The 94,055-nt window shown below is 72.1% G+C and carries 77 protein-coding genes and 2 pseudogenes; 36 read left to right on the top strand and 43 right to left on the bottom strand.

Features of this window, described 5'->3' with window-relative positions:
* Positions 1–247: 247 nt before the first annotated feature.
* The 6 genes from ACFW9Z_RS17130 to ACFW9Z_RS17155 all read right to left on the bottom strand — a co-directional run bounded on the left by ACFW9Z_RS17130 (position 248) and on the right by ACFW9Z_RS17155 (position 5,556).
* Entirely contained in the window at positions 248–826 is a 579-nt protein-coding gene (locus ACFW9Z_RS17130; RefSeq protein WP_384640897.1) for a Clp protease N-terminal domain-containing protein, read from the bottom strand.
* Complete coding sequence (locus ACFW9Z_RS17135) at positions 826–1,035, bottom strand: sigma factor-like helix-turn-helix DNA-binding protein (protein WP_006127526.1); 210 nt, start codon at positions 1,033–1,035, stop codon at positions 826–828. Before ACFW9Z_RS17135 ends, ACFW9Z_RS17130 begins: the two co-directional genes overlap by 1 nt.
* Before the next feature lie 31 nt (positions 1,036–1,066).
* Positions 1,067–1,606 carry a GNAT family N-acetyltransferase gene (locus ACFW9Z_RS17140; RefSeq protein ID WP_384640900.1) on the bottom strand — a complete coding sequence of 180 codons (540 nt, stop codon included), beginning with the start codon at positions 1,604–1,606 and terminating at the stop codon, positions 1,067–1,069.
* The gene (locus ACFW9Z_RS17145; protein WP_384640902.1) at positions 1,599–3,026 is read right to left on the bottom strand and encodes a cellulase family glycosylhydrolase; all 1,428 of its coding nucleotides are present in this window, start codon (positions 3,024–3,026) and stop codon (positions 1,599–1,601) included. Before ACFW9Z_RS17145 ends, ACFW9Z_RS17140 begins: the two co-directional genes overlap by 8 nt.
* A gap of 65 nt (positions 3,027–3,091) precedes the next feature.
* Complete coding sequence (locus ACFW9Z_RS17150) at positions 3,092–4,060, bottom strand: zinc-binding dehydrogenase (RefSeq protein WP_384640905.1); 969 nt, start codon at positions 4,058–4,060, stop codon at positions 3,092–3,094.
* A 248-nt stretch (positions 4,061–4,308) separates the two neighbouring features.
* Positions 4,309–5,556, bottom strand: a complete 1,248-nt coding sequence (locus ACFW9Z_RS17155) for an NADP-dependent malic enzyme (RefSeq protein ID WP_384640907.1) — start codon at positions 5,554–5,556, stop codon at positions 4,309–4,311.
* A 538-nt stretch (positions 5,557–6,094) separates the two neighbouring features.
* On the opposite strand from ACFW9Z_RS17155, the gene ACFW9Z_RS17160 reads away from it, so the two are divergent.
* From ACFW9Z_RS17160 to ACFW9Z_RS17170, 3 genes are read left to right on the top strand one after another with little or no spacing between them, the layout of a single operon-like run.
* Positions 6,095–7,057: an ABC transporter substrate-binding protein gene (locus ACFW9Z_RS17160; protein ID WP_384640910.1), complete on the top strand. Its 963-nt coding sequence runs from the start codon at positions 6,095–6,097 to the stop codon at positions 7,055–7,057.
* A 28-nt stretch (positions 7,058–7,085) separates the two neighbouring features.
* Positions 7,086–8,054, top strand: coding sequence for an amino acid ABC transporter permease (locus ACFW9Z_RS17165; protein ID WP_384640913.1), 969 nt, complete (start codon positions 7,086–7,088; stop codon positions 8,052–8,054).
* On the top strand, positions 8,051–8,815 hold the full coding sequence (locus tag ACFW9Z_RS17170) for an amino acid ABC transporter ATP-binding protein (protein WP_384640917.1): 765 nt from the start codon (positions 8,051–8,053) through the stop codon (positions 8,813–8,815). The genes ACFW9Z_RS17165 and ACFW9Z_RS17170 overlap by 4 nt, the downstream gene beginning before the upstream one ends.
* Positions 8,816–8,929: 114 nt before the next feature.
* Here the strand turns inward: ACFW9Z_RS17170 and ACFW9Z_RS17175 are convergent, their stop codons facing one another.
* Complete coding sequence (locus tag ACFW9Z_RS17175; protein WP_384640920.1) at positions 8,930–9,691, bottom strand: class I SAM-dependent methyltransferase; 762 nt, start codon at positions 9,689–9,691, stop codon at positions 8,930–8,932.
* Positions 9,692–9,779: 88 nt separating this feature from the next.
* Here ACFW9Z_RS17175 and ACFW9Z_RS17180 point away from each other — a divergent pair, with 88 nt between their 5' ends.
* A complete protein-coding gene (locus ACFW9Z_RS17180) occupies positions 9,780–10,400 on the top strand; it encodes a CGNR zinc finger domain-containing protein (RefSeq protein WP_384640923.1) in 621 nt (206 codons plus the stop codon).
* Here ACFW9Z_RS17180 and sodX read toward each other — a convergent pair.
* Positions 10,313–10,885 carry a nickel-type superoxide dismutase maturation protease gene (sodX, locus tag ACFW9Z_RS17185; protein ID WP_384640927.1) on the bottom strand — a complete coding sequence of 191 codons (573 nt, stop codon included), beginning with the start codon at positions 10,883–10,885 and terminating at the stop codon, positions 10,313–10,315. The two genes, ACFW9Z_RS17180 and sodX, sit on opposite strands and share 88 nt — an antisense overlap.
* A gap of 222 nt (positions 10,886–11,107) precedes the next feature.
* On the opposite strand from sodX, the gene sodN reads away from it, so the two are divergent.
* Complete coding sequence (sodN, locus tag ACFW9Z_RS17190) at positions 11,108–11,503, top strand: superoxide dismutase, Ni (RefSeq protein WP_109163657.1); 396 nt, start codon at positions 11,108–11,110, stop codon at positions 11,501–11,503.
* A gap of 7 nt (positions 11,504–11,510) precedes the next feature.
* Here sodN and ACFW9Z_RS17195 read toward each other — a convergent pair.
* Positions 11,511–12,316 (bottom strand): annotated as a pseudogene (locus ACFW9Z_RS17195) (tyrosine-type recombinase/integrase); the annotation flags it as partial.
* 217 nt (positions 12,317–12,533) lie between these two features.
* Between ACFW9Z_RS17195 and ACFW9Z_RS17200 the strand changes: the two are divergent.
* Positions 12,534–13,073: an NUDIX hydrolase gene (locus ACFW9Z_RS17200; RefSeq protein ID WP_384640931.1), complete on the top strand. Its 540-nt coding sequence runs from the start codon at positions 12,534–12,536 to the stop codon at positions 13,071–13,073.
* Positions 13,074–13,077: 4 nt separating this feature from the next.
* Here the strand turns inward: ACFW9Z_RS17200 and ACFW9Z_RS17205 are convergent, their stop codons facing one another.
* Positions 13,078–14,388, bottom strand: a complete 1,311-nt coding sequence (locus ACFW9Z_RS17205) for a helix-turn-helix domain-containing protein (protein WP_384640934.1) — start codon at positions 14,386–14,388, stop codon at positions 13,078–13,080.
* Positions 14,389–14,546: 158 nt separating this feature from the next.
* On the opposite strand from ACFW9Z_RS17205, the gene ACFW9Z_RS17210 reads away from it, so the two are divergent.
* The 5 genes from ACFW9Z_RS17210 (at position 14,547) to ACFW9Z_RS17230 (ending at position 17,719) form a co-directional block, all read left to right on the top strand.
* Positions 14,547–14,990: an ATP-binding protein gene (locus tag ACFW9Z_RS17210; RefSeq protein ID WP_384640937.1), complete on the top strand. Its 444-nt coding sequence runs from the start codon at positions 14,547–14,549 to the stop codon at positions 14,988–14,990.
* Positions 14,978–16,090, top strand: a complete 1,113-nt coding sequence (locus ACFW9Z_RS17215; RefSeq protein WP_384640941.1) for a radical SAM protein — start codon at positions 14,978–14,980, stop codon at positions 16,088–16,090. Before ACFW9Z_RS17210 ends, ACFW9Z_RS17215 begins: the two co-directional genes overlap by 13 nt.
* A 3-nt stretch (positions 16,091–16,093) precedes the next feature.
* Complete coding sequence (locus ACFW9Z_RS17220) at positions 16,094–16,231, top strand: hypothetical protein (RefSeq protein WP_384640944.1); 138 nt, start codon at positions 16,094–16,096, stop codon at positions 16,229–16,231.
* A 77-nt stretch (positions 16,232–16,308) separates the two neighbouring features.
* Complete coding sequence (locus ACFW9Z_RS17225) at positions 16,309–17,118, top strand: aminoglycoside phosphotransferase (protein WP_384640947.1); 810 nt, start codon at positions 16,309–16,311, stop codon at positions 17,116–17,118.
* A 100-nt stretch (positions 17,119–17,218) separates the two neighbouring features.
* On the top strand, positions 17,219–17,719 hold the full coding sequence (locus ACFW9Z_RS17230) for an NUDIX domain-containing protein (protein ID WP_384640950.1): 501 nt from the start codon (positions 17,219–17,221) through the stop codon (positions 17,717–17,719).
* Between the two features lie 22 nt (positions 17,720–17,741).
* On the opposite strand, the gene ACFW9Z_RS17235 is transcribed toward ACFW9Z_RS17230, so the two are convergent.
* Positions 17,742–18,212 carry a hypothetical protein gene (locus ACFW9Z_RS17235; protein ID WP_384640953.1) on the bottom strand — a complete coding sequence of 157 codons (471 nt, stop codon included), beginning with the start codon at positions 18,210–18,212 and terminating at the stop codon, positions 17,742–17,744.
* Between the two features lie 48 nt (positions 18,213–18,260).
* Here ACFW9Z_RS17235 and ACFW9Z_RS17240 point away from each other — a divergent pair, with 48 nt between their 5' ends.
* The 8 genes from ACFW9Z_RS17240 (at position 18,261) to ACFW9Z_RS17275 (ending at position 31,710) form a co-directional block, all read left to right on the top strand.
* Positions 18,261–18,731, top strand: coding sequence for a MarR family winged helix-turn-helix transcriptional regulator (locus tag ACFW9Z_RS17240; RefSeq protein WP_384640956.1), 471 nt, complete (start codon positions 18,261–18,263; stop codon positions 18,729–18,731).
* Between the two features lie 209 nt (positions 18,732–18,940).
* Positions 18,941–21,997, top strand: coding sequence for a BTAD domain-containing putative transcriptional regulator (locus tag ACFW9Z_RS17245; protein WP_384640959.1), 3,057 nt, complete (start codon positions 18,941–18,943; stop codon positions 21,995–21,997).
* Between the two features lie 505 nt (positions 21,998–22,502).
* Positions 22,503–24,353, top strand: coding sequence for a BTAD domain-containing putative transcriptional regulator (locus ACFW9Z_RS17250; RefSeq protein WP_384640962.1), 1,851 nt, complete (start codon positions 22,503–22,505; stop codon positions 24,351–24,353).
* A 115-nt stretch (positions 24,354–24,468) separates the two neighbouring features.
* The gene (locus ACFW9Z_RS17255) at positions 24,469–27,849 is read left to right on the top strand and encodes an amino acid adenylation domain-containing protein (RefSeq protein ID WP_384640965.1); all 3,381 of its coding nucleotides are present in this window, start codon (positions 24,469–24,471) and stop codon (positions 27,847–27,849) included.
* Positions 27,846–29,243: a serine hydroxymethyltransferase gene (gene glyA, locus ACFW9Z_RS17260; RefSeq protein WP_384640968.1), complete on the top strand. Its 1,398-nt coding sequence runs from the start codon at positions 27,846–27,848 to the stop codon at positions 29,241–29,243. Before ACFW9Z_RS17255 ends, glyA begins: the two co-directional genes overlap by 4 nt.
* Positions 29,240–29,995 (top strand): DUF2461 family protein, encoded by a 756-nt coding sequence (locus tag ACFW9Z_RS17265; protein WP_384640970.1) that lies wholly within the window; start codon positions 29,240–29,242, stop codon positions 29,993–29,995. Before glyA ends, ACFW9Z_RS17265 begins: the two co-directional genes overlap by 4 nt.
* Positions 29,996–30,004: 9 nt before the next feature.
* Positions 30,005–31,132 carry a threonine aldolase family protein gene (locus ACFW9Z_RS17270; RefSeq protein ID WP_384640973.1) on the top strand — a complete coding sequence of 376 codons (1,128 nt, stop codon included), beginning with the start codon at positions 30,005–30,007 and terminating at the stop codon, positions 31,130–31,132.
* Positions 31,129–31,710 (top strand): GNAT family N-acetyltransferase, encoded by a 582-nt coding sequence (locus ACFW9Z_RS17275; RefSeq protein WP_384640976.1) that lies wholly within the window; start codon positions 31,129–31,131, stop codon positions 31,708–31,710. The genes ACFW9Z_RS17270 and ACFW9Z_RS17275 overlap by 4 nt, the downstream gene beginning before the upstream one ends.
* Positions 31,711–31,777: 67 nt before the next feature.
* Here ACFW9Z_RS17275 and ACFW9Z_RS17280 read toward each other — a convergent pair whose 3' ends face one another.
* The 14 genes and pseudogenes from ACFW9Z_RS17280 to ACFW9Z_RS17345 form a co-directional block, all read right to left on the bottom strand.
* Positions 31,778–32,926 (bottom strand): acyl-CoA dehydrogenase family protein, encoded by a 1,149-nt coding sequence (locus tag ACFW9Z_RS17280; RefSeq protein WP_384640979.1) that lies wholly within the window; start codon positions 32,924–32,926, stop codon positions 31,778–31,780.
* Positions 32,927–32,972: 46 nt separating this feature from the next.
* On the bottom strand, positions 32,973–34,163 hold the full coding sequence (locus ACFW9Z_RS17285; protein WP_384640982.1) for an acyl-CoA dehydrogenase family protein: 1,191 nt from the start codon (positions 34,161–34,163) through the stop codon (positions 32,973–32,975).
* A gap of 69 nt (positions 34,164–34,232) precedes the next feature.
* Positions 34,233–35,624: a condensation domain-containing protein gene (locus ACFW9Z_RS17290; protein ID WP_384640985.1), complete on the bottom strand. Its 1,392-nt coding sequence runs from the start codon at positions 35,622–35,624 to the stop codon at positions 34,233–34,235.
* Positions 35,624–38,980, bottom strand: a complete 3,357-nt coding sequence (locus tag ACFW9Z_RS17295; protein WP_384640988.1) for an amino acid adenylation domain-containing protein — start codon at positions 38,978–38,980, stop codon at positions 35,624–35,626. The genes ACFW9Z_RS17290 and ACFW9Z_RS17295 overlap by 1 nt, the downstream gene beginning before the upstream one ends.
* Entirely contained in the window at positions 38,973–43,061 is a 4,089-nt protein-coding gene (locus ACFW9Z_RS17300; protein ID WP_384640991.1) for an amino acid adenylation domain-containing protein, read from the bottom strand. The genes ACFW9Z_RS17295 and ACFW9Z_RS17300 overlap by 8 nt, the downstream gene beginning before the upstream one ends.
* Before the next feature lie 395 nt (positions 43,062–43,456).
* Positions 43,457–44,767 carry an MFS transporter gene (locus tag ACFW9Z_RS17305; protein WP_384640994.1) on the bottom strand — a complete coding sequence of 437 codons (1,311 nt, stop codon included), beginning with the start codon at positions 44,765–44,767 and terminating at the stop codon, positions 43,457–43,459.
* 74 nt (positions 44,768–44,841) lie between these two features.
* Complete coding sequence (locus ACFW9Z_RS17310) at positions 44,842–45,939, bottom strand: winged helix DNA-binding domain-containing protein (protein WP_384640997.1); 1,098 nt, start codon at positions 45,937–45,939, stop codon at positions 44,842–44,844.
* 278 nt (positions 45,940–46,217) lie between these two features.
* The gene (locus ACFW9Z_RS17315) at positions 46,218–50,153 is read right to left on the bottom strand and encodes an amino acid adenylation domain-containing protein (RefSeq protein WP_384641000.1); all 3,936 of its coding nucleotides are present in this window, start codon (positions 50,151–50,153) and stop codon (positions 46,218–46,220) included.
* A 15-nt stretch (positions 50,154–50,168) separates the two neighbouring features.
* Positions 50,169–51,383, bottom strand: coding sequence for a cytochrome P450 (locus tag ACFW9Z_RS17320; RefSeq protein WP_384641003.1), 1,215 nt, complete (start codon positions 51,381–51,383; stop codon positions 50,169–50,171).
* 1 nt (position 51,384) lies between these two features.
* A complete protein-coding gene (locus tag ACFW9Z_RS17325; RefSeq protein ID WP_384641006.1) occupies positions 51,385–51,564 on the bottom strand; it encodes an MbtH family protein in 180 nt (59 codons plus the stop codon).
* A gap of 42 nt (positions 51,565–51,606) precedes the next feature.
* Positions 51,607–52,368 (bottom strand): thioesterase II family protein, encoded by a 762-nt coding sequence (locus ACFW9Z_RS17330; protein ID WP_384641009.1) that lies wholly within the window; start codon positions 52,366–52,368, stop codon positions 51,607–51,609.
* 2 nt (positions 52,369–52,370) lie between these two features.
* Positions 52,371–54,302, bottom strand: a complete 1,932-nt coding sequence (locus tag ACFW9Z_RS17335) for a non-ribosomal peptide synthetase (protein WP_384641012.1) — start codon at positions 54,300–54,302, stop codon at positions 52,371–52,373.
* 233 nt (positions 54,303–54,535) lie between these two features.
* Positions 54,536–55,954: pseudogene (locus ACFW9Z_RS17340) on the bottom strand (aldehyde dehydrogenase family protein); the annotation flags it as partial.
* 324 nt (positions 55,955–56,278) lie between these two features.
* Positions 56,279–57,262, bottom strand: a complete 984-nt coding sequence (locus ACFW9Z_RS17345) for a BTAD domain-containing putative transcriptional regulator (protein WP_384641015.1) — start codon at positions 57,260–57,262, stop codon at positions 56,279–56,281.
* 226 nt (positions 57,263–57,488) lie between these two features.
* On the opposite strand from ACFW9Z_RS17345, the gene ACFW9Z_RS17350 reads away from it, so the two are divergent.
* The 7 genes from ACFW9Z_RS17350 to ACFW9Z_RS17380 all read left to right on the top strand — a co-directional run bounded on the left by ACFW9Z_RS17350 (position 57,489) and on the right by ACFW9Z_RS17380 (position 65,736).
* Positions 57,489–59,090, top strand: a complete 1,602-nt coding sequence (locus ACFW9Z_RS17350; protein ID WP_384641018.1) for a tryptophan halogenase family protein — start codon at positions 57,489–57,491, stop codon at positions 59,088–59,090.
* A 138-nt stretch (positions 59,091–59,228) separates the two neighbouring features.
* Positions 59,229–59,915 (top strand): flavin reductase family protein, encoded by a 687-nt coding sequence (locus ACFW9Z_RS17355; protein WP_384641020.1) that lies wholly within the window; start codon positions 59,229–59,231, stop codon positions 59,913–59,915.
* Positions 59,902–61,182 carry a cation:proton antiporter gene (locus ACFW9Z_RS17360; RefSeq protein ID WP_384641023.1) on the top strand — a complete coding sequence of 427 codons (1,281 nt, stop codon included), beginning with the start codon at positions 59,902–59,904 and terminating at the stop codon, positions 61,180–61,182. The genes ACFW9Z_RS17355 and ACFW9Z_RS17360 overlap by 14 nt, the downstream gene beginning before the upstream one ends.
* Positions 61,183–61,340: 158 nt before the next feature.
* Entirely contained in the window at positions 61,341–62,417 is a 1,077-nt protein-coding gene (locus ACFW9Z_RS17365) for an alpha/beta hydrolase (RefSeq protein ID WP_384641026.1), read from the top strand.
* Positions 62,410–63,603 carry an acyltransferase gene (locus ACFW9Z_RS17370; protein WP_384641029.1) on the top strand — a complete coding sequence of 398 codons (1,194 nt, stop codon included), beginning with the start codon at positions 62,410–62,412 and terminating at the stop codon, positions 63,601–63,603. The genes ACFW9Z_RS17365 and ACFW9Z_RS17370 overlap by 8 nt, the downstream gene beginning before the upstream one ends.
* A 91-nt stretch (positions 63,604–63,694) precedes the next feature.
* Positions 63,695–65,065, top strand: a complete 1,371-nt coding sequence (locus ACFW9Z_RS17375; protein WP_384641032.1) for a sensor histidine kinase — start codon at positions 63,695–63,697, stop codon at positions 65,063–65,065.
* Positions 65,062–65,736, top strand: a complete 675-nt coding sequence (locus ACFW9Z_RS17380) for a response regulator (RefSeq protein ID WP_384641035.1) — start codon at positions 65,062–65,064, stop codon at positions 65,734–65,736. The genes ACFW9Z_RS17375 and ACFW9Z_RS17380 overlap by 4 nt, the downstream gene beginning before the upstream one ends.
* Positions 65,737–65,764: 28 nt before the next feature.
* Here the strand turns inward: ACFW9Z_RS17380 and ACFW9Z_RS17385 are convergent, their stop codons facing one another.
* The 5 genes from ACFW9Z_RS17385 to ACFW9Z_RS17405 all read right to left on the bottom strand — a co-directional run bounded on the left by ACFW9Z_RS17385 (position 65,765) and on the right by ACFW9Z_RS17405 (position 70,915).
* Positions 65,765–66,646 carry an NAD(P)H-binding protein gene (locus ACFW9Z_RS17385; RefSeq protein ID WP_384641038.1) on the bottom strand — a complete coding sequence of 294 codons (882 nt, stop codon included), beginning with the start codon at positions 66,644–66,646 and terminating at the stop codon, positions 65,765–65,767.
* A 52-nt stretch (positions 66,647–66,698) separates the two neighbouring features.
* Positions 66,699–67,064, bottom strand: a complete 366-nt coding sequence (locus ACFW9Z_RS17390; protein WP_384641041.1) for a DUF952 domain-containing protein — start codon at positions 67,062–67,064, stop codon at positions 66,699–66,701.
* A gap of 22 nt (positions 67,065–67,086) precedes the next feature.
* Positions 67,087–68,706, bottom strand: coding sequence for a choice-of-anchor A family protein (locus ACFW9Z_RS17395; RefSeq protein WP_384641044.1), 1,620 nt, complete (start codon positions 68,704–68,706; stop codon positions 67,087–67,089).
* 127 nt (positions 68,707–68,833) lie between these two features.
* The gene (locus ACFW9Z_RS17400) at positions 68,834–69,859 is read right to left on the bottom strand and encodes an NAD-dependent epimerase/dehydratase family protein (RefSeq protein ID WP_384641047.1); all 1,026 of its coding nucleotides are present in this window, start codon (positions 69,857–69,859) and stop codon (positions 68,834–68,836) included.
* 102 nt (positions 69,860–69,961) lie between these two features.
* Positions 69,962–70,915 carry a LysR substrate-binding domain-containing protein gene (locus tag ACFW9Z_RS17405; protein WP_384641050.1) on the bottom strand — a complete coding sequence of 318 codons (954 nt, stop codon included), beginning with the start codon at positions 70,913–70,915 and terminating at the stop codon, positions 69,962–69,964.
* 252 nt (positions 70,916–71,167) lie between these two features.
* On the opposite strand from ACFW9Z_RS17405, the gene snpA reads away from it, so the two are divergent.
* Positions 71,168–71,812 carry a snapalysin gene (gene snpA, locus ACFW9Z_RS17410; RefSeq protein WP_384641053.1) on the top strand — a complete coding sequence of 215 codons (645 nt, stop codon included), beginning with the start codon at positions 71,168–71,170 and terminating at the stop codon, positions 71,810–71,812.
* A gap of 117 nt (positions 71,813–71,929) precedes the next feature.
* On the opposite strand, the gene ACFW9Z_RS17415 is transcribed toward snpA, so the two are convergent.
* From ACFW9Z_RS17415 to ACFW9Z_RS17440, 6 genes are all read right to left on the bottom strand, one after another.
* Positions 71,930–72,286 (bottom strand): GntR family transcriptional regulator, encoded by a 357-nt coding sequence (locus ACFW9Z_RS17415; protein ID WP_384641056.1) that lies wholly within the window; start codon positions 72,284–72,286, stop codon positions 71,930–71,932.
* A 2-nt stretch (positions 72,287–72,288) separates the two neighbouring features.
* Entirely contained in the window at positions 72,289–73,260 is a 972-nt protein-coding gene (locus ACFW9Z_RS17420; RefSeq protein WP_384641127.1) for a DUF1648 domain-containing protein, read from the bottom strand.
* A gap of 185 nt (positions 73,261–73,445) precedes the next feature.
* Positions 73,446–74,114 (bottom strand): DUF6304 family protein, encoded by a 669-nt coding sequence (locus ACFW9Z_RS17425; protein WP_384641059.1) that lies wholly within the window; start codon positions 74,112–74,114, stop codon positions 73,446–73,448.
* 63 nt (positions 74,115–74,177) lie between these two features.
* A complete protein-coding gene (locus ACFW9Z_RS17430; RefSeq protein ID WP_384641062.1) occupies positions 74,178–74,774 on the bottom strand; it encodes a GNAT family N-acetyltransferase in 597 nt (198 codons plus the stop codon).
* Between the two features lie 107 nt (positions 74,775–74,881).
* A complete protein-coding gene (locus tag ACFW9Z_RS17435) occupies positions 74,882–75,925 on the bottom strand; it encodes a family 2 encapsulin nanocompartment cargo protein polyprenyl transferase (RefSeq protein ID WP_384641065.1) in 1,044 nt (347 codons plus the stop codon).
* A 92-nt stretch (positions 75,926–76,017) separates the two neighbouring features.
* Positions 76,018–77,424, bottom strand: a complete 1,407-nt coding sequence (locus ACFW9Z_RS17440) for a family 2B encapsulin nanocompartment shell protein (protein ID WP_384641068.1) — start codon at positions 77,422–77,424, stop codon at positions 76,018–76,020.
* Between the two features lie 174 nt (positions 77,425–77,598).
* Between ACFW9Z_RS17440 and ACFW9Z_RS17445 the strand changes: the two genes are divergently transcribed.
* The 3 genes from ACFW9Z_RS17445 to ACFW9Z_RS17455 all read left to right on the top strand — a co-directional run bounded on the left by ACFW9Z_RS17445 (position 77,599) and on the right by ACFW9Z_RS17455 (position 80,318).
* The gene (locus ACFW9Z_RS17445; RefSeq protein ID WP_384641071.1) at positions 77,599–78,045 is read left to right on the top strand and encodes an RrF2 family transcriptional regulator; all 447 of its coding nucleotides are present in this window, start codon (positions 77,599–77,601) and stop codon (positions 78,043–78,045) included.
* A gap of 105 nt (positions 78,046–78,150) precedes the next feature.
* Positions 78,151–79,347: a globin domain-containing protein gene (locus tag ACFW9Z_RS17450; RefSeq protein WP_384641074.1), complete on the top strand. Its 1,197-nt coding sequence runs from the start codon at positions 78,151–78,153 to the stop codon at positions 79,345–79,347.
* Positions 79,348–79,385: 38 nt separating this feature from the next.
* The gene (locus ACFW9Z_RS17455; protein ID WP_384641077.1) at positions 79,386–80,318 is read left to right on the top strand and encodes a 1-aminocyclopropane-1-carboxylate deaminase/D-cysteine desulfhydrase; all 933 of its coding nucleotides are present in this window, start codon (positions 79,386–79,388) and stop codon (positions 80,316–80,318) included.
* On the opposite strand, the gene ACFW9Z_RS17460 is transcribed toward ACFW9Z_RS17455, so the two are convergent.
* Positions 80,294–81,895: a Na+/H+ antiporter gene (locus ACFW9Z_RS17460; RefSeq protein ID WP_384641080.1), complete on the bottom strand. Its 1,602-nt coding sequence runs from the start codon at positions 81,893–81,895 to the stop codon at positions 80,294–80,296. The two genes, ACFW9Z_RS17455 and ACFW9Z_RS17460, sit on opposite strands and share 25 nt — an antisense overlap.
* 35 nt (positions 81,896–81,930) lie before the next feature.
* On the opposite strand from ACFW9Z_RS17460, the gene ACFW9Z_RS17465 reads away from it, so the two are divergent.
* The 3 genes from ACFW9Z_RS17465 (at position 81,931) to ACFW9Z_RS17475 (ending at position 83,786) form a co-directional block, all read left to right on the top strand.
* Positions 81,931–82,191: a UBP-type zinc finger domain-containing protein gene (locus ACFW9Z_RS17465; protein WP_384641083.1), complete on the top strand. Its 261-nt coding sequence runs from the start codon at positions 81,931–81,933 to the stop codon at positions 82,189–82,191.
* Between the two features lie 231 nt (positions 82,192–82,422).
* Positions 82,423–82,836, top strand: coding sequence for an anti-sigma regulatory factor (locus ACFW9Z_RS17470; protein WP_014048265.1), 414 nt, complete (start codon positions 82,423–82,425; stop codon positions 82,834–82,836).
* Positions 82,833–83,786: an RNA polymerase sigma factor SigF gene (locus tag ACFW9Z_RS17475; RefSeq protein ID WP_384641086.1), complete on the top strand. Its 954-nt coding sequence runs from the start codon at positions 82,833–82,835 to the stop codon at positions 83,784–83,786. Before ACFW9Z_RS17470 ends, ACFW9Z_RS17475 begins: the two co-directional genes overlap by 4 nt.
* Positions 83,787–83,816: 30 nt before the next feature.
* Here ACFW9Z_RS17475 and ACFW9Z_RS17480 read toward each other — a convergent pair whose 3' ends face one another.
* Positions 83,817–84,266, bottom strand: coding sequence for a hypothetical protein (locus ACFW9Z_RS17480; RefSeq protein ID WP_384641089.1), 450 nt, complete (start codon positions 84,264–84,266; stop codon positions 83,817–83,819).
* Positions 84,267–84,471: 205 nt separating this feature from the next.
* Between ACFW9Z_RS17480 and ACFW9Z_RS17485 the strand changes: the two genes are divergently transcribed.
* Both ACFW9Z_RS17485 and ACFW9Z_RS17490 read left to right on the top strand, forming a co-directional pair.
* Positions 84,472–85,440 carry a diacylglycerol/lipid kinase family protein gene (locus ACFW9Z_RS17485; RefSeq protein WP_384641093.1) on the top strand — a complete coding sequence of 323 codons (969 nt, stop codon included), beginning with the start codon at positions 84,472–84,474 and terminating at the stop codon, positions 85,438–85,440.
* Positions 85,441–85,760: 320 nt separating this feature from the next.
* Entirely contained in the window at positions 85,761–86,018 is a 258-nt protein-coding gene (locus tag ACFW9Z_RS17490) for a WhiB family transcriptional regulator (RefSeq protein ID WP_003953983.1), read from the top strand.
* A 209-nt stretch (positions 86,019–86,227) separates the two neighbouring features.
* Here ACFW9Z_RS17490 and ACFW9Z_RS17495 read toward each other — a convergent pair whose 3' ends face one another.
* Positions 86,228–87,694 (bottom strand): sensor histidine kinase, encoded by a 1,467-nt coding sequence (locus ACFW9Z_RS17495; RefSeq protein WP_384641130.1) that lies wholly within the window; start codon positions 87,692–87,694, stop codon positions 86,228–86,230.
* 567 nt (positions 87,695–88,261) lie between these two features.
* The gene (locus ACFW9Z_RS17500) at positions 88,262–89,344 is read right to left on the bottom strand and encodes an SIS domain-containing protein (protein ID WP_384641096.1); all 1,083 of its coding nucleotides are present in this window, start codon (positions 89,342–89,344) and stop codon (positions 88,262–88,264) included.
* Positions 89,345–89,553: 209 nt separating this feature from the next.
* Here ACFW9Z_RS17500 and nagB point away from each other — a divergent pair, with 209 nt between their 5' ends.
* The gene (gene nagB, locus ACFW9Z_RS17505; RefSeq protein ID WP_384641099.1) at positions 89,554–90,339 is read left to right on the top strand and encodes a glucosamine-6-phosphate deaminase; all 786 of its coding nucleotides are present in this window, start codon (positions 89,554–89,556) and stop codon (positions 90,337–90,339) included.
* Positions 90,340–90,469: 130 nt separating this feature from the next.
* Here the strand turns inward: nagB and ACFW9Z_RS17510 are convergent, their stop codons facing one another.
* The 3 genes from ACFW9Z_RS17510 to ACFW9Z_RS17520 are packed head-to-tail and all read right to left on the bottom strand — an operon-like array spanning position 90,470 to position 93,870.
* Complete coding sequence (locus ACFW9Z_RS17510; protein ID WP_384641102.1) at positions 90,470–91,999, bottom strand: glycoside hydrolase family 3 protein; 1,530 nt, start codon at positions 91,997–91,999, stop codon at positions 90,470–90,472.
* A 9-nt stretch (positions 92,000–92,008) separates the two neighbouring features.
* On the bottom strand, positions 92,009–92,869 hold the full coding sequence (locus ACFW9Z_RS17515; protein WP_384641105.1) for a carbohydrate ABC transporter permease: 861 nt from the start codon (positions 92,867–92,869) through the stop codon (positions 92,009–92,011).
* A complete protein-coding gene (locus ACFW9Z_RS17520; RefSeq protein ID WP_384641108.1) occupies positions 92,866–93,870 on the bottom strand; it encodes a carbohydrate ABC transporter permease in 1,005 nt (334 codons plus the stop codon). The genes ACFW9Z_RS17515 and ACFW9Z_RS17520 overlap by 4 nt, the downstream gene beginning before the upstream one ends.
* Positions 93,871–94,055 lie beyond the last annotated feature (185 nt).

Below are 94,055 nucleotides of genomic sequence, written 5' to 3' on the forward strand. Positions count from 1 at the left end.
GGGGGGGGCGGGGGCGGCTCGTTGGGGGGCGTTGCCCCCCGCGGTGGGGGGGGGGGGGGTGTTTACAAATACACGCGGGGGGGGGGGGGGCGGCGGCGCGGGCGCCCCCCACCGCCGTGGTCGTCGTACACGAGGCGGCCGCGCCCGTGACCGCCTTCCGCGCGGCCGCCGCCGCCGTGGCCTTCGTACGCAAGGCGGCGCCGCCCCGGTCGCCTTCCCCGGGGCGGCCACCGCCCGTACCCCCGGCTCACCCGGCCTCGGCGTGTCCCTCGCCGTCGGCCCCGGGCCCGTACAGCGCGTGGTGGACGGTCGCGTAGGTCGCCCCGTGCTCGGCGAGGACGTCGGCGGTGGTGCCGGGGGTCGCGGTCAGGGCCAGGAGCAGGTGTTCCTGGCCGATGAAGCGGTCGCCGCGCCCCAGGGCGATCCGCAGGGACTTCTCCAGGATGCTCTTCGCCCCCGGGGTGAAGGCACGGTGCCCCGACCACCACCGGCGGCTCCGCCGGTCGGCGGTGAGGGCGCCCTCGCCGTGGGTCCCCTCGACCCGGGACACGATGGCGTCGACGTCGATCCCGATACCCGCGAGGGCGTCGGTGTCGGCCTTCGTCAGCCCGCCCCGGCGGCGGGCCTCGGCGAAGGAGGCCTCCAGTGAGGCGCGGCGGCGGGTCAGGCCGAGGGAGGCGACGGCGGAGGAGGCCCGGTCGCCCTCCTGCTCCAGCAGGGCGAGGAACAGGTGCTCCTCGGTGACCGATCCGGCCCCGACGCGCTCCGCCTCCGCCACAGCGCCCTTCACGGTCGCGCGGGCACCTTGGGTGAACCGTTCGAACATCAGCGCCTCCCATACTTCTTGTGCACGGCCTGCCGGCTGACGCCCAGCTCGGCGGCGATCTCCTGCCACGACCATCCCTGGACGCGGGCACTGCGCACCTGTACGGCTTCGAGCTGCTCCAGCAGCCGCCGCAGCGCGGCCACCGCCCGCAGCCCGACACGCGGGTCGCGGTCACCGGCACGTGCGGCCAGATCCGTTGCTTCGGTCATGGCGTCAACTTACATTGACACCCCCTCGCCGTCAATCAAAGTTGACATCGTCGTCCGCCAGGCGGGCATGCCGTTCGATGTCGTACCGGTACCTCCCGTAGCGCAGCTTGGCCCGCTCGATCCCCTCGGACGCGAACCCGGACCGTTCGGCGACCCGGCAGGAGGCCGGGTTGTTGGTGCGGTGGCCCAGCTCCAGCCGGTAGAAACCGCCCTCGCGGAACGCCCAGCGAGCCAGCGCCCGCACACCGGCGGAGGCGACGCCCCGGCCGCGCGCCTCCTCGGTGGTCCAGTAGGAGACCCAGCCCGTCTCGTGGATCCGGTTGACGACGTCGACGGCCACGCAGCCGAGGGCCTCGCCCTCCTCGCCCACGACGGCCCAGGAGTAGCTGGTCCGGTCCCGCCGTTCGCGCAGTCGGCTCGCGATCCAGACCAGGGCGTCGGCCTGGTCGGAGACGGGCCGGTCCGTCTGCCAGTTCATCTCGGCCGGGGCGAAGGCGCGGAGCACGGCGGGGGCATCGGTGGGAAGCCAGGAGCGCAGCAAAAACCCCTCGGGGGTGGTCAGTTCATCCATGCGGACCATCCTCCCGCACGGTCACCACCACCTCCGCCCCCGGCCAGGCGAGGACGGTCAGCCGTCCCCCGTGCGGCGCCCTGCCGAGAACATGCGCGGGCCCGGTCACGGAGACGCGCCAGCCCCGGGACGAGGGCGGGAGGGACAGCTCCGTGGTGCCGGGGCGGACGGCAGCACGGTAGGCGAGGCGGTAGGAGCGGCTGCCCGCGTCGTACGTGTCGGAGCGGACCGTACCCGCGACGGCCGGGGCGTACGGGGTCGCCGTCTGCTCCTTGTTCGTACGGAAGCGGCCCCGCTCGTCGACCGCGCAGTAGCCGCCGCCGTAGCACCAGACGTACCCCGCCCAGCCGGAGCTGTAGCGGTTCAGGGAGGCGACGGCCTCGCGGTAGAAACGGCCCATGTTGGGAAGGGAGTTGTTCAGCGGCCCCCACTCCCCGACGACCACGGGCATCCGGTGGCGGGCCGGGTACGCGGTGACGGCGGCCTCGTACGCCTCGATCCACCCGGCCCCGGGGTCGTAGTCCGCGCCCGCCTCCATGGCGGTGTTGTAGAAGTGCGGGGCGTACACGGTCCGGCTGTCCTCGATCCGCCCCAGCCCGGTGGGCACGCCCTCGCCGACAATCGGGGTCGGCTCGACGAAGAGCCAGGTGGAACGGTCCTTGGCACGGATGGCCCGGGCGAGGCGGTTGTACATCGGGGTGAGGTGCCGGGCCTCGATGCGGCGGGCGGCGGTGGGCAGGTCCTCGCCCTCGCGCAGCTCCCCCATCGGCTCGTTGATCAGGTCGTAGCCGATCACGGCCGGGTGGCCGCGGAACCGTTCGGCGAGGACCTGCCACATGGCGGCCTGGGCGCGCCGGAGGTCGGGGTCCTCGTAGAGGTGGGTGAAGGCCCGCTGGACGGCCGGTTCGAAGTACTCGGAGAACCAGTCGTCGGGGTTCGGGGTGAACGGCAGCCCGTCGGTCCTGGTGGCCCATTCCGGGATGCCCCGGTGGCCGAACGCGGGCCCGAAGACGTCCTGGTGGGCGTCGATGAGGACGTGGATACGGTGTTTCCGCGCCCAGTCCAGGATGCGCTCGATCTTCCGGAGGTAACGCTCGCTGTACTGGCCGCGCCGGGGCTCCAGATCGTCCCAGAAGACCAGCAGCCGGGCGAAGTTGAAGCCGCCTGCCCGCAGGTCGCGGAAGTGGCGTTCGGTGATGGCGCTGAGCGCGGCCTCGCCCCGGTTCGCCTTGTCCTCGACGTTCCAGCCGCGCAGGGTGAGGGTGCGGCCCCGGCTGTCGGTGAGGGGCGGGATGGAACGTTCGTACGAGACCGGGGAGACGGGTGCGGGTGCGGGGTCCGCCGTCGCGGCGGGAGCGAGGGCCCCCGCCGCCAGGACGGACGCGACGACAAGTGCTATGAGTGCTCTGCCCATACGCATGGGCGGCATCCCATCAGCAAAGCTGACACTTATTCAAGTATGGGGAGCTGACGGGTTCCGTGGGGTTACTCCGTCGGCCGGAGCACGATCTTCCCGAACTGCTCGCCGTCGGCCAGCCGCTGGAACCCCTCGCGGGCCCGGTCCAGCGGCAGCACCTCGTCGATGACCGGGCGTACGCCTGTGGTCGCGCAGAACGCGAGCAGACCCTCCAGCTCGTCCTTGGTCCCCATCGTGGAGCCGACGACCTTCAGCTCCAGGAAGAAGATCCGGGTCAGCTCGGCGTGCGAGGGCCGGTCGCCGCTGGTGGCCCCCGAGATGACGAGGGTGCCGCCGGGGCGCAGCGACTTCACGGAGTGGGACCAGGTGGCGGCCCCGACGGTCTCGATGACGGCGTCCACCCGCTGCGGGAGCCGCGCCCCGGGCTCGTACGCCTCCAGTGCGCCGAGTTCGACGGCCCGCTTGCGCCGGGTCTCGTCGCGGCTGGTGGCGAAGACCCGGAGCCCGGCGGCCTTCCCGAGCACGATCGCGGCGGTGGCGACTCCGCCGCCCGCGCCCTGGACGAGCACCGAATCACCGGGCCGCACCCCGGCGTTGGTGAAGAGCATCCGGTACGCGGTGAGCCAGGCGGTCGGCAGACAGGCGGCCTCCTCGAAGGTGAGCTCCTTCGGCTTGGGCAGCACGTTCCAGGTGGGTACGGCGACCTGCTCGGCGAAGGTGCCCTGGTAGCGCTCGGTGAGGATGGAGCGCGGCTCCTTCGGCCCGACCCCGTGGCCGGACTGGCCGATCACGGAGTGCAGGACGACCTCGTTGCCGTTCTCGTCGATACCGGCGGCATCACAGCCGAGGATCATCGGCAGCCGGTCCTCGGCGAGGCCCACGCCCCGCAGCGACCAGAGGTCGTGGTGGTTGAGGGAGGCGGCCCGGACGGTGATGATGCTCCACCCCGGCCGCGCCTCGGGGGCCGGGCGCTCGCCCAGCTCAAGGCCGTTGAGGGGCTGATCGGGGTCGATGCGGGCTGCGTAGGCGGCGAACATGGCTAGACGATAGGCCGGGCGGGCCGGGGACGTAACCGCATCCACGTGTGACGCACACCAAGTGGCCGCCCCCGCCCTCGCCGTCTCTTCCCCCGGTGGGCCTCTTCCGGCGTCTCCGGCGGGCACATCAAGCCCCTGCGGCGGGGCTGAAGTCGGGGCGGGCTGGAACGCCGGAGGGGCCGAAAAAAAAGGGGGGCGGAGCCCCAACCCACAAGGCCCCGCCCACCGTCAAACACACACGCCCAACCTCAGCGCCGAGCCACACCCTCCGCCCGCGCGGCCGCGGCCACCGCGGCCGTGACCGCCGGGGCGACCCGCTCGTCGAACGGCGAGGGGATCACGTAGTCCGCCGCCAGCTCATCGCCGACCACGTCGGCCAGCGCGTTGGCCGCGGCGATCTTCATCCCCTCCGTGATCCGGGAGGCCCGCACCTGGAGCGCCCCCGCGAAGATCCCCGGGAACGCCAGCACGTTGTTGATCTGGTTCGGGAAGTCCGAGCGCCCGGTCGCCACCACGGCCGCGTACTTGTGCGCGATCTCGGGGTGGACCTCCGGGTTCGGGTTGGCCATGGCGAAGACGTACGCACCGGGCGCCATCGACGCCACCGCCGCCTCCGGCACCGTACCGCCGGAGACACCGATGAAGACGTCCGCCCCGGCGAGCGCCTTCTCCAGCGAACCGGAGATCCCGGCCCGGTTGGTCAGCTCGGCCAGCTCGCGCTTGACCTCGGTCAGGTCGTCCCGGTCCCGGCTGACGATGCCCTTGCGGTCGGCCACGGCGACATCGCCGATACCGGCCTCCAGCAGGAACTTGGCGATGGCCACGCCCGCCGCGCCCGCGCCGGAGATCACCCCGCGCAGATCGCCGAGCGTGCGCCCGGAGAGCTTGGCGGCGTTGCGCAGGGCGGCGAGGGTGACGACCGCCGTCCCGTGCTGGTCGTCGTGGAAGACCGGGATGTCCAGCCGCTCCTGGAGCTTGCGCTCGATCTCGAAGCACCGGGGCGCCGAGATGTCCTCCAGGTTGACCCCGCCGAAGGAGGGGGCGAGCCGGACGACGGTCTCGACGATCTCGTCCGCGTCGGTGGTCGCGAGCGCGATCGGCACCGCGTCCACGCCGCCGAACTGCTTGAAGAGGATGGCCTTGCCCTCCATCACGGGGAGGGACGCCTCGGGCCCGATGTCACCGAGACCGAGCACGGCGGTGCCGTCCGTCACGACGGCCACGACCTGGGACTTCCAGGTGTAGTCGTGGACGAGCTCGGGGTTGTCGGCGATGGCGCTGCAGACCTTCGCCACGCCGGGCGTGTAGGCCAGGGAAAGGTCGTCCTTGTCCCGGATCGGGACGGTGGACTGCACGGCCATCTTCCCTCCCCGGTGGAGGGCGAAGGCCGGATCGAAGGGCTCGTCGGCCCCGGTCTCCGCGTCCGCGGCGCTCACGCGCCGGATGTCACTGTCGGTAGTGCTGTCGCTGCGAGGATTGACGATCTCCGCTGCCATGGTGTTGACCCCTTAAGTCTTCATCGTTTGAGGGTGGCCACTCCTGGTTGAGGAGGGGTGGGCGGGCACCGCGTACGTGCCCTGCACCAGGCGGTTGGCCCGCCCCGGCAGGGAGAGGTACATACGCGCGGGCGCGCCGCACACGCGCCCTGAGCCCCGGATGAGGGGTGTAAACGTCTTTCTTACCGGACCAACCCTGTTACGCACGAGTCCATTCCGATGCGGTGACGTGACTCATAGTCGAATATCTGGACAAGTCGGCAAACCGGCACAAATGCCGCCTGAGAGGCAAGGCACACCGAAGATTCTTCGGCGCCGGGAACGTTTCACCACAGAAGGTCCGGTCCAGACCTATCGGTCACGCGAGTTCGGGTGTTGCCCGTTATCCGATTTTGACATGACTGGGCCCCTGAATCGGCTGGTCCGAATGGCAGGATGCCGTCATCAAACGAGGTGCCGACACTCGAAGGTGCGTGCCAAGCCTCCCCGAAAGCCCCCCACCCTCACTTTCATCCCTCACCTGCCGGAGGTTCCCGACATGACCGCAAGCATCACGCGTCGTAAGACCGCCAAGTCCCGGATTGCGGCGGTCGGCGCCATCGCGGTCGCCGGCACCCTGCTGCTCACCGCCTGTGGCGACCAGACCGACAGCTCCTCCTCCGAGGGCGGCAGCGGCACGGCCACCAAGGCCGGCGCCCCGCTCTTCTCCAAGCTGCCGGAGAAGTACCAGAAGTCGGGTGTCATCAAGGTCGGCACGAACGCCGAGTACGCCCCGATGGAGTCCTTCGAGAACGGCAAGATCGTGGGCGTCGACCCCGACCTGGCCGACGCCCTCGGCAAGCAGCTCGGTGTGAAGTTCGAGTTCACCTCCGGCTCCTTCGACGGGCTGATCACCGCCCTGAACACCGGCCGCCACGACATCGCCATGTCGTCCATCACGGACAACAAGCAGCGCCAGGAGGGCCTGGACGAGTCCGGCAAGAAGCTGGGCGAGGGCGTCGACTTCGTCGACTACTTCCTGGCCGGCACCGCCGTGTACACGAAGAAGGGCAACCCGCAGAACATCAAGTCCATCGAGGACCTCTGCGGGAAGGGCGCCGCCGTGCAGCGCGGCACCACCTACGAGAAGGCCCTCAAGACGCAGTCGAAGGCCTGTACGGACGGCGGCAAGCCCGCCATCAAGATCCAGTCCTTCGAGAACGACACCGAGGCCCAGACCCGCGTCAAGTCCGGCGGTGCGGTCGCCGGGGTCAACGACTACCCGGTCGCGGTCGACCTGGCCCGCAAGGCCGACGGGGGCAAGGCCTTCGAGGTCGTCGGCGAGCAGATCGACGCGGGCCCGTTCGGCATCGCCGTCAAGAAGGACAACACCGGGCTGCGGGACGCCCTCAAGGAAGCCGTCGACGCGATCATCGCCGACGGTTCGTACCAGAAGGTGCTCGACAAGTGGGGCGCCGGCACGGGAGCGATCGACAAGGCCGCCATCAACGGCGGCAAGTGACCGGACGCTTCACTGAAGGGCAGTCACGATGACTGACAAGTTCGACAAGACGCCCGCCGGCTCACCGGCCGGCCAGGTGTCCGTCTCCAAGGGCTCCACCACGGCCCCGGAGAACATCAAGGCCATCCCGGTCCGCCATGTCGGCCGCTGGATCAGCGGCGTCGTGGTCATCGGCCTCCTCGCCGGCCTGGTCTACGCCTTCTCGCAGGGCAACATCCAGTGGCAGGCCGTGGGCGACAAGCTGTTCGACAGCAGCGTCCTCGCCGGAGCCGGCCGCACCGTGCTGATCAGCGTCCTCGCGATGGTGCTCGGTGTGATCCTCGGTGTGATCCTGGCCGTGATGCGGCTCTCGAAGAACCCGGTCACCAGCTGGGTCGCCTGGCTGTACATCTGGTTCTTCCGGGGCACCCCGGTCTACGTACAGCTGCTGCTCTGGTTCAACCTGGCGCTGATCTTCCCGATCCTGAACATCCCGTTCATCTACAAGGACGAGATGACGGACGTCATGACCCCGTTCATGTGCGCCCTGCTGGGGCTCGCCCTGAACGAGGCCGCCTACATGGCGGAGATCTGCCGCGCCGGCATCCAGTCGGTCGACGAGGGCCAGACCGAGGCGTCGCACGCGCTCGGCATGACCCAGGCGAAGACCATGCGCCGCGTGGTCCTGCCGCAGGCGCTGCGCGTGATCATCCCGCCGACCGGCAACGAGTTCATCAACATGCTGAAGACCTCCTCGCTGGTCTACGCGGTCACGTACAACGAGCTGCTCCGCTCCACCTCGCAGATCGGCTCCACCTCGTACGCGGTGATGGAGATGCTGTTCGTCGCGTCCATCTGGTACATCGTGATGACCAGCGTGTTCAGCGTCGGCCAGTACTACCTGGAGCGCCGCTACGCGCGTGGCGCCCTGCGTGCGCTGCCGCTCACGCCGTGGCAGCGTGTCAAGGTCAACCTCGCCTCGTTCAGCAACCGGCCCTCCGGAGGTGTCTCCGCATGACCACCCCCATGGTGAAGGCCGAGGGCGTCCACAAGTCCTTCGGCGCAGCCCACATCCTCAAGGGCATCGACCTGGAGGTCGCCCCGCGTGAGGTGTTCTGCCTGGTCGGCCCGTCCGGCTCCGGCAAGTCGACCTTCCTGCGGTGCATCAACCACCTGGAGCAGATCAACGCAGGCCGGCTCTCGGTCGACGGCGAGCTGGTCGGCTACCGGCAGAAGGGCGACAAGCTCTACGAGCTCAAGGACAGCGAGGTCGCCCTCCAGCGCCGGGACATCGGCATGGTGTTCCAGCGGTTCAACCTCTTCCCGCACATGACGGCCATCGAGAACGTCATGGAGGCCCCGATCCAGGTCAAGGGCGAGGCCAAGGCCGTGGCCCGGGCCCGGGCCGAGAAGCTGCTGGACCGGGTGGGGCTCGGCGACAAGACGAAGAACTACCCCTCCCAGCTCTCCGGCGGGCAGCAGCAGCGCGTCGCCATCGCCCGTGCGCTGGCGATGGAGCCGAAGCTGATGCTCTTCGACGAGCCGACCTCCGCGCTCGACCCGGAGCTGGTGGGCGATGTCCTGGACGTCATGCGCGGTCTGGCCGAGGACGGCATGACGATGATCGTCGTCACCCACGAGATGGGCTTCGCCCGCGAGGTCGGTGACGCGCTGGTCTTCATGGACGACGGTGTGGTGGTCGAGTCGGGCCACCCGCGCGATGTGCTGACCAACCCGCAGCACGACCGGACGAAGTCGTTCCTGTCGAAGGTGCTGTAGCTCGTTCCCCAAAAGAGGGCGGTACGGACACGATGTCCGCACCGCCCTCTTTTACGTCTGCTCTTGCGTCTGCTCTTGCTTCTGCTTTTACGTCTGCTCTTGCGTCTGCCGCCGCTACTTCACGGCGAGGACGAGGCTGTCCGAGGGCGAGGACCAGACGGTACGGGCCTCGCCGAAGCCGGCGGCGAGCAGGGTGCGGGCGTGCCAGTCGGCGGAGGGCGTGTCGCCGTCCGCGTGCTCGCCGTAGATCGCGAACCGTTCGGCGGTGGGCCCGGCGAGTACGGGGTCCTGGGCGGCGAGCGCCCACCATTCGGCCCAGTCCAGGACGCCGCCGGCCTTGGCCCGGTCCATGGCGGCGTGCCGGTGGGCGCGTTCGGCGGCGTTGATCCGGGGGGTGGCCGGGTCGATGGTGTGGTCGGCGTTCATGAAGACCCCGCCGTCCCGGACGAGCTTGCCGAGCTGCCCGTACAGGGTGGCCAGCGGCTCGCTGTGGAGCCAGTGCAGGGCGGTGGCGGTGAGGACGGCGTCGTACGAGGAGTGGGGCAGCCGGGCCGTCCACTCCGGGTCCTTGAGGTCGGCGGTGACGAGGGTGACCCGGTCGTCGCCCTCGAAGGTGCCGCGGGCTATGGCCAGGAGCGCGGGGTCGAGGTCGACTCCGGTGCTCGTGGCGTCCGGGAACCGCTGGAGGAGCCGGTCCGTAATACTTCCCGTACCGCACGCGAGGTCGAGCACCCGGGGCGCGGGGCCGACGACCGCCTCGACCATGTCCAGCATCACCCGGAACCGCTCCTCGCGGTCGGGCATGTACCACTCCTGCTGCCGGTCCCAGCTCTCCTGCCAGGACCGCCAGTCGGTGCTCGTCCCTGTCTCCGTCACGCCAACCTCCAAGTAAGCCTCTTGAATATCGACCACCCATTACACTGGCCGACACCCCGACCCTAGACCGACCCGGTAAGGACTACAAGTGGAACTGGCCTATTACTCGGACTATGCCGTGCGTCTGGTCAACACCGAGGAGCCGGCCCGCAACAAGGACGCCCTCACCTCGGTCGAGGCGGTCCGGGAGCTGTTCGGCGGCAACCAGCAGGCGGCGCGGCGGACGACGGACGCGGACGTGACCCGTTTCCGTTCCGTACGGGGACGGCTGCGCGCGGTCTTCGAGGCGGCCGACGGCGGGGACGAGACGCTCGCGGTGGACCTGCTGAACTCGCTGCTGCTGGAGTTCCCGGTGAGCCCGCAGATCTCCGGGCACGACACCCGGGACGAGGACGGCAGGCCGGACTGGCACATGCACCTGGCCGACCACCCGTCGAACGCGACCGCCGGGTACACGGCCATCGCGGCGATGGGCCTGGCCTTCCACCTGACCTCGCACGGCGTGGACCGCCTGGGCCTCTGCGAGGCGGTCCCGTGCCGCAACGCCTACCTGGACACCTCCACCAACCGGTCCCGGCGCTACTGCTCGGACCGGTGCGCGACCCGGGCCAACGTGGCCGCCTACCGGGCCCGCAAACGCGCGGAGGCGGAGCGGACGGGCCGCACGGCCGAGACCGCCCAGCCGAGCACCTCGGTCACCGACCGCTGACGCCTGGACCCCTTGCCCCCATTAGGCCCCTTGGAGCCCTTGGAGCCCCTCGAACTCTCCGGGCCCTCGGAGCCCTTCGAACGCTCCGGGCCCTTGGAGTCCTTCGAACGCTCCGGGCCCTTGGAGTCCTTCGGGCCCTTCGCCGGAGGCCGGTAGCGGACCCGCACCCGGGCCAGGACGAGCTCATCGGGGACCACCCCGTAATCCGTGCTGTCCCCGCCCGCGAACGTGTTGTCGCCCCGCACCCACCAGCCGCCCGGCCGCCGTTCGACGGCCCGCTTGACCACCAGCAGGTCCTGCTGGAAGGGGTGACGCAGGATCACCACGTCACCGGGGCGCACGGGCGCCCCGTACTGCACCAGCAGCAGGTCGCCGTGGTAGAGCGTGGGCACCATCGAAGGCCCCGTCACCTCCACGACCTGCAAGGGGCGCCGCCAGCCCCGCCCCCCTCCGGACACCCGTCCCCGCTCCGGCATCTCGGTCACCTCCCGGTCCTCCTCCGGCCGCACCGTAACGCGTACCGCTCCGTACGTTCCGCTCCGCACCGTACGTTCGGCTCCGTACGTTCACGTTCCGCTCCGTACATTCGGCCGACGGCCCGATTCCCACCCCGGACTTTTGACCTAAGCACCTGGGGCAGCCACGGAAAGCGGCGCTCCACGGAGTAATGTCCCACCTGAGAAGACGATCACGAGGAGGACAGCTCCATGCTTTCCCGCCTGTTTGCCCCCAAGGTGAAGGTCAGCGCCCACTGCGACCTTCCCTGCGGCGTCTACGACCCGGCCCAGGCCCGCATCGAGGCCGAGTCGGTCAAGGCCGTCCAGGAGAAGTACCAGGCCAACGAGGACGCGGACTTCCGCACCCGCGCGGTCCTGATCAAGGAACAGCGCGCCGAGCTCGCGAAGCACCACGTCTCGGTGCTCTGGAGCGACTACTTCAAGCCCCCGCACTTCGAGAAGTACCCGGAGCTGCACCAGCTGATCAACGACACCCTGAAGGCGCTCTCCGCGGCCAAGGGCTCGAACGACCCGGCGACGGGCCAGAAGGCCCTGGACCTGATCGCCGAGGTCGACAAGATCTTCTGGGAAACCAAGAAGGCTTGATCTACGGTTAGGCCGTCTGACCTGCGGTTTCGCTGGTCATGTCGCCCACCGGTCCGCACCCGGTCCGCAGGCCGCCGAGAACGGCGTCCATCACGGACCGGGTGCGGTCTTCTTCGCCCGGCCACAGGTGCGCGTAGATCCGCAGCGTGATGACGGCGGACGCGTGGCCGAGGACGAGCTGCACCTGCTTGACGCTCGCCCCGCCCGCGATGAGCGCGGAGGCGTAGAAGTGCCGCAGGTCGTGGGTCACTAGGTGCGGCAGCTCGACGGACTTGCGGCCCTCATGCTTGGCCGCCTCGCTCTCCTCCGTTTGGAGCGCCCTGCGGGCGCAGTTCCACTCGGTCTTCCAGCGGCGGTAGTTGAGCGGTTCCCCTTCCTCCATCGTGAACAGCCACTCCTTGGAGTGGCGTGCGGCGAGGTGTCCGAAGAGCGCGTCGGTGACGACCTCCCCGACCGGAACGGTCCGACGTGACTTCGCGGTCTTCGGCGGGCCGACCTTCCCCGACCGGAGCTGCTGTCGCTCCAGGCCTTGAAGTCGACGTCCGCCACCTTGAGGCCGAGCAACTCCCCTATGCGCAGACCCGGTCCGGCGAGCATGACGACGGCCGCACGGATGTACGGCGGCATCACGCGTGCCATGGCCTCGACCTGGGCGACGGTCGTCGGGGTGACCTCCTCGTCCGGCATCACCGGAAGGGTGATCCGGCGGCACGGGCCGGAGGCGATGACCTTGTCGTCCACCGCCGCCGTCATCATGCGCACGAGGACGTCGTGGACGTTCCGGACGCTGCCGGGGCCGAGCTGGTCGGACAGGTGCTGATCTGGCGGCTCGACAACGCGTCCAGCCGACGACTCGCAGCCGCGAAGGCAAGCAGCACAATGGCTGTAGAGACGAGCATGCCAGCGCTCGGGGCTGCCGAATCCAAAGTTCCTCCCTCTCGTCGGCGCGGGCGATGACCCCCAACCTGGCGGTCGGATTCTCGTCAGAGTGACATGCTGGATACTTCACTGAAACGAGGGAGTTGGGCTCATGCAGTGGACCGTCCATGGCGAGCGGCAGATCTACAACAACCCATGGGTGAATCTCTGGCTCGTCGACGTTCAGCAGCCTGACGGTCGGCGGTGGGAACACCATGTGGTCCGCATGCGCCACCTGGCCGTAGCGGCCGTGGTCGACGACCAGAAGCGCGTGCTGATGATGTGGCGGCACCGGTTCATCACCGACACCTGGGGCTGGGAGCTTCCGATGGGCCTCATCGAGGCCGACGAGACCCCGGAACAGGCTGCTGCCCGCGAGGCCGAGGAGGAGACCGGCTGGCGGGTGAAGGGTGTCAAGCCGCTCGTGTACGCGCAGCCGGCGAACGGCATCACGGATTCCGAGCACTTCGTCTTTCGTGCCGAGCCCGCCTCGTACGCGGGCTCGCCGACCGAATTGAACGAGTCGGACCGAATCGAGTGGGTTCCGATCTCGGAGATCAGGGGCATGATCGACCGTCGCGAGATCGTCAGCAGTGGCAGCCTGGTCGGTCTGCTGTATCTGCTGCTGGACGAGGCGACCGGCGGCTCGTAAGGGGTCAGCCGAGGGCCTCGCGCATGCGTTGCTCGAAGGCGAGGACGAGGGCTTCGCGTGCGTAGGGCAGCATTCGGCGGTGAAGCTCTTGGACGTGGCCGCTCACTCGTGGCGAGTCAATGGCTGCGGCGAGGTCGAGGGCGAGGCCGGCGCTGGTGCATGCCTCGTCGAGTTTGCCCAGCTGGAGCTGGGCACTGGCCAGCCAGTAGGCGTGGAAGGCCCGGCCTCGCTGTTGGTCGGCAGTTTCTCGACGTAAGCCCTCAGCGATGAGGGGTTCGGCGCGGGCTGGTTCACCAAGGCGCGCGTAGGCGATGCCCGTGTCCACGAGGAGTTTCGTCTCGTCGAAGTACTGGACCCAGTCAGGCGCCTCGGCTTCGTGTCCGCGTGAGCGTTCGTACTGGGTACGGGAGCGATCCACGGCTTGGTGGCAAGCCTGAGCATCTCGAAGGGAGGCATGGGCGAACGCTTCACGCAAATGCAGCATCGACATGACGAGCGGTTGTTCGCCGGCGGCGCGGGCCGCGTCCTGGGCGCGGCACGCAAGGGCCACGGCATCGCTCGGATTGCCGTCGTAGGTGGCCAGAAGACTCATGCAGGACAGCACATTGGCCATGAAGAGGCTGTCGCCTTGCGTGTGGGAAAGCTTGAGCGCTTGGGTGAAGTAGGTGCGGGCGGTGCTGTACTGACGGGCATCGAAGTAGGCCCAGCCGGAAAGCCGTGCCAGCTCGGCCGCGACCCCTTGGAGGTCGTGCCGTAAGCCAGTCTCGGCGTTATCGAGTAGACGGCCGACATAGCGCAGATGCCCCACGACGGCCGGCCGCAGGGTCGCGCCGCCGTGTGCGTTGTCGCGCCGCCAGTAGTCCTGGACCGAGGAGCGCAGGGCCGTGAGGGTGGAGCGAGTTGCACGGCCGTCGACCAAGGCAAGAAGGTCATCCAATTCCTCTGCCTTTTCGGTGCGCTGAGGCTCGCGCGGTACCGCAGGAAGTAGCTCGGGCGACCTCTCCTCGGTGGTGGAGGAAGCAGGGATCTCCCAAGGGCGGTGGGCCAGGCCGAGCATTGCACCGGGGATGCGAAGGCCGTCGGCGACGCGTTCGATCACGTCGATATGTGCCAAGCCGCGTCGTCCCGCCATGATCTCGCCGACTCTGCTCGGCGTCATGCCACACAGCGCGGCGACCCGCGACGGGTAGATCCCGGCCTTGACCTTGACCAGCCGGAAGATGCGGGCGAAGTCCCTGCTGCGACAGGCATCCTGCCATTCCGCACTGGCCAGCAGTTCGGCCGACAGAGCCCGGTGAACCTGCGAGCGTGCCACTCATCCCCCTCACTCGCCCGTCCGGACGGGCTGCCATGGGACCGACTGCCGAAGAGATTACCCACGTTGGGTAACCACGGTGACCTGACTCTGTGATCGTCGTGGCAGTGAACTTGTGTCCCACAGCCCGCCCGCGACGAAGGGACGCGATGCACGCGATGACGACGTACGACCGACAGGCCACCCCGTTGCGGTGGCAGATGCAGTTCAGCCCGGTACGCAAGTGCGTGCCTCTGGCCCGCGCCTTCGTCTCCAAGACGCTCGCGAGCTGGGGATACGGCCAGGAGTGCATTGACCGGGTGGTCCTCGTCTGCGGAGAGCTCTCCGCCAATGCCGTCGAGCACGGCGACAGACGAGGGCACCTCTTCGAAGTTCGGCTGACGGTTGACGGACCACACTGCATGGTCGAAGTCTCCGATGCTGGCCGCACCCTTCCCCGCCCCATCCAGGCCGGGGAGGACGACGAAGGCGGCCGGGGCCTGCTGCTCGTCGCAGCGCTCTCTGAAGAAACCGGCCACCACGACCGCCACCCGATCGGCAAGACCGTCTGGGCCCGCCTGATCCTCAGCAGCCCGAGCGAGGAGTCCGTATGCACGAGCTGATCGCTGCCCCGTACCTCGACCACCACCTCCTCGTACGGCCGGGCAACCCGAAGGCAGCACGCCTTCCCGCCCACCGGTACGACGAACTGCACACCGCATCGGGTACTTCAGCAGTGCCCGCATGGTTGGCCGACGTGGCCCGTCAGGCTTGGAAGATCGATCTCGGCGACCGACCCCTCGATGAATCTGTGCTGGTTCGTTCCCGCTCTCCGTATGCGTATGGGCGCGCCTCGTACGAGCTGAACCTCGGCTGCAACTACGACTGCGAACACTGCTACCTCGGCCTGAAGCAATTCGCCGGCCTGGAGTGGCCTGAGCGTGAGCGCCTACTGCACGCCATCAGGGACTCGGGGGTGCTTTGGCTCCAGCTAACAGGCGGTGAGCCGATGATCGACAAGCTGTTCCCCGAGACGTACCGGCTGGCGTACGAGCTGGGCATGATGGTCGAGATCCTCACCAATGGCTCGCGTCTCGCCGCGCCGAAGAACCTTGCGCTGCTGACCCGCTTGAGGCCGAACCGGATCACACTCAGCCTGTACGGGGCCACCGCGGAGTCCTACGACGGGCTGACCCGACGCCGGGGCGCGTACCGCATGTTCGTCAAAGGACTGGATGCAGCCCACGAAGCTGGGCTGCCCCTCGATCTCGCCTTGATCATCACGCGGCACAACGCCCATGAGGCCGACCAGATGCGCGCCTTCGCCGGCCGCTACGACCTGTCGTACCGCGAGTACACCCACATGTCGCCGACCATCTACGGCGGCGCGGAAACCCTCGCCACCCAGGCCCCGGACCACCTCGCAGATCGCGAACCCTTCAACGGCTGCAACGCCGGCCACACCTTCTTCCACGTCGACCCGCACGGCATGGCGACCATCTGCAAGGTCGGCCGTGACGAAGCGATCCCTCTCATGACCACGGGAGTCGAGGGCCTGAGCCGCCTTGGCGGCATCGCCGACTCTCTGATGCTTCGCACCGGTGGCTGCACCGGCTGCCAGCTCTCCGGCACCTGCCGGGTCTGTCGGCCGCTGGCCAAGGTCTACCAGGAGGCGAAGGCACCACTGGACAGGTACTGCCAACACGCGACTACAAGGAGCTGAACCATGACCGCCGTAGCAGTCGAGATCGCCCCCATCCGCCCGCTGTCCGAGCCTGATGCGGAGATCGTCCTCATCGACGACGTGGACGCCTTCGCTGCGGCCACCACGCCCGGCTGCGGGGACGACAACCCGTACAACTGACCATCCCTTCAGGGGCTTTCGGCGGCACCTCGCGCCGGAGGCCCCTGTTGGCGCGTAGATCTGGAAACCTGACGGCCATGCCCGCACCCTCCATCACCTTCGCCGGTCTCCCCTCTGGCGCTCGTACCGCCATCGAAGCCGAGATCGGCTCGATTCTCAGGATCGAAGACGTCAGCACCGGTCTTAACAGCTCCCTCTCCGCGCTCGCACACACCGCCGACGGAGTCGTCTTCCTCAAGGGCCTGCCCTCCGACCATCGCTGGGTCTGGACGCAGCAACGCGAGGCAGACATCAACTCGTTCGTGACCCCGCTCGCCCCGCGGCTTCTCTTCCACGTTGTCGTCGGCGGCTGGGATCTCCTCGGCTTTGAGGCCATCGACGGCCACCATGCCGACTACTCCCCAGGCTCCCCTGACTTGCCCAAAGTGATCGGGGCCCTCAGAGAGCTTGCCGCTCTTCCTTGCCCTGACATCGAACTCCGACACGCCGAACAACGCCTGGCTGGCTACGTCGCCGATCCCGCCGACGCGAAAGCTTTCGCAGGAAACGCGTTGCTTCACACTGACTGGAACAACCACAACGTTCTCATCACTCACGACCGCGCCCACCTCGTCGACTGGGGCTGGGCCACCCGCGGGGCCGCCTGGTTGGATCCCGCCCACTGGGTCATCTGGCTCATCGCGGCTGGCCACACGCCTTCTGCCGCAGAGGAATCGGTCGCGCTTCTTCCTGCCTGGGCATTGGCACCACCCCGAGCGGTGGACACCTTCGCCCACGCCAGCGCGAACCTCTGGGGTGAGATCGCAGGCTCCGCTCCAGACGATTGGACGATGAACTTGCTCAACGCCGCACGGCTCTGGCAACAGCATCGAAGTAATTGCTCCTGACAGACGGGGCGGGCAGCCTCTCCGAAGTGCTCTCTTCCGCAGAACTGTTGTAGCGGGTCCGCGGAGCCCTCGCTCGAATCAGTCCTCCGAAGGGACCCTCATGCCCCAGCAGACCGATGACCAGCCGAAGGCACCCAAACCGGCGCTCGATTCGATGACCCTGCTGGTCGCTGCGGTCATCGTCCATGACAGGGCCACCAACCGCGTCGTCCTACTCCAACGCAGCGAGAACGCCAAGTTCGCCCAAGGTATGTGGGACCTGCCGGTCGGCAAGAGTGAACCCGGCGAGCCCATCACCGAGACTGCGATCCGCGAGCTCCATGAGGAGACCGGCCTCACCGTGGAGCCCGAGTCTCTCAAGGTCGCCCACATCATCCACGGGGCCTGGGGCGTCGAAGCCCCCAACGGCTTCCTTACGGTGGTCTTTGCTGCGCACGAGTGGACCGGCGAACCCGAGAACCGCGAGCCCCTCAAGCACTCCCAGGTTCGCTGGGTCGACGCCGACGCCATCCCCGAGAACTTCGTGGACACCACCTCAAGTGCCCTCCACAGTTACCTCGCGGGAGGCCCGGAGATTTCCCTCAACGGCTACCGTCCCTGATTGTCGAGGTGGCAGCGGCCGGTCAGGTGTCGAGGGCGACTTCGGGATGCGTGAAATGTACGGGCTTGGCAAGCGACCGGGCGTAGGCGATTTCGGCTCGGGTGCTGTCTCCGATGTGGTCGCCGACTACGAGCACCTCATCGGCGAGCCGGATCTTCGCCCGGTGCAGATCGTCAAGTCGGGCCTCGGGCCTCGGGCCTCGGGCCTCGGGCCTCGGGCCTCGGGCCTCGACAGGATCGGACCAGAGCTCGTGCGGCGACTTCATGTCACAGCCCGGTTTGACGACAATCCTTCCGGCTTTGGTCTCCCGCGTATGACACTGGTTCCTCCTTGCGGTGCGGCCCAGGGGTGCCTGCGGAGACCAGGAGGAGGGCGTCCAAGATCGTTTGGCAGGTGTGCAGAGAGGCTGGGCTTCTTTCGCTTGGTGGGTGCGGAAGGGTGGGGGTTTCCTGGTCGAACTTTTGTTCCGTTCGTCTCTCGTCGGCGTGAACACGCGCTGTTATCGTGCAGCCACCCGCAAGTGTGACGGGAGGGGGCGGCGTTGACGCGTTCTGTGGAGGGTGAGGAGGCCGAGGCGTTGAGCCGGGCCGCTGTGGCGGTCTTCCGGTTGAACAGGAGGTTCACCTCGGCCCTCGACCGGACGGCGCTGCCCTGCGGGCTCAGTGCCGCGCGGTGGCAGATACTCAGCACGGTGGCGGACGGGCCGCTGTCGGTCTCCGAGGTGGCCCGGCGGGTGGGGGCCACCCGGCAGAGTGTGCAGCGCATCGCGGACCTGCTGGTACGGGAGGGGCTCGCCGGGTATCAGGACAATCCGGCGCACCGGCGGGCGAAGCTGCTCATCGCCACCGACGAAGGTGTCACAGCGCGATGTGCGATGGACTCCTCTCTTGCCGAGCTGGCCCGGCGGCTGTCCGAGAGCCTCGGGGGCGGGAGCGAGGTGCACCGGACGGTCGCGGTGCTGCGTGTGCTGTCGGGTGCGCTCACCTCTCTCAGCGCCGACGACTCTCTGTGACCCAGCAGCCGGACGCCTCGGCTCCGGTTCCGTATCGCATGTCGCGGGCGGTGGCCGGGTGCACCGGCATACGGACAACCGTGGCCGGAAACTGCCGCTGTTTTCCTAGTAGTTGACTGCACTGTGGCTCCATCTTTGCGATACCGTTCCCGCCTTAAGTGGGGTTTCAGACGGCGGGGGACCTGTTGAATCGGTTTGTCTTCAGACTGTTGGGACCACTGCTCGTCCAGACCGACGAGGGCCCCCTGCGCATCAACGGCCGACGCCAGGCGTCGGTCCTCGCGATGCTGGTGCTCCACGCCGACCGGGTCGTCTCGGTGGACACCCTCGTGGACGCGGTGTGGCCCGACTCCCCTCCGGCGACGGCGCGCAACCAGATCGCCATCTGTGTGGCCACCCTGCGCAAGACCTTCAAGCAGGCCGGGGTCTGCGATCTTCTCATCACCTCGCCGCCGGGCTATCTGCTGGCCAAGGGGGAGCACCGCATCGATGTGCAGGAGTTCCTGGAGCGCGCCGAGTCGGGGCGTGAGGCGGCCCGGCAGGGGAGGGCCGAGGAGGCCTGCTCCCTGTTCGCGGAGGCCCTGAGCATCTGGCGCGGGGCGGCGCTCGACGAGACGCCGGGCTCCCGGCTGGAGGCCGAGGCGACCCGGCTGGAGCAGGCGCGGCTGACGCTGATCGAGGAACGCGCGGAGCTGATGCTCCAGTTGGGGCGGCACCGCGCGCTGACCGGTGAGCTCACCGAACTGGTGGCCCGGCATCCGCTGCGCGAGCAGTGCCGTGAGCACCTGATGCTCGCCCTGTACCGGTCGGGGCAGCGGGCGGCGGCGCTCGACGTCTTCCTCGGCGGCCGCCGGTTACTCACCGAGGAACTCGGCATAGAACCCGGGCCGGGGCTCCGGCAGTTGCACGATCTGATCCTGCGGGACTCGCCGGAGCTGACCCGGCCGCCGGCCAAGGCGGCGCCGACCGCCGACACCCAGACCACCCCGGCCCAACTTCCCGCTGGGGTTATGGCGTTCACTGGCCGGCAGGGTGAAATGGCCTCTCTGGACCGGTTGTTGAAGGAGCCCTACGACCGGTGCACCCCGGCCCTGGCGACGATCGTGGGGGTGGGCGGGGTCGGCAAGACCGCTCTGGCGGTGCACTGGGCGAGTCAGGTGGCCGACCAGTTCCCCGACGGCCAGTTCTTCGCCGATCTGCGGGGGTACGACGAGGAGCAGGCACCGGTCTCCCCCGCCGCCGTGCTCGACCGGTTCCTGCGGGCCCTGGGGATCGGCGCACCGCAGATCCCCGCCGATCCCGACGAGCGGGCCTCGCTGTTCCGGAGTCTGCTCAGCACCCGCAAGACGCTGATCGTCCTGGACAACGTACGTTCCTTCGAGCAGTTGAGACCGCTGCTGCCCGGCGGCGGCCGCAGCGTGGTGCTCGCCACCAGCCGGGAGAGCCTGGGCGATCTGACCGGGGACTACACCGCGCTGCGCATCCGGCTGCGGATGCTGGAGGCGGCCGAGGCGACGGCGCTGCTCATCAAGCTCGCCGGGGCGGACCGGTTCGGCAGCGACCCGGTGGCAGTGGAGCAGCTCGGCGCGCTCTGCGACCGGTTGCCGCTGGCGCTGCGGATCGCCGGGGCGAAGCTGGCGGCGAAGCCGAGTCTGAGCGTGCGCAGCCTGGTGGAGCGGCTGCGCGACCACCGGTCCCGGCTCGATGTCCTGAGCCCCGGCGAGGGCGGGGTACGCGCCGGGTTCCGGCTGACCTACCGGGATCTGCCGCCCGAGGCGGCGCTGATGTACCGCCGCCTCGGGCTGCTGCGTACGGCGGACTTCGCCGCATGGGCGGGGGCGGCCGTACTCGACACCTCCGTATGGCACGCGGAGGAACTCATCGACCAGTTGGTCGACGCGCAACTGCTGGAGGTGGCCGACGCGGCTCCCGGCCCGGCGGCCCGCTACCGGTTCCAGGATCTGCTGCGGCTCTTCGCGCGCGAGCGGGCGGAGGCCGACGAACCGAAGGCGGAGGCCGACGCCGCGCTGGAGCGGGCCTTCGCGGCGTGGCTCTGGCTGGCCGAGGAGGCGCACCGGCGGATCGACGGACGCCGGTTCCCGGTGGGCCGGGCGCCCGCACCGCAGCCCGCCTTCCTCCAGAAGGTGGCCGACGAGCTGCTGGAGTCCCCCATGGACTGGTTCGAGTCGGAGCGCACCGCCGTGACGGACCTGGTGGCGCAGGCGGCGGAGACCGGGCGGGCGCGGGACGCCTGGACGCTGACCGAGAGCGCTGTTCCGCACTTCGAGACGAAGAACTACCTGGAGGACTGGCAGCGCAGTGCCGAGCAGGCCCTCGGTGCGGCGCGGCGTGCCGGGGACGGGCCGGGTGAGGCGACGATGCTGCGGCTGCTGGGGTCGCTGGCGATCTATCAGCGCCGGTACGAGCAGGCCGAGGGGTGGAACATGGCCGCGCTGCGGCTGCTGCGCGACAGCGGGGACGCGGCCGGGTCGGCGCTCGCGCAGCGGAACCTGGCCATGTGCGCGCGGTTCCAGGGCGACTGGGAGCGGGCGCTGGAGTTCTGCCGGGCGGCGCTGAGCGGATTCCACGCGTCCGGGGACACCGGGAACGAGGCCCATCTGATGGGCTTCCAGGCGCAGATCGAGCTGGACCGCGACAATGTGGGCGACGCGCTGCCGCTCGCGCAGGAGGCGGTGGCGCTCAGCCGGTGCACCGGGTCGGTGCGGGCGGAGGCCCAGAGCGTGTACCGGCTGGCCGAGGTGCGGCTGCGCGCCGGGGACCATGCCGAGGCGGCCGAGTCGTTCGGGACGGTGCTGCGGCTGACCCGTGGGGAGGGCGACCGGGTGGGTGAGGCCCACGCGTTGCGGGGGCTGGGCCAGACACAGTGGAGCCAGGGCCTGCTGGCGGCGGCGGAGAGAACGCTGCAGCAGGCCCTGGAGATCACGGATGAGCTGGCGGACCGCTTCCTGTACGCCCGGGTGGAGATCGATCTGGGGTGCGTGGACGCGCTCGGCGGTCGCTGCGCACAGGCTGCGGAAAGGTTTCGGCTTGCCTGTGCGGCCTTCGGGGATGTCGGTGCGCAGCCCTGGCGGGCGCAGGCGGCCCGGTTGCTGGCTGCCGTGCAGGACGCGGGGGATGCGGGGGATGCGAAGGACGTACCGGATGCGGGGGACGGTGGTCCGGGCGATGGTCGTCCCGGGGGGTCGCCGCCTCGTTCCTTCACGACGTCGGAGCTGACACTGCTGCTGGCGCATCCGGCCGGCTGACCCGGCTGTTCACCACGGGCCGGACCCGTACGCCCTGAGGCGCCGGTATCGGGGCGAGGTGCGGGCCAGGATGCGGGGCGCCGCCCTTGGGGAACCGTCCAGGGCTCAGCCCCAGGGCATGTCTCCCCACGGTATGTCGCCGATCGGGAAGGCGGCAGCAGCGTGCGAGGAGGCGGGCGCCCCGGCCGACCCCCAGGGCATGTCGTCCTCCGGGCCCGTATTCGATGCTCCCGCTCTCCCTGTGGACATCGCCTGGAGTACGGCCAGGCTGGCGATGGTCCTGTTCACCGTCCGGGTACGGCTCATGTCGGATTCCCCTCATCGTGTTCCGTGGCTGCCGCTCGCTGCGGCACAAACGGAACACTAGGAACGGCAACTTTCTTTTCCGTGTCCCACCGATTTCATGGCCCAGGACGCCCACGAAATCGCCACGACATCGAGGAAAAAACGGCTTCCACTAACTTCGTGCGTAGGTTCTTCCCATGAATCACGAATGGGGCGGTGGATGGAATTCCGAGTGCTCGGGCCAGTAGAGGTACGGCGGGACGGCCACCGCGCCGCGCTCTCAGGAGCCAAGCTGCACACCGTACTCGCCGCTCTCCTCCTGGCCCGCGAGGAGGTGGTGTCCGACGAGCGGCTGTGCCGGCTGCTGTGGGGCTGGGCGCCCCCGACAACCGTCAGTGCACAGCTTTACACGTACGTTTCCCGCTTGCGCAAGATTCTCGGCGACGGTGCGACCATTGATCGTAAGCCACCGGGATATGCCATGTGCGTGGGCCCTGCGACATTTGACTTGAGAGAATTCGAAAGGCTCGCATTCGACGGGCGCGAGGCCCTGGTCGCCGAGGACTTCGAAAAGGCGGCCGATCTGCTGCGCGACGCCCTCGCCCGGTGGAACGGGCAGCCGTTCGCCAACGCGAGCGAATACCTCGCGGACGCCGAGGCCCCCCGTCTCCTGGAGGCCCGGGCGGTGACGCTGGAGCACCGCATCGACGCGGACCTGGCCCTCGGCAGGCATCAGCAGATCACCGGCGAACTCACCGGGCTCGTCGCGGAGTTCCCGCTGCGCGAGCGGATCAGGTGCCAGCTGATGACCGCCCTGTGCCGGTCCGGGAGGCAGGCGGACGCCATCCACCTGTACCACCACGGCCGGGCGGTGCTCGCCGAGGAGCTCGGGGTGAACCCGGGCGAGGAGCTCCAGGCCGCCTACCGGGCCCTGCTGGACGGCACGCTCGACCGGCAGCCCCGGTCCGCCGCCGCACCCTCGCGCGCCGGGGCCCGGCCACCGGCCCCGCCACCGCCCGCCGGGACCCCTGCGATGCTGCCTCCGGACACCGTCGACTTCACGGGCCGCCGCCTCGAACTGGAGCTGCTGTGCCGCGCGCTGGCCCCCGCCGGGCCGGGCGCGGCGCGGCCCCGCCGGGTCCTGGTCACCGGCATGGCGGGGCTGGGCAAGACCGCTCTGGCGGTGCACGCGGCCCACCGGTGCCGGCAGTACTTCCCCGACGGGCAGCTCTACGCCGACCTGCGCTCCCCGGACGGCACCCCGAGGCACCCCGCGCGGGTCCTGCACCGTCTGCTGAGGGCCCTGGGCCCGGTGGAGGACGTACCGGACGCCGACGATCTGGACCGGCTGACGCATCTGTACCGGGAGCGGACCCGTGGGCGGCAGTTGCTGATCGTGCTGGACAACGCGGCGGGGTCCGCCCAGTTGGGGTCGTTGCTGCCCAACACCCCGGAACCGGCGGTGCTGGTCACCGGGCGGACGGCCCTGCCCACCGTGGCCGGGGCGCACACCGTGGCCCTCGCGCCGCTGGCGCAGCCGGACGCGCTGGAGCTGCTCGCCGCGGCGGCCGGTCCCGCCCGGCTGGCGGCCGCGCCCGGTGCGGCGGCCTCGATCGTCGAGCACTGCGCCGGGCTGCCGCTGGCCCTGCGGATCGCCGGGACCCGGATCGCCGCCCGGCCGCTCTCTCCCCCCGACCGGCTCGCCCGCAGGCTGGCCGACCCCCTCACCCGGCTGCGGGAGCTGCACTCGGGCGAACTGGACGTCCACGCCTCGCTGCTGACCTCCTGGCGGGCGCTGGAGCCCGAGGTGCGGACGGTCTTCCCCGCCCTGGCGGCCCTCGGCTCGCGGCCGTTCCCGGCGGCCGACGCGGCGACGGCCCTGGAGCTGGCGGAGACCGCCGCGGAACGGCTGCTGGAGGCGCTCGCCGACGCGGCGCTGCTGGAGGTCAGCGGCGCGGACGAGGCGGGCCAGCCCTGCTACCTCTTCCACCCCCTCGTACGGCTCTTCGCGCTCTCCCTGGAGGAAGGGGCCCGGCACCGGGCGGCGGCCCCGAACATAACCGGCGGCTAACCCGCCGCCCCTAGCCTCGCGCTGCTCCGCAGAGGGAGGTCCCGGCCCGTACCGGCCCCGGGCACGTACCCGTCACCGGCCGCCAACGGCCCTGCACACCGAATGGAGTTGGACCATGACCGAGCTTCTGCCCGCCCGCGCGGACAGCGCCGTGTCGTTCCCGATGACCGAGACGCAGCAGGCCCTGATGATCGGGCGGGGCGAGGCCGTCGAGTTGGGCGGCATCGGCTGCTACGGCTACTTCGAGTGGGAGCGCCCCGACCTGGACCCGGAGCGGTTCGCCGCCGCCTGGCGCGCCGTGGTCGCCCGCCACGACATGCTGCGCGCGATCGGCAGCCCCGACGGCACCCAGTGGGTGCCCGCCGACCCGCTGCCGTTCGACATCCCGGTCGAGGACCTGCGCGGTCTGTCCGCCGGGGCGGCCGCCGAACGGCTGGCCGCGCTGCGCGACGAGATGAGCCATGTGGTCTTCCCGGTGGGCAGCTGGCCCCTGTTCGACCTGCGGATCATCCAGCTGGGCGGGCCGGAGAACCTCGGCCGGGTCCACCTGGGGATCGACCTCCAGGTGCTGGACGCCTCCAGCGCCTTCCAGGTGCTCTTCCCCGAGCTGGTCGACCTGTACGAGAACCCGGACGCCGAACTCCCCGAGCCCGGGATCGACTTCGCCGAGTACGCCCGCTGGCGCGCCGAGGCCCTGCCGCACACCGAGGCCTTCCGTACCGCCCGCGACTACTGGACGGAGCGGGTGCCCACCCTGCCGCCCGCCCCGTCACTGCCCTCCGGCGGCCCCGGCGGCGGCGGTGAGGTCCGCTTCGAGCGGCGGGAGCACCGGCTCTCCCCCTCCGCATGGCAGCGGTTCACCGAGCGCGCGCACGGTGCGGGGCTGACGCCTTCGGTGCTGCTCACCGCCGCGTTCGCCGAGGTGGTGCGGTGCTGGGCCGAGGAGCGCGACTTCACGGTCAACTACCCGGTGTTCCAGCGCCCGGCGGTCCACCCCGACATCACGGGCGTGCTGGGCGACTTCACCAACGCGGTGATGCTCGTCGCGGACGGGTCGGGCGCGACCTTCCTGGACCGCGCGCACGCCCTGCGCGACCAGCTCGCCCGCGATGTGGAGCACGGCGCCTTCAACGGGGTGCGGGTGCTGCGGGAGCTGACCCGGCTGCACGGGGCCGGGGCCCAGGCCGGTATGCCCGTCGTCGTCACCAGCCTGCTCGACTACCCGGTGCGCAGGCCCGTCACGGATCTGGGCCACGAGGTCTACTCGATCTCGCAGACCCCTCAGGTCTCGCTGGACGTGCAGTTGCGCGAGCTGGCGGGCGAGCTCCGGGTGATCTGGGACTTCGTCGATGGGGCCTTCGCACCGGGGTTCGTCGACGCCGCGTTCGGGGTGTACGTGGAGCTGCTGAAGCGGCTCACCGACGACCCGGAGGCGCTGCACACCCGGCGGTTCGACCTGGTTCCGCCGGCCGAGCGGGCGTTGCGCCGCGAGGTCAACGACACCGCCGGGCAGATCCCGTACATCACTCTGCACGAGCTGTTCGCCCGGCAGGCCGAGCGCACGCCCGACGCCGAGGCGGTGGTGGACGCGGGGCGGCGGCTGAGCTACGCCGAACTGGCCGCCTACTCCTGGCGGATCGGGCACACCCTGCGCGAGCACGGGGCCAGGCCCGGTGAGCTGGTCGCGGTGGTGATGGAGAAGGGCTGGGAGCAGTTCGCCGCGGTGTACGGAATCCTCGCCTCGGGCGCCGCCTATCTGCCGCTGGACCCGTCCGTGCCGCCGGAGCGGCTGCGCAGGCTGCTGGCCGACGCGAAGGTCGACCGCATCCTCACCCAGTCCTCGCTGGACTCCCGGATCAGCTGGCCGCCCACCGCGCGCCGCTACCGGGTGGACAAGGACTTCGAGACCGGCCCCGCCACCCGGCCCGGCATCGCGCAGACCCCGGCCGACCTGGCGTACACGATCTTCACCTCGGGTTCGACGGGTGAGCCCAAGGGCGTGATGGTCGACCACATCGGTGTGGTCAACCTGATCCACGATGTCGCCGAACGCTTCGCGGTCGGTCCCGGAGACCGGCTGCTGGCCATCTCGGGGCTGCACTTCGACGCCTCGATCTACGACGTCTTCGGCGTGCTGACCCAGGGCGGCACCGTGGTGGTGCCGCCGCCGTTCACCCATGCCGAGCCCGATGTCTGGGCCGAACTGGTGCGGGCCGAGCAGGTCACTCTGTGGAACTCCGTGCCCGTACTGATGGAGCTGCTGGTCGGTGAGGCGGAGGTGCGCGAGCGGCGGGGCGGCGGACGGCCGCTGGAGTCGCTGCGGCTGTCGGTGCTCTCCGGCGACTGGATCCCGCTGACCCTGCCGGACCGGCTGCGGGCGCAGAGCCCGCGGATCGAGGTGGTGGGCTCGGGCGGTCCGACCGAGACGATCTGCTGGTCGCTGTTCCAGCCGATCGGGGAGGTCGACCCGGAGTGGACGAGCATCCCCTACGGCAGGCCGATCACCAACCAGCGTTATTACGTCGTCGACGCGACCGGACACGAACGTCCGCTGGGGGTCGTCGGCGAGATGGCGGTGGCCAGCGACGTGGGGCTGGCGCTCGGCTACTGGAACGACCCGGAGCGTACCGCCGCCCGCTTCGTACACCTTCCGGAGAGCGGCGAACGGGCCTATCTCACGGGTGACTTGGGACGGTATCTGCCGGACGGCGCCATCGAGATCCTGGGCCGGGACGACTTCCAGGTCAAGATCCAGGGGCACCGGATCGAGCTGGGCGAGATCGAGGCGGAGCTGCGTCAGGACCAGGAGGTCGACGCGGCGGTGGTCGTGGCTCCCACCAGTACGCACGGGGTGCGGCGGCTGCACGCCTACGTGGTGGCCGGGGCGGGTTCCGGGGCCGGAGCGGGTTCCGGGGGCGGGGTGGGTGAACGGGTGCTGGAGCGGCTGGCCGACCGGCTGCCCGGCCATCTGGTGCCCGCCGCGCTGACGGTGCTGCCGGAGTTTCCGCTGACCCGCAACGGCAAGGTCGACCGGCTGCTGCTGGCCTCGTCCGCCGGGGAGCGGCAGTCGGCCGACGACACGGAGCGGCCCGGCGGCGAGGCCGGGGCGGGCAGTGCGCTGGAGCTCGTCCTGTGCGCGGCGGTCGCGGACATCCTCGGTCTGAACGGTGCGGCGCCGCAGGACAACTTCTACACCCTGGGCGGCGATTCGCTCAGCGGGACCCGGCTCGCGGGGCTGCTCAGGGAGCTGCTCGGGGTGCCGGTACCGGTCAGGACCGTGTTCCAGAACCCGGTGATCTCCGAGCTCGCCCGGAACATCGCCGCGGACGAGCAGCACGGCGCGGAGGCGGTCGCGGCCGCCGAGGCCTTCGGCGAACTGGAGGCCGAGGAAGGCGAGGAGGCCGAGGCGGGCGAGGACCGCGGGGCGCCCGGCTCCGGGTCCGCCACCGGGCCCACCACGCTCAGCACGGACGATTCCGAGAGGGGACAGTCATGAGTCTCACCCTGCCCGCGCCCGTCGACGGCCCCGTCGGGGAGGACCGGTCCCCCGGCGGCACCCCGCAGCCGCCGCCGGACCTGGTCGGCTTCGCGGCCCACGCGGGAGAGCGCCTCAAGGAGCGCGACCGCGTCCTGTACGACCTGCTGGCCCGGGAGTCGGCCCGGCAGCGCGACACCCTGATGATGGTCGCGGCGTCCAGCGTCGCCGACCCGTCCGTACTGGCCTGCGAGGGCAGCACGCTCGGCAATCTGACCGCCGAGGGGTATCCGGGCAACCGCTACCACGCGGGCTGCGGGGTGGCCGACGACATCGAACGCCTCGCGATCGACCGGGCCCGCGCCGCCTTCGGGGCGCAGGACGCCATCGTGCAGCCGCACTCCGGCTCCTCCGCCAACCTCGCCGTGATCACGGCCCTGCTGAACCCCGGCGACACCCTGCTCGGCCTCGATCTGGACTGCGGCGGCCACCTCACCCACGGCTCCCCCGCCTCGGTCACCGGACGCCACTACCGCGCGCACGGCTACCGGGTGACGCCCGAGGGGCTGCTCGACTACGGGCAGATCCGTGAACTGGCCCTGGCCCACCGGCCGAAGCTGATCGTGTGCGGGGCCAGCGCCTATCCGCGCTCCATCGACTTCGCCCGGTTCCGCGAGATCGCCGACGAGGCGGGCGCCTATCTCCTGGCCGATATCTCGCACATCGCGGGACTGGTCGCGGCCGGTCTCCACCAGAGTCCGATCGACCACGCCCATGTGACGACCACCAGCACCTACAAGCAGTTGTACGGGCCGCGCGGCGGGCTGATCCTGCTGGGCCGCGACGCCCGCGCGCCGGGGCCGGAGCGCGGCACCCTGGCCGCGACCCTGCGCCGGGCCGTCTTCCCCTTCACCCAGGGCACGCCCGACCTGGCGTCGGTGGCGGCCAAGGCCCGTGCCCTGGACTTCGTGGCCGGGCCCGGCTTCGCGGAAGTCGCCAAACGGCTCGCGGACGGCGCGCAGGCCATCGCCGAACGGCTCCTGGAGCGGGGCTTCCGGCTGGTCACCGGGGGCACGGACACCCATATGGTGCTGCTCGACCTGCGCGGTACCGGGGTCACCGGGGACCTGGCCGAGGAGGCCCTGGAGTCCTGCGGGATCGTCGTCAACCGCAACCGGGTCCCCGGGGACACCACCGGGGTGCGGGTGACGGGCGGGCTGCGCCTGGGCACCAACACACTGGCCGCCCGCGGCATGGACCGGCCGGTCGCCGCCGAGTGCGCCGACCTGGTCGCGGACGTCCTCACGGCGCTGCGCGCCCCGGGCGGCACCCTGCCGGACCCGCTGCGCGACCGGGTGCGCGCCCGGGTCTCCCAGCTCTGCGCCGCCCACCCCCTGCCGGGGTACCTGCCGTGACCTTCAGCGGCTTCCCGCCCTCGGCACTGCGCCTGTACGAGGATCTCGCGGCCGACAACGACAAGGAGGCGTGGCGGCTGCGCCACCGCGAGCGGTACGAACGGGACGTCCGGGCGCCGATGGACGAGCTGGCCGCCGAACTGACCGCCCTCTTCGCCCCGGCCGGCTCCGGTGAGCCGGCCGGGGCGGGCGGGCCGGGCGAGGCGGGCGGGGCAGCAGAGCCGATCGGGGCAGCCGGGCCGGGCGGGACTCCGGGCGTGCAGGTGCTGGGCCCGGTCCGGGACACCCGGATGTCGCACGACAAGTCCCCGTACAAGAGCTACCAGGGCGCCTATCTGGACCTGCTGCCCTGTCTGGGGCTGTGGGTGCACGTGGACCGGCACGGCCTGTACGCCTCCGGCCGCTGGTATCCGTACGGCGGGGCCGAGGTCGCCCGCTTCCGCGCCGCCGTCCAGGAGGAGGACGGCGGCGCGGAGCTGGCGGAGCTCACCGACCGGCTCCGGGCCCAGGGCTTCACCCTGGGCGGGGACCGGCTCAAGTCCCGGCCGCGCGGGATCCCCGCCGACCATCCCCGGCTGGAGCTGCTGCGCCACCGCAAGATCGACGCGGGCCGCCGTTACGGTCCGGCCGACGGCCTGCACACCCCGCGCGCCCTGGATCTCGTACGGGAGACCTGGGAGCTCGTACGGCCCCTGCTGGACTGGGCGGCGGCCCGCGAACTCACCCCACAGCCACGACCGTCGAGGAGTTGACGTACCGTCATGAATCACCGGAATGCCACGACCGTCGATCTGCGCAGCGACACCGTGACCAGGCCCGGGCCCGGGATGCGGGCCGCGATGGCCGCCGCCGAGGTCGGCGACGACCTCTTCGGCGAGGATCCGACCGTCCGCGCCCTGGAGGAGCGCACGGCCGCCCTCTTCGGCTTCTCCGCCGCTCTGTTCACGCCGTCGGGGGTGATGGCCAATCAGATCGCGCTCCAGCTCCTGGTGGGCCCCGGCGAGGAGTTGGTGTGTGACGCCGAGGCGCATGTCCTGGCGCACGAGGAGGGCTCCCCGGCCCGCTACGGCGGGATACAGACGCGTACGGTGGCGGCGCCGCGCGGGGTGATCACCGCGGAGCTGCTGGCCGGGGTGGTGCGGCGCGGGAACGCGTACACGCTCGGCAGCCGGGCCGTGGAGGTGGAGCAGACCCACACCCGCGCGGGCGGCACGGTCCAGCCGCTGGCGGCGCTGCGCGAGGTGCGGGAGCTGACGGCGGGGCTGGGTCTCGCCGTGCACATGGACGGCGCCCGGATCTGGAACGCCATGGCGGCGAGCGGGACTTCGGCCGCCCAGTACGGGAGCACCGCCGACTCGCTCGCGGTCTGCCTGTCGAAGGGGCTGGGCGCGCCGGTCGGCTCGGTGCTGCTGCTGAGCGAGGAAAACCTGGCCAGGGCAAGGAAGTTGCGGCATGGCATGGGCGGGGGCATGCGGCAGTCGGGCATTCTGGCGGCTGCGGGGCTGTACGCCCTGACCCACCATGTGGAGCGGGTCGCCGAGGACCACGACCACGCACGGCTGCTGGCGCGGGGGCTGCGGGACTCGGGCTTCTCGGTACGTCCGCCGGAGACCAACATCGTCCTCGTCGAGGCGCCCGGCGCCGGCGAGGCCGTCGCACGGGCCGCAGAGGAAGGAGTGCTGGTGACCGCCCCGGACCCGGGAACCGTCCGGCTGGTCACCCATCTGGACGCAGGAGAGAAGCAGTGCCGTCGGGCCCTTGAGGTGCTGATCGCCGTGCTGACGGAGACCGGCGCGGGTGCGTCGGGGCTCCGGGCGCGGGGACCGGCCGCGCATGAGCGCAGGGATGCCCGTCGGACTCGTACACAAGAGAGCGAAGTAGCAGCATGAGTTTGGAAGTACGGCCCGCCACGGCGGATCTGTGGGACGACGTCCGCCGGGTGCTTCAGCCCAGGAAGAGCGCGCACACCTGTTGGTGCATGGCGTGGCGGCTGTCCACCGGCGACTACGGGCGGATGACCGCCGACGAGCGCGGGGAGCACCTGCGCACCCTGGCGGAGAAGGCGGATCCGCCGCCCGGGGTGCTCGGATTCCTGGACGGCGAGGTGGCGGGCTGGTGCAATGTGGCGCCGCGCCGGCAGCTCGACCGGCTGACCGCCTCCAAGACGATCACCCCGGTGGACGACCTGCCGGTCTGGTCCGTGACCTGTTTCGTCGTACGCAAGGAGTTCCGGGGCCGGGGTGTCGCCTCGGGTCTGCTGGAGGGGGCCGTCGCGCACGCGGGGGCGCACGGCGCGCCCGCCGTCGAGGGGTACCCGGTGGACCCCGAGGGCGGCCGGGTGAATCCGACGCTCGCCTATGTCGGGACGATGGACATGTTCGAGCGGGCCGGGTTCCGCCGGGTCCAGCGCACGGAGGCCAAGAGCGACAAACGGTACCGCTGGGTGATGCGCCGCGACCTGTCCTGACGGTGCCGCCCGGTTCCGGGGCGAAGGGGCTCCCGCAGCCGCGGGGGCCCCTTCGCCGTCCGGCGGCTCAGGGGGTGTGCGCGGCGATGTCCCAGAGCTGGGCGGGGCGCCCGCAGCGCAGCGCCTCCCACGCCGCACGCCGGTAGCAGCCCGCCACCAGACCGTCCCGTACGAGTCCGGAGGCGCCGTGCAGGTGTACCGCGTCCCGGGTCACGTCGAGGGTGGTCTCCGCCGTGAGGGCGACCAGCCCGGCGGCCTCTCCCGGGGTCAGCCGACCCTGGTCGAGGTCGCGGGCGGCGTCGCCGACGGCCCAGCGCACGGCGTCCAGCCGGGCCAGCAGCCCCGCCACCCGGAGCCGGGGGCCCTGGTGCTTGACCAGGGCCTGGCCGAACTGCTGCCGCCCCCGGATGCGGGAGACGACGGCGGTCAGGGCGGCGGCGGTGAGACCGGCCAGCAGCGATGCCTGGTGGACGGCGGCGCGCAGCCCCACCCGGGCGAGCGCCTGCTCGGCGGCCACACCGCGCAGGAGCACCGACTCGGCCGGGAGGCGCGCCTCGTCGAAGACCGCGCCCGCGACGGCGCCTCCTCCGTGGTCGCGCAGCGGGCGTACGGTGACGCCCGGTGCGGGCAGCCTCACCAGGGCCGCGCACGGGCCGTCGGGCCCGGTGGCCAGGACCAGCAGGGCGTCCGGCGCCACCCCGGCGGCGAACGGTCCGGCCGTTCCGGTGACCACGACGGCCCCGCCGTCCGCGTCGGGCTTCCAGGTGAGCCCGGACGGTACGACACCGCGCGGGTCGGGCAGCCGGCCCGGCACGGCGATCCGGAAGTCGCCCGCCCGTACCGCGTCCAGGAGGCCGTCGGTGGTGTCGGTGGTAAGGGGGCCGAAGCCGGAGAGGAGGTCCAGGGCCAGGAGGGTGTCGGTGAGCGGGACGGGCTGCAGGGCGTTGCCGGCCTCCTCGCAGACCATGGCCAGGACCGCCTGCCCGAGGTCGAGCCCGTCCTTGTCGATGGGCAGGGCGAACTCCCAGGCGCCGACCTGGGTCAGCGCGTCCCAGGCGCCCGCGGGTGTGTCACCGTCGACCTCCAGGCCCTGTCGTACGGTGAGCCGCAGCTGCCGGAAGAGCGAGTCCTCGTCCTCCCGCTCCCGCCACCGCTCGGCGGGCGCCCCGGTGAGCGCGCCGTCCGCACCGTTTCCTTGGACCGCCTGGGATGTCACGGCCGTACCTCCTCGTCCGTACCGTTCACGATGACCGCCTGGTGCGTCACGGCCGTACCTCCGCCCCTGAGTCGAGACGCAGCCGGGCCAGCGTCTCCAGCATCATTTCGGCGGTGCCGCCCGATATCCGCATCCCCGGGGCTTCGCGCATCGCCGAATCGAGTGGGTGTGCCACCCCGTCGACCTCGGGGTCGTCGAGGGCCATGCTGGTGTCGCCGTCCAGCTCCGCTGCCCACCAGGCCACTTCGGCGGCGAGTTCGGTGGTGTACCACTTGGCGGCGGCGGCCTCGTCCTCGGTGAGTTCGCCCCGGTCCAGGCGGGTGAGGACGCGGCGGACGAGGGTGCCGGCGGCGAGCAGCCGGGCGTTCAGCTTGGCCAGGCCGATCTGGTCGTGCTGGCCCGCCTCCAGCCGTTCGGTGTGGGCCTCCAGCCGTTCCACGGCGGCCCGGTACCAGCGCAGCGCCTTCACGTAGTAGTCGAGTCCGGTGCGCTCGAAGGCCAGGGTCTTGACGACGATGGCCCAGCCCTGGCCCCGCTCGCCGACGACGTCGTCGGCGGTGACGGCGACCCCGTCGAGCGCGACCTCGTGGAAGGCGTCGTCGCCGATCCCGTCGATCTGACGGATCGTCACCCCTGGCTGGGCCAGCGGGACGAGGAAGAGACTGAAGGCGTCGTCCTCGCCCCGGGCCAGGCAGAGTCCGTAGTCGGCGAACCGCGCGAAGAGCGAGTGGACCTTGGTCCCGTACAGCTTGTAGCCGCCCCGGCCGTCGGAAACGGCGCGGGTGGAGAGGATGTTGAGGTCCGAACCGGCCTGCGGCTCGCTGAAGAGTACGCAGCCGAAGGCTGTGCCCGCGGCGAACCCCGGCAGGTGGCGGGCCTTCATGGCGGGGCTCGCGACGTTGAGGAGCGTGGAGCCGACGATCTGCACGGTGAGGGTGTGCAGCAGGTCGGGGACGTCGTGCATGGCGAGCTCCTCGACCAGCACGGCGGCCGCGACCTGGCTGACGCCCCGGCCCCCGTACTCCTCGGGCCACTGCGGCGCGAGGAGGCCCCGTTCACCCAGGGCCCGGTGGACGGGCCGGGGATCCCGGGTGCGCCGGGCCTCGGCGACGGGTGCGGAGACCAGGATGTCGTGGATGTCCTCGCGCAGGGCCCGCATGGGGGTGCGGGCCACTCCGGCTCCGCTGCGCACGAGCCCGCAGTCCGCGGGCGCGCGGTAGAACTCGGTGGTGAGCACGGGCAACTCCCTTGGCGGGTAGGGGTGGTTCGGGTGAAAGGGGAAGATGTCACGGATGGCTGCGGATGGTCACAGAGGGGAGTCGGGTGCGGTCGCGGCTCGGTGCAGCACCTCCTCGATCCCGGCGAGCAGGCCCCGTACGCCCTCGGGGGTGATCGCGTGCCGGTTGTACTCGGCGGTGCCGCCGATCTCGCCGTCCCGTTCCACCAGCCCGACGCAGGCCAGGGTGGCGGCCGGGTCCGGGCTGTAGAGCTCCAGGTGGCGGGCGGGCGGCCCCGGCAGCTGGCCGACCTCGATGCCGGGCAGCTCCAGGGGGACGGCCGGATAGTTGTGCAGGGCGAAGAGCACGTCGTACGGGGGTGGCGTGCCGTCGCCGAACAGGGCGTCCACCGGCAGGCGTTGGTGGCCCAGCGCCTCGGCGACGGCGGTGCGGGTGCGGCGCAGGAGCTCCGGGAAGCCGGGGCCGCCCGCGAGGTCGATACGGATCGGCACGACGGTGGTGAACTGGCCGACGGCCCCTTCGAGCGGTGCCGCGAACCGGCCCGCCGCCGGGGTGCCGATCACCGCCGAGGTACGCCCCTGCCGCCGGGCCAGGACCACCGCCAGCGCGGCCAGCAGCGTCATGAACGGGGTGGCCCCCTCCCCCGCGCCCAGGGCGAGACCGGCCTCCACCGGTCCCCGGGCCAGCCGGACCGGCAGATGGCCTCGGTCGAATCCGGCGGGGCACCGGGCGGCGGGCGGGTCGGCGGCGAACACGGCCCGGCGGCGGGCCAGTTCGGCCGTCCCGTCCGGCCCGGCCAGCCAGCGGTGCTGCCACTGCGCGTAGTCGGCGAACTGGAGTCCGGGCGGGGCGGGCTCCGCCGGGCCCGCGCGGTAACCGGCGGCCAGGTCCGCGAGGAAGACCCCGGAGGACCACCCGTCGAAGACCGCGAGGTGGGAGGCGAGGATCAGGACGTGCTCGTCGGGGGCGGTACGCAGCAGCCGGAAGGCGCTGGTGCGTCCGGTCTCCAGGTCCAGGACGGTGGAGGCGCTTTCGGCGACCTCCCGGGCGACCCGCTCGGCGGCGGCCCGGGCGGGGAAGCCCGTGAGGTCGGCCCGGGTGAGCCGCAGGGCCGGCTCCTCGTCCACGTACAGCCGTGGTCCCTCGGTCGTGGAGCGCACCAGCCTGGTGCGCAGGGCGCCGTGGCGGCGCAGCACCCCGGTGAGCGCCTCGGTCAGCCGCCCCTGGTCCAGGGGGCCGGTCAGCCGCAGCGCGTGCGAGCCGGTGGCGACGGCGGGGTGGGTGCGCTCCCTGCTCCACAGCCTGTTCTGGAGGGCGGTCGGCGGGACCGGCCCCGTGCCGGAGCGCGGGACCGGGTGGGCGGGTACCGGCTGCCGGGCGGCGAGCAGCAGCCGGGCCAGCTCGCGCCGGTCCTCGGGCAGCGCGGCCAGCGCCCCGTCCAGGGCGGCCTGCCCGGCCATCAGGGCCCCTCCGGGCTCTGGAGGGTGCCGAGGAGGGCGGCGGCCTCGTCGTCGCTCATGTTCTCGATCTGCTCGAACACCGCGAGCAGCCGCTCCTGTTCGCCCGCGGCCTCGGCCTTGGCGGTCCGGACGAGTTCGGCGAGGCCGGAGACGGTCGGCCTGCTGAAGAAGTCGGCCAGGGCGATGTCGATGCCGAAGAGGGCCCGGACCCGGGAGACCACGATGGTGGCCTGGAGGGAGCTGCCGCCCAGGGCGAAGAAGTCGCCCTCCACGTCCGGGTTCTGCCATTCCAGCAGCGGGGTGAGGATGTCGCGGCAGATCTGCTCCTCGATGGCGTCGCGCGGCGCGGTGCCGCCCTGGGACGCCTGATCCGTCGGCAGCGGCAGGGCCCCGGTGTCGATCTTCCCGTGCGGGGTGAGCGGCAGTTCGTCCAGGACGACGACGACCGGGACCATGTAGCCGGGGAGCCGGACGGCGGTGTAGGCGCGCAGCCCCTCGGCGTCGGCGACCTCGGAGGCGTAGGAGCCGACCTGTTCGACGGTGACGTAGGCGGCGAGCATCCGCTCTCCGCCCGCCGCGGGCTGGGCGAGGACGACGGCCTGCTGTACGGAGGGGTGCCCGGTCAGGACGGCCTCGACCTCGCCCGGCTCGATCCGGTGGCCGCGCACCTTGAGCTGGCGGTCGGTGCGGCCGAGGAAGTCCAGGTTGCCGCCGGGCAGCCAGCGGACCAGGTCGCCCGTGCGGTAGAGGCGGGCGGTCTCGGGGCCGTCGGCGTAGGGGTTGTCGGCGAAGTGTTCGGCGGTGAGTTCGGGACGGCCCAGGTAGCCCCGGGCCACACCGGGGCCCGCCACGCAGAGTTCGCCGGGCACGCCGGGGGGCACCGGCCGCAGCCGCTCGTCGAGCACGAAGGCCTGGTGGCCGGGCATGGGGCGGCCGATCGGCGGATTGCGGTCGTAGGCCCCGGTGCAGTCCATCAGCGTCACCGCGACGGTCGCCTCCGTAGGGCCGTAGCCGTTGACGAACCGGCGCTCCCCGGCCGTCCATTCGGCGACCAGCCGCCCCGGGAAGGCCTCGCCGCCCACCGAGACCAGCCGCAGATCGGGCAGATCCGCCGGGTCGAGCAACGGCAGGAGGGCGGGCGGGAGTTCGGCTACGGAGACCTCCTCCTCGCGCATCCGCCGCTGGAGCAGGGCCGGGTCGCGGCGTTCGTCGTCGGTGGCGATGACGAGGGAGCCGCCGGCCAGCAGGGTGGCGAAGATCTCGAAGACGGAGACGTCGAAGGTGAGCGGGGCGAAGTGCAGGACCCGGTCGGCGGCCTTGATCTCGTAGGCCTTGGCGATGGTGCGGGAGAAGTGGGTGACCGAGCGGTGCTCGATCATGACGCCCTTGGGGGTTCCGCTGCTGCCCGAGGTGTAGAGCACATAGGCGAGGTCGGCGGGGGTGGAGCTGGGGGCGAGCGAGGGGACCTCGCGCACGGGGGCGGCGGTGCCGGTGGCCACCAGCTCCAGCGGGAGGGGCAGTTGGGCGCTGTCGTCGACGAGGGCGTGGCGGACCCCGGCGTCGGTCAGCACGGTACGGATCCGCTCGGCCGGGGCGGCCGGGTCGACCGGGACGTAGTGTCCGCCCGCCTTGAGGACGCCGAGGACCCCCGCGACGGCGGCCGGGCCGCGGGCCACGCAGACCGCGACCGGGTCCCCGTGTCCGACGCCCCGGTCGCGCAGCCGGTGGGCGATGGCCTCGGACCAGCGGTCGAGTGCGGCGTAGTCCAGCCGGGTGGAGCCGTGGCGGACGGCGACGGCGTCGGGGTGGATGGTGGCCCGCTCCCGGAAGGCGCGGTCCAGGGTGGTCGTCCAGGCGGCCTCGTCGACCGGTCCGCCCCGGGAGAGCTCGCGGGCGTGCCGGGAGGCGGTCGGCTCCTCGACCAGGCTGATCTCGCCGACCTTGAGGCCGGGGTCGGCGGCGACCTGCTGGAGGACCTGCTGGAAGGCGGCGAGGAGGGCGCTCGCGGTGCCGTGCCGGTAGAGGGAGGTGTTGTATTCGAGGGAGAGCTCCAGGCCCTCGTTCTCGCCGACGAGGAAGCTCATGTCGAACTTGGCGGCGCCGTCGTGGAGTTGGTCCATCGTGAACTCGACGTCCGCCGCCTGCGCCCGGTGGGTGCCCCAGCGGCCCAGCGAGGTGAACTCGATCTGGAACAGCGGGTGGCGCAGCGGGTCGCGGACCGGCCGGACCGCCTCCACCACCTGCTCGAAGGGGAGTTCGCTGCTGGTGAAGGACTCCATCACGGAGGCGGCGGTACGGGTGACCAGCTCGCGGAAGGTGAGGGTGTCGGAGACCTCCGTACGCAGGGTGATCATCTGGACGAAGCAGCCGATCACCTGCTCCAGGTCGGGGTGCGGGCGGGAGGCGCTGGCCGTGCCGACGACGACGTCCTCGGTCCGGGTCCAGTGCCGCAGCAGCGCGTTGAAGGCGGCCAGCAGGGTGGTGAAGACCGTGGTGTTGTGGGCGTCGGCGAGTTCGGTGAGCCGGTCCAGGAGCTTCTGGTCGAGAACCAGTTTGAGGCCCCGGCCGTCGCCCTTGGTCTCGGGGCCGCGCGGGTGGTCGGGCCGGACCTCGGTGGCCACGGCGCCGGCCAGGAGCTGGCGCCACTTGGCGGCGAGCGCCCGGCCGTGCTCGTCGTTCTCCAGCTTGGCCCGCTGCCAGGCCGCGAAGTCGGCGTACTCGACGGCGAGCCGGGGGGCCTCGGGGCGCTTTCCGGCGGCGGCCGCGGCGTAACCGGCGGTCAGCTCCTCGGTGAAGATCCGGGTGGAGCCCGGGTCCCAGGCGATGTGGTGGACGACCCAGAGCAGGACGTGCCGCTCCGGGGTCAGCCGCACCAGGTGGGCGCGGACGGGCGGTCCGGCGGCCAGGTCGAAGGGGGCGGCGGCGCAGGAGGCGGTGAGCTCGGCCAGCTCGCGGTCGGGGTCCTCGCTGTCGGCGAGGTCGGTGCTCTGGATACCGAGGACGAAGGAGGGGACGGGCTCCTGCCAGGGGACGCCGTCGATCTCGACGAGTTTGCTGTGGAGCACCTGGTGGCGGGCGACCACGGCGTTCAGCGCCTCGTGCAGGGCGGCGCGGTCGAGCGGGCCGCCCAGGGTGATGGCGAGGGCGATGTTGTTGCGGGCCTTTCCGGCGCCGAGCTTGTCGACGAACCACATCTGCTCCTGCTGGTAGGAGGAGCGGGAGCGCGGTCCGTGGTCGGTGCGGGTGAGTTCGATGCCGCGCCCCACACCGGCCGTCATCTGGTTGCGCATCCGGCCCAGCAGCCGGGAGCGCTGTCCCTGGGGCAGACGGCCGAGCCGTTCGGCGAGGTCAGACATGGGTTCCTCCGTTGCGGTGCAGATCGGCGAGCAGGGCGGCGAGCCGCTCGGGCAAGTGCTTGGCGAAGTAGTGACGGCCGCCGGGGATGACGGCGAGCCGGACGTCGGCCGCGTACGCGCCCCAGGCGCGGTACCCCTCCTCGTACCCCTCGGTCGCTTCGTCGGCGTCGCCGATGATGCAGGTCAGGGGCGTGGTCAGGGGCCGTTCGAAGCCGCCGGGGTGGCGGGCGAAGAAGCGGGCGGCCTCGGTCATGTCGTGCCGGACCATCCGCAGGACGGCGCTCAGGTCCCGGTCGTCCAGGACGCCGTCGAAGCCGTCCATGGTGGTCAGGTAGGCGACGAGGTCGTCGTCGCCGGAGACCCGCTCCATCTCCAGGGCGTACTGCGGGTCGTCCTCGGGGAGTGCGGCGGCGAGGTCCAGGGCGACGGGGCGCTCGCCCAGCCGTTCGAGCACCTGGGTGGTCTGGAGCGCGGTGACGACACCCGCGCAGTGTCCGTAGACCGCGTACGGGCCGGTCACGGTACGGGCGATCTCGGCGGCGGCGAGTTCGGCGAATTCGGGGACCGGCAGCATCGGGCCGGGGCGCAGCGGGTCGTGGCCGGGCGGGGAGACCGCCATCAGCTCGATGTGGGGCGGGAGTTGGGCGGCGAGCGGCTGGTAGGCGATGGCGTCGCCGCCGCCGTGCGGGAAGCAGACGAGGGTCAGGGCGGTGGTGCCCGGCGGGCGCTGGGGGGTGAGGCGGTGCAGCAGCCGGTGGTGGCCGCCGCCGGTTCCGGCGAGCTCCGCGCACCGTGCGGCGAGACCGGCCGGGGTCGGGTTGCTGAAGAGGTCGACGACGCGCAGGGCGTCCGCTCCCCCGCCGGGCAGGGCCGTGGCGACGGCCCGTACGGCCCGGACGGCGGCGAAGGAGTCTCCGCCGAGGGCGAAGAAGTCGTCGGCCGGGGCGACTTGGGGCAGACCGAGCACCTCGGCCCAGACCGCCGCGATGTGCTGGGCGACCGGGTCCCCGTCCGCCGGGGCGGCGACGGCGGTGGCGGTCCGGGCGCCGGAGCCGGTGGGCGGTCCGGGCAGGGCGTTGCGGTCGACCTTGCCGTTGGGGCTCAGCGGCAGCCGGTCCAGCGGTGTCACTTCGGCGGGGACGCAGTGCGGGGGCAGGACCGTGGCGAGCGCGGCCCGCAGGGCGGCGGTGTCCAGCTCCACGCCCTCCTCGGGGACGACGTGGGCGACGAGGCGGTCGGAGCCGGTGGCGGTCCGGCGGGCGGTGACGACGGCCTCGCGGACACCGGGCCGCTCGCGCAGGGCGCTCTCCACCTCGCCGGGTTCGATGCGCAGCCCGTTCAGCTTGATCCGGAAGTCGGTGCGGCCGAGGAGTTCGACGGTGCCGTCGGGGTGCCGGCGGGCCAGGTCGCCGGTGCGGTAGAGGCGTTCGGTGCGGCCGGGCTCCAGTTCGACGTGGACGAACTTCTCGGCGGTGAGCTCGGGCCGGTTCAGATAGCCGCGGGCCAGTCCGACGCCGCCGAGGTGGAGTTCGCCGGGTACGCCGACGGGGACGAGGCGGTCGCCGGGGTCGAGGATGTGGGCGTGCTGGTTGGCCATGGGGCGGCCGTACGGGAGTTTCGTCCACCGGGGATCGACCCGGCCGACCCGGTACTCCAGCGAGTGGATGGAGGCTTCGGTGGCTCCGCCGAGCGCGACGAAGGACAGCCCGGGTGCGAAGGCGCGGATCCGGTCGGGCTGGGTGACGGGGATCCAGTCACCGCCGAGGAACGCGGTCCGCAGCAGCGGCAGTTGGGGGCCGTGGGCGTGTTCGAGCTGGTCGACGAGGAGGCCGAGGAGGGCGGGGGCGGAGTTCCAGACGGTGACGTCGTGCCGCTCCAGCAGCTCGGCCCAGTGCGCCGGGTCCTTGGCGGCGGCCGGGTCGGGCAGGACGAGCGCGCCGCCGGCCGCCAGGATGCCGAGGGTCTCGTAGACGCTCATGTCGAAGCTGGGCGAGGAGAGGCCGAGGACGCGGTCGGCGGGGCCGATGCCGTACGAACGGTTCAGGTCCAGCAGGTTGTTGACCACCCCCCGGTGTTCCAGGGCGATGCCCTTGGGGGTGCCCGTGGAGCCGGAGGTGAAGATGACGTAGGCGAGGTCGCGCGAGGTGACGGGGACGGCCGGGCGGGTGGCGGGCAGTTCGGCGAGTGCGGCCCGGTCGGTGTCCAGCAGGACCCGTACGGTCCCGTCGGGGACGGGGACACGGCCGATGAGTTCGGAGTCGGAGACGATCAGGGGCGGGGCGGCGTCCCGCAGCAGCAACGCGAGGCGTTCGGCGGGGTAGTCGGGGTCGAGGGGGACGTAGGCGCCGCCCGCCTTGAGGACGGCGAGGATCGCGGTGACCAGTCCGGGGCCCCGGCGCAGGCACAGCGCCACGGTCCGGTCGGGGCCCGCCCCGGCCTCGACGAGCCGGTGCGCGAGCCGGTTGGCCCGCTCCTCCAGCTCCCGGTAGGTGACGCTCCAGCCGCCGAGCCCGCCCAGGAGCACGGCGGGGGCGTCGGGTGTGCGGTCGGCGTGCTGCTCGAAGAGCTGGTGCAGGCAGGCGTCCTGCGGGAACGGGGCGCCGGTGGCGTTCCAGCCGTCCAGGGCGGCGCGCCGCTCGTCCTCGGTGAGCAGCGGGAGGGCCGACAGCGGGGTCCGGGGGTCCTCGACCGCTCCGTGGAGGGTGGTCAGGAAGTGGCCGAGCAGGCGGTCCACGGTCGGCGCGTCGAAGAGGGCGGTGGGGTACTCCACCAGGGCGCGGACCGCGCTGCCGTTGTCATGGACGCTGATCATGAGGTCGTACTTGGTCGCGTGCGAGGAGAAGTCGATCGCCTCGGTCTCCAGTCCGGCCAGGCCGGGGGCGGTGTCGGAGGTCTCGTCGAGGAGGAACATCACGGAGGTCAGCGGCGGCCTGCTCGGGTCCCGGGGCAGCCCCAGGGCGTCCACGATGAGGTCGAAGGGCATCTCCTGGTGCGCGTACGCCTGGAGCGTGGTGTGGCGGGTGGAGCGCACCAGTTCGGCGAAGCCGGGGTCGCCGCCCGTGCGGATGCGCAGCGGCAGGGTGTTGACGAAGAAGCCGATGAGGTCGCCGAAGGCCGGGTGGTCGCGGCCGGAGACGGAGGTGCCGACGACGATGTCCTCCTGGCCGGTCCAGCGGCGCAGGGTGGCGGCGAACCCCGCCAGCATCGTCATGTAGAGGGTGGCGCCCTCGGACTTGCCGAACTCACGCAGACGCTCGATGAGTTCGGGCGGCAGATCGATGTAGCGGGAGGCTCCGGCGTGCCCGAAGACGGGGGGCCTCGGCCGGTCGGTGGGCAGGTCGACGGGGGCGGCTCCGGCGAGCTCCTCCCGCCAGAAGGAGGTGAGGCCCGCCAGCCGGTCGCCGCTGACCCGGCGGCGCTGCCAGACGGCGAAGTCGGCGTACTGGAGGGCGAGCGGGACGGGCCGCGCGGCGGGAGCCCCGGTGCGGGCGGCGTAGGCGCGTTCCAGTTCGGTGGTCAGGATCCGCATCGACCAGCCGTCGGTGACGATGTGGTGGAGGTTGAGGACCAGTACGTGGTCCTCGGCGTCGATGCGGCCGAGCCTGGCCCGTACGGGAACGGCACCGGCCAGGTCGAAGGGGGCGCCCGCGTCCGCGTCGTAGAACGGCCGGACGGCCTCCTCGCCGGGCAGTTCGGTCACCGGGAGGGGCAGCCGGAAGCCGTCCACCACGCGGGGTACGGCCTCGGCGGCGCCGTCCTGGTAGGTGTAGACGGTACGCAGCACCTCGTGGCGGTCCACGGTCTCCTGGAGCGCCGCGTGCAGGGCCGGGACGTCCAGGGGACCCCGGATGCGGGTGGCCACCGGCACGTTGTAGGCGGGGCTGCCGGGCTGGAGCTGGTCGATGAACCAGAGCCGCCGCTGCGCGAAGGAGAGCACCGGCGGGTCCGCCGGATCGCGGGGCGCCGGCTCGGGGTCCTCCCGCACGGCGTCGCGCGCTCCGTTGCGGCCCGCCAGGGCCTGGAACAGGGCCCGGCGGGACTTCGGCAGTGCGGCTATGCGTTCGGCGAGGGACTCGCTCACCTTGAGCCTCCGTGCGTCTTCGGGAGAGGGAGTACGGCAGGTCGCACACCGCGGGGCTCGCGGGTGCGGGGAGTGCGAGGTGCGGACGTGCGGACGTGCGGACGTGCGGGGTGCGGGGTGCGGGGTGCGGGGTGCGGGAGTACGAGGTGCGAGGTGTGAGGGTGCGGAAGTGCGGGGCGGGTTCCCGCGGCGCTGTTCGCGTACGCCTGGAGCGCACGCCGGGTGCGTACGCCATTCACGTACGCCGGGTGCGTACGCGGCTCGCGTACTCCAGGTACGTACGCCGGTCTTCGCGTACGCCGGGTGCGTACCGGCGCGTACCGGTCCGTACGCCGGGAGCGGATGCCGATCGGCTTGGCACCCGCTCCCGTCGGCCGGGGTGTGATCCGGACCGGTCAGGCGTTGACCTTGGGGGCCTCTCCGGTCTCTTCCGCCTTGACGAGCCCGGGGGACGGGCCGTCCGCGTCCGGTCCTTCCCCGGGCTCGCCCTTGGGCATCTCCTTGATCTTCGCCACCGGCCCGCCCAGCAGGGTCAGGCCGCCGATGATGGCGACCGCGCCGGCCACCGCGAGGGCGCCGGTCAGGCCGATGCCCTCACCGAGCGCACCGCCCAGGAAGTAGCCGAGGGAGAGCGCGCCGTACACCGCCGAGAGCGCGGTGCCGCTGACGCGGCCCATCTGGTCGTTCGGGGTGACGCCCTGCACCAGGCTGAGGACGTGGATGTCGAACATCGGCGAGACGAAGCCGATGACCGCCTGGACGACGATCAGGCCGATGAAGCCGCCGATCGCGCCCCCGGTGGGCACCAGGATGTAGCCGATGCCGAGCACGACCGAGGTGATGACCAGGAGGCGGCCCACCGAGAGGTGCTTGGACACCGTCTCGGAGAGCACCGCACCGACGATCACGAAGACCGACATGACGGCGAAGGCGATGCCGACCTGGCCCGGGCTGAGGCCCAGCACCTTGTACGCGTAGACGATCAGCAGGGCGTCGCCCATCGCGGCACCGAGGTTGACCACGACGTTCGCGGTGAACAGGCCCCGCAGGACCGGGTTGCCGAAGAGGGTGCGCATGCCCTCCTTGAGCTCTGTCTTCGCGGAGGCCTTCCGCCCCTCGGCCCGCTCGCGGACGTCCCGCTGCCGGATGAACATCAGGGCGACGAACGAGATGAGGAAGGTGAAGGCGTCGGCGGTGATGGCGCGCGCGGCCCCGAGGAGCTGGATGAGCGCGCCGCCGGCTCCTGCGCCGACCGCTTCCGCGACGCTGCGGCTGATCTGGAGTTTGGTGTTGCCCTCGATGAGGTTCTCGGTGCCGATGAGCTTGGGCAGCCAGGACTGGTACGAGACCTCGAAGAAGGTGGTGAGGCAGCCGGTGACACCGGCCACGATGAAGAGATGGACCATCGTGACGGAGTCGAGGGCGAATGCGAGCGGAAGCGTTCCCAGGGCCAGGAAGCGCCCCAGGTCGGCAACGATCATGATCGTGCGCCGTGAGAACCGGTCCGCCACCAGTCCCGCGATCGGGGCGAGCAGCAGGAAGGGCAGGAAGCGCAGCGCGCCCAGCACGCCGACCTCCATCGCTCCGCCGTCCAGCACCACGACCGCGAGGGTCGGCAGTGCGAGGAGCGAGATCTTGTCTCCGAAGTTGCTGGCGGTCTGCCCGAACCACAGGCGGTTGAAATCGGAATGCCGACCCAATGCCATGTCGACGCCCTTTTCTGATAGGGGGTGGGATTGTCGGTCGGCACTGACGCTAGGGACCGCGAGTTAGGCGCCGGTTATGAATTCGGGGAATGTAGACCGTTTGTAGAGAGCTCATGAGCTCCGCCGGAGAAGCGTGCGATGTCGGCGCTCTCGCGGGCGATCCCGGCGGCCACGGCGGCCGCCTCGGGTGCGGACCCGGATGCGGCCCCGGGGAAGGTCTCGACCTTCACCGGCGTGCCGCGCCGGCCGCCCGACCAGGTGCCCACGGCCAGGCCGTCGACCAGCACGGTGGGCCGGATCAGTCCGCCGCCGGGCCACACCCTGCGGGCGTGCTCGGCGGGCACCGAGAGGTCCCGGCTGCGGTAGGCCACCAGGTAGTTGTCGTAGGCGGGCAGCAGCCGGACGTCGGGTCCGTCAGGTCCGTCCGGGGCGGGCGGGGTTTCGGGCCCGGTGGCCGCCACGGCGGCCCAGGCCCGCTTCGCCACCGTCGTCCGCAGCCCCGACCAATGGGCGAAGTCCAGGGCGTCGGAAGGCCCGTGGGCCCGGCGGTAGCGCCGGGCGAGCTCCCGTTCGGCGGCTTCTCCGGTGAAGGGCAGCGGGCCGGTGGCGGGCAGCCAGTCGTCGAGGAGGACGAAGGTGGCCTCGCCCGCGCGCTGCGGCCCGTGGCAGACGACACCGGACAGTGCCGCCCGGCGGATCAGATGGAAGGCCGACTGCCCCTTCGGCTCCACCCCGAGGGTGGTGAGCCGGTCGGTGAGCTGGGCGCGGGTCAGCGGCCCCTCGCCGTCGATCGCGTCCGCGATGAGCCGCTCCGAACGCGCGCACAGCTCCGCGTCCAGCTCCAGTTCCTTCAGGCGCCGGGCGGCCAGCGCCAGGTACACCGGGCCGAGGAGCGCCAGCAGCCAGCGGGCGTCGGCGGCGGGCACGAGTTGCAGGGTGCCGCGCATGAACCAGCCCCGGAAGGCGGTGCGTTCGGTGTCGGTGGCGCGGCGCACCGCCTCCTGGGTGAGCCCGTTCGCGCGCGCCCGGAGACCGAGCTCCGCGGCGGGCAGGTCCTGGGCCTGGACGGCCACCACCCGGTCGAGGACGGCGGCGGCCGACTCCTCCCGGACCCCGCCTCCGATCCCCTGTGCGCGCGCCCTGAGCAGCCGGTCGGTCGTACGTCGTTCCACGTGGTCCAGTCTCTCAGCCGAGCGGCCGCGGCCGCTGTCTCCTCGCAGGCCGCCATGCGTCCGACGGCCCGTGCACAACCCCAGTCCACCAGCCGCCGGCCGTTCCGGGCGGCAACTCCCTCCCGTACACGGGCTTCCGCACACGGGAAGGCCGGGGCGGGACGGCTCGTCGAGCGCGCCCGCCCCGACCTCGGCCAGGGCTTCCTTCCTTCCGTACCCACGGGCGCGGGAAGGCGCGCCCGTGGGTGCCGGTCCGGCCGGTCCGGGACCGGCGGCGGTCAGCGTCTGCGGCGGAGCACCGCGTAGTAGCCGGGCAGCCGCAGGGCCTCGGAGTCCGACCGGGGGTCGATCGCGTGCAGTTCCACCGCCTCGTCCTCGACCAGCTCCCAGCCCTCCGCGCCGAACGCCTCGGTCAGTTCGGGCCGGGTGAAGCGGTGCGAGTGCCGGACCCCGGCCGCCTCCAGCGGGCCGACCAGCTCCTCGGCCCGGCCGCGCTTGCCGCCGACGAAGCCGAGGTAGCCGAAGGAGTTGCTGGAGTAGTCGGGCTCGTGGACGACCAGGGTGCCCGTATCGCCCAGCAGCCGGTCGGCGACGGCCGCGAGCCGGGCCCTGGCCTCGCTGTCCAGGACGTGGAAGACGCCCCGGACGAAGATGTTGTACGGGCCGTCGCCCAGGGCGGCGGCCTGCTCGGCGTCGGTCATGTCGAGGGCCAGGTACTCGACGTTCGCCACCCCCTCCGCCTCGCGGACGGCGTGCTCGATGGCGCTGACGGAGACGTCGACCCCGATGACCGCGGGGTAGTGCGGGGCGAGTTCGCGGCTGTAGCGGCCGTTGCCGCAGCCCAGGTCGATCAGCGGCAGGTCGCTCCGGAAGTGGCGCTGCGCCTGGCCCAGCAGCCACCGGAACTCGTCGTCGCTGTCGGCGTCCCAGATGACCTCGCCGCCCCGGCCGGTGTGCTGAATGCCCGCCCAGTAGCGCTCCCAGGCGTCCCCGGTGTCGCGTTCCCCGGCCGTGGCCGGGGCCGCTTCCGCCTCGCCGGGCGGCGGGGAGTGGCGCTCCCACGCCTCGTCCTCGCCCAGGGACTCCAGCAGGGCGGTGAACTCCCCGAACATCGCGTCGATCAGTCCGTCGGGGTAGACGGAGGGCAGGAAGTCCCAGTTGAAGGTGAGCCCTTCGGGCTTCTCGAAGACCTGGAAGTCGAGGGAGACCTGGGGGGTCTGGGAGATCCCGTAGACGGGTGCGCCCAGCTCGGTCTCCTCGTACTGCGGCGGGTGGCCGGCCAGGCTGGTCATCACGACGGGCATGGCCGGGGCGAGCGAGCCGCGCAGTTTGGTCAGTTCGCGCAGCACCTGGACCCCGCTGAAGTAGCGGTGTTCCAGGTCGGCCCAGAGCCGGCGCTGTACGGCCTGGGCGCGTCCCGCGAAGGTGTGGTCCTGCTGTTCGACGGCGAGCAGCAGGGTCGTGGTGGTGTCCGCGAGCAGGGAGTTGACCTGCGGGTGGAGCGGAAGGCGGTTGAAGAGCGGGAAGTTGATGGTGAAGCGGGCCTGTCCGGCGGCCCGGCCGAGGATCTCGGCGTACGCGGCGGCCAGGACGCCGGAGGGGGTGACCTCCCGGGCGAGCGCCCGCTCCTGCACGCGGGCCCACTGCTCCGGGGAGAGTACGTGGCTCCGCCGCTCGAAGCGGACGGGGAGTTCGGGGGCGTCGGCGGGGCGCCGGGGCAGCTCCGGTGCGGGCGGCAGGGTGGCGAGGCGGTCGCGCCAGTACCACTCGGAGCGGCGGTAGATCTCGCTGTCCCGCAGCGAGTTCCCGACGGCGAGCACGTAGTCGCGGAAGGTCAGCTCCAGCGGGGCGAGTTCGGTGCCGGGCTCCGTGTAGTAGGTGACCAGGTCGGGGATCAGGACCTGGAAGTAGCTCCAGGCGTCGGCGACCAGGAAGTCCAGGGAGAGATGGATACGGGCGCGCCCGCCGCCGAGCAGGCTGACCCGTACGTCGAACAGCGGCCAGGCGTCCGCGTCCAGGACCTGGTGGGACAACCGCTCGCGCAGGGTGGCCAGTTCGGCCTGACGGGCGGGCTCGTCGAGGCCGCCGAGGTCGGTGACGGGGATCTCGTACGCCGGTATCTCCTCGAAGACCTGCTGGGTGCCGTCGGGCAGCACCCGGGTGCGCAACGCGTCGTGCCGCTCGACCAGGCGTCGCCAGGCGTTCTCGAAGCGGGCCACGTCGAGCTGCGGGCTCTCCCACTCGAAGTACCCGTGGCAGCCGACGTTTCCGAGGTCGACCAGTCCGCCGCGGCCGATCCACAGGGCCTGCTGGCTCTCGGTGAGCGGGAAGGGCTCGAAGCGGCTGCCGGGGTCCGGGACGATCGCCGGGAGGCCGCCGAACGAGCCCCGGCCGCCCGCGCGTTCGCCGGTGACGAGGGGGGCGAGTTCGGCGACGGTGGGGCGGGTGGAGAGGTCGGGGAGGCTCAGCTCGACACCGTAACGGCGGCGGATCTCGTCGATCAGTTTGAAGGCGAGCAGCGAGTGGCCGCCCAGATCGAAGAAGTTGTCGTGGATGCCGATGCCCTCGGTGCGGAACGCCTCGGCCCACAGCCGGGTCAGGGCGTCCTCGACCTCGTCGCGCGGTGCCTCGTATCCGGCGGCGGTTCCCCGGCCCTCCGGCGGTTCGGGCAGGCTGCGCCGGTCGACCTTGCCGTTGGGCAGCCTCGGGAGCGAGGGCAGCACCACGACGGCGGAGGGGACCATGTAGTACGGCAGGGTGCGGGCCACTTCGGCGCGCACCGAGGCGGAGGCCGGTGCTGCCCCGTCCGCCGGGGCGAGGTAGGCGATCAGCCGGGTGTCGCCGGGGCCGTGTTCCCGGGTGACGACGACGGCCTCGGCGACGCCGTCGAGCCGTGCGATGTGGGTCTCCACCTCGCCGAGCTCCACCCGGAAGCCGCGGATCTTGACCTGGGCGTCGGAGCGGCCGAGGAGTTCGACCGCGCCGTCCGGGCGGCGGCGGGCCAGGTCCCCGGTGTCGTAGAGCACCGGGTGCGGGTCGCCGGGGACGGGGTTGGGGCGGAACGTGGCGGCGGTGAGCTCGGGGCGGCCGTGGTAGCCGGCCGCCACGCCCGCGCCGGAGACATGCAGCCTGCCCACCTCGCCCTCGGGCACCGGGCGGCCGTCCTCGTCCAGGAGGTGGACGCGGAGGTTGGCGATGGGCACGCCGACCGGCACCGGACGGGTGGCGCGTACGTCCTCGGGGGTGGCCCGGCTGGTGAAGTCGTGGCCCGCGCCGAGGTCGAGGCAGGAGAGCACGTTGGTGGTCTCGGTGGTGCCGTACGTCATCACCACCTGGAAGGGGGTGTCGACGGGCGGCCAGCTGTGGACGCGTTCGGCCGTGGTCACCATGATCCGCAGCGCGGTCTCCTTGGGCCACTCCAGGCCCCAGGCGGGCTCGGCCAGCGCCGCCACCAGCATGGTGTGGGTGATGCCCGCACCGACCAGCCAGTCGCGGATCTGCTCGGGGGTCTGCGCCTGTCCGGCCTCGGGGATGTGGATCGCGGCCCCGGCGGGCAGGTAGGCCAGCCACTCCATGATCTGGACGGCAAACCCGGGGGTGGACAGCCAGGAGGCGCGGTCGCCGGGCCGTACGCCGTAGGCGCGGGTGGTCCAGTGCACGAGGTTGGTGAGGGCGCCGTGCCGCTCCAGGACCGCCTTGGGAGTGCCGGTGGAGCCGGAGGTGTAGATGAGGTGGCTGATGGTGTCGGGGCCGGTGACCACGGCGGGCGGGGTCTCCGCCTGGCCCCGGCCCAGGGCGGCGGCCTCGGCCCGGGGTATGTCCCGCGGTATGCGGTGGCCGAGTTCGGCCGGGGTGAGCACCAGCAGGGGGTCGGCGTCGGCGATCATCGCGGCGAGCCGGTCGTCGGGGTTGACCGGGTCGAGGGCGACGATCGCGGCGCCCGTCTTGAGGATCGCCAGGGAGCCGAGGACGTAGTCGGCGCCGCGCGGGTAGCAGAGCCCGACCCGGGCGCCGGGCGCGGCTCCACGGGCGATGAGCGCGTGGGCCAGCCGGTTGGCGGCGGCCTCCAGTTCGGCGTACGTCCAGGAGCGGGCGCCCTGCACGAGGGCGGTGGCCCCGGGGGTGCGGGCGGCCTGTTCGGTCAGGAGCCGCGGATAGCCGGTGGTGGGGAACGCGGCGTCCGTGCGGTTGTGGTCGACGAGTGCGGTGGTCACAGTGCGGGCCCTTTCTTACTTCGTGAAGGCTCGGCTGCGCAGCAGCCGCACGGGGAGGCGGTTGATCCCCCAGGTGAAGTTGGACGAGTTGAAGGTGGCCGGTCCGGTGAGTTCGAATCCGTCCAGCACGGCGAGCATCTCGGTGAGCAGGGCGCCGAGTTCGAAGCGGGCGAGGCGCGCGCCGAGGCAGAGGTGGCGGCCGTGGCCGAAGGCGACGTGCCGGTTGGGGCGGCGGTCGACACGGAAGGCGTGCGGCGCGTCGAAGACGGCCTCGTCGCGGTTGGCGGAGACGTTCCACAGCGTCACCCGCGCGCCCGCGGCGATCGGGACGCCGTTGATCTCGGTGTTGTGGGCGGCGGTGCGCAGGGCGTGCACCCCGGGTGTCGTCCAGCGCAGGATCTCCTCGACGGCGGGGGCGATGCCGTCGGGGCCGAGGTCGCGCAGCAGCCGCCACTGGTCGGGGTGTTCGGCGAACATGTGGACCGCGCCCGCGGCGGAGTAGCGGGTCGTCTCGTTGGCCCCGGACAGAACGCCGTTGAGGTTGAAGACGATCTCGTGGTCGCTGAGCGGCCGTTCGGCGCCGTCGCCCTCGTCCACGAGGGTGTCGTGGGCGATCTGGCTGACCAGGTCCTGGCCGGGGCGGGCCCGGCGCTCGGCGAGCAGTTCGATGAAGTAGAGGAAGATCTCCGAGTGGGCGCTGCTGCGCACCGCCTCGTCCGGGGAGTCGAAGGCGTCGGTGGTCAGGTCCCCGATCCAGGTCCAGTCGGCGCGCGGGATGCCGAGGACCGCGCAGACCACCCGGTTGGGCAGTTGCTTGGCCAGATCGATGAAGTCCAGCTCGTCGCGTTCGGCGGCCTCCGCGACCAGCTCGCCGACGACCTTCTCGACCAGGGCCTCCAGCCGGGGCATCTGCTGCGGGCCGAAGGCCTGGCCGAGCGCCCGCTTGAGGCGGGTGTGGTGGGGGGCGTCGGAGACGATGAGCATCCGCTGGGCGACCGCCGCGACGGCGGCCGGGTCGCTGCCCAGCCGCATCCCGTGGGCCGAGAGGAAGGTCTCGCTGTCGGCGTAGACCTTCATGATGTCGCGGTGCCGGCTCAGCGCCCAGAACCCGCCGTCCGTGCTGCCGGGTTCGGGGTGCCAGTGGACCGGGGAGTTGGCGCGCAGCCAGGTGAAGGCGGGCCAGAAGTCGTTGCGGCCGAAGGGGCCCGGATCGAGCAGGTCGATGTCCATCTCAGGCACCTCGCAGGCTGAGGGGGCGGATGTCGGGCCAGTGGGCGTCCACGAAGGCGGCGCACTCGTCCTCGGAACCGGTGAAGTCGGCGGGCGCCCAGCCGTCGGGCGCCTCGCGGGTGGCGGGGTACAGCGCGTACTGCCCCTCGTGGTTCACGAGGACCTGGTGGGTGGTGGGCACGGCGGCCTCCGGACTCGTAACGCGTACGGAATTTGGGGGTGATCAGCCAGTGGGGGCGAGGGGGACTCCCTCGCCGCGCAGCAGGGTGGTCAGGTGTTCCAGGACGGGCTGCGGGCGGCGCAGTACGGCGTGGTGGCCGCCGGAGACGGTGTGCCGGGTGAGTCCGGCGGAGGTGACGGCGGCCCAGCCGTCCAGGTCGGCGGCGCTGACGGTCTCGTCGCCGTCGGCGCCCCAGGCGTGCACGGGCACCGGGAGGGGCCCGTCGGAGCGGTGGACGTAACTCAGGGAGAGCTGGGCGTCCTTGCGGAGCATCTCGACCATCAGGGCGCGGGTGTCCTCGTCGAGCAGTTCGGGGTCCAGGCCCGCCGTGTCGAAGAGCTTGTCCAGCTCCTGGCCGTCGTCGACGATGCCGCGCCCGGCGCCGTCCCAGTGGGTGGGCGCCCGGCAGCCGCTGACCACCAGGGCGCGCGGGGTGACCCGGCGGGCGACCTCGTAGCCGATCAGACCGCCGAAGCTGTGGCCGAAGACGACCAGCGGCCGGTCCCCGACGGTGGCCTCCAGTTCGGTGGCGATGGCCGTCACGGCCGCACCGAAGGTGTCCGGCATCGGCTCCCGCCAGCGGTTCTCGCGGCCCGGCAGCTGTACGCCGTACACCTGCGCGATGCCGGTCAGCGCGGGCTGCCAGGAGCGGAACTGCTGACAGCCCGCGCCCGCCGGGGGCAGGCAGAGCAGCGCGGGGAGGGCCCGGGCGGCGCTGTCGTCGGTCCAGGTGCCGTCGGTCCAGGTGGAGATCCAGTTGCCCATGTCTACGCTCCTTCGGCGGGGGTGGCGGCGGTCGCGTCGGCGGTCGCGTCGGGGGTGACGGTCGCGTCGGCGGTGACGGCGTCGGCGGTCGCGTCGGCGGTCGCGTCGGCGGTCGCGTCGGCGGTGGCAATGGCCGGTCCGGTCCCGGCCGCGTCGCCCTGTTCGGCGGCGAGCCGGTCGATCTCCGCGGCGACGTCCGCGACCGTCGGCCGGGCCAGCAGCGCGCCGAGGCCCACCCGCAGTCCGGTCGTCCGGCGCAGCTCGGAGACCACACGGGCGGCGGCCAGGGAATGGCCGCCGAGCTCGAAGAAGTCCGCCGAGGGGCCGGGTACTTCGGTGGCGAGCACCTCCGCCCACACCGTCATCACCGCGAGCTCGCTCGCGGTCGCGGCAGGGTGCCCGCCGGTGTCCTCCTGCCGTACGGGCTCCGCCAGCAGCCGGGCCAGCGCCTCCCGGTCGGCCTTGCCGGTGCTCAGGGTCGGGATGCGGTCCAGTACGCGTACGGTGGCGGGCACGGCGGCCGTGGGCAGTTGCTTGCGGCAGCGCTCCACGACACGGGCGGCGAGAGCGGCGGTGTCGGAACCGGCGGCGGCCGCCACGGCGAGTCCCAGGGTCTGGCCCGGGGCGAGCAGGCAGCAGGCCGCCGCCACGACCTCGGGGAGCTCGGCGGCGATCCGCTCCACCTCGCCGAGTTCGATGCGGTGGCCGCGTACCTTCACCTGGTCGTCGCGGCGCCCCCGGTACTCCAGTTCGCCGTCCGTCCGGCGGACCACCACGTCCCCGGTGCGGTACATGCGGGTGCCGCCGCCCTGGAAGGGATCGGGCAGGAAGCGGCTCGCGGTGAGTCCGGGGCGGCCCCGGTAGCCACGGGCGACGGCGGGACCGCCGAGATGGAGCTCGCCCTCGGTGCCCGCGGGCACCGGTCGCAGCTCCGCGTCCAGGACGTACGCCCGGTAGCCGGGCAGCGGCCGTCCGATGCCGGTCACGTCGTCCCCTCGGCGGCTGTCGGCCCAGGTGGCGGCGATGGTCACCTCCGTGGGCCCGTACACGTTGAGCAGCCGTCTGCCCTCGGCGAACCGCTCGGCCAGCGCGGCCGGGCAGGCCTCCCCCGCGACCACGACCACCTCGGCGGAGGCGAGCCGGTCACCGTGGGCGGCGAGCAGCGACGGGGTGAGGGAGGCGGTGCGCAGCCCGGCGGGGAGCGGGTCGCGCCCTTCGGCTGCGGCCTGTCGCAGCCCGTCCAGGGAGAGGTCGGCGAAGGCCACGCCCTGGCCGTGCACGAGGTAGAGCAGGGTGCACCAGAGCCAGCCGTCGAAGGCGGGCGACACCGCGTTGAGGCCGAGGCCTCCGGCGGGCAGCCCGAGTCCGGCCAGGGCTTCGACGAAGGTGTCCAGGCCCCGGTAGGTGATCTCGACGCCCTTGGGACGGCCGGTGGTGCCCGAGGTGTAGATGAGGTACGCGCAGCTGTCGGGGGCCGGTATCGAGACCGCGAGCGGGCCGGGGTGGCCCCGGCGGACCTCGTGCGGGGTGAGCAGGCGGATGCGGCCCGCCTCCAGCCCTGCGGGGGTGCCGGCGGCGACCAGGACGGAGGCCCCGGCGTCGCGCAGTGCGCCGCCGAGCCGCTCCACGGGGTGTCCGGGATCCAGCGGTACGGCGGTCGCGCCCAGGCTCCAGACGGCGAGCAGGGCGGGCACACTCTCCCGGGACCGGCCGAGCAGCAGCCCGACGGAGGTCTCCGGGCCGACTCCGGCATGGGCGAGGGCGGCGGCGTAGCGGGCGGTACGGGCGGTGAGCGCCGCGTGGGTGAGGATGCCGTCCACGGCCTTGACGGCGGTCTCGTCGGGCTGTTCGCGGGTCCACCGCTCCAGGCGGCCGAAGAGCGGCGGGAGCCCGCCGGGGGCGCCCGGGCCGGGCTCGGCAGGGGGCGGGGTCATGCGCCGGTCCTCTCCGTGTGGGCGGGGCGCTGCGGGGCTGCGGAGGGCTGCGGGGGCGTGGGCTGCTGGGGGGCTGCGGGGCTCTGCGGGATCTCGGGGCGTCCCGAAGCCTCGGGGCGTCCCGAGCCTGCGGGCTGCTCCGAGGCCGTGGGCTGCTCCGGGCCCGCCGGGCGGGATGCCTCGGTGGCGCGCAGTCGGGGGCCGACCACCTGGCCGCCCGCGCCCTGCGGAAGCTGCATGGACTTGGTCTCCAGGAAGGCCTCCAGCCCCGCCGTACCGCACTCGCGCCCGATCCCGGACTGCTTGAAGCCGCCGAACGGCGCGGCCGGGTTGAACTGGCCGCCGTTCACGTCGACCAGGCCGGAGCGGAAGCGGCGGGCCACCCGCTCGGCGCGGGCGTCGTCACCGGACCAGACCGCCCCGTGCAGCCCGTACCGGGTGCCGTTGACGATCCGGACGGCCTCGTCCTCGTCGTCGTACGGGATGACGGAGAGCACGGGTCCGAAGATCTCCTCCTGGGCGAGGGTGCTGAGCGGGTCGACATCGGCGAAGATCGTCGGCCGGACGTAGTAGCCGGTGTCCAGCCCGGCGGGCCGCTCGGGGCCGCCCCGGACCAGGCGGGCGCCGCCCTCGGCCAGGCCGCGCCGGATGTAGCCGGTGACGCGGGCGTGCGCGGCGGCGGACACCAGCGGCCCGAGGTCGGTCGCCGGGTCGCGCGGATCGCCGGTCACATAGCCGTCCATGGCCCGGTCGGCGAGGTGTACGGCCTCCTCCTGTCGGTCGCGCGGCACCAGCAGCCGGCTCCACTGGAGGCAGGTCTGGCCGGTGTTGAAGAGCATCTGGTCGACGGTGGCGGCCACCGAGGAGGCCAGGTCCGCGTCGGCCAGGACGAGGGAGGCGTTCTTCCCGCCGAGTTCGAGGTGGACCCGCTTGATCCGGTCGGCGCCGAGCGCGGTGACCTCCCGGCCCGCCCGGGTGGAGCCGGTCAGCGAGACGACGTCGACCAGCGGGTGGGTGACCAGCGCGGTGCCGACCGTACTGCCGGTCCCGACCACCATGTTGAAGACACCGGGCGGCAGATCCGCCTCGGCGATCGCCTCGACGAGGAGCCGGGCGTGCAACGGGGTGATCTCGCTCGGCTTGTGCACGACGGTGCAGCCGGCCGCGAGCGCCGGGAGGATCTTCTGCACGGTCAGCAGCAGCGGGGTGTTCCACGGCGTGATGCAGGCGGCCACGCCCGCCGCCTCGCGCACGACGAGCGAGTGGCCCACCCGCTCCTCGAAGGCGTAGGCGGCCGCCGTCTCCACACAGTGCGCGGCCATCCCGAGGGAGAGCCCGACATGGGTGCGGCGGGCCATCCCTGCGGGCGACCCGACCTCGGCGGTGATGGTGTCGGCGAAACGGTCGGCGCGGGCCTCCATGGCCTCGACGACCCGGCGCAGCAGGGCGATGCGCTCGCGCAGCGGGGTGGCAGACCAGCGTACGAAGGCATCGGCGGCGGCACGGGCCGCGAGGTCGGCGTCCCGGGCGGTACCGGCCGGGACGGTGGCCAGGACGCGTTCGGTGGCGGGGTCGGTCACGGCGAGGCGGCCCTCGGCCTCGGAGGCGACCCAGGAGCCGCCGATCCACTGGTCGGTGTACCGGGGCGGCAACGGGGCCGGGGCGGCCCCGGCTCGTCCGGTCTCCTGGGGCAGGGTCGGCTCGGTCAGCATGGTCACGGTGGAGTCCTCACTCGGTCACGGAATTCACGGGCTCGCTGAACAGCTGGGTCGGGCACACGACCGCCGGACCGGCCGTGCGGACACCGGGCTGCCGGTCACGCGGTGGCGGTCGTCGGTCGCGCGTTCACGGGGACGCTGTGCGGGTCGGGCGATCGCGGTCGCCGGTCACACACGGGGGGCGCTGTGCCGGTCACGCGGTCGCGGGTCACACACGGGGAGGTGCGCCGGTCGCACGCTCACAGGAACGTGCGCCGGTCACGCGGTCGCCGGGCCCGCGATACGGGTCAGGGCCGCCGGGGCCCTGGAGTCGGGCCTGGCCGGGCGTACGGAGGAGGGCGTGAGCACCCCCGTACGGGCGTTCGCGCTCCACGCGGGCACCCCGGCCCGGCGCCCCGCCGGCCGCAGCGCCCGGACCGTCGCGGCGGGGCCGCCCGAGGGAGCAACCGTGCGGGCGGCGGACGGGATCAGCGTGCGCAGGAGCTGCTGGGTCTCCCGGCCGGGCGACAGGGCCAGCTCGTCGCCCATCCGCCGGGCGCAGAGCTCGTACCACCGCCGTACGCAGGCCAGTTCGCCCCGCCGCCCGTGGGCGGCCATCAGCGCGCGGTAGGTCTCCTCGTGGTGGCGGTCGATCTCCAGGACGCGGCGGCAGACCTCGATCAGCTCCACGGAGTCCTCGCGCTCCTCGGCGTCGGCGCGCAGCACCCCCAGCCCGCGCAGGGCGAGCGCCCGGAGGTATTCGCGCTGCTCGACCACCCAGTCGGCGCTCTCGCCCCGCAGGAAGTCGCCGCCGTACAGGTCGGCCGCCGCCCGCAGCCGGGACCTGGCCAGCGGGGCGTCACCGGCGGCGGCGGCCCGGAGTCCGCTGTGCACGTACTCCTGGAAGAGGTCGACGTCGGACCAGAGGCCGGAGACGTGCAGGACGTAGCCGAAGTCCCGGTAGACCAGGGTGATCCCGGAGTCGCCGGGGCCGTCGGGGTGGGCGTCCAGCACCCGGCGCAGGGCATGGGCGGCGACCTTGAGGGAGCTGCCCGCGGAGCTGTCGGCGCCGGGCCACAGGGAGGCGTAGAGCCGGTCGCGGGTGAGCATCTGGCCGCGGTGGACCACCAGGTACTGGAAGAGGCCGCGGGCCTTGCCCGCCCGCCAGCGCCGTACCGGGGCCCCGTTGACGGTCAGTTCGAACTCGCCCAGGAAGCGGACGCGTACCGCCGGTCCCGCCGTCTCCGTCGCTGCGGTGCTCATCGCGTCCCCCCGGTCGTCGTCTGGCTGCCGCTCTGCGCTGCCGCTCCGCGCTGTCTCTCCGCGCTGCCGCCCTGCGCTGTCTCTCTGCCTGCGCCGAGTGTGCGCGGGCGGTCTACAACGCCCCTACAACGGCGGCAACGGCCTTGTGTAGAGCGGTGATAGGGCGGTTTCCGAGACTGATGAGCACGACCACCCGAACCGCCGAATCCGAAAAGAGGTCTGTTTCATGACCAGCACCGACACCCGGCTTCAGAAGGTCGTCATCCTGGGGGGCGGCACGGCCGGCTGGATGACCGCCGCGTACCTCGGAAAGGCGCTTCAGGGAACGGTCGACATCACCGTCCTGGAGGCGCCCTCGATCCCGCGCATCGGGGTCGGCGAGGCCACCGTGCCCAATCTCCAGCGGTCCTTCTTCGACTACCTCGGCATCGCCGAGGACGAGTGGATGCGGGAGTGCAACGCGAGCTTCAAGATGGCCGTGCGGTTCGTGAACTGGCGGACCGGCGGGCAGGGCGAGGCCACCGCCCGTGAGCTGCCGGACGGCGGTCCGGACCACTTCTACCACCCGTTCGGGCTGCTCCCCGACTACGACCAGACGCCGCTGTCCCACTACTGGTACAAGCGCAAGTTCGAGGGCCGCACCACCGAACCGTTCGACTACGCCTGCTTCCGCGAGCCGCCGGTGATGGACGCGATGAAGGCGCCACGCTGGCTCGACGGCCGTCCGGCCACCCGGTACGCCTGGCACTTCGACGCCCAGCTGGTGGCCGACTTCCTGCGCCGGTTCGCCACCGAGAAGCAGGGCGTGAACCATGTGCAGGACGAGATGGTGCGGGTGGAGCAGGACTCCCGCGGCTATGTCACGACCCTGCACACCAAGGGCGGCCTGGCACTGGACGCCGACCTCTTCGTGGACTGCTCGGGCTTCCGCGGTCTGCTCATCAACGAGGCGATGCGGGAACCGTTCCTCGACATGAGCGACCACCTGCTGTGCGACAGCGCGGTGGCGACGGCCGTCCCGCACGACGACGAGGCGCACGGGGTGGAGCCGTACACCTCGTCGATCGCCATGTCGTCCGGCTGGGCGTGGAAGATCCCGATGCTGGGGCGCTTCGGCACCGGCTACGTGTACTCCAGCAAGTTCACCGACCAGGACACCGCCACCGCCGAGTTCGCGAACATGTGGGGCCTGGACCCGGCGGAGACGAAGTTCAACCACATCCGCTTCCGGGTCGGCCGCAACCGCCGCACATGGGTGAAGAACGTCGTCAGCATCGGGCTGTCCTCCTGCTTCCTGGAGCCGCTGGAGTCGACCGGTATCTACTTCATCACCGCGACGATCTACCAGTTGGCCAAGCACTTCCCGGACAAGACCTTCAACCAGGGACTGGTCGACAGCTTCAACCACGAGATCGAGTTGATGTTCGACGACACCCGCGACTTCATCCAGGCGCACTTCTACTACGCGCCGCGCAACGACACCCCGTTCTGGCAGGCCCAGAAGGAGCTGGTGCTCCCCGACAACATCAAGAAGAAGATCTCCGCCTACAAGGCCGGTCTGCCGATCAACTCGCCGATCACCGACGAGTCGACGTACTACGGCAACTTCGAGGCGGAGTTCCGCAACTTCTGGACCAACGGGAGCTACTACTGCATCTTCGCGGGGCTCGGCCTGGAGCCGGACACCCCGCTGCCCACCCTCGCCCACCGCCCCGACTCGGTGGCCGGGGCGGAGCCCCTGTTCGACACCGTCAAGCGCCAGCAGCAGAACCTGCTGGAAACGCTCCCCAGCGCCTACGACTACCTGCGTCAACTGCACGGCGCGTAGGTCCTGTCGCCCCCGGCGCCGCCGCCCGGCCCCGCCGGGACGACAGGTGCAAGGCCATCCGCCACCGCGGCCCGGCAGCACGGCTCTCCCGGCCGGCTGCCGGGCCGCGGCCGTTTCCCGCCACGACAGGAGTCAGACATGCCTCACCCCTCAGCACCCCGCGCCCTGCCGCCGGACGCGCCGGCCACCGACCCCACGGCGGACATCCGCCCCTTCATGGCCTCCTTCCCCACCGGGGTCTCCATCGTCACGACCCTGGACGCCGACTCCGTACCGCACGGCCTGACCTGCAGCTCCGTCACGAGTGTCGCCCTGCGGCCGCCGACCGTGCTGGTGTGCATACGGGCGGCGAGCCCGACCCTGGCCGTCATCCTCGACCAGGGGTCCTTCGCCCTGAACCTGCTGCACGAACGGGCGCGTACCGCGTCCGACCTGTTCGCCTCCGGCTCCCCCGACCGCTTCGAGCGCGTCGAGTGGCGGCTGCCGCTGGGGGCGGGCGGCCCGCATCTGACGGCGGACGCGCACGCGGTGGCGGACTGCGCCGTGGTCAGGACGGTCGGCTTCGGGGACCACACGGCCGTCTTCGCCGAGGTGCGGCGGGTGACGGTACGGGAGGACCCGCGGCCGCTGCTGTACGGGCTGCGCCGGTACGCCCTGTGGTCCGACGCGGCCTCGGTCGCACCGCCCGCGAAAGCCCCGGCCGCCGCGGTCGCACCGCCCGCCAAGGGCCCGGCGGCCTCGGTCGCGCTGCCCGCCAAGGCCCCGGCGGCCGCTCCCGCCCTGCAGCCGGGCGCGCACGAGGGAGGCGCTCGTGTCGTCCGTTGACGCGCTGCCGGCGCTGCTGATCGCCGTCCCCGTGGTGATCGTCGCCTGCCAGGCGGGCGCCGCCGTGTTCCGTCGCCTCGGCCAGCCTCCGGTGGTGGGCGAGATCGCCACCGGAATCCTGTTGGGGCCCTCGCTCCTGGGCTGGCTCTGGCCACAGGCGCAGCACGCCCTGTTCCCGCCGTCCGTCCTCCCGTACACCTCGGTGCTCGGCCAGCTCGGGCTGCTGGCCTTCATGTTCCTGGTCGGTCTTGAGCTGGACCTGAAGAACCTGCGGGGTCACTCCCGGGTCGCGGTGGCGGTGAGCCAGGCCGGGATGCTGCTGCCGCTCGCCCTGGGCTCGCTCCTCGCCCTCGCGATGTACGGGGGGCTGGCCCCCGACGGGGTGGGGCGGTTGCCGTTCGTCCTGTTCATCGCCGTGGCCATGAGCATCACGGCGTTCCCCGTGCTGGCCCGGATACTCATCGACCGGGATCTGTACGGGACGCCGCTCGGCGCCCTCGCCATGGCCTGCGCGGCCGTGGACGACGTCATCGCGTGGTGCCTGCTGGCCGTGGTGGTGGCGCTGGCCTCGGCCGGTTCCCCGATGGAGGCGGTGGTGACGGCGGGGCTCGCGGTGGCCTTCACCGCGTTCCTGCTGTACGCGGTGCGGCCGCTGCTGGCCCGCGCGGCGGCCCGGGCCGGGCGGGTCGGGGACGCAGCGGTGCTGGTGGCGATCTTCAGCGGGCTGAGCCTCTCCGCCCTCGCCACCGACCTGATCGGGGTGCACGCCCTGTTCGGGGCCTTCCTGTTCGGGGTGGTGACCCCGCGCGGTGTGCCGCGCATCGAGGTCTCGGCGGCACGGCTGCGCGCCTTCACGGTCCCCGTCCTGCTGCCGCTGTTCTTCGTCCATACGGGGCTGCGGACGGACATCGGGGGCCTCACGGCCTCGCCCGGACTGTGGCTGTGGGCGGCCGCCGTCCTCGCCATCGCCTTCCTCGGCAAGTGGGGCGGCGCGGCAGGCGCGGCACGCCTGTGCCGTATGCCCTGGCGGAGTGCGCTGTCGGTGGGTGCCCTGATGAACTGCCGGGGGCTGACCGAGCTGGTGGTGCTCAATGTGGGGCTCGAACTCGGCGTCATCGGGACGGAGTTGTTCACCATCATGGTGCTCATGGCGCTGGTGACGACGGCCGTCACCAGCCCGGCGCTCACCCTGCTGCGCGGCAGGAAGGCGCCTGCGCCGGACACCGCACCTCCACAGCCCGAGAGCGCTGTCCTCTCCCGGCCATGAGAACGCGCGATCCTCCCGGGTAAGCCCGCAAGACCTGTCATACCTGGGAGCTACCCCCCACAACCCCTCCCCAGCGGGACGTCAACTACCCCGCCTCCTCAATAACTTCCGTACCGGAGATACGCACAGCCCCACCGGTACGGAAGGACTCCCACCCCATGGCGGACCGCCCGCGCAGACGCCGTCTGCGTCGCACCCTGCTCGCCGCCCTCGTCACCTTCGCCGTGGCCGTCCCCGTGTCGGGGGCGGCCCGGCCCGCCGCCGTGCCCGCCCCCGCGCCGACCGCCCTCGGGCCGCTGCGGGACGCGGGCGCGGCGGCGCTGGAGGAGCGGTACGCGGTGGGCCGGGCCGATATCCGGGCCGCCGAACGGGCGGCGGCGCGGCACGGGGACCTCAGGCGGGCGGCCGCCTTGCGGGCGATGGCCGCGCCGGGGCGGCAGTTCCTCTCGTTCGACGGGCGGGACGGCGGCCGGAGCGTGGAGGTCGTCGGGGAGCTGTCGGGGGCCCGGCGCGTCGCGGTGCTGGTGCCGGGGGCCGGCGTCGGGCTCGACGCGTACGGGCGGTTGCGGCGCGGGGCCGTGGACCTGCAACGGGAGTTGGGGGAGGGCGGGGCCGTCGTGGTCTGGCTCGGGTACCGCTCCCCCGCCACCGTGAGCCCGGCCTCGGTGACCGATGCGCGGGCCGTCGAGGCCGCGCCGGGGCTGCGGGCGCTGGTGGACCGGCTGAGCGCCACGCTGCCGGAGGCCAGGATCACGCTGCTCTGCCACTCCTACGGCTCCGTGATCTGCGCCCGGGCCGCTTCCGGGACGGCCGCCGACGCCCTTGTCCTCTACGGCAGTCCGGGGACCGGCTACGAGGACGTGGACGCACTGCGGACCGGGGCGCGGGTGTGGGCCGGGCGGGGCGGGGACGACTGGATCGCCCGGGTGCCCCATGTGCGGGTGCGGGTGCCGTTCGTCGCGAGCCTGGGCTTCGGGACCGATCCGGTGGCGGACCGGTTCGGGGCGGAGGTGTTCGACGCGGGCGACGGGGGCCACAGCGACTATCTGCGGCCCGGGTCGCGCTCCTTGACGAACCTCGGGCGGATCGCCTCCGGCCGCGCCCCGGTGACGGCCGGTGACTCCGGAGGAAGCGGCACCCCCGAGACCCGCCGCGCCCCCGTGGAGGCCCGTGCCTCCGGAGGAAGCGACACCCCCGAGACCCGCCACGCCCCCGTGGGGGCCCGTCGTGGCTGACGTACGCGGGTCGGCTCGCGGTCTCGTCGCGCGCGTCGAGGCCGCGACCCCGCCCGGCCGGGACCGGGCCGTCGACGGACTGCGGGCCCTGGCCATCCTCGGCGTGGTGGGCGGCCACTGGCTGGTGACCGCGCTGGTCGCCGACAGCGGCACCGTACGCGGGGCGAGCCCGCTGACCTATCTGCCGGAACTCACCCCGGCCTCCTGGGTGTTCCAGACCCTCGCGGTCTTCTTCCTGGTGGGCGGGCAGGTGGCGGCCCGGAGCTGGACCTCGGCCCGCAGGGCGGGGATACCGTACGGGACATGGGTCGGCGGCCGGCTGGCGCGGCTGTTCCGGCCGGTGGCGGCCGTGCTCGTCGTGTGGACGCTCGCGGCGGGCGCGATGCTCGCCTCCGGGGTCGGTGAGGCCACGGTGCTCACCCTGGCCAAGCTGGTCTGGTCGCCGCTCTGGTTCCTGCTGGTCTTCGCCGTACTGACCGCGCTGACCCCGCTCGCGGCCCGGCTCCACCCGCTGTGGCCGCTCGCCGTGGTGTTCCACGTCGACCTCGTACGGTTCGGCCTCGGCGGTCCGCGGGAGCTCGGGTGGGTCAATGTGCTCGCGGGGTGGCTGGTGCCGTACTGCCTGGGGGCGCTGGTCGCCCGGGGCGGGCTGCGGGAGCCGCGGAACCGGTGGGCGCTGCTGGCGGGCGGGGGTGCGGCGGCCCTCGCGCTGGTGGTGTGGGCCGGGTATCCGGCCGCCATGGTCGGCGTACCGGGCGGGCGGATGTCCAACCTGGACCCGCCGAGCCTCGCCGCCGTCGCCTTCGGCCTGGCCCAGTGCGGGGCGGCCCTGCTGCTGCTCGGCCCCCTGCGCCGGGCGCTGCGCAGACCCGCCGCGTGGGCGGTGGTGGCGCTGGTGAACGTGTCGGCGATGACGGTCTTCCTCTGGCACCAGACGGCGATGATCGTCGTGACGATGAGCGCGCTGCTCCTCGCGGGCGGCCCGCTCCCGGGACTGCACTCCGCGCCCGACGGCCCGGGATGGGTGCTCGCCCGGCTGCTCTGGCTGCCGGTGTTCGCCCTGGCCCTGCTGGTGTGCCGGTCCGCGTTCCAGGGCTACGAACAGGGCGGACGGAGGGAGAGCGGCCGCTCCCTCCTCGTACGGGAGTCCTCCCCCGAGCGGAAGCGGGAGGCGCGTCGTGCCTAGTCTGAGCGCGGGTGGGACCGAGGGGGCGGCCGGGGACGTGGGGGCAGTGGGGGCAGTGGGGGACGTAGGGACAGTGGGGGATACGGGGCACGTGAAGGTTTCGGGGGTCGCGCGGCTGCGGGACGCGGTGCGGCGGCTGCCCCGCCTCCTGTACGAGGACCTGTGGGCGGCGCCCGCCGACCGGGTGCCGCGCATGGGAGAGCCGGGCGCCCCGGTGTGGCGGCCGGCGCTGTTGGTGCTGCTGGTGATCGTGGCGGTCGTCGCCGCGGTGGTCCGTAGCGCGGAACTCGTCCCTCACGGAAGCCATGTCTACCTGTTCGCGGTAGTGGCCGCCGGGGCGCAGTCCACGGCGCTGGTGGCCGGGATGATCCGGCCCGTGGGGGCGTGGTGGGCGATGACCGCGCTGTCGGTCGGGACGGTGCTGGTCACCGCGTACAACGCGCCCACGAGGGTTCCGTACCCGTGGATCCCCGCCTCCTTCCCCCTGACTCCGGAGATGCTGTACGCGCCCCCCTTCGCCGGGTTGGCACTCCAGGGCGGCGCCTTGTTCCTGCTGGCTCTGCGGGTCCGGCTCCGCCGGGCGGTGGCCGCCCTGGTGCTCTCCATGGCACTGGCCGTGGCCCTGGCCCTGCACACACCACCGCTGCCCCATGCGGGCCTTGTCGCCTCCGCGCTCGTGTTCGGCACCGCACTGATCCTCGGCACGGCCCTCCGCACCGTGCGCCTCGCCCGCGACGACCTCGTCGTCCAGACCGAGCTGACCGCCGACGAGCGGGCCCGGCGCACCCTGCTGGAGGAGCGCCAGCGGATCGCCCGCGAGCTGCACGACGTGGTGGCCCACCACATGTCGGTGATCTCCATCCAGGCGCAGGTCGCCCCGCACCTGGTGAAGGACCCCTCCGACGAGCTGAAGGAGAACCTCACCGGCATCCGCGAGAACGCCCTGGAGGCACTCGCCGAACTCCGCAGGGTCCTGGGCGTCCTGCGCTCGGAGGAGGCCCCCGCACGGAACGCGCGGCACACCCCGCAGCCGACCCTCGACCGGCTCGGCGACCTCGTCGCCACCGTGCGCACCGCCGGTCTGGCCACCACCCTCACCAGCACCGGCGAACCGCGCCCCCTCCCGCCGGGCGTGGAGCTGTCGGCGTACCGCATCGTGCAGGAGGCGCTGAGCAACGTGATGCGGCACGCGCCCGGGGCGAGCGCCCGGGTGGAGATCGGCCACCGGGCCACCGGGCTGACCGTCCGCGTCACCAACACCCCGCCGGACCGCCCGGCCGCCCCCTCCCCCGGGCCCGGCCACGGCCTGCTCGGGATGCGCGAACGCACCACGATGCTCGGCGGCGACCTGGCCACCGGGCCCACACCGGACGGCGGTTGGGAAGTCACCGCCGTCCTGCCCACCACGGCCACCGGCACCGACACGACCACGACCACGACCACGACCGAGGACGCCCCATGACCCCGCCCATCCGCGCAGTGATCGCCGACGACCAGATGATGGTCCGGCAGGGCTTCACGGTCCTGCTGAACGCCGAGCCGGACATCGAGGTCGTCGGGCAGGCCGTCAACGGGCTCGACGCGATCGCCAAGGTCGGTGAACTCGCCCCGGACGTCGTCCTGATGGACATCCGGATGCCGGAGCTGGGCGGCATCGAGGCGACCCGCCGGATCACCGCACGCGAGAACCCGGGGGTGAAGGTGCTGGTCCTGACCACCTTCGACCTCGACGAGTACGTGTACGAGGCGCTGCGCGCGGGCGCCTCCGGCTTTCTGCTGAAGGACGCCTCCGCCGCCGAACTCGCCCATGCGGTACGGGTGGTGGCGGCGGGCGACGCACTGCTCTCCCCCAGCATCACCAAGCGGCTGATCGTGGAGTTCTCCCGGACGGCGGGCGCCCCGCGCGCCCCGCTGAAGGAGCGGATCGGGGATCTGACGGAGCGGGAGACGGAGGTGCTGTCCCTGATCGCGGGCGGCCTGTCGAATGCGGAGATCGCCGGGCGGCTGGTCCTCGCGGAGCAGACGGTGAAGACCCATGTGGGCCGCATCCTGGTCAAGTTGGGCGTACGGGACCGGACGCAGGCGGCGGTGTTCGCGTACGAGTCGGGGCTGGTGCGCCCGGCCGGCCTCTGACCGCCCCCGGCCTCGAAGCCTTCGGGGATCACACTCCGGGGAGCAGGTGCCGGTAGCTGTCCGGGTTCTCCGCGAGGTACTCGGCGAAGCTCTTGGCCGGGTGCCCGGTCAGGGTGGGCACCGCGTCGGAGACGGCCGCGAGTTCACCGGCCGCGATCGCCTCGTACGAGGTGACCCAGCCGGCCACCTCCCACTCCTCGGCCCCGTACCCGGCCCGGGAGGCGTAGGCCTCCTCGACGGTCTCGGGGACGTAGCGGACGGAGCGTCCGGTGACCCGGCTCAGCTCCTCGGCGGCCTCGGCCAGGGTGAACGCCTCGGGGCCCGTGAGGTCGTAGCCCCGGCCGTCGTGGGCCGTGGACTCGTCCAGCAGGACGGCGGCCGCCGCGTCCGCGATGTCCTCGTGGGCGACGGCGGCGACCCGGCCGTCCCCGCCCGGACCGCGCAGCACCCCGTCCGCGCCGGTCATCGCGGGGAGCCCCGCCTGGTACCAGTTGTCCCGCAGGAAGGTGTGGCGCACGTCGGACGTGCGGATGTGGGCCTCGGTGTGCCAGTGGTCGCGGGCGAAGGTGAACGTGGCGTCGGGCGCCGCGCCCTGGAAGGACACGTACACGATCCGCTCCACGCCCACCGCCACGGCCGCGTCGACCGCCGTGATGTGCTCGCGCACCCGGTAGAGGCTCTCGTGGGCGGAGACCAGGAACAGGGTGTGCGCCCCGTCCAGGGCCCGGCGCATCGCCTCCGCGTCGCCGTAGGGGGCGGCGGGGGCGCGGTCCGCGCCGGGCAGGTCGGGGAGGCGGGCCGGGTCGCGGCCGAGGAGGCGTACGGGGACTCCGGTACGGGCGAGCCGCTCGGCGACCCGGCCGCCGACCGCTCCGCTCGCTCCGGTCACCGCGGTGAGGGGGCCGGTCACTGGGGTTCGTCTTCCTCTCGTCGTGCTCCGTCGGCCGCGTGGGTTCCGGAGGCTACGGGGCTCCGGAGGCTCCCGGGGCCGTGGGCCAGGGCCGCACCTCCACGACCGCTTCCACCGGGAGCGGTCCGTACAGGTGCGGGAACTCCTCGCCACCGGGCTTCATCGCCTCGTACCGGACGGGGGCGGTGAGGCGGGCGGGGTCGACGACCAGGACCACCAGGTCCCGGCCGCCGACCCCGTCCCCGCCTCCGTCGCCGTACAGCATCCTTGCCACACCCGGGAGTTGGTGGGGCTGGGAGAGGTGGATGAAGCCCTCCTCCTGGAGGGTGCGGCCGCGGGTGGACATCTCGTACGTCCCTGACCCGCGGGCCGCCTCCCACAGAGGTGCTTCGGCGAGGTGCAGCAGCAGTTCGGTCATCGAACCACGCTAGCGGGCGCTGCTAGTAGGTGCGGCGCCGTGCCCTGCGCGTGGCCACGAGGACCGCTCCACCGGCGGCCACCAGCGCTGCCGCGATGGACCCGATGATCCATTCACCGCCCTGCGAACCGGTGTCGGGCAACTGCCCCGGGTCGGACGGCGACGGGGTCGGCTTCCAGGTCGGCTTGTCGGTGGGGCCCGGGGTGGGCTCGGTGGGGGTGGGGGTCGGGTCGGTGGGGGTGGGAGTGGGGTCGGTGGGCGTCGGCGTGGGGTCCGTCGGCGTGGGAGTGGGGTCCGTCGGAGTCGGCGTCGGGTCCGTGGGCGTCGGCGTGGGGTCGGTGGGGGTCGGCGTCGGATCCGTCGGGGTGGGCGTCGGGTCGGTGGGGGTCGGCGTCGGATCCGTCGGGGTGGGCGTCGGATCCGTCGGCGTCGGCGTGGGGTCCGTCGGAGTCGGCGTGGGATCCGTGGGCGTCGGCGTCGGATCCGTCGGCGTGGGAGTGGGGTCCGTCGGAGTCGGCGTCGGATCCGTCGGCGTCGGCGTCGGATCCGTCGGCGTCGGCGTCGGATCCGTCGGCGTCGGCGTCGGCGTGGGATCCGTCGGCGTCGGCGTCGGCGTCGGGTCCGGGCCGCAGGTCGGGAGGTCGCCGTCGAACGGGTACGAGTGGATCTCCTGCCCGCCCGCCGCGCCCGGCGAGGTGTGGGTCAGCGAACCAGCCGTGTAGAAGCGGCCGTTGGTTCCGCTCATGCTGAGCGTGGTCGTACTCGTGGGCTGCCCGACCAGCACGCTGCCCTGGAACTGGGCCGGGCCGGTCAGCGTCAGATCCGTCGCGTCCGGGAAGTTCCACAGCAGATGCTCACGGAGCCCCGGGTTGGGGAGGGTGCCCATGAACGTGGCGACCGTGCGGGCGCTCCCGTAGACGTTGACCAGGACGGTCGCCCCGTCGGGGATGCCGTTGAAGGCGAACCCCACGTTGCCGCCGCCCGACGTGGCCAGGTCCTCGTCCACGTCGAAGATCTGGATCGCCGAGGTGCCGTCCCCGGTGAAGGTGATGGTGTCGCCGACCGTCTCCACGGTGCCGGTCGCCGCGCGGCGCTCGTCGCCGTCGTACGCGTAGCACTGGCTGGCCTCGGTGAGCTGCGGGCGCAGGCCGGTGAACGGGGCGGTGGCCTCCGGGTCGGGGCGCGGGGCGTCCAGCGGGCTGACCGTGCCGGTCAGGGTCCCCGCGTAGGCGACCCGGCCGGAGTTCGACCCCTCCTCGGCGAGCAGGCGCTCATCGTCGGCGATGGTGATGTTCCCGCCCACGGTCAGATAGTCGGAGCCGTCCGGCGGCGGAACCCGCGAACCGACGCCCGCGACACCGACGTTGTAGATCTGCGAGGCCTCGGGCCGCTTGTCCATGTCGAACACGCCGAGGGTGACGATCTTCCCCTCGGCCTCGGCGGCGGCCTCCCGGACCAGGAAGTCCCCGCCGACGTAGATGTTGATGTTCTCGTCGTAACCGGCGATCGGCCCGTTGTTGGGTTCGTTCCATACGGACGGGCATTCGCTGCCGAGGCAGGGGCCGAGTCCGCCCGGCAACGGATCGGCGGCAGCGGCCGGGGCCAGCATGCCCACCATCGCCGCGGCCGTGGCCACTGTCACTGCTGCCCGGATTGTGTTGCCGCGCCTGCGCGCCTGTTGTTCCATGCCGCGCAATATGCATCTTTAATGCTAGTCATTTGCTATGACACGCCGGATTTGCCCGCACACGTAGACCTATAGGAGGTTTTCAGAGGGCCAGGAGCTTCTCCTCCAGCCGGGGATCGAGGCCGACGGTGGGCCGGTCCGGCCGCTGGGGCGCGGTGCCGCCGCGCTCGCACAGCCAGGCCCAGGTGTCGGCGACGGTCTCGCCGACCGGGCGGCAGCGGAGTCCCGCGGCCTCGGCCTTGGCGTGGCCGCCCGCGTACATGGCGTCGTACAGCTCGCCCCGGGGCAGCCAGACCGGCAGCCCGGTCCAGGGTTCGACCCCGGTGGCCAGCAGGGTGTCCGGGTCCGTCCAGCGCAGCTCGGCGCCGGAGCCCGTGACCCGTACACAGGCGTCGAGCAGTTCGCCCAGGGTGGCGTGGCCGGGGCGGCTGACCGTGTTGTACGCGCCGTGCAGCCCGGCCGCCGCCGCGTCCAGGAGCCAGCTCGCCAGGTCGCGGGCGTCGATGTACTGGATCCCCGAGGTGCGCGGGCCGGGGGCGATCACCGGGCCGCCGCGCGCGATCCGCGACAGCCACCAGGGCAGTCGGCCGATGTTCTCCCCGGGGCCGATGATCAGCCCGGCCCGCGCCAGCAGCACCCGGTCGCCGAAGGCGTCGAGGGCGGCCAGCTCACCACCGCGCTTGGCCCGGTCGTACGGCACGTCACCGGCCCCGCCACCCTCGCCGCTCTCGCCGCTCTCGTCAGGGGAGGCGCCGGTCACCAGCGGCCCGTCCTCGTCCAGCCCTGCGGGGGCCGGGTAGGCGTAGACCGAGCGGCTGGAGACGTACGTGTAGTGGCCCGCGCGGCCCGCCAGGAGCCGGGCGCTGTCCCGTACGGCGGTGGGCACCCCGCTCCAGGTGTCGACGACCAGGTCCCAGCCGCCCGGGTGGTCCGCCAGTGCAGCGAGCCCCTTCCTCCCGCCCGTGCGGTCGCCCGTCAGCACGCGCACTCCCGGCGGCGGCGCATGGCGGCCCCGGTGGAAGACGGTGACCTGCCAGTCGCGTTGCAGCGCGGCCTCGGTGACGGCCCGTCCGACGAACTCCGTACCGCCCAGCATCAGTAGCCTCATACGGCGAGCCTGCCCGGCCGGGCGGTGCCGGGGAACACCCGCACGCTGTCAGCAGAACGGGGAACTCCGGGGGCTAACGGGGAACCCCTGGGGCTCAGGGGCTCACGGAGTACGGGCGAGCGGGCTGCGGTGGCGCAGCAGCCACTCGTAGTAGCCGCTGGAGCGCCGGGCCGCCTCCCGGTAGGCCGCCTCCAGCTCCGCGTACGCCACCGAGGTGTCCGTCCCCGGCCGGGCGACCAGGAGCAGCCGGACGGCGAGCGGATCGCCCCGCAGCGGGCGGATCGCCATGTCGTCGCGCGGGCCGGAGGTGGGCTGGCAGGGTGCGACGGCCTCGCCGAGCACGACGAGGGAGGCGGCGGTGAGGTAGTCGCCGTGCAGGACCGGCGGGTCGATCCCGGCGGCACCGAGCACCCGGCGCACCCCGTCCCACTCGCCGTCCACCGTCGGATCGACCATCCACCGGTCCCCGGCCAGCTCCGCGAGCTCCACCACACGGCGGCGGGCGGCCGGGTGGTCCCGGGAGAGGGAGATGAACTGCGGTTCGCGGTCCAGGAGTACGCGCTGGGCCAGGCCGTCCGGGAGGGCCAGCGGGCTGCCCTCCACCTCGTGCACGAAGGCGACGTCCAGCCGGCCCGCCTCGACCGAGCGCAGGAGGGCGTGGGCCGAGACGTCGACCCGCAGGGAGATCTCCGTACCGGGCAGGGCACCCCTGAGTCTTCGCAGCCAGCTCCCGACGACCCGGCTGGCAGTGGAGCCGATCCGCAGCCGGGGCCCCCGGGACCGGGTGGCGTCGGCCTCCGCCAGGGCGTGGGTGACCAGGGCGCTCATCCCGTCGACGAGCGGCCGGGCCCGGCTGAGGACGGCCCGGCCCAGGGGGGTCGGGCGGCAGCCGGTGCGTTCGCGGCGGAACAGCTCGGCGCCGAGCGAGTTCTCGATCCGCCGCAGCTGGGTGGTCAGGGAGGGCTGGCTCACGCCGAGCCGGCGGGCCGCCTGGTGCAGACTGCCCGCGTCGGCGATGGCGCACAGCGCCCTGAGGTGCCTCACCTCAAGCTCCATGGTTCGGAGCGTACGACCGCTCCCGCCCCGGCACCAGCGGCCTCAACCCGACCAAAGGACGTTAATTCAGGGGGTGTTGGGCGGCCCTTCAGTAGGGATACCCGCAAGGGGATAGGGCGGTGCTATCCCCGGTTGGCATCATCCCCGGCGGGTGTCCGCGCCCCCACACTCTCCCCGTACCGCCCCGCGCCCCGTCCGTTCAGCGGACAACCCCCACGGCGCGGGTTCACCGGACCGTAGGAGAAATCCCCCATGAGACACCTCAGGACCGCCATCGCCGGTCTCGGCCTCGTCGCCGCGCTCGGCACGGCGCCCGCGGTCTCCGCCGCTCCTGCCCCCGCCGTCTCCACCCCCGCCACCATCGCCGCGTACAACGGTTCGGGCGAGAACGCCGCCGCGAACCGGGCCTTCTTCGACGCGGTGATGAAGTCCGTCGCCGAGAAGCGGGCCGCCAACCCGGGCACCCAGGCCGTCACGGTCACCTACAGCGCGGCCGCCGCCCCGAGCTTCCGCACCCAGATAGCCAACAGCACCCGGATCTGGAACAGCTCGGTCTCCAACGTGCGGCTCCAGGAAGGCTCGAACGCCGACTTCACGTATCGCGAGGGCAACGACCCGCGCGGTTCGTACGCCTCCACCAACGGGCACGGCCGGGGCTTCATCTTCCTGGACTACCGGCAGAATCAGATCTACAACTCCACCCGCGTCACCACGCACGAGACCGGGCACGTGCTCGGTCTGCCGGACACCTACTCCGGCCCGTGCAGCCAGCTGATGTCCGGCGGCGGCCCCGGCCCGTCCTGCACCAACGCCCAGCCGGACGCCAACGAGCGGGCCCGGGTGAACTACCTCTGGCGGAACGGCTTCGCGGCCGCCCTGGCCGGCACCGCGTCCTGACCCCGGGCGCATGAGCGGAGGGCCGTCCCGGACGCGGAACGGCCCTCCGTGCCGCGGGAGGCCGCTGCCGTACGAGGGCGGGTCAGACGTCCAGTTCGACTCTCGTACGCCGATGGGTCAGGCGCCCAGTTCGGCGCGGACCAGCGTCAGCAGCTCCTCCTCCGTCAGGCCCAACTCCCGGGCATCCGCGACCACTTCGCGGACCCGCTCCAGCAGTTGCGCACGGCGCGGGGAGGCGGCCTCGGTGACCACCGCGCCCCGGCCCCGGCGCAGTTCGATCAGGCCCTCCTCGCGCAGCCGCTGGTAGCCGCGCAGGACCGTGTGGACGTTCACCCCGAGGGATTCGGCGAGCACCCGGGCGGCGGGGAGCCGCTCGCCCGGGGTCACCGCGCCGTCGGCGACCGCGCGGCGCACCGAGGCCGCGATCTGGTCCCCGAGTGGCACGGTGGAGGCGGGGTCGACCCGGAAGAGCATGGTCAGCGCCCCGCCCGGTGCCGGTCGACGAGGGTGTTGAGCAGGGCGGCACCGGTCGCGGAGTCCTCGACGGTGACGGTGAACTCGCGTCCGCCCGTCCGCCGGGCCACGATGGCCTCGCCCGAGCGGACGATGAAGCCGGCGCCGCCCGGGCGGATGCGGTAGCCCCAGCCGCCGAACTCCGCGAGGGCGTTGACCGGCCGGCTGTCCGCCGCCTCGATGCGCTCCAGCGGGACCCGGAACCGGGGCCACGGCAGCAGGCCGGATACGGTGAGGCCACGCCGGTCCACGGTGACGTGGACGCGGCTGAAGGTGAGCGCCAGCAGGCCGAGGAGCAACGCGGGAGCACCGGCGTACCAGGTGGCGTCGTAGCCGACCCACGCGCCGAGGGCCACGAGCACCAGGGCGGTCAGCGGCAGCCACCAGGCGCCGGTGGTGCGCGCCCAGCCGGCCACCTCACCGTCGGAGAGCACGATCCGCTCGCGGTCCTCGGGGTTCCTCCCGGCGGCGGGGTCCTCCGGCGCGGGGACGAGCCGGGCCAGCAGCAGCCCGGCCCCTCCGGCAAGGACGGCCGCCCCGAGGGCCACGGCGAGGTGCCACATCGGGAAGTCTCCCGCCGCCCCTCCCTCCGGGGCGTCCAGGTTGACGACCAGGGCGGCGCCCAGCACATACAGGAGGAAGGTGGCGACGGCCCAGCCGCCACCGATCAGCCATCGGTGAGCCCGCCCGTAGAACCTCCCGCTCACCACCATGAGGACCCACATGGCACCGAGCATGAGCAGCATCGGGGCGGTGACGAGGAGGTAGGTGTTCCGGTCGGCGTAGCCGTCCGCCTTCCCGGAGATGTCGAAGTGGCTGGCCAGGCGGTCGGGCAGGCGGTCCTTGAGAGCGATGAAGAGGATCAGTTCGACGAGGAAGGCGAGGACGAAAGGCAGGGCGGCGAGGGCTGCGCGGCCAAGGTTCTTACGTGTCAGGCGTGTCAGGCGTGTCATGAAAACCTCCGTTGTTCGCATAGTAGTAGAACAACTAGAGGTGGAGCAATGACGTTGCGACGACGGGGTGCATCACTCGTACGCGGGAACGGCTCTGCCCCGTACCGGAGTTGCGGTACGGGGCAGAGGCAGGCGGGTGGGACGGGCGGCCCGGGGAGCGCCGGGGCTCAGGCCGGTTCGAGGGGGAAGGCCCCCCGGTGGCCGGTGCCCGCGCCCCGGGCCGGGCGCACCTCGAACTCCCGGCAGCTCCAGATCTCCTGGACGCATCCCGTACGCCGGTCCCACAGGTCCAGCACGGCGCCCTCGCCCTCCGTGTCCCGGTAGGCGTCCTTGGCGCCGCGGAAGCAGGCGAGGCCGCCGGAGAGGCCGCGGCCGGGGGCCGGGAAGTAGTCGGAGAAGGCGCAGGCGATGCAGATCCCGAGCCGGATGCCGTCCGGGAGGATGCGCTGGATCGCCGTCAGCGCGGCGGCGAAGTCGCTCTCGGCCCTGGCCGATTCGTAGACCGCGCCGTCGAGGTGGAGGGCGAGGTGGAGGTCCGGGTCGGCCCGGCGCAGGGAGAGCAGGCAGCCGAGGGTGGCCGTGCGCGGGGTGCCCGCGACGAGGACGGGCAGCGGGAGGTCCCACTCCAGTACGCAGTCGGTGAGCGCGCCGTCGGCCAGGGCGAACGCCCCGCTCTCCGGGGGCGTGCCCGGGACCGGTGCGAGGCCGTCGAAGCTCTCGCCCTCGAAGTCGACCCCTCTGATCCGGATCCGGAGCCGCTGTCCGTCCGTGGTGAGAACGACGGCGTCGGAACCGTTGCGGTCCCGGTACCAGCCGGCCCACGACTCATCTGTCATGAGCAGGGACTGTAGCCCCTGCCCGGCGCGGCCCCGGTGCCGCCCTCCTCCTTCGCCGAGGCGTCAATCCGTCTGCGGTTCACGCCACATGGGCCACATCGGCGGGCCGTCCGGCAGCTCGACCGTGCGACCCGTGAAGCGGAAGCCGAGCCGTTCGTAGAGCGTACGGCTGCGGGCGCTGCTGGCCTCCAGGTAGGCGGGTTCGCCGTCGCGGTCGCAGCGCTCCAGCTCCGCCCGGACGAGCTCCGCCCCGATGCCCTCGCCCTGGCGGTGCGGGAGGACCCCGATCATGAGCAGGTAGGCGTGGGCGCGGTCGTGCGGGTGCACCTTCCCGGTCAGCCTCCCCACCAGTTCGCACCGCTCGTTGTCGGGGTCGGCGGTCTGCCGCATCAGGGCGGGCGTGGGGTCCTCCTCCTCGGGCACTCCGGCGGGCACCGGCAGCCACAGGGCCACCGCCGCGCCGTCCTCCGCCACATCGATACGGCCTTCGGCGAGGGCGACGTCGGCGAAGACGCCGAGGAACTTGCCGTGCACGGCCCGCCGGTGCGCCTCGTCGGGGAAGATCCAGTTGCTGACCGGGTCATGGTGGAAGGCCTCCTCCATGACCGATACGACCAGCTCCCTGTCGTCCTGTCCCGCCCGCTGTATCCGCATGCCCATGACCGGCTTCCGCCCCTTTGCCCGCTGCGCTCGACTCTCGGCTCTCAATCAACCCTCGGAATAATAGAGTTGGGAGGCGGGAGCCGGCCGGGAGCCGGTCGGGCCGGTCAGCTGGTCCGGCGGGTGACGAACTCGGCCAGGGCCAGCAGGTCCCCGGCGGCGCCGGGGTCCGGGACCGCCCGGGAGAGATGGTGGACCGCCCGGGCCATCCGGTCGGCGGCGGCGACCTGGGCCCAGTCCCGGCCACCGGCCCGGTCCACGGCGTCGGCCGCGCGGTCCACCTCGGCGGAGGTGGCCATGGGGCCCCGGTAGAGCGCGGCGAGCTCCTCGGCGGCCGGGGTGCCGGAGGTCAGGGCCGCCACCACGGGCAGCGACTTCTTGTGGGCGGCCAGGTCCGCCCCGACGGGCTTGCCGGTACGGGCGGGGTCGCCCCAGATGCCGATCAGGTCGTCGATGAGCTGGAAGGAGAGGCCCGCCTCCCGGCCGAAGCCGTCCATGGCACGGACCGCCCGGTCCTCCGCCCCGGCGTAGAGGGCGCCGAGCGCACAGGCGCAGCCGAGCAGGGCGCCGGTCTTGGCGGTCGCCATGGTGAGGCATTCGTCGAGGGTGACCTCGTCCGGGCCGCGCTCCTCGAAGGCGCAGTCGGCCTGCTGGCCCGCGCAGAGCTCGATGACGCAGGAGGAGAGGCGGGCGGCGGCCCGCTGTGCGGCCGGGTGGTCGTCCTCGGCCAGCAGCCGCTGGGCGAGGGCCAGCATGGCGTCGCCGGTGATGATCGCGTCCGGGACACCGAAGACGGCCCAGGCGGTGGGCCGGTGTCTGCGGGTGGTGTCCTCGTCGATGACATCGTCGTGGAGCAGGGTGAAGTTGTGCGCGAGCTCGACGGCGACGGCGGCGCGCACGGCGCGCTCCGGGTCACCGCCCAGCGCCCGGGCGGCGGCCAGCACGAGCGCGGGCCGGATGGCCTTGCCCGCCTGTCCGGCGGCGGGGGTTCCGTCGGCGTTCTCCCAGCCGAAGTGGTACATCGCGATCCGGCGTATGCCACCGGGCAGCGATTCCACGGCCGTTCGCAGATGCGGGTCGACGATGGCGCGGGTGCGCTCCAGCAGCGCGGCGGCCTCGTGCCCTTCCGTCGCTGCGTCCGTACTGGTCATGGTCACGGTCACTCCCTGGGGCGGTGCGATGGGGCGGGGCCCCGGAGGCCCGGCCGGTGTCGGCCGACCGGGCCCCCGGGGGTGACACGGGGTCAGCGCCAGCGGCTCACCTCCACGTTCTCCAGTACGCCAAGGGCGTCCGGTACCAGGATGGCGGCGGAGTAGTACGCAGTCACCAGGTAGGAGATGATCGCCTGCTCGTCGATGCCCATGAAGCGGACGGAGAGGCTCGGCTCGATCTCGTCCGGGATGCCGGTCTGCTGGAGGCCGATGACGCCCTGTTCGGCCTCACCAGTCCTCATGCAGATGATGGAGGTGGTGCGGGCCTCGGTGACCGGGATCTTGTTGGACGGGAAGATCGGCACCCCGCGCCAGGCAGGCACGTGGTGGCCGCCGATGTCCACGCTCTCCGGGGACAGTCCGCGCCGGTTGCACTCGCGGCCGAAGGCGGCGATGGCGCGCGGGTGGGCGAGGAAGAGCTTCGATCCGCGCCGCCGCGAGAGCAGTTCGTCCATGTCGTCGGGGCTGGGCACCCCGTCGTGCGGCTGGAGCCGCTGCCCGTAGTCGCAGTTGTTGAGCAGGCCGAACTCGCGGTTGTTGATCAGCTCGTGCTCCTGGCGCTCGCGCAGCGCCTCGACCGTGAGCCGCAACTGCTGCTCGGTCTGGTTCATCGGCTGGTTGTAGAGGTCGGCGACCCTGCTGTGCACCTTGAGCACCGTCTGGGCGACGCTCAGCTCGTACTCGCGGGGTGCGGCGTCGTAGTCGACGAAGGTGTGCGGGACCACGGCCTCGCCCACATGGCCGGCGGAGAGGTCGATCTCCGCCTCGCCGTACTTGTTGGTCCGCTGGTGCGGGATCGTGAGCAGACCGGCGAGATGGGCGCGGAGGGAGTCGGCCCGCTCCGCGAGGTTGAACACGTCCGCGCGGCTGAGCGTCAGCAGCGTGCACGCGGTGACGGCGCGGGCGGTGTACTCCCAGACGGCGTCACCGTCGACCAGGCTCTGGTCGCCGAAGTAGGCCCCGTCGGCGAGGACTCCGAGCTCCGTCTCGTCCCCGTAGAGCCCGGAGACGATCTTCTCGACCTTGCCGTGAGCCAGCAGGAAGACCCGGTCCGCCGCGTCCCCCGTCGTGGCGAGCACCTCCCCCGCGGCCACGTCCCGCTGCTCGCACCTGCGGGCGAGCTCGGCGAGGACCTCCTCGTCCTCGAAATTGCGCAGAGCGGGCAGTTCTCCCAGCTCGGCGGGGATCACGGCCACCCGGTCCCCGGTCTGGACGAACGTCACCCGGCCGTCACCGACCGAATAGCTGAGCCGACGGTTCACCCGGTACGTACCGCCCTGTACCTGCACCCACGGCAGCATCTTCAGCAGCCACCGCGAGGTGATCTCCTGCATCTGCGGCGCGGATTTGGTGGTCGTCGCGAGGTTCCGCGCAGCTGCCGTCCCCAGACTCTGCTGCGGCGGCGCCTGCGTGTCGCGAACCTCTTCACCAACGGACATCTGACGTCCTTTCGATCTTGGGCTGACCTGCTGGAGAAGCCTTTCAGCGGAGGACGCGGCCCGCCATTACACAAAAGAGTGTGACTAATCGGCCTTCGGTCGGGGCAGGTTGCCCCCGTCGCCCTGCGGCCCCCATAACTTGCATCACAGATGCCACTTATCTAGGATCAAGCCATGCGGCTGACCAGATTCACCGATGTGGCGCTCCGCGTGCTCATGCGGCTGGCAGTCGCCGAGGGCACGGACCCGCCGACCACACGCGAGGTGGCGGACACCATGCGGGTGCCCTACACCCACGCGGCCAAGGTCGTCGCCCGCCTCCAGCACCTCGGGTTGCTCGACGCCCGGCGCGGCCGGGGCGGCGGACTCACCCTCACCACGGCCGGGCACTCCGCCTCGATCGGCGCCCTCGTGCGGGAGCTGGAGGAGACGGACGACGTCGTGGAGTGCGAAGGCGCCACCCCCTGCCCGCTGCGCTCCGCCTGCCGGCTGCGCGGCGCCCTGCGCCAGGCCCAGGACGCCTTCTACGCCTCGCTCGACCCGATCACCGTCACCGATCTCGTCGCCGCCCCGACCGGCCCGCTGCTGCTGGGCATCGGCAGCGGCCCGCCACAGGACTGACCCCGGCCCCGCCACCCACCCACAGACCTCCCGCCCACACCCACGGGCGGGTTCCGCCCGCCCGAAAATACGCACATCACATACCAATTAAAGGAGCCCGTCCACATGCTCTCCGACCGGTCCACCGCCACCGTCCGTGCCACCCTCCCCGCCGTCGGCGCGGCCATCGGGGACATCGCCGACCTCTTCTACAAGAAGCTCTTCGCGGCCCACCCCGAGCTGCTGCGCGATCTCTTCAACCGGGGCAACCAGGCCTCCGGCGACCAGCGCAAAGCCCTGGCCGGGTCCATCGCGGCGTTCGCCACCGCGCTGGTCGAGCACCCGGAGACGCGGCCCGACGTGATGCTGAACCGGATCGCGCACAAGCACGCGTCGCTCGGAGTGACCCCGGAGCAGTACGAGGTGGTCCACACCCACCTCTTCGCCGCGATCGCCGACGTACTGGGCGACGCGGTCACCCCTGAGGTCGCCGCGGCCTGGGACGAGGTCTACTGGCTGATGGCGAACGCCCTCATCGCCATCGAGGCGCGGCTCTACGCCCAGCAGGGCGTGGTGGCGGGCGATGTGTGGCGGGAGTGGGAGGTCGCCGCCCGGATCGAGGAGACCGAGGACGTGGCGACCTTCCACCTGCGCCCGGCGGACAACGGCGACGCCGCCGCCTTCCGGCCCGGCCAGTACGTCTCCGTACAGGTCGAACTGGCCGACGGGGCCCGGCAGATACGTCAGTACAGCCTCTCCTGCTCCCCCGGCTCCCGGCTGCGCTCCATCACCGTGAAGCGGGTGCGCGGGGAGTCCGCCCCGGACGGCGAGGTCTCCCGCCACCTGCACGAGCACACCCGCGCGGGCGACCGGCTGCGCCTCTCCGTCCCCTACGGGGACCTGGTCCTCGACCACCTGGACGCACCGCTGCTGCTCGCCTCGGCGGGGATCGGCTGCACGCCCATGCTGTCGATGCTGGAGCACCTGGCCGAGCAGGGCCACGACCGCCCGGTCACCGTGGTGCACGGCGACCGCTCCCCCGCCGACCACGCCCTGCGCACCCACCACGTCCGGCTGACGGAGAAGCTCCCGGCCGCCGAGCCGCACTTCTGGTACGAGTCCCCGGAATCCGGCCACCCGGCCCACCGCACCGGCCTCGTCGACCTGAACGGCATCACCGTGCTCCCCGGCACCCACGCCTATCTCTGCGGCCCGCTCCCCTTCATGCGCACGGTCCGCACCCACCTGCTGGACGCGGGGGTCCGCCCGGCCGACATCCACTACGAGGTGTTCGGCCCGGACCTCTGGCTGGCGAGCGCCTGAGAGAGGGCGCCCGGACCGGGGCGGGCCACAATAGGCACGTGAACCGCCCCGAGACCCTCCTGCGCCCCCGGGTGCCGTCCCCGCTCCAGGAGCTCCGGGACGACCGATTCGCCCGGCACGGGATCACGCTCCTCCTCAAGCGGGACGACCTGATCCACCCCGACCTGCCGGGCAACAAGTGGCGCAAACTCCACCTCAACCTGGAGGCCGCCGCCGGGCGGGCCGTGCTGACCTTCGGCGGGGCCTACTCCAACCATCTGCGGGCCACCGCGGCGGCCGGGCGGCTGCTGGGGTTCCCCACCATCGGTGTCGTACGCGGTGACGAGCTGGCCCACCGGCCGCTGAACCCGTCCCTGGCCCGCTGCGCCGCCGACGGGATGCGGCTGCGCTTCGTGGACCGGACGACCTACCGGGCGAAGGCCTCACCCGAGGTCCTGGAGGGGCTGCTGAGCCTGTTCGGGGACGTGGAGGTGATCCCGGAGGGCGGCAGCAACGCGCTGGCCGCACAGGGCTGCGCAGCGCTGGGGCGCGAGTTGCGCGGGCAGACCGATGTGGCAGCCGTGGCCTGCGGGACCGGCGGCACCCTGGCCGGGCTCGCGGCCGGGCTGGACGGCGAGCTGGACGGCGGGCAGCGCGCCCTGGGCGTCCCGGTGCTGCGCGGCGGCTTCCTCGGGGAGGCCGTGGCCGCGCTCCAGGACGAGGCGTTCGGCGGACCGGCCGGGAACTGGTCCCTGGACGAGCGCTTCACCTTCGGCGGCTACGCCCGTACGACTGGGGAACTGGACGCCTTCGCCGCGGACTTCGAGGACCGGCACGGGCTGCCGGTGGAGCGGGTCTACGTCGCCAAGCTGCTGTTCGCGCTGACGGCGCTGGCCGAGGAGGGGGCGTTCGCGCCGGGGAGCCGGGTGTGCGCGGTGATCACCGGCACGCCCGATACGCCGGGTCCTCAGGAGTCGTCCGTCTCCCGGTAGGCCGCCGCCTCCTCCAGGTCCAGCCGGCGCAGCAGCGTACGCATCATCTCGTCGTCGATCCGCCGCTCGTCCCGGAGCCGGACGAAGACCTCCCGCTCGGCCTCGATCATCTCTCGGGAGAGCCGGCGGTAGGTGTCGTCCGCCGACTCGCCCGTGACCGGGTCGGCCGCCCCCAGCCGCTCCCACACGGCGTTGCGGCGGCGCTCCAGCACCTGGCGCAGCCGGTCGGCCAGCGGGGGCGGGAGGCGGTTGTGCGGCTCGGCGAGCAACGCCTCCAGGCGGGCCTCGGCGGCTGCGGACGCCTCGCTCTGGGCCTGCGCCTCGATGAGCGTCTCCCTCTGCGGATCGCGCCCCGGCACCTTCAGTACGCGGACGAGTACGGGCAGGGTCAGCCCCTGGATCACCAGCGTCGCAATGACCGTGGTGAAGGTCAGGAACAGCACCAGGTTGCGGGCCGGGAACGGCTCGCCGTCATGGGTGACCAGCGGGATGGAGAAGGCGACGGCGAGCGAGACGACACCGCGCATGCCCGCCCAGCCCACGATCAGGGGCGCGGTCCGGTCGGTCCCCGGTTCCCGCTCCCGTACGCGCTTCGAGAGCCGTCGGGGCAGATAGGTGGCCGGATAGACCCAGACGAAGCGGACCACGACGACGGCGACGAACACGAGGGCCGCGTAGCCCAGGGCCGCCGCCCAGCCGCCCGCTTCGAGGCCCTTCAGTACGAAGGGCAGTTGCAGACCGATCAGGGCGAAGACCGTGGACTCCAGGATGAAGGCGACCATCTTCCAGACCGCCGCCTCCTGGAGACGGGTGGCGAAGTCGACCTGCCAGGAGCGGTGCCCCAGGTAGAGGGCGACGACGACCACGGCGAGGACTCCGGAGGCGTGGACCCGTTCGGCCGCCGCGTACGCCACGAACGGGATCAGGAGAGAGAGCGTGTTCTGGAGGAGCGCTTCTTTCAGGTGCGTGCGCAGCCAGTGCAGCGGCACCATCAGCAGGAGGCCGACGCCGACCCCGCCGACCGCGGCCAGCAGGAATTCCGCGATCCCGGCGGCCCAGGTCATCCCCTCCCCCACCGCCGCGGCGAGCGCTACCCGGAAGGCGGTGATCGCGGTGGCGTCGTTCACCAGGGACTCACCCTGAAGGATGGTCGTGACCCGGGCGGGCAGCCCCACCCGGCGGGCGATCGCGGCGGCCGTCACCGCGTCCGGCGGGCCGATGACCGCCCCCAGGACGAGCGCGGCGGTGAGCGGCAGCTCCGGGATCGCGAGGTACGCCAGCCACCCCACCGCCACCGTCGCGAAGAGCGTGTACCCCACGGAGAGCAGTGCGACCGGCCGGATATTGGCCCGCAGGTCCAGGTAGGAGCTGTCCAGGGCCGCCGTGTGGAGCAGCGGGGGCAGCAGCAGCGGGAGGACGACGTGTGCGTCCAGGTGGTACGTGGGAACGCCCGGCACCAGGCCCGCGACGAGGCCGACGGCGACCAGGACGAGCGGGGCCGGGACCGGGGTGCGCCGGGCGGCCCCGGCGACCGCCGCACTGGCCGCGACCAGCGCCACCAGCGGCAGCGCGTCCATCTCACCGTCCTCGGATCCGTCGTAATCTGCCCATCATGAGCGAGTGCGCGCACGTAGCGGATCTGCCACGCCCCGAGCCCGAACCGCTCGGGGAGACCTGCCCCGAGTGCCTGGCCGCGGGCACCCACCCCGTCCAGTTGCGGCTCTGCCTGACCTGCGGGCACGTCGGCTGCTGCGATTCCTCACCGCTGCGGCACGCCACCGGGCACTTCCGGGAGACCGGCCACCCGGTGATGCGGAGCTTCGAGCCGGGAGAGAAGTGGCGCTGGTGCTTCGAGGACGGTTCGATCGTCTGACGTCTGGGTACGTCAATCCGGCGCCGGTTCTTCGTAATTGGACGCCGCAACCCCCTAGCCACTGTGTGTGCTCATGTGTTTACCATGAGTGACGGCCGGGGGATGGGGTGCGGGCGACACTGCATCATGGATCAGATAGCGTCGCCGAGCTGAGAACCGTCGACCGACCGCATGGCTCCGGGCCACCCTTCCCGGAACCTCGAAAGAGTTTGTGCCACCTTGGAGGTGAGGGTGTCCCAGATCGCAGGCGAGCCCGGGAATCAGGACTTCGTAGAAGTCCGGCTGCCCGCTGCGGGTGCCTACCTGTCGGTGCTGCGAACGGCCACGGCCGGTCTCGCAGCGCGTTTGGACTTCACTCTCGACGAGATCGAGGATCTTCGCATCGCGGTCGACGAGGCCTGCGCGATCCTGCTTCAGCAGGCCGTGCCCGGCTCCGTCCTCAGCTGCGTGTTCCGGCTCATCGACGACTCTCTCGAAGTGACGGTGTCGGCCCCCACGACGGACGGCCGCGCACCCGAGCGTGACACCTTCGCCTGGACGGTGCTCTCCGCACTGGCCGGCAAGGTCGACTCGACGGTCGCCGACGACCGTACGGTCAGCATCAGCCTCTACAAACAGCGCGGCGCGGGCCCCGGGCCGGCGTGAGCGACGGGAACGGGGACGGTCCTGTGCGGGACGAGACGATCCGACCCGGGGTGGTGCGCCCAGCAGGCATCCCGGAGCAACAGGCCCGGCCGCATCCGGTGGACGGATCGGACGGGTCGCAGAGCCTCAACGTCGCGGTGGAGCAGTCGCAGGCAGAGCGGGCGGGCCAGATGAGCGAGCACGGGCACCACGATCCACATGACCGCAGCGGGGCACGGGCCCTGTTCATCGAGTTGCGGGAGCTCCCCGACGGCTCCGCGGAGAAGGCGGAGCTGCGCAACCGGCTGGTGCGGATGCATCTGCCGCTGGTCGAGCACCTGGCCCGGCGCTTCCGCAACCGCGGGGAGCCGCTGGACGACCTGACCCAGGTCGCCACGATCGGCCTGATCAAGTCGGTGGACCGGTTCGACCCGGACCGGGGCGTGGAGTTCTCGACGTACGCGACCCCCACGGTCGTCGGCGAGATCAAGCGCCACTTCCGGGACAAGGGGTGGGCGGTGCGGGTGCCGCGCCGCCTCCAGGAGCTGCGGCTCTCGCTGACCACGGCCACCGCCGAGCTCTCCCAGCAGCACGGCCGCTCACCGACCGTGCACGAGCTGGCCGAGCGGCTCGGCATCTCCGAGGAGGAGGTGCTGGAGGGCCTGGAGTCGGCCAACGCGTACAGCACGCTCTCGCTGGACGTGCCGGACACCGACGACGAGTCCCCGGCGGTCGCGGACACGCTGGGCTCGGAGGACGAGGCGCTGGAGGGCGTGGAGTACCGGGAGTCGCTCAAGCCGCTCCTGGAGGACCTGCCACCGCGCGAGAAGCGGATCCTGCTGCTGCGGTTCTTCGGGAACATGACCCAGTCGCAGATCGCCCAGGAGGTCGGCATCTCGCAGATGCACGTCTCCCGGCTGCTGGCCCGCACCCTGGCCCAACTGCGCGAGCGCCTGCTCGTCGAGGAGTAGACCGGTCGTTGCCGGAGGCGCCCTCGGGGCTCAGGCCCCGGGGTTCGTCCCGGCGCCCCGGCGCAGGCCCAGGGTCCGGGTGGTCTCCGGGTTCAGGACGAGCGCGAGCCCGGTCACGGCGACCGCGGCGACCACGATCCCGGCGGGGATCAGCGCGCCCTGGGAGCGCAGCAGCGTCCAGGCCACGGGCAGCGCCATGATCTGGGTGATCAGCGCCGGGCCACGGCTCCAGCCGCGCAGCAGCAGCAGGCCCCGGGCGGCGGCGAGCGGGATCGCGCCCAGCGCGATCAGCGTGATGCCGACCGTCTCCGCCTGCTGGGAGCTTTCGAGGCGCCCGAGCACCCCCATGACCAGCAGGTAGAGCCCGCTGATCGCGAGCGCGGCGCCTTCGAGGCCGTTGATCCCGGCGAGGATCGTGATCCTTCGCGGGCGCTCCGTCGCGGCGGGCGAGGGGGTGGAGGAGGTCGCTTCAGTGCTCACGCCCTTCAGGTTGGCATCCCGGGGGCCCGGAAGTGAAGCCGGGGTGCGCGGGCGCGGCGCATGTCACGTACGGACACCGGTCACTCAGCACATACGGACACCCGTCACTCAGCACGCATGGACACCGGTGACTCAGCGTGACGGTCCGGGAGCCCGGTGAACCGCGGCTTCGGAGCCGAACCGCCCGGTAGGTACTCTGGCGGGCATGCGCGCACTCCTCGTGGTCAACCCGGCAGCTACCACCACCAGTGCGCGTACCCGTGACGTACTCATCCACGCCCTGGCCAGCGAGATGAAGCTGGAGGCGGTGACCACCGAGTACCGGGGTCACGCGCGGGACCTGGGGCGGCGGGCGGCCGACAGCGACGACATCGATCTGGTGGTCGCCCTCGGCGGTGACGGCACGGTGAACGAGGTCGTGAACGGGCTGCTGCACCGGGGCCCGGACGTGGACGGCGTCCCGAAGCTCGCCGTGGTCCCCGGCGGCTCCACCAATGTCTTCGCGCGCGCCCTGGGGCTGCCCAACGACGCGGTGGAGGCGACCGGCGCCATCCTGGACGCCCTGGAGAACCGGAGCGAGCGCACGGTCGGTCTGGGGCTCGCCGCCGGCACCCCGGGCACCGAGGACGAGTCCGTACCGGAACGCTGGTTCACTTTCTGTGCCGGTCTCGGGTTCGACGCCGGAGTGGTCGGCCGGGTCGAACAGAAACGCGAGGGCGGCAAGCGTTCGACGCATGCGCTGTACGTACGACAGGTGATGCGGCAGTTCCTCGACGAGGCCCACCGCCGGCACGGCCAGATCACGCTCGACGTGCCCGGCCAGGAGCCCGTCACCGACCTCGCGCTCTCCATAATCTGCAACACCGCCCCCTGGACCTACCTGGGGAATCGTCCGGTGTACGCCTCTCCCAAGGCCTCCTTCGACACCGCTCTGGACGTCCTCGGACTGAAGCGTCTGTCCACCACGGCGGTGGCCCGGTACGGCACCCAGCTGCTCACTTCGAGCCCCGCCAGAGGGCCGCGCGGGAAGCACGCCGTTTCACGCCACGACCTCACGGACTTCACCTTGCATTCAAAGGTTCCACTGCCCTTCCAGATGGACGGCGACCACCTGGGACTGCGTACGAGCGTGACGTTCACAGGCGTACGCCGTGCACTGCGTGTGATTGTGTGAGTGGAAGGGCCGAAAGTCCTTTAACTCGAACGTTTGGCCTGGCCCCCACCCCTTAGAAGTGCGGCTGTGACCTAGTCGACACCGAGGAATCAAAAAAAACTTTCCAGAAGGGGTTGTATCCGCCGCCGAGGTTTGCGAATCTCTACATGGCGATCGGGACGGCCCGCAACACCGGCCTCCACTGAGAGCCAGAACCCCTCCTCACCATCACAGACCACACCCAGTGCTTCTGGGAGTCGGCCCGTCACCTGTGGGGGGATTCGTGAAAGCGTTCACATTCACAAGCAACAAGCGTGTAATACCAAGGAGAGGTAGCAGCCATGGACTGGCGTCACAACGCCGTTTGTCGTGAGGAAGACCCCGAGCTGTTCTTCCCCATCGGCAACACCGGTCCTGCGCTGCTGCAGATCGAGGAAGCCAAGGCCGTCTGCCGTCGCTGCCCCGTCATGGAGCAGTGCCTGCAGTGGGCGCTCGAGTCCGGCCAGGACTCCGGCGTCTGGGGTGGCCTCAGCGAGGACGAGCGCCGCGCGATGAAGCGCCGTGCCGCTCGCAACCGGGCGCGTAACGCAAGCGCCTGACCGACGCCCCCCACGAACACGCCTCAGCCCGGCGGCGCGTACAGAGCGTACGCACAGCCCCGCCTTCGAGTCGCAGCGCGCAGTACCCCGGAGCGCATCGCAACGTGAGCATCACGGAGCGGGCCCGGACCGTCACCACGGTCCGGGCCCGCTCTGTTGTACGCGTTCCTACTTGCTCGTACGTGCCCCTACCTTGCTTGTACGCGCTCCTACTTGTCGCCGCGTACCGGCAGGTCCAGCACCACCTGGGTGCCGCGCTCCGGCGCCGGGACCATGCCGAACGTGCCGCCCAACTCCCCCTCCACCAGCGTCCGTACGATCTGGAGCCCGAGATTGCCGGCCCGCTGCGGGTCGAATCCCTCGGGCAGACCGCGCCCGTCGTCGGTGACGGTGATCAGCAGCCGGCCCTCGGCCGGTGAGCCGCCGCGCACGGCGGAGACCTCCACCGTGCCCTGATCCGCCACCGCGAACGCATGTTCCAGGGCGTTCTGGAGGACTTCGGTCAGCACCATGGAGAGCGGGGTGGCGACCTCCGCGTCCAGGATGCCGAAGCGCCCGGTGCGCCGACAGGTCACCTTGCCGGGCGAGATCTCGGAGACCATCGCGATGACCCGGTCGGCGATCTCGTCGAACTCGACGCGCTCGTCGAGATTCTGCGAAAGCGTCTCGTGGACGATCGCGATCGAACCGACGCGCCGGACCGCCTCGTTGAGCGCCTCGCGCCCCTGTTCGGAATCCATCCGGCGGGCCTGGAGCCGCAACAGGGCGGCCACCGTCTGGAGGTTGTTCTTCACCCGGTGGTGGATCTCCCGGATGGTCGCGTCCTTGGTGATCAACTCGCGCTCGCGGCGACGGAGTTCGGTGACGTCCCGGAGCAGGACGAGCGAGCCGATGCGGACGCCCTTGGGCTTGAGCGGGATGGCCCGGAGCTGGATCACCCCGCCCGCGCACTCCACCTCGAACTCGCGCGGCGCGTATCCGCTGGCCACCTTGACCAGGGCCTCGTCCACCGGACCCCGGGAGGGAGCCAGTTCGGCGGTGGTGGTGCCGAGGTGGTGGCCGACCAGGTCGGAGGCGAGGCCGAGGCGGTGGTAGGCGGAGAGGCCGTTGGGGCTGGCGTACTGCACGACCCCGTCCGCGTCCAGCCGGATCAGGCCGTCGCCGACGCGCGGGGAGGCGTCCATGTCGACCTGCTGGCCGGGGAAGGGGAAGGCCCCGGCGGCGATCATCTGGGCCAGGTCGGAGGCGGACTGAAGGTAGGTGAGCTCCAGCCGGGAGGGGGTGCGCACGGTGAGCAGGTTGGTGTTGCGGGCGATCACCCCGAGGACCCGGCCCTCACGGCGTACGGGGATGGACTCGACCCGTACGGGAACCTCCTCGCGCCACTCCGGGTCGCCCTCGCGCACGATCCGGCCCTCGTCCAGGGCCGCGTCCAGCAGCGGACGGCGGCCGCGCGGCACCAGGTGGCCGACCATGTCGTCCTGGTAGGAGGTGGGGCCGGTGTTGGGCCGCATCTGGGCGACGGAGACGTACCGCGTGCCGTCGCGGGTGGGGACCCAGAGCACGAGGTCGGCGAAGGAGAGGTCGGAGAGCAGCTGCCACTCCGAGACCAGCAGATGGAGCCACTCGAGGTCGGTGTCGCTCAGAGCGGTGTGCTGGCGGACGAGGTCGTTCATGGAGGGCACGTGTGGAGCGTACCTGTGGTTACCGCACGCGTTCGAACCGATCGGCCCGGCGGGCCGTGCCGAAGGGGAGGGCGGCGGTGGCAGGGCGTCGATGGCGGGCCCGGCGGGCGGGGCGGCGGGCCCGGCGGGCGGGGCGGCGGGCCCGGCGGGCGGGGCGACGGGCCCGGCGGGCGGGGCCCAGTGGCTGGATGCGGATGGACGGGGTGGCGGGCGCTCAGGGGCCCGGACGCGGATGGACGGGGTGGGGCGCTCAGGGGCGGATGTCGATGGACAGGGCGCGGTCCACGGCCGGAGAATGTCGTGCACATGGATGGACACGGGCAATTGGTCTAGTCCACAATGAGTTCACCAAGACCTCCGTTCTCCCCGCACAGGAGAACGGACCGAGGCACCCGGCGCTCTCTGCCCTGACTGCGCCGGTGCCTCCTGTGGCCGGAGGCACCGCACACCGCCGGCCAGGTAGCTCCGGGCTGCGGTGCCGGATGGGCTGAGGGTCCCATCCCGGCGCCGCGGCCCGCGGGTGTTTCCGGGGCCGTACGGTACGGGGATCGGCCGCCGTCAGCGGGTCTCCGTCACCTTGGCCAGGGCGCGGGGTGCGTCCGGGTCCTGGCCGCGCGCGATGGTGACCTCGTACGCGAGCATCTGGAGCGGCAGGATCTCCAGGATCGGCTGCAACTCCTCCGGCACCCCCGACGTCGGCAGCGCGAAGCCCGCCGAGGCCGCCTCCACCTGCGCCTTCGGGCCGACCACGAACAGGTCGGCGCCGCGGCCCCGCAGCCGGTCCAGCACCGGCTGGAGGGCCTCGCCGCCCCGGCCGTCGGTGACCACGGCGATCACCGGGGAGATGTTGTCGACCATGGCCAGCGGGCCGTGCAGGAGGTCGGCGCCCGAGTAGGAGAGCGCGGGGATGTAGCTCGTCTCCATGAGCTTGAGGGCCGCCTCCTTGGCCGTGGGGTAGCCGTAGCCGCGCGAGGTGATCACCATGCGCTCGGCGAAGCGGTATCGGGAGGCCAGCGCCTTGACCTCGGCCCGGCGGCCCAGGATCGCGCCTGCCAGGTCGGGCAGGGACGCGGCCGCTTCCGTTCCGTCGGCGCCTGCCAGTCCCTCCACGAAGAGGTAGAGGGAGAGCAGGGAGGCCGTGTACGTCTTCGTCGCCGGGAGCGCCTTCTCCGGGCCCGCCAGGATGTCGATGTGGAACTCGGATACGGCGGCGAGCGCGGAGTCCGGGTTGTTGGTGACCGCCAAGGTGACCGCACCGGCCTCCCGGGCCGCCCGCGTGGAGGCCACCAGGTCCGGTGAGCCGCCCGACTGGCTGACGGTGATGACCAGGACGTCCCGCAGATCGGGCTTGGCCCCGTACGCCGTCGTGGTGGACATGGAGGCCAGGCCGCAGGGCAGACCGAGCCGGATCTCCAGCAGGTACTTCGCGTAGAGCGCCGCGTTGTCGGAGGTGCCGCGCGCGGTGAGCAGGACGAAGCGGGGCTTCCTGGCGGCGATCTCGGTGGCCACCTCGCGGATGCGGGGCGCGCCCCGGTCGAGGATGCGCCGCAGCATCGCGGGCTGTTCGGCCATCTCGCCGGACATGATGCGGCCGGGCACATCGCCCTGGTCGTCCGGGCCGGGCGGAGGGGTGGCTGACATGGGGGGTGCCTCCCGAAGCGGTGTCGTACCGGACAAGTCGACCAGGGGAAGCCGGGGTCCGCCACCGGGGCCGGGCGGATGGCTCCACCGGGGCCGGGCGGATGGACCGAACCCTGAGCTGTTCACCGCACAGCTGCCCGATTCTGCTAGATTGGGCCCTTGATTGGTCTATACCACACGGCTCCCCTCACCAGATCGGCAGGCACAGCGTGGAAGTTGTCATCGTCCCGGACGCCACGGCAGGCGGCGAACTGATCGCAGAGGCCATCGCCTCCCTGCTCAGCCGCAAGCCCGACGCCCTGCTCGGCGTTGCCACCGGCTCTACCCCGCTGCCCATCTACCGCGCGCTGGCGGCCAAGGTCGCCTCCGGGGCCGTCGACGCCTCGCGTGCCCGTATCTGCCAGCTGGACGAGTACGTCGGGCTGCCCGCGGGCCACCCGGAGTCGTACCGCTCCGTGGTCCTGCGCGAGGTGATCGAACCGCTCGGGCTCTCCGAGGCGTCCTTCATCGGGCCCGACGGCTCCGCCGAGGACGTCCAGGCCGCGTGTGAGGCGTACGACCGGGCGCTGGCGGAGGCCGGCGGGGTCGACCTCCAGCTGCTGGGCATCGGCACGGACGGGCACATCGGCTTCAACGAGCCGTGCTCCTCGCTCGCCTCGCGCACCCGGATCAAGACGCTGACCGAGCAGACCCGGGTGGACAACGCGCGCTTCTTCGACGACGACATCGAGCAGGTGCCGCACCATGTGATCACCCAGGGGATCGGGACCATCCTGGACGCCCGTCACCCGATCCTGCTGGCCACCGGTGAGGGCAAGGCGGAGGCCGTCGCCCAGACCGTGGAGGGGCCGGTCGCCTCGATCGTGCCGGCCTCGGCGCTCCAGCTGCACCCGCACGCGACGGTGGTGGTGGACGAGGCGGCGGCGTCGAAGCTGAAGCTGGCGGACTACTTCCGCGCCACGTACGCGGCGAAGCCGGCTTGGCAGGGGCTGTAGTCCGTACGGCTGTACGCGCGGGAAGGGCCAGGACACCGTGAGGCGTCCTGGCCCTTCCCGTTGTGCCGCCCGTCCGGCGAGAGGCTTCGTCCTCAATCGCCGGACGGGCTTGAATGTGCCCGGGCCCGGGCTATGCCTTCGTGCCCGTCACCGCCTCCACCGCTGCCTCGCCGCAGACGCGGGAGGCGCCGTGGGTGGCCACGTGGAGGGCGCCCCGGGGGGTGGCCTCCGGGAGGCCCATCTCGACCACGATCGTGTCCGGGCGGGCGGCCACCAGGGCGTCCACCGCCTCGCCCATCCAGGCGTGGCGGTGTTCGTCGCGGACGACGGCGACGATGCGCCGCTCCCCCGCCGCGGCGAGGACATCGGCGGCCGGGTCGGCGGTCTCACTGGTGCACCTGGCCGTGGTGGTCCCGGGAAGGGCGGTGCTCAGCCCGGCGGCGATGCCCCAGGGGGTCTCGTCGCCGACCGCGATGTTCGCCTCCGTGGCGAACTCCACCACGTGCCCCGGCTCGGTCAGCCGGTCGCCGGAGCCGGTGACCCGGACCGCGCGGCGGGCGGCCACCAGGCCGATGTCGGAGCTGACTCCGGTGCCGGGCGCGGTCCCCTCCTGCACTTCCGCGCCCGGCTCCGGGACATCCCCCCGGGCCCTCTGCGTCCAGGACGCGAGGGCTCGTACACGGGCGGCCGCGTCCGCGAGCCGCTCCTCGGCCAGATCCCCGCTGCGCACCGCGGCGACGAGGGCGTCGCGCAGGCGCAGCACCGTCTCCTCGTCGGCCAGCCCGCCGCCGACGCAGATGGCGTCGGCGCCCGCGGCGATCGCGAGGACCGATCCGCGCTCGATGCCGTAGGTCTTGGAGATGGCGTCCATCTCCATGCCGTCGGTGACGATCAGGCCGTCGTAGCCCAGCTCCTGCCGGAGCAGACCGGTGAGGATCTGCGGGCTCAGGGTGGCCGGGCGGTCCGGGTCGAGTGCGGGAAGCAGGATATGCGCGCTCATCACCGATTTGGAACCCGCCGCGATCGCCGCCCGGAAAGGCAGCAGCTCACGGGCGTGCAGGGTGTCGAGGTCCACATCGATACGGGGCGTCGCGAGGTGCGAGTCGACCGCGGTGTCGCCGTGGCCGGGGAAGTGCTTGGTGCAGGCGGCGACGCCTGCGGCCTGGAGCCCTTCCACGTACGCGGCGGTGTGGCGGGCCACCAGCGCGGTGTCGGCGCCGAAGGAACGTACGCCGATGACCGGGTTGCCCGGGTTGGAGTTGACGTCGGCGGACGGCGCCCAGTTCAGGTTGACGCCGCACTCGGCGAGCCGGCGGCCCAGCTCCTGGGCGACGGCCCGGGTGAGGCCGACGTCGTCGACGGAGCCGAGGGCGTAGTTGCCCGGGAACGAGGATCCGTGCCCGACCTCCAGGCGGGTCACATCGCCGCCCTCCTCGTCGATGGCGACGAGGACGTCGTCCCGCTCGGAGCGCAGCCGGGCGGTGAGGGCGGCGAGCTGCTCCGGCGATTCGATGTTGCGGCCGAACAGTCCGACGGACGAGAGCCCTTCACCGACGCGGCGCAGCAGCCAGTCCGGTGCGGTGGTTCCGGTGAATCCCGGCTGGAGCACGGCGAGCGCGTCGCGCGTCAGCGTGTCCGTGGTGGAGACGAGGGTGGTCATCAGCCCGCACTATCCCTTCACAGCGCCGGAGGTGAGCCCAGCGGCCATCTTCTTCTGAATGATCATGAAGAAGATGACGACGGGCAGCGCGATCATGGTCGAGGCCGCCATGAGTGCGCCGTAGTCCGTTCCGCGCTCGGTGGTGAACGACATCAGCCACACGTTGAGCGTGTACTTGGAGTTGTCGTTGATCAGGATGTACGCGAAGAGGTACTCGTTCCACGCGTTCACCAGGGCGAAGATCGACGCGGCGGCGAGCCCGGGGGCCAGCAGCGGGAAGATCACCCGGCGGAAGGCCTGGAAGCGGGTGCAGCCGTCCACCATCGCGGACTCCTCCAGCTCCACCGGGATGTTCACGACGAAGCCGCGGATCATGATGGTGGCGAAGGGCAGCGTGGAGACCAGGTAGACGACGATCAGGCCCCAGTACTCGTCGACCCCGCCCATGGCGTTGAGCTGCGCGTAGATCGGGATGAGCATCGCCGTCGGCGGCAGCATCTGGACCAGGATCATGACCAGGAGCAGGGACTTGCGGCCGAAGAACTTGAACCGGCCGATCGCCAGGGCGGCGAGCGTGGCGATGATCATTCCGCCGATCACCGCGGTGCCGGCGACGATCAGGCTCGACTGGATGGCGGTGACGAAGTTCTGCTGCTCGGTGGCCCGGACGAAGTTGTCGAAGGTGATCGACGAGGGCCACAGGGTCTGGTCGTAGCTGCGGATCTCGTGGTTGGGCCGCAGGGCGCTGATGACCAGCCAGTAGACCGGGAAGATCATGACCGCGGCGATGCCGAGGCCGATGATGTCGAGGTGGAGCCGGCTCTTCTTGCGGTCGGGGCGCAGCGCCTGGGTCTCGGTCGTGCTGCTCATTCGACCTCTCCTGTCTTCATGAGCTGGCGCAGGTAGTACACGGCCACGCCGGACAGCAGCAGCACCGTGATCAGGGCGATCGCGGCACCCTGACTGAAGGAGGTGGACTCGAACGCCTTGGAGTAGGAGTAGAGGCCGAGGGTCTTGTACTCCGGCTCGGGCTTGTTGCCGCGCAGCAGCCAGATCTGACCGAAGACGTTGAAGTCCCAGATCACCGAGAGGGTGGTGACCATCACGAAGACCGGCTTGATCACCGGCCAGGTGACGAACCTGTAGATGCCGTAGCCGCTGGCGCCGTCGAGCGCCGCGGCCTCCTCCAGTTCCTGGGGAACCTGGGTGAGGGCCGCGTACAGGGTGACGACGACGAACGGGATGGCGCCCCAGACGACCAGCAGGGTGATGATGCCGAAGCCCTGGACGGGGTTGACGTACCAGTTGTGCCCGAGCCAGTCGTCACCGACGACCTTGGCGATCAGGGTGTTCAGCAGGCCGTAGTCGGAGTCGGCCATGAAGCGGAAGATGGAGGCGGCGACCATCAGCGGCATCGACCAGGCGGCGATCAGCGCGACGGTCAGGACGAGCCGGACCCAGGTGGTGAGCCTGCGCATGAGCAGGGCGACGAGCAGCCCGATGCCCATGGTCAGCACCACACAGACGGCCATGAAGGCGACCGTACGGAAGGTGACCCACCAGAACTCGGAGTCCCCGAGGATGTTGCTGAACTGTTCGAAGCCGACCCAGGGGGCGGGGTCTCCGGTCCACAGCTCGCGTCGGCCCATGTCCTGGAAGGACATGATGACCGTCTTGCTCAGCGGGTAGAGATAGACGGCGGCGATCGCCACGATCGCCGGGAGGATCAGGAAGTAGGGGAGGAGCTCGCCCTTCTTTCTCTTCCTCTTCTGTACCCGGGGGGCGCCGCCTTCGGGCGAACCCCCGGCCGACTGCTGGTCGGGTGGTACAGGGACCGGCGGCCCGACGGCCTTGGTATCAGCGGCAGACACGTGGCTGACCTTCCATCGCGGGTCCGGGGCGAGCCCCGGAATTCACGGCGTTCACTTGCGAGAAGGGGGCGGGGGGCCCGCCCAAAAGCCCGGGCCCCCCCAGGGGCCCGGGAGGTGGGGGCTGGTTTTTTTTTAGATCGTTTTTGTTTTTGTGGGGCGGGTTGGTGTGTGTGTTATAAAAAAAA

Source organism: Streptomyces sp. NPDC059452, assembly GCF_042750035.1.
In the GTDB taxonomy this organism is placed as follows: domain Bacteria; phylum Actinomycetota; class Actinomycetes; order Streptomycetales; family Streptomycetaceae; genus Streptomyces.

Bases quoted from the DNA above. Each gene is read 5' to 3' on its own strand.
- ACFW9Z_RS17510 (WP_384641102.1), bottom strand. From the start codon at position 91,999: ATGACCACCCTCGTCTCCACCACGGACACGCTGACGCGCGACGCGCTC.
- ACFW9Z_RS17295 (WP_384640988.1), bottom strand. From the start codon at position 38,980: ATGTCTGACCTCGCCGAACGGCTCGGCCGTCTGCCCCAGGGACAGCGC.
- ACFW9Z_RS17435 (WP_384641065.1), bottom strand. From the start codon at position 75,925: ATGACCAGTACGGACGCAGCGACGGAAGGGCACGAGGCCGCCGCGCTG.
- ACFW9Z_RS17165 (WP_384640913.1), top strand. From the start codon at position 7,086: ATGACTGACAAGTTCGACAAGACGCCCGCCGGCTCACCGGCCGGCCAG.
- ACFW9Z_RS17320 (WP_384641003.1), bottom strand. From the start codon at position 51,383: ATGGACATCGACCTGCTCGATCCGGGCCCCTTCGGCCGCAACGACTTC.
- ACFW9Z_RS17230 (WP_384640950.1), top strand. From the start codon at position 17,219: ATGCCCCAGCAGACCGATGACCAGCCGAAGGCACCCAAACCGGCGCTC.
- ACFW9Z_RS17150 (WP_384640905.1), bottom strand. From the start codon at position 4,060: ATGTTCGCCGCCTACGCAGCCCGCATCGACCCCGATCAGCCCCTCAAC.
- ACFW9Z_RS17200 (WP_384640931.1), top strand. From the start codon at position 12,534: ATGCAGTGGACCGTCCATGGCGAGCGGCAGATCTACAACAACCCATGG.
- ACFW9Z_RS17130 (WP_384640897.1), bottom strand. From the start codon at position 826: ATGTTCGAACGGTTCACCCAAGGTGCCCGCGCGACCGTGAAGGGCGCT.
- ACFW9Z_RS17290 (WP_384640985.1), bottom strand. From the start codon at position 35,624: ATGGCCGGGCAGGCCGCCCTGGACGGGGCGCTGGCCGCGCTGCCCGAG.
- ACFW9Z_RS17400 (WP_384641047.1), bottom strand. From the start codon at position 69,859: ATGAGGCTACTGATGCTGGGCGGTACGGAGTTCGTCGGACGGGCCGTC.
- ACFW9Z_RS17305 (WP_384640994.1), bottom strand. From the start codon at position 44,767: ATGGCATTGGGTCGGCATTCCGATTTCAACCGCCTGTGGTTCGGGCAG.
- ACFW9Z_RS17255 (WP_384640965.1), top strand. From the start codon at position 24,469: ATGACCGAGCTTCTGCCCGCCCGCGCGGACAGCGCCGTGTCGTTCCCG.
- ACFW9Z_RS17145 (WP_384640902.1), bottom strand. From the start codon at position 3,026: ATGCGTATGGGCAGAGCACTCATAGCACTTGTCGTCGCGTCCGTCCTG.
- ACFW9Z_RS17390 (WP_384641041.1), bottom strand. From the start codon at position 67,064: ATGACCGAACTGCTGCTGCACCTCGCCGAAGCACCTCTGTGGGAGGCG.
- ACFW9Z_RS17270 (WP_384640973.1), top strand. From the start codon at position 30,005: ATGAATCACCGGAATGCCACGACCGTCGATCTGCGCAGCGACACCGTG.
- ACFW9Z_RS17365 (WP_384641026.1), top strand. From the start codon at position 61,341: ATGGCGGACCGCCCGCGCAGACGCCGTCTGCGTCGCACCCTGCTCGCC.
- ACFW9Z_RS17355 (WP_384641020.1), top strand. From the start codon at position 59,229: ATGCCTCACCCCTCAGCACCCCGCGCCCTGCCGCCGGACGCGCCGGCC.
- ACFW9Z_RS17500 (WP_384641096.1), bottom strand. From the start codon at position 89,344: ATGTCAGCCACCCCTCCGCCCGGCCCGGACGACCAGGGCGATGTGCCC.
- ACFW9Z_RS17415 (WP_384641056.1), bottom strand. From the start codon at position 72,286: ATGCTCTTCCGGGTCGACCCCGCCTCCACCGTGCCACTCGGGGACCAG.
- ACFW9Z_RS17450 (WP_384641074.1), top strand. From the start codon at position 78,151: ATGCTCTCCGACCGGTCCACCGCCACCGTCCGTGCCACCCTCCCCGCC.
- ACFW9Z_RS17215 (WP_384640941.1), top strand. From the start codon at position 14,978: ATGCACGAGCTGATCGCTGCCCCGTACCTCGACCACCACCTCCTCGTA.
- ACFW9Z_RS17225 (WP_384640947.1), top strand. From the start codon at position 16,309: ATGCCCGCACCCTCCATCACCTTCGCCGGTCTCCCCTCTGGCGCTCGT.
- ACFW9Z_RS17405 (WP_384641050.1), bottom strand. From the start codon at position 70,915: ATGGAGCTTGAGGTGAGGCACCTCAGGGCGCTGTGCGCCATCGCCGAC.
- ACFW9Z_RS17135 (WP_006127526.1), bottom strand. From the start codon at position 1,035: ATGACCGAAGCAACGGATCTGGCCGCACGTGCCGGTGACCGCGACCCG.
- ACFW9Z_RS17440 (WP_384641068.1), bottom strand. From the start codon at position 77,424: ATGTCCGTTGGTGAAGAGGTTCGCGACACGCAGGCGCCGCCGCAGCAG.
- glyA (WP_384640968.1), top strand. From the start codon at position 27,846: ATGAGTCTCACCCTGCCCGCGCCCGTCGACGGCCCCGTCGGGGAGGAC.
- ACFW9Z_RS17330 (WP_384641009.1), bottom strand. From the start codon at position 52,368: ATGGGCAACTGGATCTCCACCTGGACCGACGGCACCTGGACCGACGAC.
- ACFW9Z_RS17485 (WP_384641093.1), top strand. From the start codon at position 84,472: ATGCGCGCACTCCTCGTGGTCAACCCGGCAGCTACCACCACCAGTGCG.
- ACFW9Z_RS17495 (WP_384641130.1), bottom strand. From the start codon at position 87,694: ATGAACGACCTCGTCCGCCAGCACACCGCTCTGAGCGACACCGACCTC.
- ACFW9Z_RS17465 (WP_384641083.1), top strand. From the start codon at position 81,931: ATGAGCGAGTGCGCGCACGTAGCGGATCTGCCACGCCCCGAGCCCGAA.
- ACFW9Z_RS17250 (WP_384640962.1), top strand. From the start codon at position 22,503: ATGGAATTCCGAGTGCTCGGGCCAGTAGAGGTACGGCGGGACGGCCAC.
- ACFW9Z_RS17335 (WP_384641012.1), bottom strand. From the start codon at position 54,302: ATGACCCCGCCCCCTGCCGAGCCCGGCCCGGGCGCCCCCGGCGGGCTC.
- ACFW9Z_RS17515 (WP_384641105.1), bottom strand. From the start codon at position 92,869: ATGAGCAGCACGACCGAGACCCAGGCGCTGCGCCCCGACCGCAAGAAG.
- ACFW9Z_RS17460 (WP_384641080.1), bottom strand. From the start codon at position 81,895: ATGGACGCGCTGCCGCTGGTGGCGCTGGTCGCGGCCAGTGCGGCGGTC.
- ACFW9Z_RS17170 (WP_384640917.1), top strand. From the start codon at position 8,051: ATGACCACCCCCATGGTGAAGGCCGAGGGCGTCCACAAGTCCTTCGGC.
- ACFW9Z_RS17140 (WP_384640900.1), bottom strand. From the start codon at position 1,606: ATGGATGAACTGACCACCCCCGAGGGGTTTTTGCTGCGCTCCTGGCTT.
- ACFW9Z_RS17350 (WP_384641018.1), top strand. From the start codon at position 57,489: ATGACCAGCACCGACACCCGGCTTCAGAAGGTCGTCATCCTGGGGGGC.
- ACFW9Z_RS17430 (WP_384641062.1), bottom strand. From the start codon at position 74,774: ATGGGCATGCGGATACAGCGGGCGGGACAGGACGACAGGGAGCTGGTC.
- ACFW9Z_RS17220 (WP_384640944.1), top strand. From the start codon at position 16,094: ATGACCGCCGTAGCAGTCGAGATCGCCCCCATCCGCCCGCTGTCCGAG.
- ACFW9Z_RS17210 (WP_384640937.1), top strand. From the start codon at position 14,547: ATGACGACGTACGACCGACAGGCCACCCCGTTGCGGTGGCAGATGCAG.
- ACFW9Z_RS17380 (WP_384641035.1), top strand. From the start codon at position 65,062: ATGACCCCGCCCATCCGCGCAGTGATCGCCGACGACCAGATGATGGTC.
- ACFW9Z_RS17425 (WP_384641059.1), bottom strand. From the start codon at position 74,114: ATGACAGATGAGTCGTGGGCCGGCTGGTACCGGGACCGCAACGGTTCC.
- ACFW9Z_RS17155 (WP_384640907.1), bottom strand. From the start codon at position 5,556: ATGGCAGCGGAGATCGTCAATCCTCGCAGCGACAGCACTACCGACAGT.
- ACFW9Z_RS17275 (WP_384640976.1), top strand. From the start codon at position 31,129: ATGAGTTTGGAAGTACGGCCCGCCACGGCGGATCTGTGGGACGACGTC.
- ACFW9Z_RS17490 (WP_003953983.1), top strand. From the start codon at position 85,761: ATGGACTGGCGTCACAACGCCGTTTGTCGTGAGGAAGACCCCGAGCTG.
- snpA (WP_384641053.1), top strand. From the start codon at position 71,168: ATGAGACACCTCAGGACCGCCATCGCCGGTCTCGGCCTCGTCGCCGCG.
- ACFW9Z_RS17445 (WP_384641071.1), top strand. From the start codon at position 77,599: ATGCGGCTGACCAGATTCACCGATGTGGCGCTCCGCGTGCTCATGCGG.
- ACFW9Z_RS17345 (WP_384641015.1), bottom strand. From the start codon at position 57,262: ATGAGCACCGCAGCGACGGAGACGGCGGGACCGGCGGTACGCGTCCGC.
- ACFW9Z_RS17160 (WP_384640910.1), top strand. From the start codon at position 6,095: ATGACCGCAAGCATCACGCGTCGTAAGACCGCCAAGTCCCGGATTGCG.
- sodN (WP_109163657.1), top strand. From the start codon at position 11,108: ATGCTTTCCCGCCTGTTTGCCCCCAAGGTGAAGGTCAGCGCCCACTGC.